The 112,728-nt window shown below is 71.1% G+C and carries 100 protein-coding genes, 1 tRNA gene, 4 pseudogenes and 1 riboswitch (2 of these 106 only partly in view); of the genes and pseudogenes, 62 read left to right on the forward strand and 43 right to left on the reverse strand.

What is annotated here, in order from left to right:
* The 5 genes and pseudogenes from ACZ4RZ_RS12485 to ACZ4RZ_RS12505 all read left to right on the forward strand — a co-directional run.
* On the forward strand, nt 1–760 hold the 3' portion of the coding sequence (locus ACZ4RZ_RS12485) for a 2-hydroxyacid dehydrogenase (protein WP_467743950.1). 281 nt of this gene lie to the left of the window's left edge; 760 of the gene's 1,041 nt are visible here — the last part of the coding sequence; its start codon lies beyond the left edge, outside the window; the stop codon is at nt 758–760.
* A 44-nt stretch (nt 761–804) separates the two neighbouring features.
* Nucleotides 805–2,226 (forward strand): FGGY family carbohydrate kinase, encoded by a 1,422-nt coding sequence (locus ACZ4RZ_RS12490; protein ID WP_467743951.1) that lies wholly within the window; start codon nt 805–807, stop codon nt 2,224–2,226.
* Between the two features lie 73 nt (nt 2,227–2,299).
* Nucleotides 2,300–2,524 (forward strand): annotated as a pseudogene (locus ACZ4RZ_RS12495) (glycerophosphodiester phosphodiesterase); the annotation flags it as partial.
* Nucleotides 2,521–2,757 carry a hypothetical protein gene (locus ACZ4RZ_RS12500; RefSeq protein WP_467743953.1) on the forward strand — a complete coding sequence of 79 codons (237 nt, stop codon included), beginning with the start codon at nt 2,521–2,523 and terminating at the stop codon, nt 2,755–2,757. The pseudogene ACZ4RZ_RS12495 and the gene ACZ4RZ_RS12500, both read left to right, overlap by 4 nt.
* A gap of 38 nt (nt 2,758–2,795) precedes the next feature.
* Nucleotides 2,796–3,332, forward strand: coding sequence for a DUF4240 domain-containing protein (locus ACZ4RZ_RS12505; protein ID WP_467743955.1), 537 nt, complete (start codon nt 2,796–2,798; stop codon nt 3,330–3,332).
* A gap of 13 nt (nt 3,333–3,345) precedes the next feature.
* Here the strand turns inward: ACZ4RZ_RS12505 and ACZ4RZ_RS12510 are convergent, their stop codons facing one another.
* A complete protein-coding gene (locus ACZ4RZ_RS12510) occupies nt 3,346–4,005 on the reverse strand; it encodes a mycothiol-dependent nitroreductase Rv2466c family protein (protein ID WP_467743957.1) in 660 nt (219 codons plus the stop codon).
* A gap of 137 nt (nt 4,006–4,142) precedes the next feature.
* Here ACZ4RZ_RS12510 and pepN (ACZ4RZ_RS12515) point away from each other — a divergent pair, with 137 nt between their 5' ends.
* The 4 genes from pepN (ACZ4RZ_RS12515) (at nt 4,143) to ACZ4RZ_RS12530 (ending at nt 9,504) form a co-directional block, all read left to right on the forward strand.
* Entirely contained in the window at nt 4,143–6,737 is a 2,595-nt protein-coding gene (gene pepN / locus ACZ4RZ_RS12515; protein ID WP_467743959.1) for an aminopeptidase N, read from the forward strand.
* A gap of 327 nt (nt 6,738–7,064) precedes the next feature.
* Complete coding sequence (locus tag ACZ4RZ_RS12520; protein WP_467743961.1) at nt 7,065–8,117, forward strand: hypothetical protein; 1,053 nt, start codon at nt 7,065–7,067, stop codon at nt 8,115–8,117.
* A 168-nt stretch (nt 8,118–8,285) separates the two neighbouring features.
* Entirely contained in the window at nt 8,286–8,855 is a 570-nt protein-coding gene (locus tag ACZ4RZ_RS12525) for an isochorismatase family protein (RefSeq protein WP_467743963.1), read from the forward strand.
* Between the two features lie 181 nt (nt 8,856–9,036).
* Nucleotides 9,037–9,504 (forward strand): HIT family protein, encoded by a 468-nt coding sequence (locus ACZ4RZ_RS12530; RefSeq protein WP_467743965.1) that lies wholly within the window; start codon nt 9,037–9,039, stop codon nt 9,502–9,504.
* Nucleotides 9,505–9,614: 110 nt separating this feature from the next.
* Here ACZ4RZ_RS12530 and ACZ4RZ_RS12535 read toward each other — a convergent pair whose 3' ends face one another.
* The gene (locus tag ACZ4RZ_RS12535) at nt 9,615–10,751 is read right to left on the reverse strand and encodes a serine hydrolase domain-containing protein (protein ID WP_467743967.1); all 1,137 of its coding nucleotides are present in this window, start codon (nt 10,749–10,751) and stop codon (nt 9,615–9,617) included.
* Nucleotides 10,752–10,982: 231 nt separating this feature from the next.
* Here ACZ4RZ_RS12535 and ACZ4RZ_RS12540 point away from each other — a divergent pair, with 231 nt between their 5' ends.
* Nucleotides 10,983–11,198, forward strand: coding sequence for a helix-turn-helix domain-containing protein (locus tag ACZ4RZ_RS12540; RefSeq protein WP_467743969.1), 216 nt, complete (start codon nt 10,983–10,985; stop codon nt 11,196–11,198).
* A 213-nt stretch (nt 11,199–11,411) separates the two neighbouring features.
* On the opposite strand, the gene ACZ4RZ_RS12545 is transcribed toward ACZ4RZ_RS12540, so the two are convergent.
* From ACZ4RZ_RS12545 to ACZ4RZ_RS12565, 5 genes are all read right to left on the reverse strand, one after another.
* On the reverse strand, nt 11,412–13,208 hold the full coding sequence (locus tag ACZ4RZ_RS12545; protein WP_467743970.1) for a TIGR03767 family metallophosphoesterase: 1,797 nt from the start codon (nt 13,206–13,208) through the stop codon (nt 11,412–11,414).
* 199 nt (nt 13,209–13,407) lie between these two features.
* Nucleotides 13,408–14,256, reverse strand: coding sequence for a DcrB/PsbP domain-containing protein (locus ACZ4RZ_RS12550; RefSeq protein ID WP_467743971.1), 849 nt, complete (start codon nt 14,254–14,256; stop codon nt 13,408–13,410).
* Nucleotides 14,249–14,668, reverse strand: coding sequence for a hypothetical protein (locus ACZ4RZ_RS12555; protein WP_467743972.1), 420 nt, complete (start codon nt 14,666–14,668; stop codon nt 14,249–14,251). Before ACZ4RZ_RS12555 ends, ACZ4RZ_RS12550 begins: the two co-directional genes overlap by 8 nt.
* A 119-nt stretch (nt 14,669–14,787) precedes the next feature.
* Nucleotides 14,788–15,663, reverse strand: coding sequence for a pyridoxamine 5'-phosphate oxidase family protein (locus ACZ4RZ_RS12560; RefSeq protein WP_467743974.1), 876 nt, complete (start codon nt 15,661–15,663; stop codon nt 14,788–14,790).
* 29 nt (nt 15,664–15,692) lie between these two features.
* Nucleotides 15,693–16,136 carry a VOC family protein gene (locus ACZ4RZ_RS12565; RefSeq protein WP_467743975.1) on the reverse strand — a complete coding sequence of 148 codons (444 nt, stop codon included), beginning with the start codon at nt 16,134–16,136 and terminating at the stop codon, nt 15,693–15,695.
* A gap of 125 nt (nt 16,137–16,261) precedes the next feature.
* Between ACZ4RZ_RS12565 and ACZ4RZ_RS12570 the strand changes: the two genes are divergently transcribed.
* Together ACZ4RZ_RS12570 and ACZ4RZ_RS12575 are read left to right on the forward strand one after the other, a co-directional pair.
* A complete protein-coding gene (locus ACZ4RZ_RS12570) occupies nt 16,262–16,798 on the forward strand; it encodes a CGNR zinc finger domain-containing protein (protein WP_467743977.1) in 537 nt (178 codons plus the stop codon).
* A gap of 244 nt (nt 16,799–17,042) precedes the next feature.
* Nucleotides 17,043–20,360: a S8 family serine peptidase gene (locus ACZ4RZ_RS12575; protein ID WP_467743978.1), complete on the forward strand. Its 3,318-nt coding sequence runs from the start codon at nt 17,043–17,045 to the stop codon at nt 20,358–20,360.
* A gap of 64 nt (nt 20,361–20,424) precedes the next feature.
* Here the strand turns inward: ACZ4RZ_RS12575 and ACZ4RZ_RS12580 are convergent, their stop codons facing one another.
* On the reverse strand, nt 20,425–21,177 hold the full coding sequence (locus ACZ4RZ_RS12580; RefSeq protein ID WP_467743980.1) for a hypothetical protein: 753 nt from the start codon (nt 21,175–21,177) through the stop codon (nt 20,425–20,427).
* A gap of 1 nt (nt 21,178) precedes the next feature.
* Nucleotides 21,179–21,706 (reverse strand): sigma-70 family RNA polymerase sigma factor, encoded by a 528-nt coding sequence (locus ACZ4RZ_RS12585; protein WP_399074750.1) that lies wholly within the window; start codon nt 21,704–21,706, stop codon nt 21,179–21,181.
* 324 nt (nt 21,707–22,030) lie between these two features.
* Here ACZ4RZ_RS12585 and ACZ4RZ_RS12590 point away from each other — a divergent pair, with 324 nt between their 5' ends.
* The gene (locus ACZ4RZ_RS12590) at nt 22,031–23,047 is read left to right on the forward strand and encodes an aspartate-semialdehyde dehydrogenase (RefSeq protein ID WP_467743982.1); all 1,017 of its coding nucleotides are present in this window, start codon (nt 22,031–22,033) and stop codon (nt 23,045–23,047) included.
* Between the two features lie 131 nt (nt 23,048–23,178).
* Here the strand turns inward: ACZ4RZ_RS12590 and ACZ4RZ_RS12595 are convergent, their stop codons facing one another.
* The gene (locus ACZ4RZ_RS12595) at nt 23,179–23,658 is read right to left on the reverse strand and encodes a DUF1203 domain-containing protein (RefSeq protein WP_467743984.1); all 480 of its coding nucleotides are present in this window, start codon (nt 23,656–23,658) and stop codon (nt 23,179–23,181) included.
* 113 nt (nt 23,659–23,771) lie between these two features.
* On the opposite strand from ACZ4RZ_RS12595, the gene pepN (ACZ4RZ_RS12600) reads away from it, so the two are divergent.
* Nucleotides 23,772–26,366 (forward strand): aminopeptidase N, encoded by a 2,595-nt coding sequence (pepN, locus tag ACZ4RZ_RS12600; RefSeq protein WP_467743986.1) that lies wholly within the window; start codon nt 23,772–23,774, stop codon nt 26,364–26,366.
* Between the two features lie 123 nt (nt 26,367–26,489).
* On the opposite strand, the gene ACZ4RZ_RS12605 is transcribed toward pepN (ACZ4RZ_RS12600), so the two are convergent.
* The gene (locus ACZ4RZ_RS12605) at nt 26,490–26,720 is read right to left on the reverse strand and encodes a hypothetical protein (RefSeq protein ID WP_467743988.1); all 231 of its coding nucleotides are present in this window, start codon (nt 26,718–26,720) and stop codon (nt 26,490–26,492) included.
* A 9-nt stretch (nt 26,721–26,729) separates the two neighbouring features.
* On the opposite strand from ACZ4RZ_RS12605, the gene ACZ4RZ_RS12610 reads away from it, so the two are divergent.
* The gene (locus tag ACZ4RZ_RS12610) at nt 26,730–26,894 is read left to right on the forward strand and encodes a hypothetical protein (protein WP_467743990.1); all 165 of its coding nucleotides are present in this window, start codon (nt 26,730–26,732) and stop codon (nt 26,892–26,894) included.
* 64 nt (nt 26,895–26,958) lie between these two features.
* Here ACZ4RZ_RS12610 and ACZ4RZ_RS12615 read toward each other — a convergent pair whose 3' ends face one another.
* The 3 genes from ACZ4RZ_RS12615 to ACZ4RZ_RS12625 form a co-directional block, all read right to left on the reverse strand.
* Nucleotides 26,959–27,873 carry a LysR substrate-binding domain-containing protein gene (locus tag ACZ4RZ_RS12615; protein WP_467743991.1) on the reverse strand — a complete coding sequence of 305 codons (915 nt, stop codon included), beginning with the start codon at nt 27,871–27,873 and terminating at the stop codon, nt 26,959–26,961.
* 50 nt (nt 27,874–27,923) lie between these two features.
* Complete coding sequence (locus ACZ4RZ_RS12620) at nt 27,924–28,856, reverse strand: DMT family transporter (protein ID WP_467743993.1); 933 nt, start codon at nt 28,854–28,856, stop codon at nt 27,924–27,926.
* 61 nt (nt 28,857–28,917) lie between these two features.
* On the reverse strand, nt 28,918–29,979 hold the full coding sequence (locus tag ACZ4RZ_RS12625) for an EamA family transporter (RefSeq protein WP_467743995.1): 1,062 nt from the start codon (nt 29,977–29,979) through the stop codon (nt 28,918–28,920).
* 153 nt (nt 29,980–30,132) lie between these two features.
* On the opposite strand from ACZ4RZ_RS12625, the gene ACZ4RZ_RS12630 reads away from it, so the two are divergent.
* Nucleotides 30,133–30,630: a MarR family winged helix-turn-helix transcriptional regulator gene (locus ACZ4RZ_RS12630; RefSeq protein WP_467743996.1), complete on the forward strand. Its 498-nt coding sequence runs from the start codon at nt 30,133–30,135 to the stop codon at nt 30,628–30,630.
* On the opposite strand, the gene ACZ4RZ_RS12635 is transcribed toward ACZ4RZ_RS12630, so the two are convergent.
* Nucleotides 30,556–32,145: an FAD-dependent monooxygenase gene (locus ACZ4RZ_RS12635; protein WP_467743998.1), complete on the reverse strand. Its 1,590-nt coding sequence runs from the start codon at nt 32,143–32,145 to the stop codon at nt 30,556–30,558. The genes ACZ4RZ_RS12630 and ACZ4RZ_RS12635 overlap by 75 nt on opposite strands.
* Nucleotides 32,146–32,440: 295 nt before the next feature.
* Here ACZ4RZ_RS12635 and ACZ4RZ_RS12640 point away from each other — a divergent pair, with 295 nt between their 5' ends.
* Nucleotides 32,441–33,070 carry a TetR/AcrR family transcriptional regulator gene (locus tag ACZ4RZ_RS12640; protein WP_467744000.1) on the forward strand — a complete coding sequence of 210 codons (630 nt, stop codon included), beginning with the start codon at nt 32,441–32,443 and terminating at the stop codon, nt 33,068–33,070.
* Between the two features lie 117 nt (nt 33,071–33,187).
* Here ACZ4RZ_RS12640 and ACZ4RZ_RS12645 read toward each other — a convergent pair whose 3' ends face one another.
* From ACZ4RZ_RS12645 to ACZ4RZ_RS12655, 3 genes are read right to left on the reverse strand one after another with little or no spacing between them, the layout of a single operon-like run.
* Nucleotides 33,188–33,427: a hypothetical protein gene (locus ACZ4RZ_RS12645; RefSeq protein WP_467744002.1), complete on the reverse strand. Its 240-nt coding sequence runs from the start codon at nt 33,425–33,427 to the stop codon at nt 33,188–33,190.
* A gap of 59 nt (nt 33,428–33,486) precedes the next feature.
* Nucleotides 33,487–35,634, reverse strand: a complete 2,148-nt coding sequence (gene malQ, locus ACZ4RZ_RS12650) for a 4-alpha-glucanotransferase (protein ID WP_467744004.1) — start codon at nt 35,632–35,634, stop codon at nt 33,487–33,489.
* Complete coding sequence (locus ACZ4RZ_RS12655; protein ID WP_467744006.1) at nt 35,635–35,874, reverse strand: hypothetical protein; 240 nt, start codon at nt 35,872–35,874, stop codon at nt 35,635–35,637.
* Between the two features lie 252 nt (nt 35,875–36,126).
* Between ACZ4RZ_RS12655 and ACZ4RZ_RS12660 the strand changes: the two genes are divergently transcribed.
* The 6 genes from ACZ4RZ_RS12660 to ACZ4RZ_RS12685 all read left to right on the forward strand — a co-directional run bounded on the left by ACZ4RZ_RS12660 (nt 36,127) and on the right by ACZ4RZ_RS12685 (nt 43,861).
* Complete coding sequence (locus tag ACZ4RZ_RS12660; protein ID WP_467744009.1) at nt 36,127–39,183, forward strand: beta-N-acetylglucosaminidase domain-containing protein; 3,057 nt, start codon at nt 36,127–36,129, stop codon at nt 39,181–39,183.
* Nucleotides 39,184–39,293: 110 nt separating this feature from the next.
* Nucleotides 39,294–39,896 (forward strand): RNA polymerase sigma factor, encoded by a 603-nt coding sequence (locus ACZ4RZ_RS12665; RefSeq protein WP_467744011.1) that lies wholly within the window; start codon nt 39,294–39,296, stop codon nt 39,894–39,896.
* Nucleotides 39,893–40,816, forward strand: coding sequence for a zf-HC2 domain-containing protein (locus tag ACZ4RZ_RS12670; RefSeq protein ID WP_467744013.1), 924 nt, complete (start codon nt 39,893–39,895; stop codon nt 40,814–40,816). The genes ACZ4RZ_RS12665 and ACZ4RZ_RS12670 overlap by 4 nt, the downstream gene beginning before the upstream one ends.
* A gap of 65 nt (nt 40,817–40,881) precedes the next feature.
* A complete protein-coding gene (locus ACZ4RZ_RS12675) occupies nt 40,882–41,679 on the forward strand; it encodes an ATP-binding cassette domain-containing protein (protein WP_467744327.1) in 798 nt (265 codons plus the stop codon).
* Entirely contained in the window at nt 41,676–43,214 is a 1,539-nt protein-coding gene (locus tag ACZ4RZ_RS12680; RefSeq protein WP_467744014.1) for an MFS transporter, read from the forward strand. Before ACZ4RZ_RS12675 ends, ACZ4RZ_RS12680 begins: the two co-directional genes overlap by 4 nt.
* A complete protein-coding gene (locus tag ACZ4RZ_RS12685; RefSeq protein ID WP_467744015.1) occupies nt 43,211–43,861 on the forward strand; it encodes a hypothetical protein in 651 nt (216 codons plus the stop codon). The genes ACZ4RZ_RS12680 and ACZ4RZ_RS12685 overlap by 4 nt, the downstream gene beginning before the upstream one ends.
* 51 nt (nt 43,862–43,912) lie before the next feature.
* Here the strand turns inward: ACZ4RZ_RS12685 and ACZ4RZ_RS12690 are convergent, their stop codons facing one another.
* Nucleotides 43,913–44,449 (reverse strand): HNH endonuclease, encoded by a 537-nt coding sequence (locus tag ACZ4RZ_RS12690; RefSeq protein ID WP_327428786.1) that lies wholly within the window; start codon nt 44,447–44,449, stop codon nt 43,913–43,915.
* A 273-nt stretch (nt 44,450–44,722) separates the two neighbouring features.
* Here ACZ4RZ_RS12690 and ACZ4RZ_RS12695 point away from each other — a divergent pair, with 273 nt between their 5' ends.
* Entirely contained in the window at nt 44,723–45,826 is a 1,104-nt protein-coding gene (locus tag ACZ4RZ_RS12695) for a mechanosensitive ion channel family protein (RefSeq protein WP_467744017.1), read from the forward strand.
* Between the two features lie 118 nt (nt 45,827–45,944).
* Here ACZ4RZ_RS12695 and ACZ4RZ_RS12700 read toward each other — a convergent pair whose 3' ends face one another.
* The gene (locus ACZ4RZ_RS12700) at nt 45,945–46,505 is read right to left on the reverse strand and encodes a hypothetical protein (protein WP_467744019.1); all 561 of its coding nucleotides are present in this window, start codon (nt 46,503–46,505) and stop codon (nt 45,945–45,947) included.
* 480 nt (nt 46,506–46,985) lie between these two features.
* Between ACZ4RZ_RS12700 and ACZ4RZ_RS12705 the strand changes: the two genes are divergently transcribed.
* The 17 genes from ACZ4RZ_RS12705 to ACZ4RZ_RS12785 all read left to right on the forward strand — a co-directional run bounded on the left by ACZ4RZ_RS12705 (nt 46,986) and on the right by ACZ4RZ_RS12785 (nt 67,462).
* Nucleotides 46,986–47,819, forward strand: coding sequence for a hypothetical protein (locus ACZ4RZ_RS12705; protein WP_467744020.1), 834 nt, complete (start codon nt 46,986–46,988; stop codon nt 47,817–47,819).
* A gap of 200 nt (nt 47,820–48,019) precedes the next feature.
* Nucleotides 48,020–49,231 (forward strand): ROK family transcriptional regulator, encoded by a 1,212-nt coding sequence (locus ACZ4RZ_RS12710; protein ID WP_467744021.1) that lies wholly within the window; start codon nt 48,020–48,022, stop codon nt 49,229–49,231.
* A gap of 60 nt (nt 49,232–49,291) precedes the next feature.
* A complete protein-coding gene (locus ACZ4RZ_RS12715; protein ID WP_467744023.1) occupies nt 49,292–50,629 on the forward strand; it encodes an ABC transporter substrate-binding protein in 1,338 nt (445 codons plus the stop codon).
* Nucleotides 50,630–50,636: 7 nt separating this feature from the next.
* Complete coding sequence (locus ACZ4RZ_RS12720; protein ID WP_467744024.1) at nt 50,637–51,605, forward strand: carbohydrate ABC transporter permease; 969 nt, start codon at nt 50,637–50,639, stop codon at nt 51,603–51,605.
* Nucleotides 51,606–51,610: 5 nt separating this feature from the next.
* Nucleotides 51,611–52,504 (forward strand): carbohydrate ABC transporter permease, encoded by an 894-nt coding sequence (locus ACZ4RZ_RS12725; RefSeq protein WP_467744025.1) that lies wholly within the window; start codon nt 51,611–51,613, stop codon nt 52,502–52,504.
* A gap of 91 nt (nt 52,505–52,595) precedes the next feature.
* A complete protein-coding gene (locus ACZ4RZ_RS12730) occupies nt 52,596–53,915 on the forward strand; it encodes a 6-phospho-beta-glucosidase (RefSeq protein ID WP_467744026.1) in 1,320 nt (439 codons plus the stop codon).
* A complete protein-coding gene (locus tag ACZ4RZ_RS12735) occupies nt 53,912–54,925 on the forward strand; it encodes an N-acetylglucosamine kinase (RefSeq protein ID WP_467744028.1) in 1,014 nt (337 codons plus the stop codon). The genes ACZ4RZ_RS12730 and ACZ4RZ_RS12735 overlap by 4 nt, the downstream gene beginning before the upstream one ends.
* Before the next feature lie 107 nt (nt 54,926–55,032).
* The gene (locus ACZ4RZ_RS12740; RefSeq protein WP_467744030.1) at nt 55,033–55,506 is read left to right on the forward strand and encodes a DUF3995 domain-containing protein; all 474 of its coding nucleotides are present in this window, start codon (nt 55,033–55,035) and stop codon (nt 55,504–55,506) included.
* Nucleotides 55,487–55,996 carry an RNA polymerase sigma factor gene (locus ACZ4RZ_RS12745; protein WP_467744031.1) on the forward strand — a complete coding sequence of 170 codons (510 nt, stop codon included), beginning with the start codon at nt 55,487–55,489 and terminating at the stop codon, nt 55,994–55,996. Before ACZ4RZ_RS12740 ends, ACZ4RZ_RS12745 begins: the two co-directional genes overlap by 20 nt.
* Nucleotides 55,993–56,460: a hypothetical protein gene (locus ACZ4RZ_RS12750; protein WP_467744033.1), complete on the forward strand. Its 468-nt coding sequence runs from the start codon at nt 55,993–55,995 to the stop codon at nt 56,458–56,460. The genes ACZ4RZ_RS12745 and ACZ4RZ_RS12750 overlap by 4 nt, the downstream gene beginning before the upstream one ends.
* A gap of 245 nt (nt 56,461–56,705) precedes the next feature.
* Nucleotides 56,706–58,163 carry a hypothetical protein gene (locus tag ACZ4RZ_RS12755; RefSeq protein WP_467744034.1) on the forward strand — a complete coding sequence of 486 codons (1,458 nt, stop codon included), beginning with the start codon at nt 56,706–56,708 and terminating at the stop codon, nt 58,161–58,163.
* 14 nt (nt 58,164–58,177) lie between these two features.
* Nucleotides 58,178–59,194 carry a glutamate ABC transporter substrate-binding protein gene (locus ACZ4RZ_RS12760; RefSeq protein WP_467744036.1) on the forward strand — a complete coding sequence of 339 codons (1,017 nt, stop codon included), beginning with the start codon at nt 58,178–58,180 and terminating at the stop codon, nt 59,192–59,194.
* A 78-nt stretch (nt 59,195–59,272) separates the two neighbouring features.
* Nucleotides 59,273–60,604 carry a hypothetical protein gene (locus ACZ4RZ_RS12765; RefSeq protein WP_467744038.1) on the forward strand — a complete coding sequence of 444 codons (1,332 nt, stop codon included), beginning with the start codon at nt 59,273–59,275 and terminating at the stop codon, nt 60,602–60,604.
* Complete coding sequence (locus ACZ4RZ_RS12770; RefSeq protein ID WP_467744039.1) at nt 60,601–63,150, forward strand: serine/threonine-protein kinase; 2,550 nt, start codon at nt 60,601–60,603, stop codon at nt 63,148–63,150. Before ACZ4RZ_RS12765 ends, ACZ4RZ_RS12770 begins: the two co-directional genes overlap by 4 nt.
* A complete protein-coding gene (locus ACZ4RZ_RS12775) occupies nt 63,151–64,614 on the forward strand; it encodes a PP2C family serine/threonine-protein phosphatase (RefSeq protein WP_467744041.1) in 1,464 nt (487 codons plus the stop codon).
* Between the two features lie 102 nt (nt 64,615–64,716).
* Entirely contained in the window at nt 64,717–66,063 is a 1,347-nt protein-coding gene (locus ACZ4RZ_RS12780; RefSeq protein WP_467744043.1) for a vWA domain-containing protein, read from the forward strand.
* A gap of 73 nt (nt 66,064–66,136) precedes the next feature.
* On the forward strand, nt 66,137–67,462 hold the full coding sequence (locus ACZ4RZ_RS12785) for an FHA domain-containing protein (protein ID WP_467744045.1): 1,326 nt from the start codon (nt 66,137–66,139) through the stop codon (nt 67,460–67,462).
* Between the two features lie 31 nt (nt 67,463–67,493).
* Here ACZ4RZ_RS12785 and ACZ4RZ_RS12790 read toward each other — a convergent pair whose 3' ends face one another.
* Nucleotides 67,494–68,477, reverse strand: coding sequence for a methyltransferase domain-containing protein (locus ACZ4RZ_RS12790; protein WP_467744047.1), 984 nt, complete (start codon nt 68,475–68,477; stop codon nt 67,494–67,496).
* A 147-nt stretch (nt 68,478–68,624) separates the two neighbouring features.
* Here ACZ4RZ_RS12790 and ACZ4RZ_RS12795 point away from each other — a divergent pair, with 147 nt between their 5' ends.
* The 9 genes from ACZ4RZ_RS12795 (at nt 68,625) to ACZ4RZ_RS12835 (ending at nt 82,545) form a co-directional block, all read left to right on the forward strand.
* On the forward strand, nt 68,625–69,038 hold the full coding sequence (locus tag ACZ4RZ_RS12795; RefSeq protein WP_467744049.1) for a globin: 414 nt from the start codon (nt 68,625–68,627) through the stop codon (nt 69,036–69,038).
* 263 nt (nt 69,039–69,301) lie between these two features.
* Complete coding sequence (locus ACZ4RZ_RS12800) at nt 69,302–72,580, forward strand: ABC transporter permease (protein WP_467744050.1); 3,279 nt, start codon at nt 69,302–69,304, stop codon at nt 72,578–72,580.
* Between the two features lie 13 nt (nt 72,581–72,593).
* Nucleotides 72,594–75,335 carry an FtsX-like permease family protein gene (locus ACZ4RZ_RS12805; RefSeq protein ID WP_467744052.1) on the forward strand — a complete coding sequence of 914 codons (2,742 nt, stop codon included), beginning with the start codon at nt 72,594–72,596 and terminating at the stop codon, nt 75,333–75,335.
* 205 nt (nt 75,336–75,540) lie between these two features.
* Complete coding sequence (locus ACZ4RZ_RS12810) at nt 75,541–76,596, forward strand: ABC transporter ATP-binding protein (RefSeq protein ID WP_467744054.1); 1,056 nt, start codon at nt 75,541–75,543, stop codon at nt 76,594–76,596.
* Between the two features lie 222 nt (nt 76,597–76,818).
* On the forward strand, nt 76,819–77,520 hold the full coding sequence (locus ACZ4RZ_RS12815) for a FadR/GntR family transcriptional regulator (protein ID WP_467744056.1): 702 nt from the start codon (nt 76,819–76,821) through the stop codon (nt 77,518–77,520).
* 231 nt (nt 77,521–77,751) lie between these two features.
* A complete protein-coding gene (locus ACZ4RZ_RS12820; protein WP_467744058.1) occupies nt 77,752–79,191 on the forward strand; it encodes a four-carbon acid sugar kinase family protein in 1,440 nt (479 codons plus the stop codon).
* The gene (locus tag ACZ4RZ_RS12825) at nt 79,191–80,057 is read left to right on the forward strand and encodes a class II fructose-bisphosphate aldolase (RefSeq protein WP_467744059.1); all 867 of its coding nucleotides are present in this window, start codon (nt 79,191–79,193) and stop codon (nt 80,055–80,057) included. The genes ACZ4RZ_RS12820 and ACZ4RZ_RS12825 overlap by 1 nt, the downstream gene beginning before the upstream one ends.
* 125 nt (nt 80,058–80,182) lie before the next feature.
* Entirely contained in the window at nt 80,183–81,115 is a 933-nt protein-coding gene (locus ACZ4RZ_RS12830) for an NAD(P)-dependent oxidoreductase (protein WP_467744061.1), read from the forward strand.
* Nucleotides 81,112–82,545, forward strand: coding sequence for a GntT/GntP/DsdX family permease (locus ACZ4RZ_RS12835; protein WP_467744063.1), 1,434 nt, complete (start codon nt 81,112–81,114; stop codon nt 82,543–82,545). The genes ACZ4RZ_RS12830 and ACZ4RZ_RS12835 overlap by 4 nt, the downstream gene beginning before the upstream one ends.
* A 5-nt stretch (nt 82,546–82,550) precedes the next feature.
* On the opposite strand, the gene ACZ4RZ_RS12840 is transcribed toward ACZ4RZ_RS12835, so the two are convergent.
* Genes ACZ4RZ_RS12840 through ettA form a run of 3 tightly spaced genes read right to left on the reverse strand, consistent with a single transcriptional unit; the run spans nt 82,551 to nt 85,321 of the window.
* A complete protein-coding gene (locus ACZ4RZ_RS12840) occupies nt 82,551–83,240 on the reverse strand; it encodes a DUF8185 domain-containing protein (RefSeq protein WP_467744065.1) in 690 nt (229 codons plus the stop codon).
* Nucleotides 83,237–83,650 carry an acyl-CoA thioesterase gene (locus ACZ4RZ_RS12845; RefSeq protein ID WP_399074851.1) on the reverse strand — a complete coding sequence of 138 codons (414 nt, stop codon included), beginning with the start codon at nt 83,648–83,650 and terminating at the stop codon, nt 83,237–83,239. The genes ACZ4RZ_RS12840 and ACZ4RZ_RS12845 overlap by 4 nt, the downstream gene beginning before the upstream one ends.
* Nucleotides 83,651–83,656: 6 nt before the next feature.
* A complete protein-coding gene (gene ettA / locus ACZ4RZ_RS12850) occupies nt 83,657–85,321 on the reverse strand; it encodes an energy-dependent translational throttle protein EttA (RefSeq protein ID WP_467744066.1) in 1,665 nt (554 codons plus the stop codon).
* 347 nt (nt 85,322–85,668) lie between these two features.
* Between ettA and ACZ4RZ_RS12855 the strand changes: the two genes are divergently transcribed.
* Nucleotides 85,669–85,953, forward strand: a complete 285-nt coding sequence (locus ACZ4RZ_RS12855) for a DUF1876 domain-containing protein (RefSeq protein WP_467744068.1) — start codon at nt 85,669–85,671, stop codon at nt 85,951–85,953.
* A gap of 347 nt (nt 85,954–86,300) precedes the next feature.
* Here the strand turns inward: ACZ4RZ_RS12855 and ACZ4RZ_RS12860 are convergent.
* A tRNA-Arg gene (locus ACZ4RZ_RS12860) sits at nt 86,301–86,373 on the reverse strand.
* 310 nt (nt 86,374–86,683) lie between these two features.
* Between ACZ4RZ_RS12860 and ACZ4RZ_RS12865 the strand changes: the two genes are divergently transcribed.
* From ACZ4RZ_RS12865 to nicT, 5 genes are all read left to right on the forward strand, one after another.
* Nucleotides 86,684–88,291, forward strand: coding sequence for a dynamin family protein (locus ACZ4RZ_RS12865; RefSeq protein ID WP_467744069.1), 1,608 nt, complete (start codon nt 86,684–86,686; stop codon nt 88,289–88,291).
* Between the two features lie 5 nt (nt 88,292–88,296).
* Nucleotides 88,297–90,300 carry a YfjP family GTPase gene (locus ACZ4RZ_RS12870; protein ID WP_467744070.1) on the forward strand — a complete coding sequence of 668 codons (2,004 nt, stop codon included), beginning with the start codon at nt 88,297–88,299 and terminating at the stop codon, nt 90,298–90,300.
* A gap of 199 nt (nt 90,301–90,499) precedes the next feature.
* Complete coding sequence (locus ACZ4RZ_RS12875; protein WP_467744072.1) at nt 90,500–90,970, forward strand: single-stranded DNA-binding protein; 471 nt, start codon at nt 90,500–90,502, stop codon at nt 90,968–90,970.
* 280 nt (nt 90,971–91,250) lie between these two features.
* On the forward strand, nt 91,251–92,639 hold the full coding sequence (locus ACZ4RZ_RS12880) for a Cys-Gln thioester bond-forming surface protein (RefSeq protein WP_467744074.1): 1,389 nt from the start codon (nt 91,251–91,253) through the stop codon (nt 92,637–92,639).
* Between the two features lie 268 nt (nt 92,640–92,907).
* Nucleotides 92,908–93,111: riboswitch (cobalamin riboswitch) on the forward strand.
* A 28-nt stretch (nt 93,112–93,139) separates the two neighbouring features.
* A complete protein-coding gene (nicT, locus tag ACZ4RZ_RS12885; protein WP_467744076.1) occupies nt 93,140–94,240 on the forward strand; it encodes a Nickel transporter NicT in 1,101 nt (366 codons plus the stop codon).
* Between the two features lie 57 nt (nt 94,241–94,297).
* Here the strand turns inward: nicT and ACZ4RZ_RS12890 are convergent, their stop codons facing one another.
* Nucleotides 94,298–95,041, reverse strand: coding sequence for a YcnI family copper-binding membrane protein (locus ACZ4RZ_RS12890; RefSeq protein ID WP_467744078.1), 744 nt, complete (start codon nt 95,039–95,041; stop codon nt 94,298–94,300).
* Between the two features lie 30 nt (nt 95,042–95,071).
* Nucleotides 95,072–95,659: a hypothetical protein gene (locus ACZ4RZ_RS12895; protein ID WP_467744080.1), complete on the reverse strand. Its 588-nt coding sequence runs from the start codon at nt 95,657–95,659 to the stop codon at nt 95,072–95,074.
* Between the two features lie 129 nt (nt 95,660–95,788).
* On the opposite strand from ACZ4RZ_RS12895, the gene ACZ4RZ_RS12900 reads away from it, so the two are divergent.
* On the forward strand, nt 95,789–96,748 hold the full coding sequence (locus ACZ4RZ_RS12900; protein ID WP_467744082.1) for a D-2-hydroxyacid dehydrogenase family protein: 960 nt from the start codon (nt 95,789–95,791) through the stop codon (nt 96,746–96,748).
* A gap of 201 nt (nt 96,749–96,949) precedes the next feature.
* Here ACZ4RZ_RS12900 and ACZ4RZ_RS12905 read toward each other — a convergent pair whose 3' ends face one another.
* Nucleotides 96,950–97,501, reverse strand: coding sequence for a DUF2087 domain-containing protein (locus ACZ4RZ_RS12905; RefSeq protein WP_467744084.1), 552 nt, complete (start codon nt 97,499–97,501; stop codon nt 96,950–96,952).
* Nucleotides 97,502–97,695: 194 nt separating this feature from the next.
* Here ACZ4RZ_RS12905 and ACZ4RZ_RS12910 point away from each other — a divergent pair, with 194 nt between their 5' ends.
* Nucleotides 97,696–97,932, forward strand: coding sequence for a chaplin (locus ACZ4RZ_RS12910; protein WP_467744086.1), 237 nt, complete (start codon nt 97,696–97,698; stop codon nt 97,930–97,932).
* 166 nt (nt 97,933–98,098) lie between these two features.
* Here the strand turns inward: ACZ4RZ_RS12910 and ACZ4RZ_RS12915 are convergent.
* The 9 genes and pseudogenes from ACZ4RZ_RS12915 to ACZ4RZ_RS12955 form a co-directional block, all read right to left on the reverse strand.
* Nucleotides 98,099–98,597 (reverse strand): annotated as a pseudogene (locus ACZ4RZ_RS12915) (tyrosinase family protein); the annotation flags it as partial.
* A pseudogene (locus ACZ4RZ_RS12920) lies at nt 98,596–98,740 on the reverse strand (tyrosinase family oxidase copper chaperone); the annotation flags it as partial. The pseudogenes ACZ4RZ_RS12920 and ACZ4RZ_RS12915, both read right to left, overlap by 2 nt.
* Nucleotides 98,741–98,827: 87 nt before the next feature.
* Nucleotides 98,828–99,337 carry a hypothetical protein gene (locus tag ACZ4RZ_RS12925; RefSeq protein ID WP_467744088.1) on the reverse strand — a complete coding sequence of 170 codons (510 nt, stop codon included), beginning with the start codon at nt 99,335–99,337 and terminating at the stop codon, nt 98,828–98,830.
* 136 nt (nt 99,338–99,473) lie between these two features.
* Nucleotides 99,474–100,100, reverse strand: coding sequence for a vitamin K epoxide reductase family protein (locus ACZ4RZ_RS12930; RefSeq protein WP_467744089.1), 627 nt, complete (start codon nt 100,098–100,100; stop codon nt 99,474–99,476).
* Nucleotides 100,100–100,600 (reverse strand): DUF5949 family protein, encoded by a 501-nt coding sequence (locus ACZ4RZ_RS12935; protein WP_467744091.1) that lies wholly within the window; start codon nt 100,598–100,600, stop codon nt 100,100–100,102. Before ACZ4RZ_RS12935 ends, ACZ4RZ_RS12930 begins: the two co-directional genes overlap by 1 nt.
* Before the next feature lie 158 nt (nt 100,601–100,758).
* Nucleotides 100,759–100,998, reverse strand: coding sequence for a chaplin (locus ACZ4RZ_RS12940; protein WP_467744092.1), 240 nt, complete (start codon nt 100,996–100,998; stop codon nt 100,759–100,761).
* Nucleotides 100,999–101,084: 86 nt separating this feature from the next.
* Nucleotides 101,085–101,387, reverse strand: coding sequence for a hypothetical protein (locus ACZ4RZ_RS12945; protein ID WP_467744094.1), 303 nt, complete (start codon nt 101,385–101,387; stop codon nt 101,085–101,087).
* A 220-nt stretch (nt 101,388–101,607) separates the two neighbouring features.
* Entirely contained in the window at nt 101,608–102,033 is a 426-nt protein-coding gene (locus ACZ4RZ_RS12950; RefSeq protein ID WP_467744095.1) for a hypothetical protein, read from the reverse strand.
* 227 nt (nt 102,034–102,260) lie between these two features.
* Nucleotides 102,261–102,500, reverse strand: coding sequence for a chaplin (locus tag ACZ4RZ_RS12955; protein WP_467744097.1), 240 nt, complete (start codon nt 102,498–102,500; stop codon nt 102,261–102,263).
* 294 nt (nt 102,501–102,794) lie between these two features.
* Between ACZ4RZ_RS12955 and ACZ4RZ_RS12960 the strand changes: the two are divergent.
* Both ACZ4RZ_RS12960 and ACZ4RZ_RS12965 read left to right on the forward strand, forming a co-directional pair.
* Nucleotides 102,795–103,539, forward strand: a pseudogene (locus ACZ4RZ_RS12960) (DUF3344 domain-containing protein); the annotation flags it as partial.
* A gap of 73 nt (nt 103,540–103,612) precedes the next feature.
* On the forward strand, nt 103,613–103,858 hold the full coding sequence (locus ACZ4RZ_RS12965) for a hypothetical protein (protein ID WP_467744348.1): 246 nt from the start codon (nt 103,613–103,615) through the stop codon (nt 103,856–103,858).
* Nucleotides 103,859–104,277: 419 nt separating this feature from the next.
* On the opposite strand, the gene ACZ4RZ_RS12970 is transcribed toward ACZ4RZ_RS12965, so the two are convergent.
* Nucleotides 104,278–105,252 carry a chaplin gene (locus ACZ4RZ_RS12970; protein ID WP_467744328.1) on the reverse strand — a complete coding sequence of 325 codons (975 nt, stop codon included), beginning with the start codon at nt 105,250–105,252 and terminating at the stop codon, nt 104,278–104,280.
* Between the two features lie 132 nt (nt 105,253–105,384).
* The gene (locus tag ACZ4RZ_RS12975) at nt 105,385–105,642 is read right to left on the reverse strand and encodes a chaplin (protein ID WP_467744099.1); all 258 of its coding nucleotides are present in this window, start codon (nt 105,640–105,642) and stop codon (nt 105,385–105,387) included.
* Nucleotides 105,643–106,164: 522 nt separating this feature from the next.
* Here ACZ4RZ_RS12975 and ACZ4RZ_RS12980 point away from each other — a divergent pair.
* Together ACZ4RZ_RS12980 and ACZ4RZ_RS12985 are read left to right on the forward strand one after the other, a co-directional pair.
* The gene (locus tag ACZ4RZ_RS12980) at nt 106,165–106,578 is read left to right on the forward strand and encodes a rodlin (protein WP_467744100.1); all 414 of its coding nucleotides are present in this window, start codon (nt 106,165–106,167) and stop codon (nt 106,576–106,578) included.
* A 201-nt stretch (nt 106,579–106,779) separates the two neighbouring features.
* Nucleotides 106,780–107,190 (forward strand): rodlin, encoded by a 411-nt coding sequence (locus ACZ4RZ_RS12985; RefSeq protein WP_467744102.1) that lies wholly within the window; start codon nt 106,780–106,782, stop codon nt 107,188–107,190.
* Between the two features lie 90 nt (nt 107,191–107,280).
* Here ACZ4RZ_RS12985 and ACZ4RZ_RS12990 read toward each other — a convergent pair whose 3' ends face one another.
* The 4 genes from ACZ4RZ_RS12990 to ACZ4RZ_RS13005 form a co-directional block, all read right to left on the reverse strand.
* The gene (locus ACZ4RZ_RS12990; protein WP_467744104.1) at nt 107,281–109,224 is read right to left on the reverse strand and encodes an AMP-dependent synthetase/ligase; all 1,944 of its coding nucleotides are present in this window, start codon (nt 109,222–109,224) and stop codon (nt 107,281–107,283) included.
* Between the two features lie 82 nt (nt 109,225–109,306).
* Nucleotides 109,307–110,902, reverse strand: coding sequence for a vWA domain-containing protein (locus ACZ4RZ_RS12995; protein ID WP_467744330.1), 1,596 nt, complete (start codon nt 110,900–110,902; stop codon nt 109,307–109,309).
* A 159-nt stretch (nt 110,903–111,061) separates the two neighbouring features.
* The gene (locus tag ACZ4RZ_RS13000) at nt 111,062–111,925 is read right to left on the reverse strand and encodes an ABC transporter permease (RefSeq protein WP_467744106.1); all 864 of its coding nucleotides are present in this window, start codon (nt 111,923–111,925) and stop codon (nt 111,062–111,064) included.
* Nucleotides 111,922–112,728, reverse strand: the final stretch of a protein-coding gene (locus tag ACZ4RZ_RS13005; RefSeq protein WP_467744108.1) for an alpha/beta fold hydrolase. Its footprint extends 1,839 nt past the window's final position; only the last 807 of its 2,646 coding nucleotides appear in the window; the start codon falls outside the window, past its right edge; the stop codon is at nt 111,922–111,924. Before ACZ4RZ_RS13005 ends, ACZ4RZ_RS13000 begins: the two co-directional genes overlap by 4 nt.

Here is a 112,728-nt window from a genome sequence, read left to right on the forward strand (position 1 = left end):
GGTCGTCTGCCGGGGCGGCCCGGTGAACGTGAACCGGGAGGCGGCCCGCGCACACGGCGTACGGGTGTGCTTCGCGCCGGGCCGCAACGCGGCCGCCACCGCCGAGTTCACCGTCGGCCTGCTGCTCGCGGCGCTGCGGCGCATCCCGCAGGCCCACGAACTCCTCGCACGGCAGGGCAGTTGGGGCGGCGGGGCGACGTACTACACCTACGAGCAGAGCGGCCTGGAGCTGGAGGACCTGCCCGTCGGGCTGATCGGCTACGGGGCCGTCGGCAGCCGGGTCGCGCGGGTGCTCGGCGCGTTCGGGGCGCGGGTGCTGGTGTACGACCCGTATGTGCGCGGCGAGGTGCACGGACTGCGGGTCGGCTCACTGGACGAACTCCTCGGCCTCTCCCGGGTGATCAGTCTGCACGCACGGCTCACCTCCGAGACCCGCGGCCTGATCGGCGCGCGCGAACTGGAGCTGCTGCCGCCCGGTGCCGTCCTGGTGAATGTGGCACGCGGTCCGCTGGTCGACGAGGGCGCGCTGTGCGACGCGCTGAAGAGCGGGCAGCTGTCGGCGGCCGCGCTCGACACCTACGAGCGCGAGCCGGTGCCGCCGGACTCCCCCCTCTTCGACCTCGTCGGGACCGAACGGCTCGTGATGACACCGCACTTGGGCGGCGCCAGCCGGGCGGTGGCCGAAAAGGCCGCACGGATCGCTGCGGCGGAGGTGGGCCGCTGGACACGCGGGGAACCGCTGGCACACTGCCTCGACTGAGGCCCACCGGTAGGAGACGACCGAGCTGAGGGAGGCCGAGGGGCATGTACGTCGGTATCGATGTGGGCACGTCCATGGTGAAGGCCGCCGCCTTCGACGACACGGGCCGCGAACTGGCTGTGCAGGCGCGGCCGGTGGACCTCACCGTCCGCGGCGGCTTCGTCGAGCAGGACATGGAGGAGGTGTACGCGGCGGTGGTCGCCGTACTCTTCGCGCTGACCGCCGCCGTGCCGGGCCCTGTCGAGCTGGCCGGGCTCACCGGGCAGGGCGACGGGGTGTGGCTCGTCGACGGCGAGGGCCGGCCGGTGCGGGCGGCCGCGTCCTGGATGGACGGCCGGGCACACGAGCTGGTCGACCAGTGGCTGGCTGACGGCACCTTCGAGACGGTGTTCCGGCGCACCGGCAGCGCCATGTTCCCCGGCTGCCCCGGGCCGCTGCTGGCCTGGCTGGACCGCTACGAGCCCTCTTCACTGGACGCGGCGACCACCGCGCTGTACTGCAAGGACATGGTCTTCCAGCGGCTGACAGGCGTGCGGGCGACGGACGTGTCGGACGCGTCCATGCCCTTCCTCGACCCGCGGACCCGTGCGTACGACAACCGGGTCGTCGAGCTGCTCGGCCTGACCCACCGGCGCGGACTGCTGGCGCCGGTGAGCGATCCCGTGGCGACCGGGCGGACCCGCGGCGCGGGCCTGCCGCCCGGCACACCGATCGCGAACGGCCCGTACGACCTCCCCTCCTGCGCGCTCGGCGCGGGCGTCACGGCCCCCGGCGACGGCCTGCTGATCGTCGGCACCTGTCTGGCCAGTCTCGTCGGAACGACGGATCTCGACCTGACCGGCGAACCGGCCGGCCTGTACATCTCGACCGACCGGACCGGGTACTGGCTGCGCGCCATGCCCGCGATGGTCGGCACGGCGGCGCTGGACTGGGTCCTGTCGACGACGGGCGTCCACCACGACGAGGTGGACGCCCTGCTGGCCGCGACCCCGCTCGGCGCGAACGGCGTGCGCGTACTCCCCTACTTCGCCCCCTCGGGCGAACGCGCCCCCTTCGTCGAACCACGCCTGCGCGCCGAACTGACCGGCGTCTCCCTGGAGTCGACCCGCGGCGACCTGATCCGCGCCACCTGCGAGGGCATCGGCTACGCCGCCCGCCACTGCCTGGAGGCCGCGGGTCTGACGGGGTCGCTCGCTGTCTGCGGCGGGGGCACGCGCAGTCCCGCGTGGATGCGGCTGCTGGCCGATGTGCTCGGGCGGCCCTTGCGGGTCGTGGAGGGCGAGGTGGGGGCGCGGGGGGCGGTGCTTGCGGCGGCTTCGCGGTACGGGGTCGCCCTCGACACGGCCGCGTGGACCGAGCCGACAGCGGTCGTCGAACCCGACGCTGCTCGGGCCGCCTACTACGCCAAGGCGTACGAGGACCACTTGGCCCGCCTGGCGGAGGCCCGCGGCCGGGCTCGCCACTGAGTTTCTTCGCCTCCTCCGCCCCTGCCCGTCCAAGACGTCGATCGTCCCGGTGGGCACCGACGGCCGCCTCGGCACCCCGACCTCTCTCGTGCCGGACGCCCACGCGGCCGGCCTGCGGATCGGGCCGTACACCTTCCGGGCGGAGAACCAGTTCCTGCCGGCGGATTTCCGACGGGGTACCGGAGCCAATGATTTCGGGGACGCGTTCGCGGAGTACGCGCTGTACTACGGGCTGGGGGTCGACGCGGTGGTGACCGACTTCCCGGACCTGGCGGCGATCACAAGGAGGGGTCAATGACGATTAGCCGGGTATGCCCGACCTGTCGCAGCAGGCAGGACTTCCGGAAACTCAATGACGCCGAGAGGGCGGCGGTCCGCGCGGAGAAGGGCGAGCGCCACTTCGTGAACAACCTCTGGCGATGCACCGCCAAGGGATGCCTGTGGTACCAGCCGTACCTCCACACGAGAGGCGGCGACCGCCTCCCCGAGAAGTTCCGGGAGGACCCCGCGCTCGAGCCGGGCGCGGACTGACACCCCCGTTGTCAGACCCTCCTGGCACGCTTCTCCCCATGGACACCGGAGAGTTCTGGCGCATCGTCGAGGACGCGCGCGAGCAGGCAGCCGACCCGGCGGACGGCGAAGCGGTCGCCGCGCGGGCCACCGCGGCGCTGGCCACTTTGCCCGTGGAGGAGATAGTCGCCGCCCAGCAGGTCTTCTGGGACCTGATGGCGCAGTCGTACCGCACTCCCCTGTGGGCCGCCGCCTATCTGATCAACGGCGGCTGCTCCGACGACGGCTTCGACTACTTCCGCGGCTGGCTGATCATGCAAGGGCGCGAGGTGTTCGAGCGGACCGTGGCCGATCCGGACGCGCTCGCGGACCTCCCGGTCGTCCGGGAGGCCGCGGCGGACTGGATGGAGATGGAGTGCGAGGACGCGCTGGGCATGGCCTGGGACGCCCATCTGGCGGCGACGGGAGAGGAGCTGCCCCAGGACAGCTTCACGATCCGGTATCCGGAGCTGGATCCGGACTTCGACTTCGACTTCGACGACGAGGAGGAGCGGTCACGCCGGCTACCCCGGCTGTCCGCGCTCTACGCCGACTGAGGAACCGGAGGACCTACAGGTTGCTGAAGTCCGGTCCCGCCGTCCGCGTCCGCTTGATCTCGTAGAAGCCCGGTACCGAGGCGACGAGGAGCGTGCCGTCCCAGAGCTTGGCGGCGTCTTCGCCCTTGGGGGCCGGGGTGACGACGGGGCCGAAGAAGGCGAGCTGCTCGCCGTCGGCGCCGGGGACGGCGATGACGGGAGTGCCGACGTCCTGGCCGACCTTGTCGATGCCCTCCTTGTGGGAGGCGCGCAGCTCGGCGTCGAACTCGAAGTTCTCCTGGTCGGCGTAGTCGATCAGGTCGGCGGGGAGGCCGACGTCGGCGAGCGCGCCGACTATCGCCTCGCGGGTCGGGCCCTCGCCCTGGTTGTGGATGCGGGTACCGAGCGCGGTGTAGAGCGGGCCGAGGACGTCGTCGCCGTGCTTCTGCCAAGCGGCCGTCACCACGCGGACCGGGGCCCAGGCCTTGGTCATCAGCTCCCGGTAGTTCTCGGGCAGCTCGTCCAGCTTGGGCTCGTTCAGCACGGCGAGGCTCATGATGTGCCAGCGGACCTCGATGTCCCGGACCTTCTCCACTTCCAGGACCCATCGCGAGGTCATCCAGGCCCAGGGGCACAGCGGGTCGAACCAGAAATCGACGGGGGTCTTGGCGGAGGTGCTCGCGGTCTCGGACATGGCTCTCCTAGAAATGCAGTCGTTTCCCCAGGCAACACCGACTGTCGTCCGCCCCATTCCCGGGTGCCCGGTGTCAGGGGCACATGGCAGGATCGGGCCTGTCCGCATGCCGAACACCAGCTGAGGGAGTGCCGTCCGTGCCCGGTGAGAATCTGTCCCGCGACGAGGCCCGGGAGCGGGCCGCCCTGCTGTCCGTCGACGGGTACGACGTGTCCCTCGACCTGCGCACCGCCGTCGACGCCTCCCCCGCAGGCGAGGGCAGCACGGAGGGTCCGCGGACCTTCCGCTCCGTGACCACGATCCGCTTCCGCTGCGCCGAGCCGGGCGCCGCCACCTTCGCCGACCTGATCGCGCCGAGTGTGACCGCCGTCTCGTTGAACGGCAAGGATCTCGACCCGGGCGAGGTCTTCGACGGCTCCCGGATCCGCCTGGAGGACCTCGCCGCCGACAACGAACTCGTGGTCGACGCCCAGTGCGCCTACTCCCGCACCGGCGAGGGCATGCACCGCTTCGTCGACCCCGAGGACGGCGAGGTGTACCTGTACACCCAGTACGAGCCCGCTGACGCGCGCCGCGTCTTCGCCAACTTCGAGCAGCCGGACCTCAAGGCCCCCTTCCGCTTCGAAGCGCGCGCCCCGGAGGGCTGGACCGTCTGGAGCAACGGCGCCGGTGAACTCACGGACGGAGTCTGGCGGTTCGCCGAGACCAAGCCGATCTCGACGTACATCACGGCGGTCGTGGCGGGCCCGTACCACTATGTGACCGACTCCTACTCCCGCACCTTCGACGACGGTACGACGCTGGAGATCCCCCTCGGCGCGATGTGCCGCAAGGGCCTGGCACCCCACTTCGACTCCGACGACGTGTTCCTGGTGACCAAGCAGGGGCTGGACTTCTTCCACGACCACTTCGACTACCCGTACCCGTTCGGCAAGTACGACCAGGCGTTCGTGCCCGAGTACAACCTCGGCGCGATGGAGAACCCGGGACTCGTCACCTTCCGCGAGGAGTACATCTTCCGCGGCAAGGTGACGCAGGCGTCGTACGAGGGCCGGGCGAACGTCATCCTGCACGAGATGGCGCACATGTGGTTCGGCGACCTCGTCACCATGGAGTGGTGGGACGACCTCTGGCTCAAGGAGTCCTTCGCCGACTTCATGGGCGCGTTCTCGCTGGTCGGCGCGACCCGCTTCAAGGACGGCTGGATCACCTTCGCCAACCGCCGTAAGGCGTGGGCGTACCGCGCGGACCAACTGCCGTCCACCCACCCGATCACGGCCGACATCCGCGACCTGCAGGACGCCAAGCTCAACTTCGACGGCATCACCTACGCCAAGGGCGCGAGCGTGCTGAAGCAGCTCGTCGCATACGTCGGGCAGGACGCCTTCCTGGAGGGCGCGCGGCGCTACTTCAAGCGGAACGCCTACGGGAACACGCGCCTCGGCGACCTGCTGTCGGTACTGGAGGAGACGAGCGGACGGGACATGACCACCTGGGCGCGGTCCTGGCTGCAGACCGCCGGCGTCAACTCCCTCACCCCGCAGGTGATCCTGAGCTCCGAAGGACGCGTCACCGAGCTGGCGATCCTCCAGGATGCCGCCGAGTCGCACCCCGAACTGCGCCCGCACCGGGTGGCGGTGGGCCTGTACCGCCGCACGCCCGAGGGCACCGTGGAGCGGTACGCGCGTGCCGAGGTCGACGTCGACGGCCCGCGTACGGTCGTCCACGAGGTGGTCGGCGCCGACGCCCCCGAGCTGGTCCTGGTCAACGACGACGATCTGACGTACTGCAAGATCCGGTTCGACGAGGGCTCGTTGGCGACCCTGCGGGAGCGACTCGGCGAGATCAACGACCCGTTGGCGCGCGCCCTGTGCTGGTCGGCACTGTGGAACCTCACGCGCGACGCGCTCATGCCCGCCCGCGACTTCATCGGCCTGGTGCTGCGGTTCGCGGGCCGCGAGTCCGACATCGGTGTGCTCCAGATGCTGCACGCCTGGGCCAACTCGGCGCTCACGTACTACGTGGCGCCCCACTGGCGCGTGGAGGGCGGGCGCCTGCTCGCCGAGGGCGCGCTGCGGGAGCTGCGGCTCGCCGAGCCGGGCAGCCAGCACCAGCTGACGTGGGCGCGCTTCTTCGCGACGGTGGCGTCCGAGGAAGCCGATCTCCAGCTGCTTCAGGGCCTGCTGGAGGGCACCGCGAAGATCGACGGGCTGGAGGTCGACCAGGAGCTGCGCTGGGCGTTCCTGGAACCGCTCGCCGCGCGCGGAGTCGCCGACGAGGCCGCGCTCTCGGCCGAACTCGCCCGCGACGACACGGCGTCCGGCAAGCGCCACCAGGTCCGCTGCCTCGCCGCCCGCCCCTCGGCGGCGGTCAAGGCGCAGGCCTGGGCGGCCGTGGTCGAGTCCGACGCGCTGTCCAACGCGCTCGTCGAGGCGACCATCGCCGGGTTCATGCAGCCGTCCCAGCGCGAGCTGCTCGCGCCGCACGCCGCGAAGTACTTCGACGCGATCGAGCGGGTCTGGGCGGAGCGGTCCATCCAGATCGGCATGGACGTGGTGAAGGGACTGTTCCCGTCCCTCCAGGACTCGCAGGAGACGCTGGACGCGACGGACGCGTGGCTGGCGGCGCACGAAGGGGCGGCGCCCGCGCTGCGGCGGCTGGTGCTGGAGGCACGGGACGATCTGGCGCGCGCGCTGCGCGGACAGGCGTGCGATGTGACGGCGGCGGGCTAGCGCCGCTCACCGCTTGGCGACTGAGGGCACCGGTTCCGGCCGGTGCCCTCAGTGCCGGCGCGGTGCGGACGCAGTGCCGGCGCGGGTGGCCGGCGCGGGTGGCCGGCGCGGATGGCCGACGCGGATGGCGGTGCTCTGGTGACGTAATCCGATGCACGCAGTGGTTACGAAATACAGGTATTCAGAGCCGTAACCCCTACTACTCCCCGTCTGGACCAGGACCTTTCGGCAGTCGAACGCCCGTACTTTAGGACGGTCTTGTCCGGATTTGTCGACGGGCGTGTAACAGCGGTTAGAGGGCTGGCCCGGGGCGGGAAACCCCGGGTCATGAACCACAACACCCCGCTCTCCCCCCGCCCCCTCCGCCATCTCTCCGACGTACAGCGACGCGTCCTGACCACCGCCCAGCTGCGCGCCCACGGCGTGACCACCGCCGACGCGAACGAGCAGTGCCGGCCCGGCGGCCCCTGGCAGCAGATCCTCCCGGGCGTCTACCTCCTCCACCCCGGCCCGCCCACCTCCGAGGAACGCCTGCACGCGGTCCTGTTGTACGCCGCCCGCTCCCCCGTGCCCGGCCCGGCGACCGCCATCCCCGCCCAGCCGGGCGCCGAGGAACCGCACGCTCCTCAGCCGTACACGGACGCCCTGATCACGGGCCTCGCGGCGCTGACCCTGCACGGCTTCTCCTCGACCCCGCCCCTCCTCTCCCTCGACAAGATCGACGTCCTGGTCCCGCGCCTGCGTCGCCTCCGCTCCAACGGCTGCGCCCGCATCGTCCGTACGCCGTCCCTCCCGACCCCCGTGCAGGTCACGGGCGTTCCGGTCGCCCCCGTGCCGCGCGCCCTCGCCGACGCGGTCGCGGAACTGGCCGACGCGGGGGCCGTACGCAGGCTGCTGACGGAGGCGGTACGGGGCGGCCACTGCGAACCGGCGGCGGTGGTACGTGAGTTGACGGCGGCCCGGCTCCTCAGCCGCCCCCATGTGGTGGACGCGGTGGATTCGCTGCTGGCCGAGGGCCGCGCCATCGCCGAGGACCGTCTGTACCGCATGGTCCGTGAGCACGGCCTGCCCGACCCGGTGTGGAACGTGGACCTGCGCCTGCCCGGCGGCCCCCACCTCGGCGGCCTGGACGCGTACTGGCCCGAGCAGGCGGTCGCGGTGGAGCTGGACACCCGGGCTCCCCGCCAGGACGAGGACGCCCTCTGGTCGGAATACGCCCGCAAGCGCGAACACCTGGAGCGACTGGGCATCACCGTCGTCTACGTCACCCCGAAGAAACTCCGCGACGCGATGGAGCAGCAGGCCACGGTCGTACGCACCGCGCTGATGGCCTCGAACGACCGCGATCCGGCGGCGTATGTCGTGGTGCTGCCCCGGTAGTGACGGACCGGGGCGGTAGCAGGAGGGGAGGGAAGGGGCCCGCGAGCACACCTCGCGGGCCCCTTCCCATGCGGCTTGCGGCTTCGGAGTGGCGTTGTCAGTGCCCCGCTCTACTGTGGGGCCGACACAGGATTTCCGAGAATCCTGGACGAGAATCAGGAGGGCTCCATGACGACCCTGCCCGACCGGCCGAACACCGCGCTGCTCGTCATCGACGTCCAGAACGGAGTGGTGGACGGCTCCCACAACCGCGACAGCGTGATCGCGAACATCAACACCCTGGTCGGCAAGGCCCGCGCCGAGGACGTGCCCGTGATCTGGGTCCAGCACTCCGACGACGGGGACCTGAAGCGCGACAGCCAGAACTGGCAGTACGTCCCGGAGCTGGTCCGCGCCGACTCGGAACCCCTCGTCCACAAGCTCTACGGCGACTCCTTCGAGGACACCGAACTGGAGACGCTGCTCGCCGACCGCAGCGTGGGCCGCCTCGTCGTCACCGGCGCCCAGACCGACGCGTGCATCCGCTCCACCCTCCACGGAGCCTTCACCCGCGGCTATGACGTGACACTCGTCGGCGACGCCCACACCACGGAGGACCTCACCGCATACGGCGCACCGTCCCCGGAGCAGGTGGTCGCCCACACCAACCTCTACTGGCAGTGGCAGAGCGCCCCCGGGCGCCACGGAGGAACGGTCGACACGGGGGACGTGACCTTCGCGGCGGACGACGCGGGCTGAGCCGTAGCGCCGCATCCCACCCGGTCCTGTCCTGGACGAGAGCCCACCCCGCGCGCCACCTCGCGGTCCGGGTTCCGCTCGATAGCGCCCAGCCGCCCAGGGAGGCGTCACCCTCCCTGGGCTCTGACGGCTCAGGCCTGCGGGATTGTCATAGCGAGGCAGTTCTACGACGATCTCGGTCATGACCACTCCCGACTGCTACGCATGCGGCAAGGAAGCACAGTTCGACGAACTTCCACCCCGCGAGTGCGTCGCATTTGACCAGCACTGGCGGGTGGCCCATGACTTCAACACCGCGCTGCCCGGCTGGCTGGTGCTGCTGCCTCGACGCCATGTCACGGCTGTCCATGACCTCACCGATGCCGAGGCGGCTGCCCTGGGGGCCTGGCAAGTCAGGCTCTCCCGAGCCCTCCGCGACGTGACCGGTTGCCTCAAGACCTATGTCGTCCAGTTCGCCGAAGCCGAAGGCTTCGCTCACGTGCACTTCCACATCGTGCCGCGCATGGCAGACCTGCCTCCGGAGCAGCGCGGGCCGGGCGTCTTCGGACTGCTTCGGCGCCCGGAGCACGAGCGCGTATCAGCTGCCCGGGCAGACCGCATGGCCCACTCTCTCCGAGCTCGACTTCACGGTCGCCCGAACGCCCTGTAACCCGGGCCGCCTTCCGCTCCTCGCCCCCGCGATTGGTCAGCACGTGTGCTCCTCATACGTCCTGATCTCGGCAGGATTGAAGCTACGGAGGACAGCCCGGGCACGGCCGGCTACTTGCCGCAGAACTCCGCCTCGATCACCGCGTCGCTGTCCCCCGACCAGTCCCCGTTGAAGTTGAAGGAGAGGGAGTGGCGGCCGTCGGCGGTGGTCACGGCGGAGGACGTCGAGCCGTGGATTCCGCCGTCGTGGCCCCACACGTGGACGCCGCAGGTCAGTTTGCGGTCGATGAGGCCGAGTCCGTAGCCCGCGTTCGGGATGCCGTCGGCCTTGACCGTGGTCTTCATTTCTGTCAGCTGCTTCTGCGGGAGGAGCTTGCCTCGCAGCAAGGCCGCGTAGAAGCGGTTCAGGTCCGAGGAGTCGGAGATCATCTCGCCTGCCGAGGACGCCAGGGACGGGTTGAGTTCCGTGGCGTCGTACGTCGGGCCCGTCGTCGTCTCGGCCAGCTTCGAGTACGCGCGGCTGCTCGGCCGCGGGACCGTGACCCTGGTGCCGGGGACGGACGTCGCGTGCAGGCCGACCGGTTCGATGATGCGGTGGCGGATCTCCGACGCGTACGAGTGGCCGGTGACCTTGCCGATCACCATGCCGGCCAGGACGTAGTTGGTGTTGGAGTAACTCCAGGAGGCGCCCGGTGCGAAGACCGGCTTGTGGGTCATGGCGAGCTGCACCAGCTGCTGTGGAGTCTTCGTGTCATAGCGGTGCTCGAAGAAACCGTCCTTCAGGAAGTACGTACGGCCGAAGTCCTCGTCCGCCGTGTAGTTGAAGATGCCGCTGGTGTGGTTGAGAAGTTGGCGGAGTGTGATCGCGCGGCCGTCGTGGCCGTGGCCCCGCACCACGCCCGGGAGCCACTTGTCCACCTTGTCGTCCAGCGACAGGCGACCCTCCGCCTCCAGCTGGAGCAGCACCGTGGAGACGAAGGTCTTGGTAATGCTGCCGACGCGGTAGTGGTCGGCCGTCGAGCGCGGCGCCCCCGTCCGGAGGTCGCCCACGCCCGACGTGGCGGACCACGTGCCGTGCCGGTCCTTCGCCGTGGCCGTCACACCCGGCACGCCGTCCTTCACGGCCGCGTCCATCGCCTCCCGGGTCGAGGCATGGTCCCCTCCGGCGGGCGCCGCCACCGCGGGTCCCGCCAGAACCGCGGCCAAAGCCACCGCGGTCGCCCCCAACAGTCCCGTACGCACTGACATGTCGTTCCCCCTTCGCCTGTGAACCTGGTCAAGGGGAGGGACTTGGCAGGCAGGCGTGAAGGTTGCCGGCCCATATGCCAGTTGAGCAGGTTTCAGCCGACTCGGCACAGACGTCGAGGCACCGATCCCGACTCTGCCAGACGGTGGGAACATGTGATCCCATCAGTCGCCCGATGTGATGAATGATCACGAACATACGATGGCATCTCGTACGGTTGCGTACGTCGTTCGGTGACTGTGAAGCTGGTGGTGCAGGTCAGGCTGCTACCGACGCCCGAACAGGCCGAGGCTCTTGCGGCAACCCTGCGCGCATGCAACGAGGCCGCCGACTGGGTGAGCAGGACGGCTTTCGAACTTGGGGAGTTCAAGAACTTTGCCCTGCGCAAGCACACCTATGAGCAGGTCAAGTCCCGTTGGAAACTGGGGCGCAGGCTGCCCAGCATGTGATCAAGAAGACCTGCGACGGTTACGCCACGGTGAAGGCGAATTTGAAAGCCGGGAATCTAGGGCGGCCAGGTTCCAAGCGCCACCGCCGGGAGGGAGTTGCGGCGACGCGGGGCCGAGTCAACGGCCCCTGTCCCATCCGGCTGTCACGCTGGAACGAGGCTGGACGCAAGCGACACATCATCGCCGGTGATGCCCGTTGTGTAAGCCGTCGCTTCAGCGACTGGTAGTTGACCCCTTCTTCAGAACCAGCTCCGTGTTGCGGTCCCGCGACGTCCCCGACAGGTCCGTACGGGCGCCGGGGGCGTTGAAGGAGAGCTCGCGGTACAGGGCCGCCAGGCCCGTCTGGGTGAGGTCGGAGAAGTCCGTCTCGTGCGGGGCCGAGGACTCGATGAGGGTGGTGAAGAGGGAGAGCGTGCCGTCCTTGTTGTCCACCAGCTCGATCACACGGGCGAGCTGGGGGAAGTCGACGTGCGAGGCGGTGCAGATCTCCCAGAAGGAGCGGTTGTCGGGGGCGGCGTGCGGAATGATCTCGTTCTTGTGGGTGTGGCCGTTCACCCAGGCCAGCACGTTGCTGAAGCTGGCGAGGAGCGCGATGACCTCGTCGCCGCCATGGCGCTTCTCCGCCGGGTGGGCGGGGTCGGCGTGGGTGTTGCGCATCGTCTTGCTGGTGTGGTGGCTGAAGACGATCACATACGAGTCCTTGTTCTCGCGCAGCGTCTTCTCCAGCCAGCGGAGCTGGGCCGTGCCGATGGAGCCCTCGTAGTGGCCACCGGGGTCAGTGGTGTCGAGGCTGACGCCGATGACGTCCTCGGCGATGCGGAACGTGTAGTACTGGGTGTTCGCGGCGAGGTTCGCGGAGGAGTATCCGTGGCCGATCGGCCCCGGGCCGGTGTACGCGGGGTCGAGGTGGGCCCGGATGTACTCGGCGGGGGTGAACGGGGCCCGGTTCTCGTCGGGCGTGACCGAGCGCATCTGCCGGGCGTGCGCCTTGAGCAGGTCCCGGAATTCCGTGCCCTTAGGGCTGCTGCCGTCCTTGATGCTCTTCGCCAGGGCGGTGCACTCCGCCGCCGGGAGCGACATCAGCTTCTTGCCGCCGACCGCGAAGTCGGTGAGGTACGAGTCACCACGCGAGGCGTAGCAGCCGAGCGGGAGCGCGTCGTGGTTGCCGACGGTGGAGTACCAGGGCAGCTTGAGACCGGGGCTCCGCAGCTCGCGGATCGCCGCCTCCAGGAAGCCCTCGATGCGCGGGAAGCCGAGCTGCTTGTCGGCGTCACGCAGGGCCGCGTCGGGCTGCCAGTACGTCTTGAGGCCGCTGGCCTGCACGCCTTCGTAGTGGCGCGGGTCCCCGCTGTTGGGGCTGATGCGCCCGCCGCTCATGACCTTCAGGAACCACTCCAGCTCGGTCTTGGAGTTGTTGTCCGTGTTGTCCCCGGTGGTCATGACGAAGTGCAGCGGCGAACCGGTGACCGGCGCTCCCCGCAGCGAGTTGACCCGCTCGACGAGCGAGACGGCGCCCGCGACGGTCAGGGTCTCCTGCGGACGCCAGGCGCTCTTGTTCTGGGCGCGGAGGTACTCCAGGCGCAGCGGGTGCTGGGCGTCGATCAGGTGCAGGTCGGTGAGCTGCACGAACGCGGCGAGCGCGGTGCGTCGCTCGGCCCGGCCGGACTTGGCCGAGGCCAGCTCGCTGCGTACGACCCGCTTCCAGCCGGCGCCGTCGCCGAGCCGCCGGTACCCCGTGGAGCCGGAGCGCGGGGTGGCGACGCTGCTCAGGGTGGTGCCACGCGTGTACGGGGCCAGTCTGGCGGGGGCCACCGCGCCGGACTGAGCCTTGGAGTGCGCGAGCGAGTCGGCGACGGGTGCCTGGCCGGCGTGGCTGGTCGCGGCGTGCGCGTCCGAGCCGGAACGCAGGGCCAGACCGATCCCCGCGGAGAGGGACACCGCCCCGGTGGCGGCGAGAAGCGTACGGCGGTTCATGGCAGCGGCAGTGGCGACAGAGCGTATGCGCGACATGGCGCGGTCTCCCCGAGTGCGAACGCGTCGGCAGTGGTCGCGGGGCGCTCGACTTGCGAACTCCCCGCTCACACTGGATCGTTGGCACCGGGAATGACCTGCACGTTAACTGGGAAGCAACGGGCAGCACCGATCACCGTACGTGGATCTTGGGACACCCTGCGCGTCCATGAGCCCTTCCCGAACGGCCGGGAGGCGGTCACTCCGTGTTCATCTCCGGGGGTACCGAGGTCGCAAGGTCAGTGGGCGGAGTGTCCGTAGGGGGTGGCGCAGAGGATGGTGTTCCCAGCACGGTGAAGCTGTCCTTCACCGTGCTGTAGGTCTTGACGGCCTGGTCCTCGATGGATGGTTGGTACCAGGTGTTGATCTGGTACATCTTGCCGTCGACCTCGAAGCCGAGGAGCAGGGCGTGCCAGGGGACCCCTTTGAGCTTGAAGGTGTACTCCCAGACCACCGCGGGCCAGCCGCGGAAGGTGACCTCCTCCAGACGGATCTTCCGGTAGCCCGGCCCCTGGTGGGCGTTCTCCTCCGAGGTCTTCCAGGTCTCCATCAGGTCGCCGCGGGCAAGGGAGGACTTGCCGACGACTTCCTGCTTGCCGTCGGGCGAGGTGTAGTGCACCTCGCCGCCGGTCTTCAGGTCCCGCCGCCACCCCTTGGGCGTCACCCACGCGAACCCGCCGGCCTCCTTGTGTGCGCTGGTGGGCAGGGTGGGCGCGGCACCGATGACGACGGGCGAGGTCGCCGTCCTCTGGCCGTGCAGGTAGAACGAGGTGCCGAACCCGGCCGCGAAGACAAGAACTACAGAAGCGGCGACGGCCAGCCAGTTCTTACGGACGGGGACGGCGATGTTCCCGATTTCGGTGAATCGAGGGAGCGGCGCGGCCGGGGCCTTTGCGGTGAGTTCGACGTCGAGCAGTGAGGCGAGGTACCTGCGCCACAATGACCGGTCCTTGCGCCGCCCGTGTTCGATGATGTGGTCGAGCGATTCACGGTTGTCATCTGTGACGTCCGTCAGCGATGCCCAATAGCGCCGGCCGAGATTACTCACGACCGAGCACCTCCGCCCCGTCCGGCAAGGTCGGGGCGTGCTGGTCCGGTTCCAGGGCCAGCGCTGTGGGGCGATTCCCACTGATCGCCGCCTGGATGGTCTTGGCGCTGCCGAGTTGCCGCAGCAGTGCCGGGGCCGAGGCCCCGACCGCGACGGCCGCGAACGCTCCGGTCAGCTGCGGCGAGAAGATCAATCCGGCGCTCGCGCCGAGCGAGAGTCGGGTGAGTGCCGCGAGTACGTCGGACGGTGCGTCGACGTACTTGCCGATCCTGGGTAATTGATCCCGCGCCTGATTCTTCGACAGGGCGCGATGCCGGGCCGCCTGCCACATGGCGATCCGCCCGTAGAACACCACGACCTCCACGACAAGGCCGCCCAGTGCGCCATAGGTGATGGACGTCGTCCACTGCATGGCCGCCCCCTCGGCAATGCTCGCGGCTGATTCGGTTCAGCATTCCAGAAGGGCGGTTGGTCCGGGAGTGCAATGACTCAGAACCCCTTGTGAACTTTTATGGGGGTTGCTCTTGGACGTTACGCAAGGGGGTTGGCCGGTGAGTACTCGGGCGCCGACCAGCGCAGCGGACTGGCCGCAGGTGTCTCCACGACCTCCGTGAGGGCGAAGCGCACGGTCCGCTCCCCGTCCGCGGTGAACTCCGTGCGCGCCGCGCCCGTGAGCTGGAGCGCCGCCCCCGACTCCCAGTCCAGGAAGAGCAGCCCGGCCCGCGGGTCGACCGCCAGGTTGCCGAGGGTCAGGAACATGGAGTTCCCGGGGTAGTCGCGCCACCTGAGCTCGCCGGGCGAATCGACGCGTACGAATCCGGGGTTGCCGCCCCGATGGCTCACGTCGGCCCCGCGCGCGTGGACCGTGGCGAGGAAGAAGGTGTCGGCCGACTCGATGAACTCCCGTTGCCCGAAGGAGAGTTCGCGACCTCTCCGCGCCGCACCGGGCACGCGGTCCACCGTCTCGTACGACTCCCTCTTCTGCAGGTACCTCGGGCAGTTGGAGAAGACCTGGTCGGCCTCGACCGCGAACCCGCGGGGTGTCGGGCGGGCCCGTCCATTGAGGCGCATACGACGGCGGGTGCGCGGGTCGAGCGCCATCGTGCCCACGCGGATGCCGGCCGTGGAGAGCGCCGGCGTGAGCGGGTCGCCGGGTCCGACCCCGCCCGCGACCGAGATCTGGCGGGACCCCGTGGCCCGTACGAAACCGGGTGTCCCAGTGAGCGGCGAGGCCCACACCGCGCCGCTCTCCGGGTCCGCGGCGCCGACGATCAGCATCGGCTGCAGTTCGAGGAAGGCGGCGGCCACCGGGCGGATGCCCTGCCCGATGGCCTGCCCCACGTGATCGGCGAGGTCACGGACGCCGACCCGGTCCTGCATGGCGCGCGAGCCGGAGTGGTAGGTCATGACGGCCCCTGGAGAGTCATACCCGCCCCCTAGAAGAAACCGCAGGTCGGCGCGGACGCGGACGGCGCGGACGCCTCCTCGGCGCCGCTCGGCGTGTAGATCTCCAGGCGGGTGCCGTCGGGGTCGTGGAAGAAGATGCCGCCGGAGGCCGCGCCCTCGCGGTGCGCGACCACACCCTCGTACGCGAAGTCGACACCGTAGGCGCGCAGGACCCTCTCGTACTCCCTGACCTGGTCGATCGAGTCGACTTCGAGCGCGAGATGGTGCAGGCCGGCGCGCCCGTTGTCGTATGCCCCCTGTGCCTGCTGCCAGAGCGTGAGCACTGGGCTGCCGCCCTCCCCCAGGTACGCGTACCGCCGCTCCTCCTCCTTGCCCTCGCCGATCACCCCGAAGCCGAGGACGTCCCGGTAGAAGGCGAGCGAGCGGTCGAGGTCCGTGACGTTCAGGCCGATGTGGCCGGTGCGCGGTGTCATGCCAGTCCCCTCTGTCGATGACGCCCCAAGCAGGGCTAACCTCTATGGATGAGGTTAAGGGTTAGATTCGATAAGCGCAACCGGTCACGTACCCTTGACCGGTTAGCCGTGAAGGGAGCCCCGCCATGCCCACCACCACCGACCCGCGCCCACTCACCGGTGAGCCGCTCGCACTCGACCTGCTCAACACCCGCTGGATGCACGAAGGGGCCGTGCAGGACCTACTCAAGGACACCGAGGGGCTCGCGGTGTGGCTGGCCGCGAACGAGCTGGACCACGCCGCCGACGAGGCGACCCTGCGGCACGCACTCCAGGCCCGCGATGCTCTGCGCGCCGTGGTCGACGGCTCCCTGGAGGACGGGGCGGACCGCGTCGACGCCGTCCTCGCGCACGGGCGGATGCGCCCCACGCTCAGCCCCCAGGGGCCGGGCGAGCGAGTGGAGTTCAAGGACGCGGCCTGGGGCCCCGCCTGGCTCGCCGCGCGCAACTATCTGGAGCTGCTCGCCACCGCCCCCGACCGCATCCGCCACTGTGCCCACGACTCCTGCGTCCTGCACTTCTTCGACACCTCACGGAACGGCACCCGCCGCTGGTGCTCGATGGCGGCGTGCGGTAACCGGGCGAAGGCGTCCCGCCACTACGCGCGCACGAAAGAGAGTTAAGTCGACAAAGAGGGATATCCCTCTCGACCGACATGTCCCCCCATAGCACGCCATCACGGTTGTGACGCATGGCGGAATTACGCCATGCCTCCATCCCGCCACGGTCAACTCTCCCCAAACAACTGCCCCTTAGGTAAAGCTGAGCGGTCATCCGGGTCCACATACCGGACTGACACGATCGCGTTCCGAAGGCACGTCGGAACCGGTCGCTCCACGCTCGTTCCTTTACCTACAAGGGATGCAGATGACCTCCGACCCTCAGCGCGCTCCGATGTCGGGCGCGAGACGCGTGGCCCACATAGCCGTGGCCGCGGGCCTGGTGGCCGCGCTCTCCGCGGCCGGGCCGATACCCATGGCCTTCTCCGCGAACGCGGGCACGGACGCCCCGGCGGCCGACCCCGGCACCAAGTCCGCCGCCGCCAAGCTCGGTTCCGCCGATGCCGACCTCCTCGCGGAGGCCAAGGCCAACGGCGACAAGAACGTCACGATGATGATCGCCACGGCTCCCGGCCAGACAGAGCAGGTCGCCGCGGAGCTGGACGCGGTCAAGGGCGGCTCCGTGGGCCGCACCTACGACAAGCTCGGTTACGTCCGGGCGACCGTCCCCACCGGCCGGGCCGACTCGGCCATCGCCGCCGCCGCGAAGCTCTCCTCGGTGCACGGGATCGACCTGCGCCAGGAGATCGCGCTGGACGACCCGACCCCGAGCGCCGACACCGCCAAGGGCGCCAAGGAGCAGGCCACTTCGACGGCCACGTACTCCGGTCCGTCCAAGAGCACCCCCGCCGAGAACCCGTACAACCCGTCCTTCGAGACGGGCGCCGTCGACTTCGTGAAGGACCACCCGAAGGCGGACGGCCGCGGCATCACCATCGGCATCCTCGACTCCGGTGTCGACCTGGGCCACCCCGCGCTGCAGAAGACGACCACCGGCGAGCGCAAGATCGTCGACTGGGTCACCTCGACCGACCCGATCGTGGACGGCGACGCGACCTGGCGTCCGATGGTCACCGCGGTGTCCGGGCCCACCTTCACCTACAGCGGCAAGACCTGGACGGCGCCGGCGGGCTCGTACGAGATCAGCACGTTCAGGGAGTCCGCGACCACGGGCGGCGACGCCAAGGGCGACGCGAACCGGGACGGCGACACCACCGACGCGTGGGGCGTCCTGTACGACGCGGCGGCCGGCACGGTCACCGTCGACCTGAACAACAACAACGACTTCACCGACGACAAGCCGATGAAGCCGTACAAGGACGGCTACCAGATCGGCTACTTCGGCACCGACAACCCGTCGACCGACGTCGTCGAGCGGCAGCCGTTCGTCGTGGAGATCCGCAAGGACGTCCCGATGGACCCGTTCGGCGGGTCCTGGGTCGGCAAGAAGGCCGACTTCGTCAACATCGGCGTCATCGAGTCCGAGCACGGCACGCACGTCGCGGGCATCACCTCCGCGAACGGCCTGTTCGGCGGCAGGATGAACGGCGCCGCCCCCGGCGCGAAGATCGTCTCCTCGCGTGCCTGCACCTGGAGCGGCGGCTGCACCAACGTCGCGCTCACCGAGGGCATGATCGACCTCGTCGCCAACCGTGGCGTCGACATCGTCAACATGTCCATCGGCGGTCTGCCCGCGCTGAACGACGGCAACAACGCGCGCGCCGAGCTCTACACGCGTCTCATCGACACCTACGGCGTCCAGCTGGTGATCTCCGCGGGCAACTCGGGCCCCGGCGCCAACACCATCGGTGACCCGGGTCTCGCCGACAAGGTCATCTCGGTCGGCGCGACCATCTCCAAGGAGACCTGGGCCGCCAACTACGGCTCGCAGGTGGAGAAGAAGTACGCGATGCTGCCCTTCTCCTCGCGCGGCCCGCGCGAGGACGGCGGCTTCACGCCCACGCTGAGCGCCCCCGGCGCCTCCATCAACTCCACGCAGACCTGGCTGCCGGGCTCCCCGGTCGCCGAGGCGGGCTACTCGCTGCCGGCCGGCTACTCGATGCTGCAGGGCACCTCGATGGCATCGCCGCAGGCCGCGGGCGCTTCCGCGCTGCTCCTGAGCGCCGCCAAGCAGAAGGGCATCGAGCTGAAGCCCGCCACCCTGCGCACGGCGCTGACCTCGACCGCCGACCACATCACGGGTGTGCAGGCATACGCGGAGGGTGCGGGCCTCATCAACATCGGGGACGCCTGGGACGCCATCAAGGACGGCGCCACCGCCCACGACTACACCGTGAAGGCTCCGGTCGACACCGCGATCGACTTCGCGCTGAAGACGCCGGGCTTCGGCACGGGCCTGTACGACCGCGAGGGCGGCCTCAAGGCCGGTGACAAGAAGACGTACGACATCACGATCACGCGTACGTCGGGCGCCGACCGGGCGATCCGCCACGAGCTGCACTTCGAGAACAACGCCGCCGACACCTTCCGGATCGTCGGCTCGGACGAGGTCAGGCTCCCGCTGAACCAGCCGGTGACCGTCAAGGTCCAGGCCGCCCCGAAGTCGGCCGGCCTGAAGAGCGCGATCCTGGAGGTCGACGACCCGGGCACCGAGGGCATCGACAAGCAGATCCTGTCGACGGTCGTGGTCTCGTCCCCGGTCAAGTACACCTACTCCGCGTCGAGTTCGGTGCAGCGCAACAGCACGCAGTCGTACTTCCTGACCGTCCCCGAGGGCGCCAAGTCCCTCGAGGTCGCGATGAGCGGGCTGAAGGACAAGAGCCAGACCCGCTTCATATCGATCCACCCGTACGGCGTTCCGGTCGACAACACCGGCACGCCCTTCTGCTACAACAACTACCTCGGCGGCAACGGCTGCAAGCCCGACGTGCGTTCGTACGCGGACCCGCAGGCCGGCGTATGGGAGATCGAGGTCGAGTCGCGCCGTACGTCGCCGCTGCTCGACAACCCGTACAAGCTGGACGTCGCCGTGCTCGGCGCGGCCTTCGACCCGGCGGTCGTGACGGTCCCCGAGGCCAAGGTCGGTACCCCGGCCACCGCCTCCTGGAAGGTGACGAACCACTACGCCGCGCTCGACGGCACCCTGAAGGGCGGCCCGCTCGGCTCCTCGCTGACCGCGCGGCCGACCATCGCGGACGGCGCGACGCAGACCACCACGGTCGAGGTGCCCGCGGGCGCCACGTCCCTCGACGTCGCCATCGGCAATGTCTCCGACACGGCCGCCGACCTCGACCTGACGGTGAAGAACGCCGCCGGGACCGTCGTCGGCTCGTCCGCGGACGGCGACTCCGAAGAGGCGGTCTCCGTCGCGAACCCGGCCGCCGGGACGTACACCATCGAGGTCGCGGGCTACTCGGTCCCGTCGGGCTCGACCGCGTACGACTACCAGGACGTGTTCTTCTCGTCCGCGCTCGGCACGGTCACGGTCGACGCGTCCACGCCGGTGAAGCTCGGCACGGGCGACTCGGCGACGGTGTCCGGCTCGGTCACCGCCGCGGCCGCGGCCCCCGCAGGACGCGAGTTCTTCGGCCAGGTCCAGCTGGTGAACGCGCGCGGCACGGTCGCGGGCATCGGCAGCGTGAAGATCGAGAAGGTCACGCCGTGACGTCGTAAGCACTTCTACGACGGTGGGGCGGGCGTCCGGGAACGGGCGCCCGCCCTTTCGTGTGTCACTCGCACCGCACGCCCTGGGACTGGGGCAGCGCCTTGAGGATCCAGGCCCGCTCGCGGGCGATGGCCGCCTCCTCCGTCGTCCACTTGTCGGGGGTCGCCGCGTGGCTGCGGATGGCGACCAGGACGTGGTCGCCCCGGTGCAGCCGTGGGTCGGCGTCCTGGGCCATCAGGAAGGTGACCTGGTCCGCCCCCTTCGCCGGCTTGTAGTAGCGGTCCACGTCGAGCGTGATCCGGTCCTGCGTGGCGCCGGGGATCTGCTCGACCCCGGCGACTTCGCCCTCGACGATGAGGCGCGAGCAGGCGATGTAGCCCGGGGCACTGCGCGAGGAGCTGTCCTTGTTGTCCGACTTGGCCGCTCCGGCGGTGTCGCTCGCCCCGCCGACCCCGTTGTGCGCGACGAGCCAGCCCATGCCGACGACCATCGAGGCCACGACGGCGACGGCCAGGACGCCGAGCGAGACGGCGAGCGCGCCCGGATGCCGGGAGCGCTTCCTCGGGGCGCCCGCCGGACGCCGGTTCCCCGACCTCCTGGGCCTGCGGACCGGGCGGGCGGGCTCGGTCACCTTCTCGGCGTCCGCCAACGCGTCCCCGATGACCGCCAGCTGCTCCCGCAGCAGCGCCACGTCCGCCAGCGCCGACCGGTGCTCGGCCAGGAACTCGGCGTCGTCGCGCGCCCCTTCGGGCAGTGGCTCGTCCGTGATCGCGGCCATGAGCGCGTCCATTGCCGCACTGCCTTCGTACTCGGCCACGTCACACCACCTCGTCCTCGTGCAGGCGGGCGCGCAGGGCGCGGACCGCTGTGTGCAGCCTGCTCTTGACCGTGCCCTCCGGGATGCCGAGCTCCTCGGCTATCCCGCGCACGGAGAGATCGGCGTAGAAACGCAGGACGAGAACCTGGCGCTGGGCGTCGGGAAGTTCGTCCAGCCCCTGCGCGACGGCGAGCGAGAGCACGCTGGAGTCCTCGTCGGAGGGGTGCTCCAGCTGCCGCAGCGAGGCCAGGCGTTCGCCCAGCCGCTCCTGGCGGCGCTTGGCCCGGTGCCAGTCCATCGCCAGGTTCGACGCGACGACCGCCGCCCACGCGGACACGTCACGCGGTGCCTCGTCCCCCTTCGCCGCCCGCTCCAGCAACCGCAGGCGGACCTGCTGCACCCCGTCCGGCAGGTCCGCCTGCGGTACGCCGCCGAGCGCGAGCACCGCCCGCACCCGGCGTTCCTGGGCCGCGTCCAGGGGGTCGTCCACCCCCTGCGCGCGGCGGGCCTTTCTGCGCAGCACAGCCACCCCTCCCCTCCCGCGTTTCCTCTACGACGTCGGTGCGGGCCAAAACGTTCAGCCCACTCCCGGGGACTTTCGCCACGGAGTCGTACGTCACACCGGTCCGGCACCCGGCAGGGCATTCGCGCAGTACAGCTTGCGGTCCCCGGCCGTCACCGGGGAGATTTCTTCGCACGCGGGTGAGCGGCCGCCGGACGATCGAGGCCCGGGGCCGACCGGTCCCGCGTCCCATTCCTTGGGCCACGTGGGGAAAGGATTGGACACGCGGGGACGGGTCAGACGCATGATGGAAGCGCTGGACCACGTAAAACGCACGCAAAGGGAGTCGCCGTGAGGGTCGGAATCGTCGGAGCCACCGGTCAGGTCGGCACAGTCATGCGCAGGATCCTGGTCGAGCGGGACTTCCCGGTCGACGAGCTGCGCCTGTTCGCCTCGGCCCGCTCGGCCGGGACGGTGCTCGACGGCGTGACGGTGGAGGACGCGGCGACGGCCGACTACTCCGGCCTGGACATCGTCATCTTCTCCGCGGGCGGCGCGACCTCCAAGGCGCTGGCCGAGAAGGTCGCCTCGCAGGGCGCGGTGGTGATCGACAACTCCTCCGCGTGGCGCAGGGACCCGGACGTGCCCCTGGTGGTCTCCGAGGTGAACCCGCACGCGATCGCGGACCGTCCCAAGGGCATCATCGCGAACCCGAACTGCACGACGATGGCCGCGATGCCGGTCCTGAAGCCGCTGCACGAGGAGGCGGGGCTCGAGGCCCTGGTCGTCGCCACCTACCAGGCGGTCTCCGGCTCGGGCGTCGCGGGCGTGGCCGAGCTGCACGGCCAGGCGCTCAAGGTCGTCGCCGACGCCGACAAGCTCACCCACGACGGGGAGGCGGTCGACTTCCCCGAGCCGGGGGTCTACAAGCGCCCCATCGCTTTCAACGTGCTCCCGCTCGCCGGTTCCATCGTCGACGACGGTCTGCACGAGACGGACGAGGAGCAGAAGCTCCGCAACGAGTCCCGCAAGATCCTGGAGATCCCGGCCCTCAAGGTCTCCGGCACCTGCGTGCGCGTCCCGGTCTTCTCGGGCCACTCCCTCCAGGTGAACGCACGCTTCGCGCGTCCGCTGAGCGTGGAGCGCGCCACGGAGCTGCTGGCCGGCGCCCCGGGTGTCGTCCTCTCCGAGATCCCGACGCCCCTGCAGGCCGCCGGCAAGGACGCCTCGTACGTCGGCCGCATCCGCACCGACGAGACCGTCGAGCACGGGCTCGCCCTGTTCATCTCCAACGACAACCTTCGCAAGGGCGCCGCGCTGAACGCGGTCCAGATCGCGGAGCTGGTGGCGGCCGAGCTGAAGGGCTGACCCCGACCGGGGGCTGAGCCGAGGTTTTTTCGCCCCCTCCTCCCCTACCCGTCCCGTGCCTGGGGCTCCGCCCCAGACCCCGTTCGCGCAGTTCCCCGCGCCCCTGAAAAGGGGCGCGGGCGAGAAACCACTCACTCCCCCCGGCGCACCTCGTACAGGAAGCAGCCGTACTCCACGGCCCGCACGTGGACGAGGGCCACCTCGGGGTCGGCGAAGGCCGAGGTGAATGCCTCGTCGAAGGAGTCCGGGGGCTGCACGAGCCGGCCGCCGAGGATGCGGCCGTCGGCGGAGTAGCGACGGACGATGCGGTAGGCCCTCGTGAAGGGGTGGCCGTCCAGGTCCGGACCCGCGCAGTCGTCCGCGTGGATGAAGACAGGCCCCTGCTCGTCGTACGCACCCGGCTCGGCCCCCGTCTCCGCGGCCCACCGCCGCAACGGCGCGTACGAGACGAGCGCGATCCGCTCCCCGGGCTCACCGCGGCGCAGACAGCAGCGCAACGGAGCACCCCCCTCTTCGTCGGTGAGGGCCGCCGCCGGGCGACCCGCGTCATCGAGGTCCCGGAGCTGCTTCAGGACGGCCGGCTCGATGGGGCGTGCGATGTACTTCGTCATGACGTCCAGGTTCGCGCCCGCCGGCGCTCCTCACCGGCGGGAAACGGACATCGCGTTCCGTGCAGGTCCCGTGGAAGGATGGCGCAACCCACACATAACGAGGAGATGACCGCGTGCCTGGCACAAACCTGACCCGCGAAGAGGCGCAGCAGCGGGCGAAGCTGCTCACCGTTGACTCGTACGAGATCGATCTCGACCTCTCCGGCGCGCAGGAGGGCGGCACCTACAGGTCCGTGACGACGGTGCGCTTCGACTCAGCCGAGACCGGCGCGGAGTCCTTCATCGACCTGGTGGCCCCGACCGTCCACGAGGTCACCCTGAACGGGGACCCGCTCGACCCCGCCGAGGTCTTCAAGGACTCGCGGATCGCGCTCCCGGGTCTGCTGACGGGGCGCAATGTACTCCGAGTCGTCGCGGACTGCGCCTACACCAACACCGGCGAGGGGCTGCACCGGTTCGTCGATCCGGTCGACGAACAGGCCTACCTCTACACCCAGTTCGAGGTCCCGGACGCCCGCCGCGTCTTCGCGTCCTTCGAGCAGCCCGACCTGAAGGCCACCTTCCAGTTCACCGTGAAGGCGCCGACCGGCTGGACCGTCATCTCCAACTCGCCGACGCCCGAGCCCAAGGACGACGTCTGGGTCTTCGAGGCGACGCCGCGGATCTCGACGTACATCACCGCGCTCATCGTCGGGCCGTACCACTCCGTCCACAGCGCCTACGAAAAGGACGGGCAGTCCGTCCCGCTCGGCATCTACTGCCGGCCCTCGCTCGCCGAGTTCCTCGACTCGGACGCGATCTTCGAGGTGACGCGGCAGGGCTTCGACTGGTTCCAGGAGAAGTTCGACTACGCGTACCCGTTCAAGAAGTACGACCAGCTCTTCGTGCCGGAGTTCAACGCGGGCGCGATGGAGAACGCCGGTGCGGTGACGATTCGGGACCAGTACGTGTTCCGTTCCAAGGTCACCGACGCCGCGTACGAGGTGCGTGCCGAGACGATCCTGCACGAGCTCGCCCACATGTGGTTCGGCGACCTCGTGACCATGGAGTGGTGGAACGACCTGTGGCTGAACGAGTCGTTCGCCACCTACACGTCCATCGCCTGTCAGGCGTACGCGCCCGGCTCGCGCTGGCCGCACTCCTGGACCACGTTCGCCAACTCCATGAAGACGTGGGCGTACCGGCAGGACCAGCTGCCCTCCACCCACCCGATCATGGCGGAGATCCGCGATCTCGACGACGTCCTCGTCAACTTCGACGGGATCACGTACGCCAAGGGCGCCTCCGTCCTCAAGCAGCTCGTCGCGTATGTCGGCATGGACGAGTTCTTCCAGGGCGTGCAGGCGTACTTCAAGGCGCACGCGTACGGCAACACGCGGCTCAGCGATCTGCTGGGCGCACTGGAGCAGACCTCCGGCCGTGACCTGAAGAACTGGTCGCAGAAGTGGCTGCAGACGGCCGGCATCAACATCCTGCGCCCGGAGGTCGAGACGGACGCGGACGGCGTCGTCACCTCCTTCGCGATCCGCCAGGAGGCTCCGGCCCTGCCCGCCGGCGCCAAGGGCGAGCCGACGCTGCGCCCGCACCGCATCGCCGTCGGCCTGTACGACCTGGACGACGCGAGCGGCAAGCTGCTGCGCGTCGAGCGTGTCGAGCTGGACGTCGACGGCGAGCTGACCGCCGTACCGGAGCTGGTCGGCAAGCGCCGCCCGGCGATCGTCCTGCTCAACGACGACGACCTGTCGTACGCCAAGGTCCGCCTCGACGAGGCCTCGCTGGCCTTCGTCACGGAGCACCTGGGCGACTTCGAGGCCTCCCTGCCCCGCGCCCTGTGCTGGGCCTCGGCCTGGGACATGACCCGGGACGCGGAGCTCGCGACCCGCGACTACCTCTCCCTCGTCCTGTCCGGCATCGGCAAGGAGTCCGACATCGGCGTCGTGCAGTCGCTGCAGCGCCAGGTGAAGCTGGCGATCGAGCTGTACGCCGACCCGACGGCGCGCGAGGCCCTGCTGACCCGCTGGACGGACGCGACGCTCGCCCACCTGCGCGCGGCCGAGCCGGGCAGCGACCACCAGCTGGCCTGGGCGCGCGCCTTCGCTGCGACCGCCCGTACGCCGGAGCAGCTCGACCTGCTGGAGGCGCTGCTGGAGGGCCGGGAGACCATCGAGGGCCTGGCCGTGGACACCGAGCTGCGCTGGGCGTTCGTGGAGCGGCTCGCGGCGGTCGGACGCTTCGACGAGGCGGAGATCGCCGCCGAGTACGAGCGCGACAAGACGGCGGCCGGTGAGCGGCACGCGGCCACGGCCCGGGCCGCCCGTCCCACCGAGGAGGCGAAGGCGGAGGCCTGGGCCTCGGTCATCGAGTCCGACAAGCTTCCGAACGCCGTGCAGGAAGCGGTGATCACCGGCTTCGTCCAGACCGACCAGCGCGAGCTGCTGGCCCCTTACACGGACGCGTTCTTCGCCGTGGTCAAGGACATCTGGGACTCCCGTTCGCACGAGATCGCCCAGCAGATCGCGATCGGCCTCTACCCGTCGGTCCAGGTCTCCGAGGAGACCCTCGCCAAGACGGACGCGTGGCTGGCCTCCGCCGAGCCCAACGCGGCCCTGCGGCGCCTGATCTCGGAGTCCCGCTCGGGTGTGGAGCGGGCGCTGAAGGCACAGGCGGCGGACGCGGCGGCAGCCACCGCGTCACCGGTGGTCGCGTAACCGGTGGACACGTAGCTGGTGGACGCGTAACCGGTGAACACGTAGCTGGTGGACGCGTAACCGGTGGACAGATAACCGCCGGACGCGTCACCGGTGGTGACGGCGGGCGGGTGACCGAGGTGGTCACCCGCCCGTCGCGCACACCAGGCGGGCGGTGTCGATCATCGTCCGCACGTGCAGTCCGGTCTGCGCGGACACCGGCACCCACCGCAGGTCGTACGACTTCTGCAGCTCCTGGCACCACTCGCGCAGCAGGTTCGCGAGGGAGTCGGAGGTGCGCAGCCGCAGTACCTCGGGCGCGGCGGTGGCCAGCGCGCGGGCCTGCCGCTCCACACGCTTCTCTGGAGCCCGCACGGCAGCGCGGTGATCGCGCTCGGCGCGGGCGTGGGCTGGACGTTGCTGCTGCTCCACGAGTGCGTGCACCTGATCACCGCCCGCGCGACCGGCGTACCGGGCCGGATGCGACTGGGCAGGTGGTGGCGCAACCGACGCGAACGGCAGGTCAGCCGGGAAACATCCCGCCACTGAGACTGCCGGAGCCGGTGGCCGCACCCGGCGCCCGCATCGGCGCGCCCGCACCCGGCGCCCGCCCCTACTGGCGGAGCCCGGCGGCCACATCCCTCAAGGCCGTCAGCACCTGGCCCACCGCGGCTCCTTCCTCCGCCCCGCGCCGCACCGCGGCCACCACATGCCGATGCGGCCGCTCCCCCGCGAGCTCCCGCATCACCACACCCTCCCGCCGCTCCGCGGCCATCCGAGGCACCAGCGCGACGCCCATCCCCGCCTCGACCATCGCGAGGATCGCGGTCCACCCGGCCGCGGAGTGACCCTGATACGGACTGAACCCGGCCGCCTCACACGCCCCCCGCGTGATGTCCGACCACGGCCCGCTCCCCCCGAAGATCCACGACTCGGCGGCGAAGTCGGCCAGCCGCACGACCGGCGCACCGGCCAGCGCGTGCCCGTGCGGGAGCGCGAGATCGAGCGGGTCGGCGAGCAGCGGCACACGCGTGAAACGGGGATCCGCCGCGGGCGGCGCCTGCGCGGCCAGCGACAGGGCGAGGTCCACCACCCCGGCGCCGAGCAACTCGTACGCCTCCGCCGCCTCGGCCTCTCGCACCTGCACGGAAATCCCGGGCCGCGCCGCGCGCAACGCCCGTACGGCGGGTACGACGAGCGCGGGCACGGCGGTGGAGAAGGCGCCGACCCGCACCTCCCCGACCTCCCCGTGCGCGTACGCGGCCAACTCGGCGTCGGCTCGCTCCAGTTGCTCGAACACCGCCTCGGCGTGCCGGAGCACGAGCTCCGCCGCGTCGGTGAGCCGCACCCGCCGCCCCTGTGCCTCCAACAGGGTCACGTCGAGCTGCTTCGCGAGGTTGGTCAGCTGCTGCGACACGGCCGAGGGGGTCATCAGCAGCGCCTGGGCGGTCGCGGTGACGGTCCCGCGCTCGCGCAGCGTCCGCAGAATCTCCAGCTTCCTGATGTCCCACTTGTCGTACTCGGCCATGGCGGCAACCTATCCCGCGAGCCAAGGGCCCGACCGGCGGCGGCGGCGGTTCAGCGGGCCCTGGCTGCGGTGCCCAGGACGACTCCGCCAAGGATCAGGGTCATGCAGAGCAGCTGCGTCCAGGTCGTCCGCTCGCCGAGAAGCACATACGACAGGGCGGCGACGCAGACCGGCTGAAGGTAGTAGACCGTTCCGGCGCGGGCCGCGCCGATGAGGGAGATGGCCTTGTTCCAGGCGAGGAAGGCGACCGCGGAGGAGGCGACTCCCACGTAGAGGAGGGGACCGACCGTGGCGGTGGTGGGAGTGAAGGTCCCCTGCACGCCCACGCTCAGCGCGTACGCCGGCAGCAACATCACCGTACCCAGGACGAAGGTGGTGAACAGGAAGGTGAGGCCGGTGAGTTCGGCGGGCCGCCGGCGCAGGAGCGCGCTGTACGACGCGAAGCACGTCGCCGCCGCGATCATCCAGAGGTCGCCCGCCGTGAAGTCCACGACCGAGAGCGAACCCTTGCCGACCAGGAGCACGACCCCCGTGCAGGCGATCAGCATCCCGGTGACACGGCGCGCTCCGAGCCGTACGCCGCCGATCCGCTCGTACACCGCCATCAGGACCGGCGAGGCGGCCATGATCATGCCCATGTTGCCGGCGGAGGTGGAGATGCCCGCCTGGTTGACCAGCGTGTTGTACACGGTGACGCCGAGCAGGGCGGCGAGGAGGACATGGCCGAGGTGACGGCGTACCAGCGCGCGCTGCCGCCAGGCCTCGCGCGCCGCGAGGGGGGCGACCGCCACGAGCGCGATGACCCAGCGCCAGAAGGCGTGCTGGACGGGCGGCACGCTGTCGTGCAGCGCGCGCACGGCCACGAAGCTGCCGGACCAGAGGACCGTGGCGGCGGCCGCGAGGGCGATTCCGAGACCGGGGACCCCCTTCCGCGCCGCGGTGCGGGTCGCGCTGTGCGTACGCGTCCGGTCCAGGACTGCCACGAATATCCCTTGCCTCTCGTGTGGTCGGAGAAGCTGCCCGCTGGTCGGGGCAGCCGCCCGACTACCGTCGCAAGGCGGAAACTGTCACGTCCATCGAATCTTTTCGACCATTCCTTTCAGCTGAACTGAACAATCCATCTCCACCTGAGGTCGCACCCTCCTCGACGGTCATCCCCTCCTCGACGGTCACGTTCTCCTCGACGGTCGCCTTCTCTTCGACGGCCACGTTCTCCTCGACGGCCACGTCCTCTACGACGGCCGTACGCCGCTTGAGCTGACCGAACACCGTCGCCCCGAACGCCAGCGCCATGCCCGCCAACTGCACCGGCGTCAGCGCCTGCCCGAGCGCCGCCCAGCCGATCACGGCCGCGGTCAGCGGTGAGAGCGGGCCGAGGAAGGTGACCTGCGTGGCGGCGAGCCGGCCGATACCGCGGAACCAGAGCCAGTACGCGACCGCCGTGTTCGCCAGCGCGAGGTACAGGTAGCCGCCTACCGCCCGGCCGTCCAGCGCGGGCGGCGTGCCCTCGACGAGCAGGGCGACCGGCGCGATCAGCAGTCCGCCGGCCGTCAACTGCCAGGCGGTGAGCGCCAGCGGACCGACCCCGTCCGGCCGCCCCCACCGTTTGGTGAGCACGGTTCCGGTGGACATCGAGGCGGTCGAGGCGAGCGCCGCGAGCACGCCCACCAGGTCGAGCGCGCCCGCCGCCCTCAGCACGACGAGGCTGACGCCGAGGGCGGCGGCGATGCCGGTCAGGAGCGTGCGAAGGGTCGGCCGGTCGCCGAGCAGCAGCACCGACAGGACCGCGACGAACAGCGGCCCGATCGAGCCGACGACCGCCGCCATACCGCCGGGCAGCCGATAGGCGGAGAGGAACAACAGGGGAAAGAAGGCCCCGATGTTCAGCGCGCCCAGCACCGCGACCTTCCCCCACCAGACGCCGCGCGGCAGTACCCGCGCCAGCGCCAGAAGCAGTAAGCCGGCGGGCAGAGCGCGCATCACCGCCGTGAACAGGGGCCGGTCGGGCGGCAGGAACTCGGTGGTGACGGCGTAAGTACTGCCCCAGGAGATGGGGGCGAGCGCGGTGAGGGCTATGAGGGCGGGGCGGTTGCTGTTCGCGGCCATGAGGGCACCCGGTTTCGAAATAGACCGGCAGGAAGTGGGTCAACGGAAAGTAGCTTAGTTGCAAGCTACTTTCCGTCAAGCTACTTTTCACTGATCTACTTCTCACTGAGCTACTTTCTTGCGGGCAATCGACCTTCGACGGATACTCGCCCCATGAGCACCCCCAAGGACCCCGTCGACGCGATCATCGAGCAGTGGGCCGCCGTCCGGCCGGACCTCGACACCGCCGCGATGGAGGTCTTCGGACGGATCTTCCGGCTCTCGCGGGCGATGGGCGACCGGATGGAGAAGGCGTACGCGCGCCACGGCATTTCGCGCGGGGAGTTCGACGTGCTGGCGACGCTGCGCCGCTCGGACGCCCCGTACACGCTCTCACCCCGACAGCTCTCAGCCACCCTCATGCTCACCACCGGCGGCATGACCGGGCGCCTGGACAAGCTGGAGCGCGCCGGGCTGCTGCGCCGCTCACCCGATCCGCACGACCGGCGCGGGCTCCAGGTCACGCTCACCGACGAGGGACTCCGCCTGATCGACGAGGCCGTCGGGGCGGGTCTCGCCGTCCAGACGGAGGCGCTCTCAGCCCTCGACCAGGAGCAGGCCGGGCAACTCGCCGACCTGCTGCGCCAGTTGCTGGTCGGTGCCACCGCCTAGGCGGCGCGCCCCCGGCGTCCCCACCCCGGCGTCCAGTGCCGCCTCGACCGCCGCCGCGTCCGGGGACTCCGCGGCCCAGGCGACGTATCCGTCGGGCCGCACCAGCACCGTCGTACGCAGGTCGCTCGCCCAACTCTCCACGGTGAGGCGGCCGTTGCGGTCCCCGGCCCGGTACGACTCCGAGGTCGACTGCGGCATGACGAGGACGAACCTGCCGCCGCGCAGGGCCTCGTAGAGACGGCCGCTCTTCAGGGCGACGTCCGGGGCGCGCGTGCCGACCAGTTGGTGGGCACCGCGCGGCGCCGCGTACGCGTACCCGATGCCCGTGATCTGGCCCGCCGCCTTGCGGCGAACGGGGGCGACATGATTGACCAATGCGGTGAGCCCGGCGCGCAGCGCCAGCGTCCACGGGGACTTGGCCATCGCGAGCCGTACGATGCCGCCGCTGCTGCGCAGCACGGACCTGCCGACCGGGTGGCGCTCGGCCTGGTAGGTGTCCAACAGGGCGGCGCCCACCTGCCCGTTGAGGACGGCCGCCAGCTTCCAACCGAGGTTCGCCGCGTCCTGGAGACCGGTGTTCATGCCCTGACCGCCGGCCGGGGTGTGCACGTGCGCGGCGTCCCCGGCGAGGAAGACGCGGCCCACGCGGTAGGAGGGCGCCTGGCGCTCGTCGCTGTGGAAGCGGGACATCCAGCGGGCGTCCCGCATGCCGTAGTCGCGACCGAGGGCGAGCCGGGCGATCTCCTTGACCTCGTCGAGTTCGAGCGGGGCATTGTCGGGGACATTGCGGCCGCGGTGCCAGCCGATCACTCGGTAGTAGCCGTCACCGAAGGGCGCGATGAAGGCGAAGGCGTCGCCCACGGCGTTGGCGGTGAGCACCGACTCGGGCTCCTCGTCGAGCAGGACGTCCGCGAGGACGACGGACCGGATCACCGACTTGCCGGGGAACGGCAGCCCGACCGCCTCGCGCACCGCACTGCGCATCCCGTCCGCCCCGACGACGTAGGCGGCCGCCAGCTTCTCCGGCTCGCCGTCCCGGCGGCGGACGTCGAGCGTCACCCCGTCCGCGTCCTGACTCAGCCCGGTCACCTCGGCCTCGTAGACGAACCGTACCCCGGCCTCTTCCGCCCGCCGCTGCAACGCCTTCTCCACCTCGTACTGCGGGATCACGAGGACGTGATTGAAGCGGGAGGGGAGGGTGTCGAGCGCGACCCCGAGCCCGCCGAAGAGCCGGATGCGGTCGAGGGGCCGGCCCTTGAGCTCCAGGTCGTCGGCGAGACCGCGTGCGTCGAGCTGCTCCAGGGCGCGGGCGTGCAGGACGAACGCGCGGGAGAGGTTGCTGATCTTGTGCGGGCGCTTCTCGACGAGGGTGACGGGGATGCCGGCGGTGGCGAGGTCGCCGGCCAGCAGCAGCCCGGTGGGGCCGGAGCCGACGACGATGACGTCGCGGGGGTCGGTGGGGAGCGCGTTGCGTGTGTGGCGCGAGTTGTGCGTGGTGCCCGTGCTGTCGTTCATGGCGACCTCCTGATGCCAACGCCTGTTGGTCAACGCCTGTTGGTCAACGCCCGTCGACCAACGCTCGTCGGCCAACATCTGCTGGCCAACACCGGTTGGCCTACGCCCGTTGGCCAACGGGCACTGCCCGACGCCTGTCGGCCAACACCCGTTGACCACTCCTGTCGGCCCGCGCCCGTCAGTCAGCATCCGCCGAGGCGACGTGCACTTGCCAACACTTGTTGGCCAACGCTTGTTTGCCAACATAAGGCGAGACCACTGGACTGTCAACACGTGTTGGCCTACGGTTGTTGGCATGCCACTCAGGAACCATCCCGCGCCCCCGTCGGCACCTGCGCCGGCATCGGCATCAGCGCCGGCCGACGCGCCCGTGCCCCGCCGCTCCGACGCCACCCGCACCGCGATCCTCGCCGCCGCGCGCGAGCGCTTCGCGGCCGACGGCTACGAGCGCGCCACCATCCGCGCCATCGCCAAGGACGCGCGGATCGATCCGTCGATGGTGATGCGCTACTACGGTTCGAAGGAGGGGCTGTTCGCGGCCGTGCTCGACGTCGAACTGCGGCTGCCCGATCCGGCTGGCCTCGACCCGCACGACGTGGGCCGCGTCCTGGTGAGCCACTTCCTGGACCTCTGGGAGGAGAACGAGGTGCTCACCGCGATACTCCGGGTCGGCGTGACCAATCAGGCCGGCGCCGCACGCATGCAGGGCATCTTCAGGGACCAGCTCTCCCCGGTCGTCCAGCGCGCCTGCCCCGACCCCGAGCAGGCGCCGACACGGGCCGCGCTCTGCGCCTCACAACTGCTCGGGCTGGCGCTCGCCCGCTACGTCCTGCGGATCGAGCCGGCCGTCGCGCTGAACCGCCAGGAGATCGTGGCGTGGCTGGGGCCGACGGTGCAGCGGTATCTGACGGCGCCGAATCCGTAGTACGCGCGAAAACACCTCAGTACGCGCGCAAAAACGTCGAGGGAGTCCGCGCACCCTGCGGTGCGCGGACTCCCTCGACGGCAAGAACCGGTGAAAGCCGGCTGAGCCGAGCCGGGCTCAGCCCTGCTTCGGCTGCTTGTCGGACTTGTCCAGGGCCATCACGAGGCCGGCAATGATCAGGAACAGCACGATCGGCGCCGCGACGTAGAGGCCCAGCGTGTCCACCACGCTCAGGCCCGCGCCGGGGTCGTCACCGTCGTCGCGGGTCAGCGCGAGCGCGGGGGACGACATGAGCAGCATCATCAGCGTCGTACCGGCGGCCAGGGCGCCGGCGCGCAGGGCGTTCTTCTTGTCCACGGTGCAAACGTAGCGAACACCGGAATGAGTCGCGCGCCCGGGGGTGCCGTACGGAGGTCTCAGCGTGCCGCGTGACCGCCTCCGCCGCCACGCGCGCGCCTGCCGCCCCCAGTCCGCGCCCCGGCCCGCACCACATCGAGCAGCGCGTGCAGCCGGGGTGACGCGGCCAGTTCCTCCAGCGTCACCGGGCGGCCCTCGGCGTCGGCGATGGGCAGGCGCCAGTTGGGGTACTGGTCCCAGGTGCCGGGCAGATTCTGCGGGCGCCGGTCGCCGATCGCGTCCGGGAGCCAGACGCCGATCATGCGGGCCGGGGTGAGCAGCAGGAACCGGTGCACGGCCTGGATCTCGGCCTCCTCCGACACCGCGGGGCACCCGCCGCTCGCGCCCCACAACAGCCCGAGCCGGGTGAGCAGCGTCAGCCACTCCCCCGTGTCCGCGGCGGCCGCCGCCCGCTCCTCCTCCAGGGAGCCGGTCAACAGGCCGAGCCGGTCGCGGAGTTCGACGTGGTCGCCGGTGAGCCGGGCGGCGGTGGGCGGCAGGTCGTGGGTGGTGGCGGTGGCCAGGCAGTCGGCGCGCCAGCGTTCGGGGGGCAGGGGGAGCCCGTCGCCGTCCCAGTCACGTTCGAACCACAGCACCGATGTGCCGAGCACCCCGCGCGCCCGCAGCGTCTCGCGCACGCCCGGCTCCACGGTGCCCAGGTCCTCGCCGATGACCAGCGCCCCGGCGCGCGACGCCTCCAGCACCAGGACCGCGAGCATCGCCTCGGCGTCGTAACGGACGTATGTGCCTTCCGTGGGCGGCCGGCCCTGCGGGATCCACCAGAGCCGGAACAGGCCCATGACGTGGTCGATGCGCAGGGCGCCCGCGTGCTGGAAGAGAGCGCGCAGGAGGCGGCGGTACGGGGCGTAGCCGGACGCGGCCAGCCGGTCCGGTCGCCAGGGTGGCAGGCCCCAGTCCTGGCCGCGCGCGTTGAAGGCGTCCGGGGGAGCGCCGACGGACATCCCGGCCGCGAAGTACTCCTGCTGGGCCCAGGCGTCGGCACCGTCCGGGTGCACCCCGACGGCGAGATCGTGCACCAGCCCCAGCGCCATGCCCGCGTCGCGCGCCGAGCGCTGGGCGGTGGCGAGTTGGGCGTCGGTGAGCCAGGCGAGGCGGGTGTGGAAGTCGACGCGGTCCATCAACTCGCCGCGGGCCCGGGCGGTTTCCGGCGAGCGGGGGTCGCGCAGGCCCTCCGGCCACCGCCGCCAGTCGGAGCCGTACACCTCGGCGAGCGCGCACCAGGTGGCGTGGTCCTCCAGCGCCTCGCCCTCCTCGGCGAGGAAGTCGACGTACGCGGCCCGTCTGCCGGGCCCGAGCGGCACGGTGCGCACCAGTTCCAGCGCCTCACGCTTGAGCTCCCACACGGCGTCGCGGTCGATCAACGCGCCCTTGTGCAGTACGGATTCGCGCAGTCGCTCGGCGCGCTCCAGCAGCGTACGCACCCGGTCGGGCTCGTCGACATACGCGAACTCGGGGATGTCCTCGAGCCGCAGGTGCACCGGGTCGGGGAAGCGGCGGGAGGACGGCCGGTAGGGGGAGGGGTCGGTGGGGGCGCCGGGTACGGCCGCGTGCAGCGGGTTGACCTGCACGAATCCGGCGCCGAGCGCGCGGCCGGCCCAGGCGGTCAGCTCGGCGAGGTCGCCGAGGTCGCCCATGCCCCAGGAGCGGCGGGACAGCAGGGAGTAGAGCTGGACGAGCAGGCCGTACGTGCGTCCGGGCGGCGTGGGCAGCCGGGCGGGCGCGACGACGAGGTGGGCGTCGGCGGTGCGGCCGTCGGGCGCGGTGGCGCGCAACACGTGGACGCCGGGCGGGAGTTGTTCGGCCGAGGCGCGGGTCTCGCCCTGTTCGGTCGTGATGCGCAGCCGGGTGCCGTCCGGCAGTTCGGCCAGTTCGGCGGGGGCACGGCCGCCCCAGCACACCACCGTCGGCGGCAGCAGCCGCTCCCTCGCCCCGGCCTCCTGCGCCGCGAGGGCGGCGCTCACGGCGTCCGGGGTGCTCGCGTCGACGCCGAGCGCCGTCAGGGCCGCGACGAGCGCGGTGTCCGAGGCCGCGACCGTACGGTCCGGGGACGGGCTGTAGGAGGTGGCGACGCCGTGCAGTTCGGCGAGCCGGGACAGGGGCGTCGGAGGCGTCGTCTGCGGAGGGTCGGCGGGCCGACGTGGTGCCATCTAGACCCCCGAGGCGGCGCCGGTGGAGGTCGGCTCGCTCGTCAGGTGCGCGGCGTCGGCCAGCGGCGGCTCGCTGGTGAGCGGTTCGGCGTCGGGCAGCGGGGGTTCACTGGTCAGCGGAACCTCCGCGCAGGCGCCTTCCGCGCTGAGCAGGCACAGATGGGCGCCTTCGGGTTCGACGGACGCATCCGCCTCGCGTTTGGAAAGGGCCGAGAGCAGAAGGTGTGCCGATGCGGCCACGGGGGGCCTCCTTGTCGAGTACGGCGGTCTTGGACCTGTCTGGCGGGATACCGCAGCCCTACCCAGTGGGCGCGAGCGCAGACGTAGGCGGACGAACAACGTGCTTCTGGTCACATTCTGCCCCCATGTCGCACCTCCGGATTGGGGTAAACAGGGCACTTCGACCACTCTCGTTGACACCCTCACCACGCGGATGGTGGGCTCGACGCTCCCGACACGGCCGTCGGGGGCCGAGCTACGAGGAGGGGGAGCGTGCAGCTCCGGCGTGGGAAAGGAGCGGCCGCCGTCGCGTTCGCCGTCGTTGCCGGCGCGCTGGGTGCGGCTTCCGCCGCCGTCGCCGCCCCGCCCGCGCCCACGGCTTCCGCGGACGACCGCGAGCCCACCGAGGGCGGCCTGCCCACGGTCTGGCCCCGACCGCAGTCCCTGCGTGCGGGGAGCACCCCGGTCGCGGTCACGGACGAGGTCGTCCTGGTGACCGACGCGACGGCCGATCCGTACGCCGTCGACGCACTGCGCACGCTGCTGCGCCAAGCAGGCGCGCGCGAGATCACGACCGCGCGCGAGGGGGACGAGCTTCCCGCGCGTGCCCTGGTGGTGCGCGCGGGCACGGAGACGGCGTACTCGCGCCAACAGGGCACCCAGGGGGCGTACTCCTTCGGCGGGCACGCCGGGAGCGCCACCACCGATGGGGCGCACGCCCTTGGTCCACGCGCCGCCTCCAGCGACTTGGAGCGGGCGCTCACGGCGCTCGGCGCCGCGCCCCGCACCGACCTTCCCGCCGGTGGCTACCGCTTGGCCGTCGGCCGCACCGGCGGACGTGACACTGTCGCCCTCGCGGGAGTCGGCGAGGACGGCCTGTTCCACGCGGTGCAGACGCTGCGGCAGCTCGTCGCGGCCGACGGCAGGGTCGCGGGCGTCGTCGTCCGCGACTGGCCCGGCACCGCGGTGCGCGGCACCACCGAGGGCTTCTACGGCACCCCGTGGTCCCGCGAACAGCGCCTCGCCCAGCTGGACTTCATGGGCCGCACCAAGCAGAACCGCTATGTGTACGCCCCTGGTGACGACCTCTACCGCCAGGCGCGCTGGCGTGAGCCGTACCCCGCCGACCAGCGCGCGGACTTCCGGGAGCTGGCGGACCGGGCGCGCCGCAACCACGTCACCCTGGCCTGGGCGGTGGCCCCGGGTCAGGCGATGTGTTTCTCCTCGGACGCGGACGTGAGGGCGCTGACGCGCAAGCTCGACGCCATGTGGGCGCTCGGCTTCCGGGCCTTCCAGCTCCAGTTCCAGGACGTCAGCTACAGCGAGTGGCACTGCGGCGCGGACGCCGACACGTTCGGCTCCGGCTCCGAGGCGGCCGCGAAGGCGCAGGCCCGGGTGGCGAACGCGGTGGCCCGGCAGCTCGCCGAACGCCACCCGGACGCCGTCGCGTTGTCCCTGATGCCGACCGAGTACTACGAGGACGGCTCGACGAGCTACCGCCAGGAGCTGTCGAACGCCCTGGACGAGGGCGTCGAGGTCGCGTGGACGGGCGTCGATGTGGTGCCGAGGACGATCACGGGACGCGAACTGGCCCGCACCCGGGAGGCGTTCGGCGGGCACCCGCTCGTCACCATGGACAACTATCCGGTCAACGACTACGCGCAGGACCGGGTGTTCCTCGGCCCGTACCAGGGGCGCGAGCCGGCGGTCGCGACGGGTTCGGCGGCCCTGCTGGCGAACGCGATGCCCCAGGCCGAAGCCTCCCGCATCCCGCTGTTCACCGCTACCGACTACGCCTGGAACCCCCGGGACTACCGCCCCCAGCAGTCCTGGAAGGCCGCGATCGACGACCTCGCGGACGGCGACGCGCGACGCGGTGACGCGCTGCGCGCCTTGGCCGGCAACGACGCCTCCTCCGTCCTCGGCGGCGAGGAGTCGGCCTATCTGCGCCCGCTCATGGAGGCGTTCTGGCAGGCCCGTACGAGCACGGACCGGGCCGCGAACGAGACGGCGGCCGAACGGCTGCGCGCCGCGTTCACGGTGATGCGCGAGACCCCGAAGCGGCTGGACGACGGCTCATTGGCGGCCGAAGTGGCGCCCTGGACACAGCAGTTGGCGCGTTACGGCGAGGCCGGCGACACCGCGGTCGCGATGCTGCGCGCCCAGACGAGCGGCGACGCCACCACGGCCTGGACGGCGTACCGCACCCTCGACCGGCTGCGCACCGAGCTCGCGGCGAGCCGGGTGACGGTCGGCAAGGGCGTGCTGGACCCGTTCCTGGCGAAGGCCCGGACCACGTACGAGACATGGGCGGGCCTCGACCGCGAGCCGGCCGCCGACCGCGGTGCGACGGCGGACGGCCGCACCGTCCGTTTCCCGCGCACCCGCGCCGTCACCGCGGTGAGCGTCCTCACCGACCCCGGCACGCGGGGCTCCGCCGAGGCCCATGTCCCCGGCCAGGGCTGGCGCCCCCTCGGCTCCCTCTCGGCCGGGGGCGCGACGCAGGTCACGGCGGCGGGCGTGTACGCGGACGCGCTCCGCGTCACCGGTCCCGCACCCTCCCGCGTACGCCATCTCGTGCCGTGGTTCGCCGACTCCCCCGCCGCCGCTGTGGAGTTGGCCCGCTCCGCGACCGACGTGGAGATCGGCGGTACACAGCGGGTGACGGTCCGGCTGACGTCACTGCGCCCCGCCGACGTCCGCGGCGAGCTGACCGCGAGGGCGCCGAAGGGTATCGAGGTCAAGGTCCCCGGGAGTGCCTCGACCCTCCCCCGCGGAACCTCCGTCGACCTCCCCGTCGAGGTCACCGTCCCGTCGGGGACGCCGTCGGGAACGTACGAGGTCACCGTCGCCTTCGGCCCGGAGACCCGCACGCTGACGGTCCGCGCCTTCCCGCGCACCACGGGCCCCGATCTGGCCCGCACCGGTGTCGCGTCCTCGTCCGGCGACGAGACCCCCGACTTTCCGGCGTCAGCGGCGAACGACGGTGATCCGGGCACGCGTTGGTCGTCACCCGTCGAGGACGGCGCCTGGTGGCAGGTGCGGCTGGCCGAGCCGGCCCGGCTCGGCCAGGTCGTCCTGCGCTGGCAGGACGCGTACCCCTCCGCGTACCGCGTCCAGGTCTCCGCCGACGGCCGCGTCTGGCGCACCGCGACGACCGTGCGGGACGGCCGGGGAGGCCGCGAGTCCGTGCGCTTCGACGAGTACGACGTCCGGTACGTGCGCGTCCAGGGGATCGAGCGGGCGACGCGGTACGGGTATTCGCTGTGGTCGGTGGAGGCGTACGCGGTCGCGGAGAAAACTGGCGCGGAGAAAACTGCCGCGGAGTGAACTGCCCCGGAAGGATCTGCCGCGGAGTGAACTGCCCCGAGAGATCTGCCGCGGAGTGAACCAATGGCCGCGAGGGGACCGATAGACGGGGTGTGAGACTGTTCCGCCCCATGGGGGGCCACCGGGAGGACGACACGGACGCGGCGCTGCTGCGGGCCGTGGCGGACGGGGACTCGGCGGCGATGGCCGCGCTGTACGACCGGCACGCCGGGTGGCTGCACACGCGGCTGACCCGGCGCTGCGGCGATCCCGAGGTGGTGCGCGAGGTGCTGCAGGACACCTTCGTGACCGTGTGGCGGTCGGCCGACGCGCACCGGGGTACGGAGGTCGGCGGCTGGCTGTGGACCATCGCCGCGCGCCGTCTGGTGGACGCGCGGCGAGTGCAGGAGCGGACGGAGCGCGTGGAGTACACGGCGCCGGTGCCCGCGCCCTCCGCCGAGGAGCGCGTACTGGCGGGGCTCGAGTACGGGGACGTGGGCACGGCCCTGGACCGCATCTCCCCCGAACTGCGCGAGGTGCTGCGAGCCACGGTCGTCGACGGCCTGACCACGCGCGAGACGGCCCGGCTCCTCGGTATCCCGGAAGGCACGGTCAAGACCCGCGCCATGCGCGCCCGCGCCGAACTCCGCGCGGCCCTCGCCCATCTGAACCCATCCCCGAGTCCCTACCGGAGTCCATCCCTGGACCCGTCCCCGCTGGGAGGCCCGGCATGACCGGCTGGCACGCCCCCGACGACCTCGTCACCCGCTATGCGGACGGCTCCCTTCCGGAGACGGACGCCTGGTCCCTGGAGAAACACCTGGAGAACTGCGGGCCGTGCGCCGTACGGGTCTCACAGGCGGCCCGCGCGGGGGCGGCGGGGCTGGTGCTGTCGGAGGTACGGGACGCGGTCCTGAACGCGGTACGCGAACCGGTACCGGCCACGGGGCACGCGCCGATCCCGGCCTCCGCCTCCGCGCCGGCGGTGCCGAGGGGCGCGGGAGCCGTCGGGGGGCGGCTCGCGCGGATCGTCTGGGCCGCCGGGCCCGCCTTGCGCGGGGCCTGGGCCGGGGCCGTGGTGCTGGTGGCCGTGGGGGCGGTCGCACTCGCGTACGGGGGCGGGTCGGCAGGCGCGCGGCCGTTGCTGCTGGCCGTCGCGCCCGTCGTGCCCGTGGCGGGGGTCGCTCTCTCGTACGGGCGGCACGCCGATCCGCTGCACGAGATCGTCGTGGCCTCTCCCTCCGGCGGGCTGCGCCTCCTGCTGATGCGGACGTCCGCCGTGCTGGCGGTGAGTCTGCCGTTGCTGACGGTGGCGGGGCTGCTGCTCCCGCCCTCCGGCTCACGCCTGCCCGCGGCACCGTCCGCGGCCGCCTGGCTGCTGCCCGGGCTGGCCCTGACGCTGGCCTCGCTCGTGCTGTCCGGGTACCTGGGCTGCCGTACCGCGACGGCGGTGGTCGGCGGAGGCTGGCTGCTCGCGCTCGCGGCCCCCGTCCTCACGGCCACCGGTTCCGGTCTGACGGCCCGTCTCACACAGCAGCTCTCCCTCTACTTCACCGGCGCCTCACACCAGGGGGGCTGGGCGGCAGCGGCCGCGCTCTGCGCCCTCCTCCTCGCCGCGCGCCGTACCGCATACGACCGTCTGGAGACGATGTGAACATCCCTGGTACGACCGGCATGTCCGCCATGGGCGGCGATGACGGTCCCGGGACAGCCACGGCCATGGACGCCCGTGACGGTCTGTGGACCGCCGCCATACGGGTCTCCGGGCTGACCGTCCGGCACCGCAGGACCACCGCCCTGGACGCCGTCGACCTGGACTTCGGCACCGGCGTACACGGTCTGCTCGGCCCCAACGGCGCCGGCAAGACCTCGCTCATCCGCGTCCTCGCGACGGTCGCGGAGCCCACCGCGGGCCGGGTGGAGATCCTCGGCAGTGGCCTCCGCGGCCACCGGGAACGCAGGGCGGTCCGCCGGGAACTCGGCTACCTGCCCCAGGACTTCGGGTACTACCCGGGCTTCACGGTGCGGGAGTTCGTCGCCTATGTGGCGTGGCTGAAGGAGCTGCCGGCCGCGACCGCCGCTGCCGCGGTCGAGCGGGCCGTGGCCCGGGTCGGCCTCGCCGACCGTATCGACGCGAAGGTCAAGACCCTGTCCGGCGGCATGATCCGCCGCGTCGGCATCGCCCAGGCCATCGTGAACGACCCTCGCGTCCTGCTCCTCGACGAGCCCACCGCGGGCCTCGACCCGGAACAGCGCGTCGAGTTCCGCGCGCTGCTGCGGGAGTTGGGCAGGACCGCCACCGTGCTCGTCTCCACCCACCTGGTCGAGGACGTGGCCGCGGCCTGCACGGACGTGACCCTGATCGAGGCCGGCCAGGTCGCCTACCGCGGCACGCCCCGCTCGCTCGCGGCCCTCGGCGCGGACGGTCACGAGTCCGACGGCAACGCCATCGAGCGCGGTTACACGGCGGCCTTGCGCGGCCATCGCACGGCGACAGCGGCGGGAGCCGGCCGATGAACGTACGCATCCAGCCGGACGGCGACGGTCCGGGCGACACGCAGGCCCGGACCGACGGGGACCACGGTACGAGCCGGCGTCCCGAACCGAACAACAGCCGCCCGACGGACGGGCAGCTCCATGGAGGCCACCCGACAGCCGTGCGGGCCCAGGAAGGCCGGCCGGCAGACGTGCGGCCCCAGGCTCCACCAACCCCTGAACTCCATCCCCGCTCCGCTCCCCACCCCTTCCGCGTCGAGTCCCTGCGCGGCTTCGCCCCCTGGGCAGCAGCGGGACTGACGCTCGCTCTCGCGTGGCCCCTTGCCGCCAAATCGGCGCAGTGGCAGGGAAGTTGGGGGGAGACGACCGAAGAGCTGAGCACGGCGGCCGCCATGATCGCCGTTCCGTTCGCGCTCGCCGCGGGCTCCTGGCAGGGCGGCCGGGAGCGCAGGCTGCGGATGACGGAGCTGCGCGCCTCGACCGCTCGCACGCCACTCGTCCAGCTTCTGGCGACCGCCCTGCCACTCGCCTGCTGGCTTGCGACGGCCTATCTGGCCGTGGTCGCCGGAGTACTGGCGGCCTGCGCGCCGTACGCGTCGGCGGGCGGCCCGGTGCCGATCGTCTACGCCGGGGCCGCCCTCTCGCTCGCCGCCTGCACGGTTCTCGGTCACGCGGCCGGGCGGGTGGCCCCCTTCCGGCTGACCGCTCCCCTGCTCGCGATCTGCGGATACGTCGTCTCCGGCATCCTCAGCAACCACCGGTCCGGCCTCCGCTATCTCACGTTCGCATCGGTCCACGTCTTCGGTGACTACGACCTCGCCGTCTGGTGGTACCCGGTCGTGTCGGCCCTGTGGGTGGCCGGGCTCGCCGCCGCCGCGGTCCTGGCCCATGCGGCGCATCGCCGCGCCACCGCGCTGCTGCCGCTCGCGGCCGCGCTCGGCGCCGCCGTCCTGCTGGTCCACACGGGCGACGGCCTGCTGCGCGACAACCCGCTCGCCCACCGCCAGGTGTGCGACGACTCCACCACCCCACGCGTCTGTGTCAACGCCACCTATCCCGGCATGCTGCCGGAGGTGACCCACGCCCTGTCCGGTCTCACCGGCCGGCTGAAAGGCGTGCGGAACCTTCCGGTCCGCTACGAGGACCTCTGGCGGTCCCCGCACCGGGACGAGGCACAACTGCCGATACTCACCCCGCTCGGCTGGAGCGCCGTCCGCGGCAAGGTGACCGATCCCGAGCGGTACGCGTGGGAGGCTGCCCAAACGCTGGTCCGCCCGGACTGCGAGGAGTCGCCGTCCCAGCGGGTCCAGGTCACCGACGAGGCCGTACTGCGCTGGCTGGCCCCGGATTCGGCGTCCGAGGAGATACGCGAGCAATCCGTGGCGCAGGCCCGGCAGCAGGGTGACACGAAGGAACTCGCGAAGTTCCGCGCCATGGACAAGGCGCACGCGCACCTCACCGCCATGACCGACGACGAACGCCGCTCCTGGCTCGGTCGCTACTTCGCGACGGCCACACAGTGCGACCCGAACCCGAGCGAGGTCCCGTCCCTGTGAATGCCGTACGGAGACTCCACGTAAAGGTCGTACCCGGGCCCCGGCTCAACCCCTTCGCCCTCTATGCCCGCTCCCGCGGCTTCCCGACAACCCTGGCGGCCCTGTTCTGCGCCGCGCTCCTCACCCTGTGGGTGGCGAGCCGTCCGGCCTCCTACCTCGACCCGTACCGCAGGGTGCCGCTGGTCGCGCTCGCCCCGCTGCTGGTCTCGGCGGCGATCGGCGTGAGCCTCCACACGTATACGCGCGACCTGGACGACACCGCCGTACGCCCCTGGTGGCCGCGACGGCTGGCCCACCTGCTGGTCCTGTCCGCGCTCGCGGCGGCGCTGCTGGCCCTCGCCGTGCCGGGGCACTCCCAGGAGTTCGGCGCGGCGGCGATGGTCCGCAACACTCTGGGGGCGATCGGCATCACGGCGGCCGCGGCGGCGCTGCTCGGCGCCCGGGTGAGCTGGATGCCGACAACGCTGTACTTCAGCGCCGTGTACATCTCGGCCGCCTCGCCCAGTGTGAGTAAGGCGACAGTTCTCGCCTGGTCCATGCAGCCGGGTCCGCAGCGCGGCGCCTGGGCCGTGGGCCTCGCACTCTTCGTACTCGGCACGGCACTCTGCGCAGCGCGCGGCACCCGTCCCGAAGGACCCCGCGCCTGACGCGGGGTCGACGGAACGGAACGGCCGCGGAGTATGCAAAAGCCCGGGTCGTCAGGCGGAAATGCCGTCGATCCGGGCCATCGCGTCATCCGCGCCGTACGGCTGCAGATATGGCAGCCAGCGCGGGTCCCTATGCCCTGTTCCGATGATGCGCCACGCGAGCCCCGTCGGCGGGGCGGGTTTATGGCGCAGGCGCCAGCCGATCTCGACCAGGTGGCGGTCGGCCTTGGTGTGGTTGCAGCGGCGGCATGACGCCACCACGTTTTCCCAGGCGTGCTGACCTCCGCGGGAGCGCGGGATGACGTGGTCGACGCTGGTTGCGACGCCACCGCAGTACATGCACCGGCCGCCGTCGCGAGCGAACAGAGCTCGCCTGGTCAGCGGAACGGGCCCCCGGTAAGGGACCCGCACGAACCTCTTCAGCCGGACCACGCTGGGTGCGGGGACAGTAACGGTTGCACTATGCATAAAGGCGCCGGATTCCTCGAGGCAGATGGCCTTGTTCTCGAGGACGAGGACGAGCGCGCGGCGGAGCGGTACGACGCCGAGCGGCTCGTACGACGCATTGAGGACCAGGACATGCGGCACGGATGCCTCCTTGTACGCCGGCGGCGCGTGGCTCGCGCCGGGACGATCTGTGGCCAGTGTCCCCGAATGCCTGGTGGAAGCGCCACCATGTCCCGGTAACGGGCTGGGAGTGTTTTCGACCACACCTTCTTCATCCCCAGGTGAGCACAGTCTCTCCCTCGAACATCGCAACGATCCACACACGATGCCCCGTTAGTGTGGTGGGTCTGCCCGACCGGTGCCCCTCTTGTGTCCCCTGCCGCGGGCAGACCGCTACGCCTGGAGGTATCTGCCGTGTCCCTGCCCGTCCTATTGGCCGCCGGTTCGACGCCGTCGCCGTCTCCCTCGACGTCGACGGACCCGACGGTCGCCACGCTTCAGGACGCCCAGGAAAGTGCGACCAACGCCGCCGGCTGGGTCGAGCAGAACTGGTCCACCTGGCTCTCCATCGGTCTGCGGGTCCTGCTGATCCTGGTGATCGCGGCGGTACTGAGAGTGGCCGTCCGGCGGGCCATCACCAAGCTGATAGAACGCATGAACCGCACCGCGCAGGCGGTCGATGGCACGGCCCTCGGTGGCCTGCTGGTGAATGTCGAGCGCCGCCGCCAGCGCTCGCAGGCCATCGGTTCGGTGCTCCGCTCCGTGGCGTCGTTCCTGATCATGGGCACGGCCGCCCTGATGATCCTCGGCACGTTCGAGATCAATCTGGCACCGCTGCTCGCCTCGGCGGGTGTGGCCGGTGTCGCGATCGGTTTCGGCGCGCGCAACCTGGTCACCGACTTCCTCTCCGGCGTCTTCATGATTCTCGAGGACCAGTACGGCGTCGGCGACACGATCGACGCGGGCATCGCCTCCGGCGAGGTCGTCGAGGTGGGTCTGCGCGTGACCAAACTGCGCGGCGACAACGGCGAGATCTGGTACGTCCGCAATGGCGAGGTCAAGCGCATCGGCAACCTCTCCCAGGGCTGGGCCACGGCCGGCGTCGACGTCACCGTCCGCGCCTCGGAGGACCTGGACCGCGTCCAGTCCGTCCTGAACGAGGTCGCCGAGGACATGAGCAAGGAAGAGCCCTGGAACGAGCGCCTCTGGGGCCCGATCGAGGTCCTCGGCCTCGACAGCGTCCTGCTCGACTCCATGATCGTCCGCGTCTCGGCCAAGACGATGCCCGGCAAGGCCCTCTCCGTGGAACGCGAGCTGCGCTGGCGCATCAAGCGCGCCTTCGACGCCGCGGACATCCGTATCGTGGGCGGCCCCGTGACGGAACCGGAGGAGAACCCGGCCCCGGACCCGACGGAGGCCATAGCGGCCCCGTCGGCCCACGCGAACCCGGCGTCCCCGCAGGCCGTGGCGGCCTCACCGATCACACCGGCACCGGCACCGTCGAGCGTTCCCAAGTAGCGCACACGGTGGGTACGAGGGAGGCGGCATCCGGGGCTCCGGGCGCCGCCTCCCTCGTCTGTACGGGACCCCGGTGGCCGTAACGGTTCAGCACGCTCGTTCGAGTAGACGCGCGGCTTCAGCCCGTCCGCTGCGACAGCCCTGCGGCCCGGGCTATCTGGCACGCCGCGGCGAAGGCGGACCCCTTCCCCAGGCCCGCCACCCCCAAGAGGCCTTCCCCGTCGCGGACGTCGAGGCGGACGTCGCCCGAGGGCGCGTCGAAGGACAGCGATCCCCAGACGGACTGGTCGCCGCGTCCGGGGCGCCAGCGGAAGTGGATCTCCTCGCGGCCCTTCTCGGCGACGAGGAACGCCCGCTCGGACGCCGTCAGTTGGTCACGGACCCGCTCCTGCCATCCCTCGGAGACAGGCATCGCGCGCAGCACATGCGTCTGCCGCTCGTCCAGGGCTCCGGCGGAGAGTGCCAGGCCGGAGGCGCGGGCCCGCCTTCCCAGCGCCAGAAACGCGATGGCCGCCGCCACCAGGCTCACGGCTCCCCACGCCAGCAGGCAGGAGGTCACCTGCCCGCCCAGGCTCGCCCATGTGAAGCCGTCCCCCCAGAGGACGATGAGCAACTGGGTGACCGCCAGCGGGACAAGTCTGCCGACGACGGTGCGCCAGCACGCCAACAGCAGCCTCATGAGCAGTCACTTCCGGAGGGTTCGGCCCGGGTTGGGGATGTTCGGGCCAAGGCCCGCCCGGCACCGTACGTCATCAACGAAAAGGGGACCTGTGAGTGGGGCCGCACAGGTGAGCCATCGTCACTACACGGTGATCTCAATCCGCGTCGACACCCTTGACGCGCGGGAAGGGAGCGGACTCGACCGATTCACGGCTGTGATGAAACTGTGCGAACTCCGTCGCCCATTCCAGCCAGACCGGACAGATGGGCCCGAATGCCCACTGCACACCCGCCGACCTGCGCATACGGGGATCGTGATCGAGTTGTGACACGTGTCGATTCCGGCCTGGAACCACCGATCGCCCCGGGCCGGAATTAATCCTCTTCACAGGTTTTCCGCATTCCCGCCGCATCCGCCCACGCCTTATCGTCACCCCCAACAGCGGGCCCTTGTTCTGGAGCGCAACGCCCAGGGGCCCGCTTCGAATGTGGGGAATTCATGCGCAAGTTCGCCATAGGCGCCGCCGTCTCGGGTGCCCTGGCTCTGTCCGCCCTGGCTGTGCCGACCGCGTCGGCCGCCTCGCCGGACCTCACCTTCTCCGGCGTGACGGTCAACGGCGGGAAGGCGATCGTCGTCGGCACCACCAGCGCGGTGAAGGTTCCGGTCACCTACACGCTGACCCGCCCGGCCGACCTCGTCATCGACTACAAGACGAACGCCGCGGGCATCGCCCTCTACCGGGGTTCGCTCTCCGACATCCTCAACGAGATGGAGCCCGACGACGCTCCCACCTGCACCACCACCGCCACGACCGACACCACGGTGACCGAGTCCTGCACGGAGACCATCGTCATCGATCCGTACGAGGCCCTGTACGAGGCCGCGGACGCCACCACCTGGAAGGCCGCCGGCTTCTACGGGCACATCGCCCAGGACAACGACGGCTCCGACGGGCACATCAGCTTCGAGTACGGCTACGACATGTGGGGCGGCCTGGGCTCCGCCCAGATCAAGCGCGCCGCCAAGCTCACCGTCAACGCCGCTCCGGAACCGGTGGCGAAGGGCGAGACCCTCACGGTCACGGGCACCCTGACCCGGGCCAACTGGTACACCAGCAAGTACGCCGGGTACACGAGCCAGTCGGTCGCGCTCCAGTTCCGGGCCAAGGGCTCGGACACGTACACCACCATCAAGACCGTGACGTCGGGCACCGCAGGCGCCCTCAAGACCACGGTCAAGGCCTCCGCCGACGGCTACTACCGCTACAAGTTCGCCGGGACGGCCTCGACCGGGGCCAAGACGGCCGCCGGTGACTTCGTCGACGTCACGTAGTCGTCCTCGGCACAGAGCAAGCGCACCGCCCCCGCAGGTAACGAGTCTGTTGCCTCGGGGGCGGTTTCTATTGACGCCTCCTTCGCTCCGGGCTTACGTTCCTTCCACCCAATAGGAAACTTTCCTAACAGTGATCACCGGATGGACTTTCCTCCCAGGTCACTGGGAAGGTGGGCAGTTGAAAGGCAGGTGTCGACCCCATGGCAGGATCCGCCGGTACGCCGGGCACTCCGCGCGTCCTGCGCGCCATGAACGACCGCGCCGCCCTCGATCTGCTTCTCGCGCACGGACCGCTGTCACGGACCAGGATCGGGAAGCTCACCGGGCTGTCCAAGCCCACCGCCTCGCAGCTCCTCGCCCGTCTGGAGGCGGCGGGACTCGTCCTCGCCACCGGCACCAGCGAGGGCCGCCCGGGCCCCAGCGCGCAGTTGTACGTGGTCAATCCGGGCGCCGCCTACGCGGCCGGCCTGGACGTCACCCCCGAACGCATCCTCGCCGCCGTCGCGGACGTCACCGGCCGGACCGTCGGCGAGTACGAGCTGCTCACCCCCGGCCGGCGCCCCGCGCAGCCCGTCGTACGCCAGGTCACCGATGCCCTCGACGGCGCGGTGAAGGCCGCCGGGCTCGCCAGGGACGACGTGCGGCGCCTCGTCATCGGCACCCCCGGCGCCTTCGACCCGAACACCGGGCGGCTGCGCTACGCCTCGCACCTGCCCGGCTGGCACTCCCCCAGCCTGCTCGAGGAGCTCGCGGCCGCGCTGCCGATGCCCGTCGAGTACGAGAACGACGTCAACCTCGTCGCCATCGCCGAGCAGCGGCTCGGTGCCGCCCAGGGCCACGAGGACTTCGTGCTCCTGTGGAACGAGGGCGGTCTCGGCGCCGCGCTCGTCCTCGGCGGACGGCTGCACCGCGGCTGGACCGGCGGCGCCGGCGAGGTCGGCTTCCTGCCGGTGCCGGGCGCGCCCCTGGTGCGGCAGGTCACCAAGACCAACAGCGGCGGCTACCAGGAGCTGGCCGGTTCGCAGGCCCTGCCCAAGCTGGCCCGCGAGCTCGGCATCAAGGACATACCGACGGGTCCGTACGCCGAGGTCGCCGCGGCCCTCGTCGAGCGCGCCGTCGCCATCAACGAGGGGCCGCACCAACGGCTCCTGGAGACCTACGCGACCGGTCTCGCCACCGGTCTCGCCTCGCTGGTCTCCGTGCTCGACCCCGAGCTCGTCGTGCTCAGCGGCGCGTCGCTCACCGCGGGCGGCGAACCACTGCGCGCCCTGGTCCAGGCCGAGTTGGAGGAGCTGGCCGCGTCCCGGCCGCGCCTCGTCGTCGGCGACGTACACGAACACCCCGTGCTGCGCGGCGCGTTGGAAAGCGCCCTGGCAGCCACCCGCGACGAGGTCTTCGACACCTCCCGCTAGTCCGTTCCCTGCACGCTCACCACCTTCACCGCCCCCGCCCTGCCCTAGGGAGACCCCGTCATGCCCGGAATGTCCCGGAAAGCGGTCACTGCGCTCGCCGCTTCCGCCTCGATAGCCCTCCTCGCCACCGCCTGTACCGGCCAGTCCTCCTCCGGCGCGGACGACGACGCGTCCAAGGAGCAGACGATCAACTTCTGGCACGCCTGGAGCGCGCCCAGCGAGGTCAAGGCCGTGAAGTCCCTGGTCGCGGGATTCGAGAAGGCGCATCCCAACATCCACGTGAACATCGTCGGCAACATGACGGACGACAAGATCAATCAGGCGCTGCGCGCGGGCGGGGACAAGGCCCCCGATGTGGTCTCCTCCTTCACCACCAACAACGTGGGCAAGTTCTGCTCCTCCGGCGCCTTCGTCGATCTGAACCCCTTCTTCAAGAAGGCCGGCATCGACCCGGAGACGACCTTCCCGAAGGCGATGAACGAGTACACCCAGTTCGACGGCAACCGCTGCACGGTGCCGCTGCTCGGTGACGCGTACGGGCTCTACTACAACAAGACCGCGTTCAAGAAGGCCGGCATCACCAGCCCCCCGAAGACCTGGTCCGAATTCGAGAAGGACGCCAAGAAGCTCACCATCGCCAAGGGCGACTCCTACTCGCAGCTCGGCTTCATGCCGAACTACCACGGCTGGGAGTCGACGACCGAGCACTACTTCGGCCAGTTCTCACCGACGTACTTCGACAGCAGCGGCAAGTCGAACATCGCCAAGGACCCCGCTTTCACGGCCGGTTTCACCCTCCAGAAGAAGCTCGTCGACGAACTCGGCGGTTACAGGAAACTGGAGACGTACCGCTCCAAGCTCGGTGACGAGTGGGGCCCCAAGCACCCCTTCCACACCGGTCAGGTCGCCATGCAGCTGGACGGTGAGTGGCGGCTCGGTATGGCAGAGGAGGCCAAGCCGGACTTCGAGATCGGCGTCGCCCCGCTGCCCGTGCCCGACGACCAGGCCGACCAGTACGGCAAGGGCTACATCACCGGCACCATCGCGGGCATCGCCTCCACCAGCAAGAAGCAGAACGCGGCCTGGGAACTGGTCAAATACATGACCACGAACACGGACGCGGTGGTCGGCTTCGCCAACGACATCCACAATGTGCCGTCGACGCTCGCGGCGCTGAAGTCGCCGAAGCTCAAGTACGACCCGCGCTTCAAGACGTTCCTGGACATCGCGTCGAACCCGAACTCGACGACGACTCCCGCGTCCATCAACGGCGGCACCTACCTCGTGACGATCCAGCAGTTCGGATACGACTACGAGAGCGGCAAGGCGAAGGATCTGAAGGCGGGTCTGGAAAGCACCGCCCAGCAGATCGACACGGACATCGCGCAGGCGAAGTAGTACGGGGATGAGCACGGTAACCCTCGCTTCGAAGCGCCGTCGTTCTGGCCTTGTGGCGAAGCGCAGAAAACAAGCACTTCGGACGCTCGCCTTCATGTCGCCCTGGCTGATCGGCTTCGCGGTCTTCTTCGCGTACCCGCTGATCTCGACCGTCTATTTCTCCTTCATGCACTACGACGGCTTCAAACCGCCGACGTGGAGCGGAACGAAGAACTGGACGTATGTCTTCGAGAACTACCCCCTGTTCTGGCCTGCGTTGCGGAACACCCTGTGGCTGGTCGTCGTCATGGTCACGCTGCGGGTCGTCTTCGGGCTCGGCGTCGGAATGCTGATCACGAAGATCAAGACGGGTACGGGCGTCTTCCGCACCCTCTTCTATCTGCCCTACCTCGCCCCGCCGGTCGCGGCCACGATGGCCTTCGCCTTCCTGCTCAACCCCGGTACGGGCCCGGTCAATTCGATCCTGGAGAAGGTCGGCATCCCGGCGCCCGGGTGGTTCAACGACCCCACCTGGTCCAAGCCGGCCCTCACCCTGCTGGCCCTGTGGGGCATCGGCGACCTGATGGTCATCTTCATGGCCGCGCTGCTCGACGTACCGACCGAGCAGTACGAGGCCGCGGAGCTGGACGGCGCCTCGGCGTGGCAGCGGTTCCGGTACGTGACCCTGCCGAACATCTCACCGATCGTGATGTTCGCCGTGGTCACCGGCGTGATCCAGACCATGCAGTACTACACCCAGCCGCTGATCGCCGGGAAGGTCGCCTCGGGCGTCATCCAGGGCGCCGGTACGCAGTTCGAGCCCGGCTATCCCGACAAGTCGACGCTCACCCTGCCGCAGCTCGTCTACAACCTCGGCTTCCAGCGCTTCGACTACGGCTCCGCCTGTGTGGTCGCGCTCGTGCTGTTCGCCCTGTCCATGGTGTTCACCGCGTTTCTGATGCGGCGCCGGGGCGGTCTCATCCAGGCAGGTGACTGACACCCATGACTCAAGTACTCGACAAGCCGGTGGAGGTGCGGGCCCCGGTCTCGCCCGCCGAGCGCACCGCCCGCCGCAAGGCCCTGCTGGAGTGGGTCGCGATCCACGCGCTGGGGGTCGCGGCCGCCCTCTTCTTCGTCCTGCCCTTCGTGTTCGTGTTCCTGACCTCGCTGATGAGCGACACCCAGGCGCTCAGCCGCGATCTGATCCCGCACACGTGGGAGTGGGGCAACTACAAGAAGGTCTTCGACACACCGGGCTTCCTGACCTGGTGGAAGAACACCCTGCTGTACGCCGGTGCCGGCACGGTCCTGACGGTCGTCTCGTCGATCCCCGTCGCCTACGCGCTCGCCAAGTTCCGCTTCCGCGGCCGCAATCTTTCGCTGATGCTGGTCATCTCGATGATGATGCTGCCGCCGCAGGTGGTCATCATCCCGATGTACCTGTTCTGGGCGAAGCAGCTGGACCTGTCGGGAACGCTCTGGCCGCTGATCATCCCGATGGCGTTCGGCGACGCCTTCTCCATCTTCCTGCTGCGCCAGTTCCTGATGACGATCCCGAACGAGTACGTGGACGCGGCGAAGGTGGACGGCTGCGGCGACCTCAGGACACTCCTGAAGGTCGTGCTCCCGATGGCCAGGCCCGGCATCGCCGCCGTCGCGCTCTTCCAGTTCTTCTACGCCTGGAACGACTACTTCGGGCCCCAGATCTACGCGTCGGAGAACACGGCCGCCTGGACCCTCTCCTACGGTCTGGAGTCGTTCAAGGGCGCGCACCACACCGACTGGAACCTCACCATGGCCGCGACCGTGCTGGTCATGGCCCCCGTGATCCTCGTGTTCTTCTTCGCGCAGAAGGCGTTCGTCGAGGGTGTCACGCTCACCGGAGTGAAGGGTTGACCTGCATGCTGCGTCTGCCCGGGGGACAACCCCCGGACCCCCGGCCGGATGACCTCGATGTCCCCGGCACCTGGAAGCGAGGGAACCTTCAGTGAAACTCACCGTGGTCGGCGGAGGGTCGACCTACACCCCCGAACTCATCGACGGATTCGCGCGGTTGAGCGACACCCTGCCGATCGAGGAGCTGGTGCTCGTCGATCCGGCGGCGGAACGTCTGGAACTGGTGGGCGGCCTCGCCCGGCGGATCTTCGCGCGGCAGGGCCACCCCGGCCGCATCGTGACGACCTCCGACCTGGACGCGGGCGTGGAGGGCGCCGACGCCGTACTGCTGCAACTCCGCGTCGGCGGCCAGGCAGCCCGCGAACAGGACGAGACCTGGCCGCTGGAGTGCGGCTGCATCGGGCAGGAGACGACAGGCGCGGGCGGCCTGGCGAAGGCGCTGCGCACGGTGCCGGTGGTACTGGACATCGCGGAGCGGGTGCGCCGTACGAACCCGGACGCCTGGATCATCGACTTCACCAACCCGGTCGGAATCGTGACGCGCGCACTGCTCCAGGCAGGCCACAAGACGGTCGGACTGTGCAATGTGGCGATCGGTTTCCAGCGGAAGTTCGCCGGACTACTGGGCGTCGCCCCCGCCAATGTGCACCTCGACCATGTGGGCCTCAACCACCTCACCTGGGAAACAGGTGTGCGCCTGGGCGGTCCCGAGGGCGAAAACGTCCTGCCGAAACTCCTCGCCGAGCACGGCGACGCCATCGCCGACGATCTGCGCCTGCCGCGCAGCATCGTCGACCGCCTCGGGGTCGTCCCCTCGTATTACCTGCGCTACTACTACGCGCACGACGAGGTCGTACGAGAGCTGCGTACGAAGCCGTCCCGAGCCGCCGAAGTCGCCGAAATGGAACGGCAGTTGCTGTCGATGTACGCCGACCCGGCGCTGGACGAGAAGCCGGATCTGCTCGCCAAGCGGGGCGGCGCGTACTACTCGGAGGCGGCGGTGGACCTCGCTGCGTCGCTGCTGGGCGAAACAAAAAGCAGGCCCGAAGGGGCCTCCGTTGGGGGTGGTGGTGGGCGACGGATGGGAGGCAGCCCGTACCAGGTCGTGAACACGTACAACAAGGGCACGCTCCCCTTCCTCCCGGACGACGCCGTGATCGAGGTGCAGGCGGCGATCGGCTCCAAGGGGCCCGCGCCGCTGTCGGTGCCGTCCGTGGACCCGTTGTACGCCGGCCTGATGGCCAATGTGACGGCATACGAGGACCTGGCCCTGGAGGCCGCCCTGCGCGGCGGCCGCGACCGTGTCTTCCGGGCCCTTCTCTCCCACCCCCTGGTCGGCCAGTACGCGTACGCCGACGCCCTCACCGACCAGCTGATCGCGCACAACCGGGAGCACCTCGCGTGGGCATGACGTCATCGGGATCCGGCGCCGGGACGGCCGCCGGGTCCCACCCCGCGGGTCTGGTCCTGGCCATCGACGCGGGGAACAGCAAGACCGACGTCGCGGTGGTCGCTGCCGACGGCGCGGTCGTCGGCACCGCGCGGGGCGGCGGTTTCCGCCCACCGGCCGTGGGGGTCGAGGCGGCCGTGGACGCGGTCGCCGACGCGGTGGGCCGGGCCTTCGCCGAGGCCGGTGTCGCATCCGTCGCCCATGTCTCCGCGTGCCTGGCCAACGCGGATCTCCCGGTCGAGGAGGAGCAGCTGGCGGCCGCGCTGCACGCGCGCGCGTGGGGCGCGAGTGTGGAGGTGCGCAACGACACCTTCGCGATCCTGCGGGCCGGTGTGGCCGAGCCGCGCGGAGTCGCCGTCGTCTGCGGGGCCGGCATCAACTGCGTCGGCATGCGGCCCGACGGCCGCACCGCCCGCTTCCCGGCGATCGGACGTATCTCCGGGGACTGGGGCGGTGGTTGGGGCCTGGCGGAGGAGGCCCTGTGGCACGCGGCGCGGGCGGAGGACGGCCGGGGCGGCCCCACGGCCCTGGCGCGCACGCTGCCCGCGCACTTCGGTCTGACCTCGATGTACGCCCTGATCGAGGCGTTGCACCTCGAACACATCGACAATGCCCGCCGTCACGAGCTGACGCCCGTCCTGTTCGCCACGGCGGTGGACGGCGACCCGGTGGCCCGCGCGATCGTCGACCGGCTCGCGGACGAGGTGGTCGCCATGGCCACGGTCGCCCTGACCCGGCTGGACCTCCTCACCGAGGAGACCCCGGTCCTCCTCGGCGGCAGCATCCTCGCCGCCCGCCACCCCCAACTCGACGACCGCGTCCACGAACTCCTCGCGGTCCGCGCCCCGAAGGCGGTCCCCCAGGTGGTCACGGCAAGCCCCGTCCTCGGCGCCGCCCTCCTGGGCCTGGACCACGTAGGGGCTCAGAGGGAGGTGCACGCGCGCGTGCGGGCGTTCTACGAGGAGGCCTGAGGAGCCGGGGGTCCGGGTGTCCGCGCCGGAAATTCCCGCACATCCGCGGGAACGAATGGCCCGGAGGCCTCCTCTGGTGGGTGTCGATTCCCATCCCAGGAGGCCTCATGTCCGACCGCACGGCCACACGAGCCGCCGCACTCCTCGCCTCGGTACTCACCGTGGACGCTCTGTTCCACCTCTACTGGGCGACCGGTTCCACCTGGCCCGCCGCCGACGAGAAGAGCCTGTCGTACGCGGTCCTGGGCACCGAGGCCCCGTTCACCCCACCCGTCGTCCTGCCGCTCGCCGCGCTCCTGCTGACGGCGAGCGGCATCGTCGTCGCCCAGTCCCGGCGCCCGCACCGGCTGCTCCGCCTCGGCACCCTCGCGGTGGCGGCCGGGCTGTCCCTACGGGCACTGGCGGGCGTCTACTGGCTCTTCGCGCAGGACACCGGGACCACCTTCTACTGGCTCAACCTCGGCCTTTACACCCCGTTGTGCGCGGTGCTGTCCGCGGCCGCGCTCAGGGTCGCCCGCCAACAGGGCACCGCTGCCCGGGAGAACACCGCCCGTTGGGAAGATGCCGTACGTGTCCGATGAGGAAACGGTCCGCCGGGTGCGCGCCGCCCAGCGCGGCGACACCCTGGCCATGGCCGAACTGCTGGACGAACTGGCCCCCTACGTAGGCCGTATCTGCGGCCCCATCGCCTTGGACCACGGGCCCGACGCCGCACAGGAGGCGCTGGTCGCGGTGTTCCGCTCGCTGCGCTCCCTCAAGGACCCGGCCGCGTTGCGCGGCTGGGTCCGAGCCATCGCGGTGCGCGAGGCGGTCCGGCTGGCCCGGCGCGCCGCCCGCGCGGTGCCCGCCGATCTGAGCACCCTGCCCTCGCGCGGCGACCCCGAACTCGCCGCCGACATCAGGGACGTACTGGACCGGCTGTCCCCCGAGCACCGGGCCGTTCTCGTCCTGCGCGACGTGGAGGGCCTGGACGAGCGGGCCGCGGCCGAGTTGCTCGGCCTCCGCGTCGGCACCGTCAAGTCCCGGCTGCACCGGGCACGTGACACCTTCCGGAAGGCGTGGACCTCATGACCGGACGCGACACGACCAGCCACTGGCCCGTCGCCGGCCTCGACCCGGTGCGGCGCCTGCACGTGCTCGCCGCCGGCATCCGCGGCGCCCATGTCACCGAGGGCGTCGTGGCCGCCCCGTACGAGCGCGTATGGGCCCTGCTGGGCGACCTGGAGGGCGAGTTCGGGCGCGTCACGCCCGACATGCGGGGGCTGCGGGTCCTGCGGCGGGACGGTGCCCGCGTCGAGGCGCTGGCCCGCAGCAAGTACGGGATGCGGGCCCTGCTGCGCGGGGAGCAGCGGCCGGGCTGGTGCTGGCTGCAGAGCCGGTTCCTGTTGGTCGGCGTCGCCGCGGCGCCGGACGGCGACGGCACCCGGGTGGCGTTCACCGGAGGCGTGCGGGTGCCGGGACACGCCGCGCTGGTGCCGCTGGGGGTACGGCGCGAAGGGGAGCGCAGTCTGCGACGGCTGACCGGCCTGCTGTGAACGCGGCGGCGTCGGGCGGGAACCGAACAGATCCGAACGGCGTATTCATGGGAAGGGGGGTGGTGCGGGAGCCTTGCCCTGCGCCGGAATTCGACAAGTGCGCTGCGATCGGAACAAGATCGAGTCAAGGCCTGTGCGGATGTCAGTCCCGGCGGCGATACTTGCGGCCGTACGCCTCTGTCCGCTGTCCGTGCTTCCCGCGCACGGGACGGAGGTGAGCTACGGATGACCATGGGGGAGGTCAAGTGACATACCCGCCGAAGGGCAGTGCGGCGCCACCGGCACCGGCCGGCGCGCCGACGATGCCGGCCGTGCCGCCGCAGGCCGGCTCCGCGGCACCGCGGGGCGGGCCGGAGACGCCGGGCACGGCACCCGCGCGCCGTACGGCATGGGCGGAGGGCGTCGACAGCCTGCGCGCCGCGGCGACGACGGAGCCGGGCCGGCTGCGTATCATCGGCGCGGTCCTCGCCCTCCTGGTCGTCGCGTTCGGTGCTGTCACCGCCTGGCAGATGACGGAGCGTTCGGCCGCCGCGGACGACGTGCTGCACAGCAGCCAGCCGCTGAGCGCGAGCGCCGCCGACATCTACCGCTCGCTCGCCGACGCCAACACGGCGGCCTCCAGCGGCTTCCTCGCCGGCGGCCAGGAGACGAAGGCCTCCCGCGACCGGTACGAGCTGGACATCAAGACCGCCGCCGCGAAGCTGATCACCGCCGCCAACAGCTCGGAGCCGGGCTCCCCCTCGGCGGACACGATCTCCAAGCTGAACAAGCTGCTGCCCGAGTACAAGGGACTCATCGAGCGCGCCCGCGCCAACAACCGGCAGGGCTACCCGCTCGGCGGCGCCTATCTGCGGTACGCGAACGAGAAGATGCAGAAGCAGATGCTCCCGGCGGCCGAGGACCTCTACCAGCGGGAGAACCAGCGGCTGAGCTCCGACTACGCCGACGCGAAGCCCTACCCGTGGGCCGCCATCGGCCTCGGCGTGCTCGCGCTCGGCGGCCTGGTCTGGGCCCAGCGCCGCAACTACCGGCGGACCAACCGGGTGTTGAACCAGGGCATGGTCGCCGCCACCGCCGCCTCCACGGTGGTGCTGCTGTGGCTCGTCGTCGGGCACAGCGTCGCGCGCGCCGGACTCGACGAGTCGTACGACCACGGCGTTCGCTCACTGAACGTGCTGCACGACGCCCGCATCGCTTCCCTGAACGCGCGGGGCAACGAGAACCTGACCCTGGTCAGCCGCGGCGCCGAGACCAAGACGCTGGCCGACGGCACGACGACGGTGGACGCCTTCGACTACGACTTCCAGCAGGACATGAAGACGCTCACCAAGGGCCTGGCCCTGGCGGCGGACCTCGCCGACGACAAGGCGGGCGAGGAGCCCGTGCAGGCCGCCACCGGCAACATGAAGGTCTGGAAGTCCCGCCACAAGGAGGCCCGCGCGGCCGACGACGAGGGCGACTACCAGGGCGCTCTGAACAAGGTGATCGGATCCAAGAGCGACAAGCCGACGCGCGAGTGCTTCGACGGCGTCGACACGAACCTGGCGCTCGCCCTGATGCACGAGGAGAACGAGTTCAAGCAGGCGGCGGGCGGCGGCCGGGACGCGATGACCGGCCTCCCGGTCGGCGCGGCGGTCCTCGCGGTGCTCGCCGCGGCGGGCGCGCTGCTCGGCATCGGGCGCAGGCTTTCGGAGTACCGGTGAGAGGGGGAGCGGCGATGACGGCACGACGCCTGAGGGCGAGCCTGAAGGGCTGGGGCGGCGTGGGCGCGATGGCCGTCGCCTGTGCCCTCGCCGTGGTCTTCGCGCTACTGCTGCCGCTGAGCAACACGCGCGGGGACGGCAGCACGGGCATCGGCAGCCAGGGGGTGGCCGAGGGCACCCAGGTGAAGGACGACACCTGCACCGATCCGCAGGACCAGAGCCTCTCTCCGTCCAGCGACGAGAGCGGCACGACGATCACGACCATCAAGAGGCGCGGCTACCTCTCGGTCGGCGTCGACCAGAACAGCTTCCGCTGGGGCTACCGCGATCCGAACAGCACGAAGAAGAGCAGCGACCTGGAAGGCTTCGACATCGATCTCGCGCACGAGATCGCGAAGGAGATCCTCGGCGACCCGAACGCCGTCCGGTTCCACGCCATCCCCACCATCCAGCGCATCCCGGCGATCAAGAGCGGCCAGGTCGACATGGTGGTCCGCACCATGACGATCAACTGCGCGCGCCTCAAGGACGTCGCCTTCTCCGCGCCCTACTTCCTGACCGGCCAGCAGGTCCTGGCCCCGAAGACCTCGGACGTCACGGGGTACGACAAGTCGCTGGCGAAGAAGAAGATCTGCTCGGCGGCGGGCTCCACCGCCTACGACAAGCTGAAGGCGGACAAGGACGCCGGCAAGCTCGTCTCCTCCGCCGACATATCGACCACCGTCCCCAACCAGCTCGACTGCCTGGTGCGGCTGCAGCTCGGCGAGGTGGACGCCGTGGTGACCGACGGCGCGCTCGCCGCGAGCCAGGCCGCGCAGGACCCGACGGTGGAGCTCAAGGGCGACCGCTTCACGACCGAGTACTACGGCGTGGCAATGAAGAAGGACGCCGACGATCTGGTACGCCGGGTCAACCAGGTCCTCGTGGACTACCGCAAGGGCGGCTGGCGCACGTCGTACGACAAGTGGCTTTCCCCGACCCTGGGCGCGGACTCCGAGTCGGCGAACCCGCCCGCGGCGAAGTACAAGTAACCGACCTGATACGACTGGAGAGTTACCCGGGCGCACCGGACAGGCGCACAGGGAACAACGGAGAGCGAGAGGTGATCGATGGGCGTCACGGGACCCCCCGGGCCGGTGATGGACCGGGACGAGGTGGACCGTGCGCTGGCGCGGCTCGGCGCGGAGCACGAGGCCATCGAGACCTCGCTCCTCGCCCTGCAGGACCACGCGGGCCGCAGACTCCTGGAAGGCGCCGAGCTCACGGGCACGACCAAGGAGCGCTGGACGTCCGCGGAGGCGTCGATCACTCTGCTGTGGGCCTACTTCGACGCGTACACGGACGCGCTGCGCTCCGCCCGCGACATCCGCTCCCGCAGACGCTGGTCCAGCCGTGACGACCTGGTCGAGCTGACCGAACTGCTGCGCGGCGAGAGCGTCACGGTCGCGGGCAGCGCCACCGCCACCGCGAACGCGCCGACACTGGCCGGCAGCAGCAAGCTCAGCGAGCAGTTCTCGCTGGCCGCGCTGGTGGAGCGGATGAACCAGCTGTACGCGTCGTCGCTGGACATGGTCGTCGCCGCGGACGCCGTGTGGTCCGCCCTGCCCGCCCGGATCGATTTACTGGCCGCGGAGCTCCAGCGCACCCGCCAGCTCGCGCACTCCGTGGGCGTACGCCCCGGCGAGCACCCGGCGGGCGACGACCTGGAGCGGATCACCCGAACGCTCACCACGCTGCGCGAGCGTGTCGTCTCCGATCCACTGGCCTTCTGGGTGCCCGCGCAAGGGAGTTCGGCTCCCGGCGGCGGACGCCCGGACACGACGACGTACGACCGCGAGGCGCGCGCCCTGGAGGACGTGCGCCGGGAGATCGACGCGGTGCTCACCGTCCGGCAGGACGCCGAGGCGCGGCTCGTGAAGCTGCGGGACGTCCTCAGCCGCGCCGACCGCACGCTCGCCGAGGCGCGCAGCGCTCGCGGTGAGGTGCTCGCGAAGATCGCCGCGTCGGAGGTCCCGGCCGTGAGCGGTCCGCCGACCGCGCTGCAGGAGCAGCTGGCGACGGCCGCCGAGTACCGCAGACACGCACAGTGGCACCGCCTCTCCCCGCTTCTGGAGTCGCTGGAGGAGAAGGCGGAGGACGAACTCCTGCGCGCCCGCGAGTCGTTGACGGCGGTCACCGCGCCGCTGGCGGTCCGCGCGGAGCTGCGCGGCCGCCTCGACGCGTACAAGGCGAAGGTCGCCCGGCACGGCCTGGCGGAGGACCCGTTCCTCGTCGAGCGTTACGACGCGGCGCGGCGCATGCTGTGGAGCGCGCCCTGTGATCTGCGCGTCGCCGAGGAGGCCGTGCTGCGCTACCAGCGGGCGGCCGCAGACCTGTTGAGCCCGCGGGTGCCCGAGCAGGGCGGGCCCCATGACCGAGTGGACCGGAGGGGGGAATCGTGAGTCAGCAGGCTGTGGGTGGGCAGCAGAAGTGCCAGCGGCCCGGTTGCTCAGGAGCGTACGAGGACGTGGGCGGCGGCGAGCTGTACTGCGACACGTGCGGCCTGGCCCCGGTGGTCTCGTCGAACGGCATGGTGGGCTCGCCCCCGACCGGGATCACGGCGGGCGGCAAGGGCTCACAGGGCTCCCGTGGTTCCAACAGCAGCAGTTCACGGGCGAGCTCTCGTAGTTCGTCACGCTCCTCGCAGTCGCGGCGCTCGGTCTCCGGGCGTCTGTCGCGCTCGCTGTCGGGCAGCTCGACGGGCCGCTCGGTGTCGGTCCGCAGCTCCGGTTCGACCGCGGGATCCTCCGGACGCGGCAGGCTCGGTGTCGGTCTGGTCGAGGTCCCGGACGTACCGCGGCCCGACCCGCGCGAGATGGTCCAGGAGAACCCGGAGGTCCCCGAGCGGAAGCGATTCTGCTCGCGCTCCGACTGCGGGGCTCCGGTGGGTCGTTCGCGCGGCGAGCGGGCCGGGCGCACCGAGGGGTTCTGCACCAAGTGCGGCCACCCGTACTCGTTCGTGCCGAAGCTGCACGCGGGCGACATCGTGCACGGCCAGTACGAGGTCGTGGGCTGTCTCGCGCACGGCGGGCTCGGCTGGGTCTACCTCGCCGTCGACCGCGCGGTCTCCGACCGCTGGGTGGTCCTCAAGGGCCTCCTCGACACCGGCGACCAGGACGCGATGGCGGCGGCGATCTCCGAGCGGCGCTTCCTCGCCGAGATCGAGCACGCCAACATCGTGCGGATCTACAACTTCGTCGAGCACCTCGACCAGCGGACGGGTTCGCTGGACGGGTACATCGTCATGGAGTACGTCGGCGGAAAGTCGCTGAAGGAGATCGCCAACGGCCGCCGCACGGCGGACGGCAAGCGGGACCCGCTGCCCGTGGAGCAGGCCTGCGCGTACGGCATCGAGGCCCTGGAGGCCCTCGGCCATCTGCACAGCCGCAACCTGCTGTACTGCGACTTCAAGGTCGACAACGCGATCCAGACCGAGGACCAGCTCAAGCTGATCGACATGGGCGCGGTGCGCCGGATGGACGACGACGAGTCGGCCATCTACGGCACCGTGGGCTACCAGGCGCCCGAGGTGGCGGAGGTCGGCCCGTCGGTCGCCTCCGACCTGTACACGGTCGCCCGCACACTCGCCGTCCTCACCTTCGACTTCCAGGGCTACACGAACGTCTTCGTGGACTCCCTGCCCGACCCGGACAACATCGAGGTCTTCCGCCAGTACGAGTCCTTCTACCGGCTGCTGGTCCGCGCCACCGACCCCGACCCGGCCCGCCGCTTCGCCTCCGCGCAGGAGATGTCCGAGCAGCTGACCGGTGTGCTCAGGGAGGTCGTGTCCCTTCAGACGGGGCGGGCGCGCCCGGCGCTGTCCACCTTGTTCGGGCCCGAGGTCAGGGTCACGGACACGGAGTTGTTCGGGAAGCTGGACGGCGATGTGTCGCGGCTGGGGGCTCGGGTGGTCCCCCTGCGCGGAAAGAAGGGCGCGCCCCAGCTGCCGGCCGGCACGAACGGCACGCCCGTCCTTCCCCCGGCGGCCGCTGCGAGCACGCTGGTCAAGGCCGTATCGGCCGCCGCCACCGCGCTCGCGCTGCCCATCCCCCGGGTGGACCCGGGCGACCCCAACGCGGGCTTCCTCGCGGGGCTCATGGCGTCCGCGCCCGGTGAGCTGATCACGGCGCTGCACGCGGCGCCCACCGGCTCGCTGGAGCTGCGCCTGCGCGAGCTGCGGGCCCGGCTGGAGATGGGGGAGCTGAACAGCGCGGCCAGGGCGATCGAGGCCCTGGAGGCGGACCACCCCGACGACTGGCGAGTGGTCTGGTACCGGGGCGTCGCGGCGCTGGCCACCGGGGAGTACGAGATCGCGGCGCTGTCCTTCGACGCGATCTACGACGCCTTCCCCGGCGAGCCCGCACCCAAGCTGGCCCTCGGCCTGTGCGCGGAGGTGCTCGGGCAGCTGGACAACGCCGCCGAGTACTACCGCCTGGTGTGGACGACCGACCCCAGCTATGTGAGCTCGGCGTTCGGCCTGGCCCGGGTGCAGCTCGCCTCGGGCGACCGCCGTGGCGCCGTACGCACGCTGGAATCCGTACCGGAGTCGTCGATCCACTACACGGCGGCGCGGGTCGCGGCCGTACGGGCGCGGCTGCGGCAGCGGATGGCCGAGGAGGCGGCGGCCGCGCCGTTCCTGGACGATCTGACAGCGGCGGCCGGACAGGTCGAGGCCCTTGACGGATACGGTCTCGACGCGGTGCGACGCGAGCAGTTGTCCACAGAAGTCCTTGGCTGCGCGCTGGACTGGGTACTCTCCGGTAGCCAGGGTTCCGCTCCGGCCGCCGGAGGCGGACGTGCGCTGCTCGGCAGCGAGCTGGACGAGCGTGGCCTCCGCTTCGGACTCGAGCGTTCGTACCGGACGCTGGCCCGGCTCGCGCAGGGTGGCGAGGAGAGGATCGACCTGGTGGAACGTGCAAACCGTTACCGCCCCCGGACGTGGGTGTGATTGATGTCCCAGATGCCCCAGCCGACGGCCCTTTCGCGGTGCCCCAGTTGCGAGGAGCCACTGGAGGCGGGTGACCGTTTCTGCGGTGCGTGCGGGTACGACCTGTCGGCGGTGCCCGCACCGCCGGCGGACAACCCCACGATCACCATGAACGGCACCTCATCAGGCCCCCCTTCGAGCGTCTCGTCCGTGGACTGGCCCCTGGCGCCGGAGGTGGACAGCTCCGACACGCCGGCGCCGGTGCACCGGGCCATGGACATCCGGGGCACGGACTCGGGCGGCTCCGAGCTCCCGCACGCCACGGGTGGACTCACCCAGCCTGCGGGTGGGCTCCCGCACGCCACGGGTGAACTCCCACATTCCGCGGGTGAACTCCCACATGTCGTCGCCGCGCACGCCGCCGGTCCGCCCGAGCCTCCCTCGGGCGTACGGTTCGACCGGCCCTCGGAGCCCGACGATTACCCGCTGGCTCCCCCGGCCGCCGGAGCCCCGGCCCCCGAGGCTCCCGCCGACCCCCGCACCGCCGACCTCGGGACACCGGCCGCCGGCACCAAGATGTGCGTCGCCTGCCGCGCGGGCAGCGTCGACAGCGACGGCTACTGCGAGAACTGCGGACACGCGCAGCCGCGCGAACGTGACCACATGGAGGAGGAGTTGGGCGCGGTGGCCGCGGTCAGCGATCGTGGCCTGCGCCACCACCGCAACGAGGACGCGTTCGCGATCTCGTCGACCGCGCTGCCCGACGGCCAGCCCGCGGTGGTCGCGATCGTCTGCGACGGCGTCTCCTCGGCGACCCGCCCGGACGAGGCCTCGCTCGCCGCCTCCCGCGCCGCGAACGAGGCACTGCTGGAGGCCCTGCCGCTCGGCACGCATCCGCAGCAGGCGATGCACGACGCGATCGTCGCGGCCGCGGAGGCCGTCAACTCGCTGGCCGACGCCTCCACCTCGCAGGGCGAGCACGCGCCTCATGTGAACGCGCCCGCCTGCACCCTCGTCGGCGCCGTCGTCACTCCCACCCTGCTGATCGTCGGCTGGGTGGGCGACAGCCGTGCCTACTGGGTGCCCGTCGACCGCGGTTCGCTGCCCGCCCGGCTCACCGAGGACGACTCGTGGGCGGCGCAGATGGTCGCCGCGGGCCTGATGAACGAGGCGGAGGCGTACGCGGACGAGCGCGCCCACGCCATCACGGGCTGGCTCGGCGCGGACGCGTACGAACTGGAGCCGCACACCGCTTCCTTCAAGCCGGACCGGCCAGGTGTAGTGGTGGTGTGCACCGACGGGCTGTGGAACTACGCGGAGGCGGCCGAGGACATGGCCGAGGTCGTACCCCTCGACGCCGCAGAGAGGCCTCTTCACAGCGCCCAGGTCCTTGTCGGCCACGCCCTGGACGGCGGGGGCCACGACAACGTAACAGTGGCCGTCCTGCCGTTCCCTGCCCCGTCGCAGGGGGCAGGATCGGCCTGAGGCCGCGAACGAACGGGGACGGCCCGGGACCGGAGGGGACCGGTCCCCATACAGTCATCACCTCCGTCAACTACCGGAGGCCTTGAGGGGGACAGAGAAGGCATGGCCAATTTCTCGAAGTCGAACGTGCCGCAGTTCTCGGTCGACGTGTACCAGAACGAGTACCTGCCCGAGGGCGGCCGCGAGGTCAACGCGATCGTCACGGTGAGCTCGACCGGCGGCGGCACCATCGGAAGCGCGGTCGGGGCGCCGCACCTGTACACGGCGGGCCAGGGCCCCGACGCGGCCGTGGCGATCATGGTCGACTGTTCGGGCTCGATGGACTATCCGCCGACCAAGATGCGCAACGCGCGCGACGCCACGGCCGCCGCCATCGACACCCTGCGCGACGGTGTGCACTTCGCGGTGATCGGCGGCACGCACATCGCCAAGGAGGTCTACCCGGGCGGAGGTCGGCTCGCGGTCGCCGACGCGGCCAGCCGCGACCAGGCCAAGCAGGCCCTGCGCAAACTGAGCGCCGGTGGCGGTACGGCGATCGGCACCTGGCTGCGCCTCGCCGACCGGCTGCTGTCCTCGGCGGACGTCTCCATCCGGCACGGCATCCTGCTCACCGACGGCCGCAATGAACACGAGTCACCGCAGGACCTCAAGGCCGCCCTCGACTCCTGTGCCGGGCGGTTCACGTGTGACGCGCGTGGAGTGGGCACCGACTGGGAGGTCAAGGAGGTCACCGGGGTCGCCTCGGCGCTGCTCGGCACCGCCGACATCGTGGCCGACCCGGCCGCCCTGTCCGCCGACTTCACGCAGATGATGGAGACGGCCATGGGCAAGGAGGTCGCGGACGTCTCCCTCAGGCTGTGGACGCCGGTCGGCACGGCGATCAAGTTCGTCAAGCAAGTGGCCCCCACGGTCGAGGAGTTGACCGACCGTCGCACCGAGGCGGGCCCGCGCGCCGGCGACTACCCCACCGGCTCCTGGGGCGACGAGTCCCGCGACTACCACGTGTGCGTCGAGGTCCCCTCGGCCGAAGTCGGCCGGGAGATGCTGGCCGCCCGGGTCTCGCTGGTCATCCCGCAGGGTGACGGGACCGTGCAGAACCTCGGCGCGCAGGGTCTCGTGCGGGCGGTGTGGACCGACGACATGGTGGCCTCGACCTCGATCAATCCGCAGGTCGCGCACTACACGGGTCAGGCGGAACTGGCACAAGTCATCCAGCAGGGCCTGGATCTGCGCAAAGCGGGCGATGCCGACGGCGCAACGGCCAAGCTGGGACGTGCCGTTCAGCTCGCCAGCGCCTCCGGCAATGCCGATACTGCGAAACTCCTTGCGAAGGTGGTGGACGTGGTCGACGCCGCGGCAGGTACTGTGCGATTGAAGGCAAGGGTCGAAGAGGCCGACGAGATGACCCTCGAAACACGATCCACAAAGACTGTTCGTGTAAAGAAGTAGCGAGCCCGGTTCCCGCGGGGAGCCGGAGAAACCCGGTCATAACGACCGGAAAAGGAGAGGGGGAAGCGCCGACATGCCGACCTGCCCGAACGGACACCAGTCGGGTTCCGACGACTGGTGCGAGGTCTGCGGTCACCGCATGGCCGGTTCCGTGCCCCCGCCACCTCCCCCGCCGCCGCCCGCCGCCGGTTACGGCTATCCGCCGCCCGGCTCGCCGCCGCCCGGCCCCGGTGGCGGCCCCGGTGGGCGCCCGCACCTTTCCGCCGTGCCCGATCCCGAACCCGAGCTCTGCCCGCAGTGCCGTACGCCCCGCGAGGGCGCCGCGCCGTTCTGCGAGGAGTGCCGGTGGAACTTCCTGACCAACACCGCGACCTCGTACACCCCGGCCGCACCGCGTCCGCCGGCACCCGGGACGCACAGCGGTCCCGGTGGTCCCGGCGGCCCTGGTGGCCCGAACCCGGCGCTGCGGTTCCAGCAGCAGGCACCGGGACAGCCCACCGGTCCCGGAGCCGGGCCCGGCCACGACCCGTTCGAGTACCAGAGCTCGCGGCCCTCGCAGATGAACCGGCCCGCCGAGCCGATTCCGCCGGGTCCGCCCGCCCCGCCTTTCGGTAACGGCGGCCCCCCGGGCTTCGGGGGCGATCCCTCGGGCTTCGGCGGCGACCCGTCGGGCTTCGGCGGTAACCCGTCGCGCCCGGTTCCGCCGCCGCCCGGGCCGACGCCCGGAGGCCCCGGCGCCCCGCAGGCCTTCACCCAGCAGCCGGCCTCGCCGGCGTTCCCGCCGCAGGCACCAGCGCCCGGCGGCCCGTCCTACGGCGGCGGTGACGACGACTGGGTGATCTCCCCGCCGTCGGCCGGTACACCCGGCGGCGGCCCCGGTGGTCCGGGCGGCCCGAACGGTCCCGGCGGGGGCCAGGGCGGCGGTTACGGCTACCCGCAGTCCGGCTCGACGCAGGCCCCGCCCGGCCCCCGTCCCGCCTACCAGCAGCAGCCGCTGTCCTGGACCGCGACGATCGGTCCCGACCGCGAGTACTTCATGGCGATGATGCAGCGCTCCGGCCCCGAGGCCGCGGGCCTGAACCTGCCCGCGTACTCGCCGGAGCAGCAGCGCCCGCTCACCGGCAACCAGATCACGATCGGCCGCCGCCGCCACTCCACCGGCGACACCCCGGACATCGATCTGTCGGTGCCCCCGGAGGACCCGGGCGTCTCGCACCAGCACGCGGTCCTGGTCCAGCAGCCGGACGGCAGCTGGGCGGTCGTCGACCAGAACTCCACGAACGGGACCACGGTCAACGGCGGCGAGGAGCCCATCCAGCCCTTCGTACCGGTTCCGCTCCAGGACGGCGACCGGGTGCACGTCGGCGCCTGGACGACGATCACCATCCGGCGCGGCTGATCGCAGGGGTCACGGCAGCGGCTCGCAGGGGTTACGGCAGCGGCCAGGCGTACGGCCCTTCGGGGTCGTCCAGCCACGCCCAGGCGTGCTCGCCGCTGACCGTGATCCCGTACCGCTCGCGCACCGGCTGGTTTTCGCGCTCCCACAGCGTGTACGCCTCATAGGGGTCGAGGCGGCCCGCCGTGAGGGTCAGCAGGAACCGGAACAGCTCGTGGCCCCTGGCCCGGCGCGGCAGCGCGCCCAGGTGCTGCGGCTCCGGTTGCTCGGGCCGGATCCCGCCGCGCAGGGGAACGAAGTAGGCGGGCGTGTGCAGGAAGCGCCCCTCGGCATGCCCGGCGTCCCGGACGCTCAGCGCGATCAGGCCGGTCGCGAACGGCGCGAGGATACGGGCGCCCGGGGTGCACTGAGGAAGCCAGGCGTGCGGGATCGAGGTCAGCGTGCAGGTGGCGATGATCCGGTCGAAGGGGGCGCGCTCGGGGACGCCGCGGGCGCCGTCGCCGGTGACGACGGTCGGGTGGTACCCGGCGGTGTCCAGGTGCCGCCGCGCCGATTCGGTGATCTCCGCGTCGAGGTCGATCGTGGTCACCAGGTCGTCGCCCAGGCGGTGGGCGAGCAGGGCCGCGTTGTAGCCGGTGCCGGCGCCGATCTCCAGGACTGCGTCCCCGTCCCGTACCTCCAGCTCGGTGAGCATCTTCGCCATCAGCGACGGCTGGCTGCTGGAGGACACGAGTTCCCCGTCGCGCACCCGGGTGGCCAGCGGGGCGTCCGCGTAGGCGCCGCGGATCCAGCGCTCCCGGGCCCGTATGTCGGGGTCCTCGCCCCACACGCGCTCGAAGCCGCCCACGACGCCGACGTAGTAGTAGGGCACGAAGAGGTGGCGCGGGACCGCCTCGAACGCCTCCCGCCAGACCGGGTCGGCGTCCCAGGCCCCGCTCCTGTCGATCTCGCGCACGAGGGCCGCCCGCGCCAGGCCGGCGAGGTCGTCCAAGTCGTGGTCGAGAGCGTGCGCGCTCATACCTCCACTGTGCTGCCGGACGGGCCACGAGGCGAGCGCCGGACTCGGCCGATCCTGACTCGGCCGTTCGGGTGGGACCGCGTCGGAATCGACCCCCGACAGGGAGTGGTCCTAAGCCTTGAGTCCTCCGCCACCCCGTCTGAGACCATGGTTGATGTGAAAGAGATTCGGCGCGGCACGCTTCAGGAGCAGACCTTCTACGAGCAGGTCGGCGGCGAGGAGACCTTCCGGCGCCTCGTGCACCGTTTCTACGAGGGAGTCGCCGAGGACCCGCTGCTGAAGCCCATGTACCCCGAGGAGGACCTGGGCCCGGCCGAGGAGCGCTTCACGCTGTTCCTGATCCAGTACTGGGGCGGCCCGACGACGTACAGCGAGAACCGCGGCCACCCCCGGCTGCGGATGCGCCACGCCCCCTTCGCGGTCGACCAGGCCGCGCACGACGCCTGGCTCAAGCACATGCGCGTCGCCGTCGAGGAGCTCGGTCTCGCCGAGGAGCACGAGCACACGCTCTGGAACTACCTGACGTACGCGGCGGCTTCGATGGTGAACACGCCGGGCTGAACCCTCACCGCGGCCGCACACGGCCGTCGGCGTCCGTGGGTTCCGTCGCCGTCCGTGGGTTCCGTCGCCGTCCGTGGGTTCCGTCGGCTCCCGTCGCTCCCGGCTGTCCGCCTCTGATGGCTGACGGGCGCATTCCGGTCGCACGACGCCGAATTCCGGTCACAATCCGGTCAAGCCCGCGCTACAAGCGCTTACCCGCGACCCGCCCCCTCTGACAGCATCGCGCGAAGGTCCGGAGATCCGGGACGACGGCGGGGGGCCGGGTGACGGGGTTCGTATTACTGCGTGCGCGGGCGCATCGCCTGCTGCTGGCCGCCGCGCTGCTCAGCGTCCTGCTGACGACGGCGGTGCTCTCGACCCTCACGGCGTACTCCGGCGCGATCGGCGACGCATCCCTGCGGCACGCGCTCCAGGACCCCGGCAACGCCGTCGGCACCGCGCTGATCGTCCGGGCCGACGTGCCCGCCGAGCAGCGGGAGGCCGCCGACAGCGCCGTACGCAAGGGCGCCCGGCAGACCTTCGACGGGTTTCCGGTCACGCTCCGCACCCTCGTGCGATCGGGCCCGTACGCGCTGCCCCGCTCCCTGCAGGCACCTGTCGAACGGTCGGGCGACCCGGATCTCACCCACTTCGCCGCCCTCGACCGTACGCAGGTGCGGGTGACGGCGGGACGGCTGCCGGGCGCGTCCGGCGGCGGCCCGGTCATTGACGTGGCCCTGCCCGAGAGTGCCGCCGACCGTCTCGGGCTGAAGCCCGGCGCGCGCCTCACCCTCGTCGACCGGCTCGGCGGCCCTAAGGTCCGCGTCCGGCTCACCGGTCTGTACCGGCCCACCCGGCCCACCCGGCCCACCGCGCCCTACTGGCGGTTGGACGAGCTGGGCGGCCGCGGGATCAACAAGGTCGACTTCACGACGTACGGTCCGCTGCTCGCCGATCCCGCGGTCCTCGCCGGTGGCCGGGTGAGCGCCGGGGAGTCCGCGTGGCTGGCGTCCGCCGACTTCTCGACGCTGACGCCCGACCGGATCGGCGCCCTGCGGGACGCGGCCCGCGCCGGGCAGCGGGGGCTGCGCAAGGACGCGGCGCTGAGCGGGACGACGGCGGTGGCGACCTCGCTCCCCGAGGTGCTGGACAGTGTCCAGCGTTCGCTGCTCGTGTCGCGCTCGACGCTGCTGATCGTCGCGTTGCAGCTCGCGCTGCTCGCCGGGTACGCGCTGCTCCTGGTCGCCCGGCTGCTGAGTGCCGAACGGGCGGGCGAAACACGGGTGCTCCGGGCGCGCGGAGCTTCGCGCGCCCGGGTCGCGGGGCTCGCCGCGCTGGAGGCGCTACTGCTCGCCGTGCCCGCGGCGGTCTGCGCGCCGCTCCTCGCGGGGCCGTTGACCCGGCTGCTCGCCGGGCAGGGCGCGCTGGCGAGGATCGGGCTGCGCCTCGACACCTCGGACGGGCGCGGCGGGGTGTGGCTGGTCGCGGCGGGAGTGGCGCTGGGGTGCGCACTGGCGGTGACGGTTCCGGCGCTCACCTCCCGGGACGGTGCCGAGGGGCGGGCCCGCTCACTGCCCGCTCCGGTGCGCGCGGGCGCGGACGTCGGCCTGCTGGTGATCGCGGGTGTCGCGTACTGGCAGCTGGACCGGCAGACCTCCGGTGCCGTCAGCCACGCCGGCTCGGGCGCGCTCGGCATCGATCCGCTCCTGGTCTCGGCGCCCGCCCTCGCGCTGCTCGCCGGGACCGTGCTGACCCTGCGGCTGCTGCCGCCGGTGGCCCGGCTCGCCGAGCGCCGTGCCGCGAGCGGACGCGGGCTGCCCACCGCCCTCGCGGGCTGGCAGCTCAGCCGCCGCCCGATGCGCGGCGCCGGCCCGGTCCTGCTTCTCGTCCTCGCCGTCGCCATGGGGATGCTCGCGATCGGCCAGGGCGCCTCCTGGAACCGCTCGCAGGACGACCAGGCCGACTTCCAGGCCGGTACCTCTGTGCGCGTGCTCGCCGGAGACGACGGCGAGTTGGGCCAGGCCGGGACATACGCGGCACTCCCGCACGTCCGCGCGGCCGCGCCCGCCGTCCGTACGACCCTGCCCCTGTCCGGCAGCCGTACCGCGACGGTGCTGGCGCTGGACACCGCACACGCGGCGGACGGAGTGCTGCTGCGGAGCGACCTGGCCGACCGGCCGGTGCGGCCGCTGCTGGCGGGGCTCGGCCCGAAGGGGGCGACCGCGGGCACACCGCTCCCGAAGGGCACGACGCGGCTCGGCATGACGGTGCGGCTGGACAACAGTGGTGGCGGGGAGGGGACGAGCGCGGACGTGTCGGTCACCCTGGAAGACCACTACGGGACGCCGTACGCGATACGGCTCGGCGGGCTTCCCGCCGACGGACGGGCGCACGCGCTGGCGCTGGACCTGACGCCGGCCGCCGGCCCCTTGATGCTCACCGGACTGCAACTCGACATGACCCAGCCCACCGACACGGCACAGCAACTCCGATTCTCCATCCAGGAGTTGAACGCGGTCGGCGCCGACGGGAAGGAGCGACGGCTGTCGCTGCCCGCGGCCTGGAAAGCGGCGTCGCGGACCAACAGCACGACGGGGTCGCCCGACGCGTCCACCCGCCCGACGCCCCCACGGGTGGAGAAGTCTTCGGACAGCACCCTGTCCGTGCGCTACGGCACCGGCTACGTCCCGCACGATTTCGCCTGGCAGATCACGTCGTTGACGGTTCGTCTGCAAGTGGTCCAGCCCGAGGTGCCGGAGGTCACCGCGGTCGCGACCGACCGCTTCGTGAAGTCGGCGGGCGCCCGGACCGGGCAGCGGGTGGATGTGCCGCTCGGCGGCGAGACGGTGCCGGTGCGGATCATGGCGAGTGTACGGGCGCTGCCGACGACCGGGGACGAGTCGGGCACTGAGGGGGAGCCGGACGGCGGGGCGCTGCTCGTCGATCTCCGTTCCGTGAACCGGATGTTGGAGCACCGCTACGGGCAGAGCGTCGCGCCCACCGAGTGGTGGCTGCGGACCGCGCCCGGCGACGCGGCGCGTGTCGCGGCGGCCGTGCGGGAGCGGCCCGACATCGAGCCCTCGCAGGTCGTCGTGCGCGACGAGATCGCCGACCGGCTGCGCGACGACCCCTTCGGCGCGGGCCCCGAGGCCGCGTTCGCCGCGGCGGCCGTGGTGGCGGCGGCGCTGGCGGCGGTCGGTTTCGGGGTCAGCACGGCCGGGTCGCTGCGGGAGCGTGGCGCCGAGTTCGCGGTGCTGCGGGCGCTCGGCGCGCCACGCCGTCAGCTGGCCCGGCTGATCGCCGCCGAGCAGGGGGTTCTGGTGACCCTGGCGCTGGTGGTGGGCGTCGCCCTGGGCGCGGTGCTGACCCGGGCGGTCGTCCCGCTGATCGTGCTGACCTCCGACGCCACCCGGCCGATCCCCGGGGTGCTGGTCGAACTCCCCCTGGCACACGTCGCCGTGCTGCTGGCCGCCGTGGCCATCACACCGCTGGCCATCACGGCGTTCCTTGCGCTGCGCCGCCCGGACCCGGCGAGTTCGCTGCGCCGGCAGGGGGGTGAGTGACTTGGCCGGGACCATGACGACCGTGGTGGCCCCTTGGGTGCGTACGCGGCTGCGCGCCGCTCCCGGGGCGGCGCTCGCGCTGGCCCTGCTCGTCGCGCTGACCGCCTGTCTGGCCGCCGCGTTCCCGCGGGCCGTCGACCGGTACGAGGGCGCGGGCCTGCGCCGGGTCCTCGACGACGCCACGGCGCGGAAGACCGCCGTGCAGGTGTACGCCCCGCAGCCCGGCGTCGAACTCCCGCAGGAGCAAAGGGAGCAGGCCCTGCGCGGGGCCGCCCTCCGCACGGGGTACGCGAAGGTGCTGGACACCGTCGAACGCCCCCTGGTCGCCGACCCCGCCCAGTCCTCCTACGGGGTTCGCACCGCCAACCCCACCGCCGCACTGGACGGTTGGCTGCCCCAGCCCACCGGCCTCCCCGCCCGTATGTCGCTCACCGCGCAGAACGGCCTCGCCGACCATGCCCGGCTGCGCACGGGACGCCTGCCGCGCGTGACGGGCACGGTGACCGCGGCGACGGCCGAGGTGGAGGCCGCCGTCACTGCCGAGACCGCCAAGACCCTGCGGATCAAGGTGGGTTCCGTGATCCACCTTCCCGGCGTGGAACGCGGACCCTTGTCCGTCCGGGTCACCGGCATCGTCGACCCGCGCGAACCCGGCGGCGCGTACTGGACGACCATGCCCGTGCTGCGCAAGCCCTCCCTGATCCAACTACCCACCCAGGGCGGCGCGTCGGACAAGTACTGGCTCGGCGCGCTGCTGCTGCCGCCGGACGCGGCCCCCGCCATGCTCGGCACGCCCGGAAAACCGGAACGCTACTGGCAGTTGGCGCCCGACACCTCCGCGCTCGCCGCGCACGACGTGCCCCGCCTGACCTCCGCGATCGCCGCGCTGGAGACGGGCCCGGGCCTGGGACGGATACGGCAGCGGATCGATCCGCTCACGGACGCCACCACCGACCTGGACGACGTGGTGAAGTCCTTCACCCAACTGCGCTCGGGCATCGGCCCGTTGGTGGCGGTGGCCGCCTTCGGTACGGGCACGGTCGTCGCCGTCGTCCTGCTGATGGCGGGCGGCCTCGCCGTCGACCGCCGCCGCGCCGAACTGGCCCTGCTGCGCGCCCGCGGCGGTTCGCTGCGCGGCGTGTCGGGGCGGCTGCTGGCCGAGACGGCGGTGGTCGCGGTGCCCGCGGGCGCGCTGGGCCTCGGCGCCGCGCTGCTCGCCGTCCCGGAGGGCCGCCGCTCCCACGCGGTGGCGGCCGCCGTAGCGGTGACGCTCCTGGCCTGCGCCACCGTGCCGGTGCGGGCCGCGCTCGCCCACCGCGCCGTACGCGTCCACGGGGCCCGCGAGGACCTGACGTCGGTACGTCCCTCACGGCGCCGTACCGTCGCGGAACTGACTCTGCTGGTGCTGGCGTCAGCGGCGGTGGTGGCGCTGCGACGCCGGGGCGCCTCCGGTGATCAACTGGTCGCCCTGGCGCCGGTGCTGGTGGGCGTCATCGCCGCGCTGGTCCTGGTACGGCTCTACCCCCTGGCGCTGCGCCGCCTGGCCCGGCCGGCCGGGCGGCTGCGCGGCGCGGTCACCCACCTCTCACTGGCCCGCGCCGGCCGCACCTCCACCTCCACGGTCCTGCCCCTCCTGGCCCTCCTCACCGCCCTCACCACCGCCGCTTTCGGCGGCTCGGTCCTCGCCGGCGTCCACGCCGCCCGCGACCACGCCGCCCTCCTCACCACCGGCGCGGACGCGCGCGTCGAGGCGACCCACGCCCTGCCGTCCACCCTGCCCGAACAGCTTCGCCGCACCCCCGGCGTACGCGAGGTCACGCCGCTGAGCATCGCCTACCGGGCCCAGGCGGGAGAGGGCTCGGGGACGGAGCAGGAGACGGTGCCGGTGGTGGGGGTGGAGCCGGGGGCGTACGGGAGCCTGGCTCGGGAGGTGGGTCTTGGGGGGTTCTCGGGAACGGAGTTGCGGTCTCCTGGCTCCTCCGGCAGCGCCGGCGAGGCACCGCTGCCCGCCCTGGCCTCCCCCGCCGTGGCCGACCGCTACGGCACGCGGCCGTTCCAGGTGCGGCTGGAGGACGGCAGTCACGTCACCGTACGGATCACCGTCGTGCGGGAGCGGACCCCGGCCGTCTTCGACATGGACTTCCTGATCGTGGACCGCGCGGGTCTCGGCGCCCGGGCCGGCCGCCCGACCGCGCTGCTCATGACCGGCGACCACCTCGACGGGGGCGCGCTGCGCAAGGCCGCGGGCGCCGGAGTGGACGTACGGCTGCGAGCGGAGGAGGAGGCGCGGTACATCGACTCGCCGTTGCAGTCCGGTGCCGAGCGGATCTACACGGCGGCGGTCGCGGCAGGCGCCGGGTACGCGGTACTGGCCCTGCTGCTGTCCCTCGTGCGCGCCGCTCCCGAGCGCGCCGCGCTTCTCGCCCGCCTGCGCACCATGGGTCTCACCCGCGCCCAGGGGCGCCGCCTCCTCGTCCTGGAAGCCCTGCCGCAGGCTCTCCTCGCGGCGGCGGGCGGCGCGCTCACCGGCTGGGCGACCATCCGCCTGCTCTCCCCCGGCATCGACCTGACGACCATCGCGCTCGCCGCCCACAGCTCCCCGTCGGAAGACGCCCAACTCCGCACGGACCCGGCCTCCTTGCTCCTCCCGTCCCTGACCGTCCTCGCCCTCGCGACGGGCATCGCGGCGGCACAGGCGTGGTGGACGGGGAGACAGGGTTCGGTACGAGAGCTGCGAGCGGGGGACGGCCGATGACGCCCGGCACCACGGCTGTCGCGGCCGCGGGTGTGGCTGTGGCCGTGGGCAGGCGTACCGCCGCCGGCGGCACCCGTCCCAAGCAGGGCGGCACCCCGCCGTCGCCGGGCCTGGCAGTCCCCCCGCCGTCGCCGGGCCGGGCAGTCACCCCCACCCAGGCCCCACCGCCGGGCACCCCCTCGACAAGCATCCGCAGGAGCCGCCCATGACCACCACCGACCCCACCTTCGCCGACCTCGCCGAGCGCGCCGCCGCCCACCGGGACCGTCCCGCCTACGGCCACGACGCCCTGATCACCTGTGACCGCCTGGTCCGGATCTTCTCCGCCGACGGTGTGGAGGTCCAGGCGCTCCAGGGCCTCGATCTCCTGGTCCGCGAGGGCGAGTTGATGGCCCTGGTGGGCGCGTCGGGCAGCGGCAAGTCGACGCTGATGAACATCCTGGCCGGCCTGGACACGCCCACCGCGGGGGCGGCGAAGGTCGCCGGCCGCGATCTGCTCACGATGGGCGCGAAGGACCGCCTGCGCTACCGCCGGGAGGTCGTCGGCTTCGTCTGGCAGCAGACGTCCCGCAACCTCCTCCCCTACCTGACGGCGGCCCAGAACGTCGCCCTACCGATGCAGCTCTCGGGCTCGGGCTCCGGCTCGGGCTCCGGCTCGGGCTCCGGCTCGGGCTCGGGCTCCGGCTCCGGCTCCGGCTCCGGCTCCGGCTCCGGCTCCGGCAAAGGCCGCCGCACTCGCCGCCGCGCGCAGTCCGAACGCGCCCTGGAACTCCTGGAGTTGCTGGAGGTCGCCGACTGCCGCAACCGTCGCCCGCACCAGATGTCCGGCGGCCAGCAACAGCGCGTCGCCATCGCCATCGCCCTCGCCAACGCCCCCGCGGTCCTCCTCGCCGACGAACCCACCGGCGAACTCGACTCGCACACCGCCGAGCAGATCTTCGCCGCGTTCCGCACCGCGAACGAACACCTCGGCACCACCATCGTGATCGTCACCCACGACCAGGCAGTGGCCGGCGAGGTCCGCCGCACGGTCGCCATCCGCGACGGCCGCACCTCCACGGAGGTCCTGCGCCGCACCGAGGTCGACGCGGCCACCGGTCAGGAAGCGGTGGTGGCCCGCGAGTACGCGATGCTCGACCGCGCGGGCCGCCTCCAGCTCCCCGCCGAGTACACCGAGGCCCTGGGCATGCGGGACCGCGTGGCCCTGGAACTGGAGACGGACCACATCGGCGTATGGCCCGACGACAGCGAGCACGAGTGATCCACTGCCGTAACCGAACAGCAATCGCACAGGGGTATTGACGCACCCCGGCCCCAGTGTCATGGTTACCCGCATCGAGACATCAGATGTCTGACGTCAGATCTCCAGATCAACAGGGATCGCACTCGCCCGGGGGTCACCCTCACCCGGCAATGATCCCTGATCCCTGATGACAGACTTCTGAATCGCCACTGCCCGTACCCGCCCGCCGGAGGCCCAACGATGTCGCTCTCCGAAGATCTCGCCGAGCGCCTGCTCAGCGCGGTCATCGACGGCACCTACCCGCCGGACGCCGCCCTCCCTCCGGAGGCCGAGCTCGCCGAGCAGTCGTCGGTGAGCCGTCTGACCGTCCGCGAGGCGGTGAAGCAGCTGCGCGCGCAGAACGTCGTACGGGTCGTGCGCGGCCGCGGCACATACGTGAACCCGCCGGACCGCTGGACCGCGCTGGAGCCCGTGGTCCGCGCCGCGTCCCGCTCCTCCCACACCTCGCTCTCCGAGCGGCTCATCGAGGCCCGCCGCCTCATCGAGAACGGCGCGACCGAGCTCGCCGCGGTCCGGCGCAGCGACACCGACCTCGCCGAGCTGCGCGAGCACCTCGCCACGATGCGAGACGCCGCCGACGCGGGCGACACGGAACAGTTCGTGCAGGCCGACATCGACTTCCACGACACGGTGATGCGGGCGACCGGCAACCTCTTCGTCCCGCTCCTCTTCGAGCCCTTCGGCCCCCTCCTCACCGAGGGCCGCCGCGAGACCTCCGCGATTCCGCAGATCCGCGTCAACGCCATCGCCCACCACGAGGCGGTCCTCGCCGCCCTGGAGTCCGGCGACCCGGACAAGGCCCGCGAGGCGATGAACGCGCACATGAACCAGACGGCAACCGACTACCGCACACGCGTACTGAAGACGACAGACCCGTCGTAGCAGTCGTAGCCGTCCTGTCGTAACTGTGGGCAATCGTGACTGTGGGCAATCGTGCCGCTGGGGCGGCACCGGCCTTACAGAGGACGGCACCCGCAAGCGCCGGTAAGCACACCCACCCCAAGCAAGCCCCACCCCCGGGCCACAGAACCCCAGACCTCAACACGAGACATCAGACATCAGACGTCAGACGTCAGACTGCCAACCTTTCGCACACCATCCCCAGGAACCGCCATGTCCCTACCCCGTCATGCCCTCCCTGAGCAGGAGGTGCTCGCAGGCCTCCCGCCCGTCCGGGCAGTAGAAGCGTCCGAGGTCACCGCGAAGATCAAGGGCGCCCCCCGTCTCGTCGTCCTCGACGACGACCCCACCGGCACCCAGACGACCGCCGACCTCCCGGTCCTCACCACCTGGACGGTGGACGACCTCCGCTGGGCCCTCCGCCAGGAGAGCCCCGCCTTCTTCGTCCTCACCAACACCCGCAGCCTCGCCCCCGAAGCCGCCGCCACCCGCAACCGCGAAATCGTCCGCGCCCTGCACGAGGCCTCCCGGGCCGAGGGCACGCCGTACGTCATCGCCTCCCGCGGCGACTCCACCCTCCGCGGCCACTTCCCCCTCGAAACGGACGTCCTGGCCGAGGAGTTGACGAGTCTGGACGCCGCGCCCGACGGAGTCGTCCTGGTCCCCGCGTACATCGAGGCGGGCCGTCTCACCCTCGACTCGGCCCACTGGATGCGCACCCCCGACGGCCTCCTCCCCGTCGGCGAGAGCGAGTTCGCCAAGGACGCCACCTTCGGTTACACCTCTTCCGCCCTCCCCTGCTGGGTCGAGGAGAAGACCGGCGGCCGTACCCCGGCCGAAAAGGTCGTCCGCATCACCCTCACCGACCTCCGCACCGGCGGCCCCGCCCACGTCGCCGACCGGCTCGCCGCCCTGCGCGAGGGAGCCACCGCCGTGGTCGACGCCGTCTGCGACGACGACCTCCGCGTCCTCGCGCTGGCCCTCGCCGAGGTCGAGCAGACAGGCACCCGACTGCTCTACCGCACAGGCCCCTCCTTCGTACGAGCCAGGGCCGGCCAGTCGGCCCACCTCCCGCTCACCGCAGCCGAGTTGAAGCCGCTGCGTGCAAACGCCCCGCACGGCCTGATCGTCGTCGGCTCCCATGTCTCCCTGACCACCTGCCAGTTGATTCATCTGCGCGAACAGCACGGCGACATCCGAGAGTTCGAACTCGACGTGACCCAGCTCCTCGACGACACCCGCCGCGAAGCCCACATCCAGGAGACCGCCACAGCCGCGGCCGCTGCGCTGGAACGGTCGGACACCGTCATCCGCACCACCCGCACGGTGGTCACCGCCACCGACCCGGACGAGAGCCTCGCCATCTCCCGGAGCGTCTCTGCGGCACTGGTCGAAGTGGTACGCCTGGTGACCGCGGCCCGCCGCCCCGCGTTCGTCATCGCCAAGGGCGGCATCACCTCCAGCGACACCGCCACCCACGGCCTGGAGATCCGCCGTGCCTGGGCCCGCGGCACGCTGCTGCCCGGCATCGTCTCCTTGTGGCAGCCCGTCGACGGCCCGGCCGCCGGCATCCCGTACATCGTCTTCGCGGGGAACGTCGGCGGCGACACCGCCCTCACCGACGCCCTCGCCCTGCTGAGGAGTGCCGCCTGATGCTGCTGAGCGGAAGCGCGGGCCTCAAGGCCCTGACCACGGCGTACGAGACCGGGCACGCGCTCCCCGGCTTCGTCGCGTACAACCTGGAAACGGTGCAGGGCATCGTCGCCGCCGCGGAAGCGCACCCCGGCCGCCCGGTCCTGATCCAGGCGGGTTCCAGCCCCTTCAAGCACGCGGGCCGCGAACCCCTGATGCGCCTCGCCCTGGACGCCGCCGCCCATTCCGACGCTCCCCTGGGCGTTCACCTCGACCACAGCCGCGACCTCGACGAGATCACCGCCTGTCTGGAGGCCGGCTATACCTCCGTCATGGTCGACGGCTCCCATCTGCCCTTCGCCGAGAACATCGCGCTGACCCGCGAGTCCGTGCGCCGTGCCCGCGACCACGGCGCCTGGGTGGAGGCGGAGTTGGGCGCGCTGGCGGGTGACGAGGACGTCTCGACGAACGCGAACGCGTCCGCGAACACCATGACCGACCCGTCCCAGGCGGCCGAGTTCGTCGCCGAGACGAGCGTGGACGCCTTGGCGGTGGCGGTCGGCAACGTCCACGGCTTCACGGCGGCCCCGGTCCGCCTCGACCTGAACCGCCTCGCCGCGATCCACTCCGCCATCCCCGTCCCCCTGGTCCTGCACGGCGCCAGCGGCCTCCCCGAGGAACAACTACTCGGCGCCCTCTCCCGAGGCGTGGCCAAGGTCAACGTCAACGCCGAACTCCGCCGCGCCTACCTCCAGGCGGTGAGCGCCCAACTCCCCACGGCCCTACCGGGTTCGGACGCGGTCAGCCTCTGGTCGGCGGGCAGGGACGCGGTAACCGAGGCGGCAACCCGCATCATCACCCAACTGACGCCCTCACAACCGTCGTAGCCGGGCACACGCACCGCGCAGCCACCCGTCGTAGCTGCGACGCCATCCCCGCACCCGCACCCCGGACTCCCCACCCGGCCCACTCCGCAACGGATTCCGCTCCCCGCCCCAAGGAGGGCACCCTCATGTCAGCCTCACCCGCACCACGTCCCCACGCCGCAGTGATCGGCCTGGGCGCCATGGGCCTCCCCATGGCCACCCACCTGGCCGCCCATCTCCCGGTCACCGCCTACGACGTCGCCGAGACCCGTCGCGCCCTGATCACCTCGGCCGGCGGCACGGACGCCGCCTCCCCCGCCGAGGCCGCCCGGAGCGCCGACGTCGTCCTCCTCGCCGTACGCGACCAGGCCCAGGTCGACGGCGCTCTCTTCGGCGAGAACGGCGCCGTGGAGACCCTCCGCCCCGGCACCACGGTCATCCTGACCAGCACGGTGGGCCCGGACGCCGCCCGCGCCACCGCCGAGCGCCTCGCCGAGAACGGCATCCTCACCGTCGACGCCCCCGTCAGCGGCGGCCCGGTCCGAGCGGGCAACGGCGACCTGCTGATCGTCGTAGGCGCGGAGGACAAGGCACTGGACCTGGCCCGTCCGGTCCTCGACCTGCTCGCCTCCACGCTCACGATCGTCGGCCCCCGCCCGGGCGACGGCCAGGCCCTCAAGGCGATCAACCAGCTTCTCGCGGGCATCCACATCGCCGCCGCCGCGGAGGCGATCGCGCTGGCCCGCGGCCTGGGCCTCGACCCGGCCACGGTCGTGGAGAGCCTGCGGCACGGCGCCGCCGGTTCGTTCATGTTCGGCGACCGCGGCCCCCGCATGGTCGAGACGTACGAGAGCGACGTGGCCCCCGAGGTGAAGTCGCGGCTCGACATCTTCGTGAAGGACATGGGCATCGTCACCGGCATCGCCAAGGACGCCCACGTCCCGGTCCCCCTTGCGTCCGCCGCGCAACAGCTCTACCTCCTCGGCGAACGCGCCGGTCTTGCCGCCCAGGACGACTCCTCGGTGGTCACCGTGCTCTCCCCCAAGTCCGTCAACTCCCCAGAGGGAGAGGCCCGATGAGCCACACCACGCTCCTCCTGATCGCCGCCGCCGGCGTCGCCACCCTCCTCCTGCTCATCCTGCGCGCCAAGGTCCAGCCCTTCGTCGCCCTGGTCGTGGTCTCCATCGCCGTCGCACTCGCCGCGGGCGTCCCGGCGGCCGACCTGGTGAAGACCATCGAGGAGGGCATGGGCTCCACGCTCGGCCACATCGCGACGATCATCGCCCTGGGCGCGATGATCGGCCGGATCATCGAACTCTCCGGCGGCGCCCAGGCGTTCGCGCACTCCCTGATGGACCGCTTCGGCTCCAAGCGCACTCCACTGGCGCTCACCGTCGCCGGGTTCATCCTCGGCATCCCCGTTTTCTTCGAGGTCGGCCTGATCATCCTGATGCCGATCGCGTACGGCGTCGCCCGCGCCTCCCGCAAGCCGCTCCTCGTCTACGCGCTCCCGATGGGCGCCGCGATGCTCACCGTGCACGCGTTTCTGCCCCCGCACCCGGGCGCGGTTGCCGTCACCCAGGCCATCGGCGCCGACCAGGGCCTGGTCCTGCTCATGGGCATCCCGGTCACCGCGGTCGTGATCCTGCTCGGCTACCTGGTGTCGCGCCGGATGACCCGCCGCGAGTACCCGATGGACCCGACGGTGTACGCGGAGGTGTACGGCGTCGACGAGCCGCCGACCGGCGGCGGGACTCCCGCCGCGTCGGCCCCCGACGGCCACGGCACCACCGTACTCACCAAGCCCGCCCCCGCGCTCGTGGAGGAAGAGGTCGCCCCGCCCTCCTTCGCCATGGTGCTGACCCTGATCGTCACCCCCATCCTCCTCATCCTGGCCGGCACCCTCGGCCAGAACCTCCTCGCCGAGGGCTCCACCCTGCGCGCCGCCCTCACGGTCCTCGGCGCCCCCATGGTGGCCCTGCTCCTCGACGTCGCCCTGTGCGCCTACTTCCTGGGCGCCCGCCGCGGCTGGGACCGCACCCGCATCGCGAACGTCATGACCTCGGCTCTCCCCCCGGTGGCCATGGTGATCCTGGTGGCGGGCGCGGGCGGCGTCTTCGGCAAGGTGCTGGTGGCGAGCGGCATCGGCGACGCGATCGCCGATGTACTGGACCGGACGGGTCTGCCCGCGCTCTTCCTGGCCTTCCTGATGGCGCTCGCCCTGCGCGCGGCCCAGGGTTCGACGACGGTGGCCCTGATCACCACGGCAGGCATCCTCACGCCGCTCCTGCAGCGCGCCGACCTGTCCACCGGCCAACTCTCCCTGGTCGCACTGGCGATGGGCGCGGGCGGCCTCTCCGTCTCGCACATCAACGACGCGGGCTATTGGATGTTCACCAAGCTGGCCGGCCTGGACGTGGCAACGGGCCTGCGCACCTGGACGGTCCTGACGACCACGATGGGAGTGATGGGCTTCGGCCTCACCGCGGCCCTGTGGCCCCTCGTCTGAGGTGATCAGCGAACGCTGACGTCCAACGCCCCAAGTCCGGCCTTGCGCACGGCGATCGACCCGTACGGCGTACGCAGCCGTAGCCAAGCACCCGACGCGAAGAGCCCCAACGCGCTTTCCTCGGAGTCGGCTTGGTCCACGGACCGCAGAAATCCCAGTGACTGCGCCGCATGCGCGGCCCGTACCGGAAGTCCGGTGTCACCGATCGGACGGGACCAGATCTCCCGCCCGATACGGTCAAGTTCGGCACGGGTACGCAGCTCGGGCGCCAACTCCTGTGTGCGGGACCGGAATTCGGCGACCGCGGCGGCGACCATCGCGCGCAGGGCGTCCGGCGCGGGCAGCCCCGGCTCCTGCCGCCAGCCGCCACGGGGCGGCAGCACCCCGGCCCACGGCGGCCCGGTGACGGCCTGCGGCACCGCGGCCGTGGCCGCCGACTGGTCGATGGACTCAAGGAGTTCACCGGCCGAGACGGTCACGTCGAGGGTGACGTCCAGCCCGTTCTCGTACGGCTTGGCGAGGCGCGCCGTACGGATGGCGAGGACCTCGAAGGACGGCGGGCGCCCGAAGACCGCGAGGGCGGTCCCGGCGGCCTGCAGCCGTACCGCCGCCGCCCGGTCGTAGTGGATGAGCCGGGAGAGGAAGGCGGCGAGATCCGCCGCCTCCCCCGCGTCGGCGAGGTGCACGACGGTCATGCCGCGACGGCCTCGTCGGCCTTGTCGTCCCGGTACTCCTCGAGGAACTCCCGTTCCTCTGCGGTGATGCGGCGCGGTCGCTGGGTCTCGAAGTCGAACGGCACGACCACCGTAGCGGCGCGGACGTAGAGCTGCTCGGCGTCCTTGACCTCGTAGGTGATCGTGAAGGCCGCCGCGCGGATCTCCGTGATCCACAGCTCGATGTCCACCGGTTCACGCCGGTGGACGAGCTGCCGCTTGTAGTCGATCTCGTGGCGCGCCACCACGGACCCCTGCTTGAACTGCTTGTCCGGGCGGGTCAGGAAGTCGATACGTGCCTCCTCCAGATAGCGGAGGAAGACCGCGTTGTTGACGTGGCCGTACGCGTCCATGTCCGCCCAGCGCAGTGGGCAGCGGTAGAGGTGCCGCAAGATCGATCAGCCCCGGGTCAGCTTCTTGTAGGTGGCACGGTGCGGGCGCGCCGCGTCCGGGCCGAGCCGCTCGACCTTGTTCTTCTCGTACGACTCGAAGTTGCCCTCGAACCAGAACCACTTGGAGTCGCCCTCGTACGCCAGGATGTGCGTCGCGACCCGGTCCAGGAACCAGCGGTCGTGGGAGACGACCACGGCCGCACCCGGGAACTCCAGCAGTGCGTTCTCGAGCGACGACAGCGTCTCGACATCGAGGTCGTTGGTCGGCTCGTCGAGGAGCAGCAGGTTGCCGCCCTGCTTGAGGGTCAGCGCGAGGTTGAGGCGGTTGCGCTCACCACCGGAGAGGACACCGGCCGGCTTCTGCTGGTCGGGGCCCTTGAAGCCGAAGGCGGAGACGTACGCACGGGAAGGCATCTCGACCTGCCCGACATTGATGTAGTCGAGCTCGTCCGACACGACGGCCCACAACGTCTTCTTCGGGTCGATGTTCTCGCGGCTCTGGTCGACGTACGAGATCTTGACGGTGTCGCCGACCTTGATCGAGCCGGAGTCCGGGGTCTCCAGACCCTGGATCATCTTGAAGAGGGTGGTCTTGCCGGCACCGTTCGGCCCGATGACGCCGACGATCCCGTTGCGCGGCAGCGTGAACGACAGGTCGTCGATGAGGACCTTCTCGCCGAAGGCCTTGGAGAGGTTGTTGACCTCGACCACGATGGAGCCCAGGCGCGGGCCCGGCGGGATCTGGATCTCCTCGAAGTCCAGCTTCCGCATCTTGTCCGCCTCGGCGGCCATCTCCTCGTAGCGGGACAGTCGCGCCTTGGACTTGGCCTGCCGCCCCTTGGCGTTGGACCGCACCCACTCGAGCTCTTCCTTCAGACGCTTCGCACGCTTGGCGTCCTTCTGGCCCTCGACCTTGAGGCGGGAGGCCTTCTTGTCGAGGTACGTGGAGTAGTTGCCCTCGTAGGGGTGCGCGCGGCCGCGGTCGAGTTCGAGGATCCACTCGGCGACGTTGTCGAGGAAGTACCGGTCGTGGGTGACGGCGACGACGGTGCCCGCGTACTTCGCGAGGTGCTGCTCCAGCCACTGCACGGACTCGGCGTCCAGGTGGTTGGTGGGCTCGTCGAGCAGCAGCAGGTCGGGCGCCTCGATCAGCAGCTTGCACAGCGCGACGCGGCGCCTCTCACCACCGGAGAGGTTGGTGACCGGCCAGTCGCCGGGCGGGCAGCCCAGGGCGTCCATGGCCTGCTCCAGCTGGGCGTCCAGGTCCCACGCGTTGGCGTGGTCCAGGTCGTCCTGGAGCTTGCCCATTTCCTCCATGAGCGCGTCCGAGTAGTCGGTCGCCATGAGCTCGGCGACCTCGTTGAAGCGCTTGAGCTTGCCCATGATCTCGGCGGCTCCGTCCTGGACGTTCTCCAGCACGGTCTTGGACTCGTCGAGCGGCGGCTCCTGCAGCAGCATGCCGACGCTGTAGCCCGGCGACAGGAACGCGTCGCCGTTCGAGGGCTGCTCGAGACCAGCCATGATCTTCAGAACAGTGGACTTACCGGCACCGTTCGGACCGACCACACCGATCTTCGCACCCGGCAGGAAGTTCAAGGTGACGTCGTCGAGAATCACCTTGTCGCCGTGCGCCTTGCGCGTCTTGCGCATGGTGTAAATGAACTCAGCCAAGAGAAACCGTCCGGACGCTTGAAATCGGCAGTGGGCAGATACACCCCATCTTGCCTGACGGCTACCCCTCGAAGGAAACCCGTCTCATCAGGGGGCCGTGACCTGGCCCTCCCGCTCTCGTAGTCGACCGGTTACCGACTGTCCATGCGGGACGAGGGGCACCCGCAGACTCCGTAGCCGCACCTCTCTCGCAGCCACACCCCTCCCACTCGTAGCCACACGCCTCTCGCGCACCGTCAGTATCCGGACCGTCACCCCTTGTCGACATCCGTCGCCACCTCGTGCGGAGTCGGCCGAAGGAGCACACTCTGGTATTAGGGGCAGGGCCCGCCCCGGAGGTGATCGTGATGACAGAGACACAGACACGGACCGCTGTCGGATGGCACGTCGAGCTGGAATTCGAGGAGGACGACCACCGCACCCGTGCGGCCGCCCTCGTACGACTGCCGGATGGGAACGAAGTGCGCGCCCACGGCTACGCCAGCCGCCATCCCTCCGACTCGAATCAGCCGAGGGTCGGCGAAGAGGTCGCTGGCGCGAGGGCGCTGAACGAGTTGGCGATGAAACTGCTCACCAAGGCGCACGACGAGATCGACGAGGCGTCGGGCAGGACGTCGCACCCGCTGACCTGAACCGACCCGACCCCGTTCGACACGACCCGAACAAGACCCGACCCGATCCCAACTGATATCCGGCCCGACAAGGGCCGACCTGGGGCGTCGGCCGCCACCGGGGCGCTGCCCCGGCGGTGGGCGGCGCCCCTGCCCGGGTGCTGCCCCGGCGGTGGGCGGCGCCCCTGCCCGCGCACTTGACTTCCTACCGGGGCCCTGGCGTACATACCCGCCGAATCACCCGACCGGCCAAGCCAGTTGCCCGACGACCAGGGCCATCGGGTCCGCCGTCCGGGAACAGTCCACCCCGACGCGCGACACGCCCGGGAACCAACAAAAAACCCTCCCGAGGGGAGGGCGGGGAGAGGCGCCCCCGGCAGGACTCGAACCTGCGGCCAAGCGCTTAGAAGGCGCCTGCTCTATCCACTGAGCTACGGGGGCCGGGTGTGGTGGCCGGTGTCCTGGTGCCCGGGTGTGGGCTGATCCGTGACCTTGCCGGGGACAAGGATAGGGCTCGCGCACCCCTGTCCCTCGCGCTTCGCCTCCGTGGCTCAATGTGGAGGTTCGGTGAAGCGGTCCTGATAATCGCAGGCGGGTACGAATCGTGCACCGCTTTTGGCCTCTCACGCATCGGGTGTTGTGCACTCGTTATGCCTGCGCCCCAGTCATCCCTTCCGCCCCGTGTGTCCTGTCGGCGCGCAGACATACTCATATGCTTCAGAAAGCCTCCAAAATTGGGCATTCTTCGCATGTGGTGACCTTGGACGTACGGCCTCAGCTGCTCGACGCACTCTCCGCCCTGCGCGACCGTGTCGCCGCCGCACGCTTCCCGCTGCCCCTGGCGGGGGCTCCACGCGCGCGTGCCAACCGCGACGAACTGCTCGCACAGCTCGACGACTATTTGGTGCCCCGGTTGAGAGAACCCGAAGCACCCCTCCTAGTCGTCATCGGAGGGTCCACCGGCGCGGGCAAGTCGACCCTCGTCAACTCTCTTGTGGGACGCCGGGTCAGCGAGGCGGGCGTGCTGCGGCCGACGACCCGTACGCCGGTGCTGGTGTGCCATCCGGAGGACCATCACTGGTTCAGCGGAATGCGGGTGCTGCCCGACCTCACGCGCGTGTGGGTGCCCCATCAGGAGCCCGGCGACGACCTGCCCTCACTCACCGAACGCGGGGAGCTGGTGCTGCGTATCGAGACCGCCGACACGCTCCCCCCCGGCCTCGCACTCCTCGACGCCCCCGACATCGACTCCCTGGTCTCCGACAACCGCGTCCTCGCCGCCGAACTGATCTGCGCGGCCGACATCTGGGTCATGGTCACCACCGCCGCCCGGTACGCCGACGCCGTGCCGTGGCATCTGCTGCGTACGGCCAAGGAGCACAAGGCGACCCTGGTCACCGTGCTCGACCGGGTGCCCCACCAGGTGGTGTCCGAGGTCTCGCGGCAGTACGGCGCCCTGCTCACCAAGGCCGGACTCGGCCATGTGCCCCGCTTCACCGTGCCCGAGCTGCCCGAGTCCGCGTGGGGCGGCGGCCTGCTGCCGGCCACTGCTGTCGCACCGCTGCGCACGTGGCTCGTGTACCAGGCGCAGGACCCGGGAGCCCGGCAGGAGGCGATGGCCGGTACGGCCCGCGGGGTCCTCGACTCGCTGAAGGCGCGGATGCCGGAGCTGGCGAGCGCGGCCGCCGCGCAGTACGCAGCCGCCCTGCGGCTCACGGCGGCTGTCGACGGGGCGTACGACAGCGAGCACACACGCGTGAAGGGGCGTTTGCAGGCCGGGGCCGTGCTCTCCGGCGACGCGCTCAAGCGCTGGCGCGCCTATCCCCTCGACTGCAGCGCCGGCGAGCTGCTCGACGCACTCGTGGAGAGCCTGAGCGCCCTGCTGCTGTGCGCGGTCACGGCGGCCGACGAGCGCGTGGACGAGGCATGGCGGCGCGAACCGGCCGCGAGCGCTCCTGGGCTGACGGACCGTGATCCGACGCTGGAGAGCGCCGAGCACCGCATCGGGATGGCCGTACGACGCTGGCGGCGTGTCCTGGAGGAATACGCCGAGGAGGAGGTGCGCGGCCTCGACAAGAGCATCGCGCCGGATCCCCAGGTGATGGCCGCGCTGGTCGCCACCGCGCTCCTGGGCGGCCGCCGGGCGCGGACGGCGGGCGAGGGGCTGGCCGAGCGGATCGGGGCGCACGGTGCGCTGCGGCTGCGCGACCGGGGCGGCCGACTGCTCACGGGCTACCTCGACAAGGCCCTGCACACCGAGCGCGAACGCCGTCTCGCGCCCCTCGAAGCGCTCGACGTCCATCCCGAACCCCAGGCCGAACTCATCGCCGCGCTGTCGGTACTGCAGAAGGAGAGGTGACCGCGGTGACTGCCGTCACTGACCACACGGATCACGCCGACCGTCCCGGAGACGAAGACCCTGAGGACCACCTCTCCGAGGACGCCTCCGACTCCTCCTCCGAACACGGCACTTTCGAGGAGAACACCTCCGAAGAGGGCACTTTCGAAAACGGACCCTCAGGGGAGGCGACTTCCGAGAAGCAGCCCCAGAAGGGCACCGGGGGCAGCGAGGCCTCCGAAGAGGTGCCCCCGAAGAGCGCCGCCTCCGGCGACAGGCACGCGCGCGTGGAGGACGACGACACGGCCGCGCGCGCGGAGGGCGGAGCCGTCTGGGACGACGGCCTCATCGCGCGGCGCGTCTCCGAGACCGCCGGCGGGCAGGAGACGCCGGTGATGGTGACCAGGCCCCTTGTACAGGACCCGCCGGCCCCGCTCGCCTACGACGGACCGCTGCGTTCACGCCTGGACGCGCTCCGCGAGCTGGTGGGCCTGTCGCGCACCCGCCTCGACAGCAGGACGCTCGCCGAGGCGGGCCGGGTCCTCGACGAGGCGGCGGCGCGCCGCAAGCACTCGGGGCAGCACACCGTCGTCGCCATCGCCGGGGCCACGGGAAGCGGCAAGTCGCAGCTCTTCAACGCGCTCGCCGGCGTGGCCATTTCGGAGACCGGTGTCCGCAGGCCGACCACCGCCGCGCCCATCGCGTGCAGTTGGAGCGACGGCGCGGCGACGCTCATCGACCGGCTCGGCATCCCCGGTCGGCTGCGCAGACGTCCGTTGCAGAGCCCGGAGGCAGAGGCGCAACTGCGCGGCCTCGTCCTGGTCGACCTGCCCGACCACGACTCCGCGGCGGTCCAGCACCGCGAACAGGTGGACCGCGTCCTGGCGCTCGTCGACGCGGTCATCTGGGTCGTGGATCCGGAGAAGTACGCCGACGCCGTCCTCCACGAGCGCTATCTGCGGCCCCTGGCCGGGCACGCGGAGGTCATGTTCGTCGTGCTCAATCAGGTGGACCGGCTGCCCGGGGACGCCGCCCACCAGGTCCTCGACGATCTGCGGCGGCTGCTGGACGAGGACGGGATCGCGCTCGGCGAGTACGGCGAACCGGGCGCGACCGTGCTCGCGCTGTCCGCGCTCACCGGGGACGGCGTCGGCGAACTGCGCGAGTCTCTTGGCCAGTTCGTGGCCGAGAGAGGTGCCGCCGCACGTCGAATTTCGGCCGATCTCGACGCGGCCGCGGCGCGGCTGCGGCCCGTCTACGCGACCGGGCGCCGCGTCGGGCTCAGCGAGCAGGCGCGCGACGAGTTCTCGGACCGGCTCGCGGACGCGGTGGGCGCCGTCGCGGCCGGTGAGGCGGCCGAGCGCGCCTGGCGCCGCAACGCCAACCGCGCCTGCGGGACGCCCTGGCTGCGGCTGTGGCGCTGGTGCCAGGACCGGCGCGACCCCCCGACCGGCCGCCTGCCCGTACGGGCCCCCGCGGACGAGGAGGCCACGGCACGTCAGCGCGTCGAGCAGGCCGTACGCACGGTCTCGGACCGGGCGGTGTCTGGACTCCCCGCACCCTGGGCGCAGGCGGTGCGCGAGGCGGCCGTACGCGGGGCGCAGGGGCTGCCCGAGGCGCTGGACGAGATGGCGGCCCGCGCCGCGACCCCGGCGGGTCGTCCGCCGCGGCCCGGCTGGTGGCCGGTCGCCGTACTGGCACAGGCCTCCATGACGATCCTCCAAGTGATCGGCGGTCTCTGGCTCCTGGGGCAGATCATCGGGGTCACGTCGCCGAATCTCGGGGTGCCGGTGCTGCTGATGGTGGCGGGCATCATCGGCGGTCCGGCCGTCGAGTGGAGCAGCAGGATGGCGGCGCGCGGGCCCGCACGGCGCTACGGGCTCGAAGCGGAACGGCGGCTGCGCGAGGCCGCCGCCGGGTGCGGGAGGGCGCGCGTACTGGATCCCGTGGCCGCGGAACTGCTCCGGTACCGGGAGGTGCGAGAGCAGTACGGGCGGGTCACGGGCGCGGCGTCCGCGCCGGTCGGGTGACCGCGTCGCGGTTGTATGCCCGCACCCCCATCGGGTGACGCGGCTTTCCACAACCGGCCGGTAGCCCACAGCGCTCAGCGGGCTCGGCCCGGCGAAGGCAGTCTGAACTCGCGGCGATCGCAGCGCATGCGGTCGCCGCGAGAGACGTGAGAGACGCAACACACGCGACAGACGCATTCGTACGGGAGAGGGGTTCGGGATGAACGAGACGATGGTGTGCGTGGTGGGGAACGTCGCGACGCAGCCGGTGTACCGGGAGCTGTCGACGGGAGCGTCGACGAGGTTTCGGCTGGCCGTGACGTCGCGCTACTGGGATCGCGAGAAGAGCGAGTGGACCGACGGACACACCAACTTCTTCACGGTGTGGGCGAGGAGGACTCTGGCGACGAATGCGGGGGCGTCGCTGTCGGTGGGCGATCCGGTTGTCGTGCACGGCCGGCTGAAGGTACGCACGGAAACGCGCGACGGCCAGAGCTGGACCTCGGCGGACGTCGACGCGGCCGCGATCGGACACGATCTCTCGCGAGGCACGTCCGCCTTCCGACGAGCGTCCAAGGGGGACATGGGATCGGCTCCGGCTGCTCAGCCGGAGCCGAGTTGGGAAACGGAGCCACCGGCTGACCCCGAGGCCGCGCCCCAACAGCGGCCCGAGCCCGCCGGAGTGACGTGATGTCAGGGAAGCGCACATCCTGACCGAACTGCGGCTTATCGACAAATGCATTGCGAACGATCCTCATGGATTTGTCGATAAGCGCAGCTCACAGCTGTGTGAGCGATAACGATTCCGAGTCGGATCGGTTATCGGATGACATGCCTGGGGAGCGTGGTGCGCCGCGTCCTTAGGATGCCGGACATAGCTCTCGGGGCTTCTGATTCTGCTGGCGGGACCGTCCCCCCACGTCAACGGGTCCTGCACGAAGGGGAATTCTGTGCTTTCTTCGCTGTCTGCGTTGTCCACGCGCAGGCGAGGGGCCGCCCGCCTCGCCGCCGCGACGTTGGTGTCGGGGCTCGTCGCCGCCGGGGCGATCGCCTCCGCCGGTACGGCCGTTGCCGACGAGACTCCGCAGAGCCTGGGCGGCGCGACCGCCACCATTGGCGACCTGAAGACGTACGGGTCCGCGGTCATCCATGACAACGGCGAGGACGAGTGGGTGTCCGCGGGGTTGTTCGAGATGTCCGTCGACAACGGCGGCATGCTGCAGACCTACTGCATCGACATCCACAACCCGACGCAGCGGGATGCCAAGTACCAGGAAACCCCCTGGAGCGGTACGTCGCTGAACGGCAACAAGAACGCGGGCAAGATCCGCTGGATCCTGCAGAACTCCTACCCGCAGGTGAACGATCTCGCGGCGCTCGCCGAGAAGGCCGGCGTCGCAGGCCTCACCGAGAAGGACGCGGCGGCCGGAACTCAGGTGGCCATCTGGCGGTACTCGGACGGCGCCGACGTGGACGCGGTGGATCCGCAGGCGGAGAAGCTGGCGGACTATCTGCAGAAGAGCGCGCGGAACCTGGCGGAGCCCAAGGCCTCATTGGCCCTCGGCCCCGCCGCGGTCTCCGGCCACGCCGGTGAGAAGCTCGGCCCGGTCACGGTGCACACCAACGCGGACAGCGTGACGGTGACGCCGCCCTCGGACGCCACCGCCGGCGGGGTGAAGATCGTCGACAAGGACGGCAAGGCAATCGCCTCCGCGGTCGACGGCAGCCGGCTCTACTTCGACGTGCCGAAGGACGCCGCGGACGGTGCGGCATCGCTGACCGTGCAGGCGTCCACCACCGTGCCGGTCGGCCGCGCCTTCACCTCGGAGACCCGCAGCCAGACACAGATCCTCGCGGGCTCCAGCGAGTCGACGGTCTCCGCGTCGGCGACCGCGAACTGGGCCGAGAAGGGCGCGATACCCGCCCTGTCCGCCGAGAAGAACTGCGCCAAGGGTGGCGTGGACATCACGGCGGCCAACAAGGGCGACGAGGCGTTCACCTTCGAGCTGATGGGGATCGAGCACACCATCGAGGCGGGCACGTCCCAGACGGTGACCGTCCCGCTGCAGGAGGACCAGGCCTACGACTTCACGATCAACGGGCCGAACGGCTTCTCGAAGCGGTTCAAGGGCGTGCTCGACTGCAAGACCCAAAGCAGCACGAGCGACATCTCGACCCAGACGGTCAGTGAGCCGAGTCCGGCGACGGTGGGCGGCACCTCCACCGGGGGCACCGACCTCGCCGAGACCGGCGGTTCCAACGCGACCCCGATCATCGCGGGCATAGCCATCGCCCTCGTGGTGATCGGCGGCGCGGCGACGCTCTTCGTCCGCAAGAAGCAGGCGCGGGTCCAGGACTGAACGACACAGCACCTTGGCAACTCAACAGTGAATGACCGCACCACGGTGACTCCGTGAGCCCGCGGCCCCGGCAAGCCCCCCAGGCATCCGGGGCCGCACCCATTCCGGGCTCCGCCGCGCGGGGCGGCTCAACCCTTGTCGGACGCGCAGTGTTCGAGGAGTTCGGCGGTCGCGCCGTCGGTCACCCGGTAGTCATCTTCGCAGGGGACCCCATGTGATCTTCAATACCTGCGTAGGTGTGCAGCTGTGCGGGGGAGTCAGTCCGACCCTAGGGTTGGTGGGCCGTGGTGTTCGGGAAGACCGGTGACGGCCCCTCAGGGGGCCCAGGCCGGAGCGGCCCTCGCCACTGTGATCGGGGGAAGTTCCCGTCCCGTGCCTCCCTCGGGCGGCGCCACTGGCCGCGAGGCCGGGAAGGTAGGGGCAGGCACGTGTACCCGTAAGCCAGGAGACCGGCCACGGCATCTCACGAACTGATCCACGAGGTGCTGGAGCGTGACCGTATGACCCTGCCCGCGCAGTCGTCCCCCGCGACCGGGTTCCGGTGGCGCCGCGAGGACACCGTCCGAACCGCTGCACTTCTGGCTGTGATCGCGGCGTTGCACATCGTCGCGTTCGGCATCCTGTTCCTGCTCGTCGTGCCGGAGCACTACGAGGTCGGCTCCAAGGCGTTCGGCATCGGCTTGGGCGTCACCGCCTACACCCTGGGCATGCGGCACGCCTTCGACGCCGACCACATCGCCGCCATCGACAACACCACCCGCAAACTGATGGCCGACGGGAAGCGGCCGGTGTCGGTGGGCTTCTGGTTCGCGCTCGGGCACTCCAGCGTGGTGGTCCTGCTCGCCGCGCTCATCGCCGGAGGCACCCAGCTGGCCGGACGCATCATGAACGAGGGCTCCAGCACGCACCAGGTGCTCGGCGTCATGGGCACCACGGTCTCCGGGTCCTTCCTCTACCTGATCGCCGCCCTCAACCTCGTCGCGCTGATCGGCATCCTGCGGGTCTTCCGGGCGATGCGGGCGGGCACGTACAACGAGGAGGAGCTCGAACAGCACCTGGATTCCCGGGGGTTCATGAACCGGATCCTCGGCCGCTTCACGAAGTCCATCACGCGGCCGGGGCAGATGTTCCCGCTGGGCTTTCTCTTCGGGCTCGGCTTCGACACCGCCACCGAGGTCACGCTGATGGTGATGGCGGGCAGCGGCGCGGCGGCCGGACTGCCCTGGTACGCCATCCTGTGCCTGCCGCTGCTGTTCGCGGCGGGGATGAGCCTGTTCGACACGCTGGACGGCACGTTCATGAACTTCGCCTACCAGTGGGCGTTCTCCAACCCGGTGCGCAAGGTCTTCTACAACCTCACCATCACCGGCCTGTCCATCGCGGTGGCCTTCTTCATCGGCACCATCGAACTGGTGGGCGTGCTGCACGACAAGCTCGACCTGCGCGACGACGTGACCGGCTGGATCGCGGGGCTCGACCTGGACAACGTCGGGTACATCATCGTAGGCCTGTTCGTGGTCGTCTGGGCCGCGGCCGTGGCGTACTGGCGACTGGCCAAGGTCGAGCAGCGGTGGGCGGTCCGCCCCGCCGACGGGAGTTGAGACCGGCGGGTGCGGCAGCGCCCATCGACTGGGTGGCAGCCGCCCCCGTTTCCCCGGCTAGGAGCGGGCGCTCCGGCCGCGCGCGAGGGCGAATCCGGCCGCGGCCAGGCCGAGCACGCCCACGATCAGGCCGGCGATGCCGAGGCCGCGAGCGGTCGAGTCACTGCTCTTGCTGCTCGCGGCCGAGCTCTTATCCGATCCCGAACTCGACGACGAGGCCGCGCCGGAGGGCTCCCCGGAGGAGTCCTCCCCCGCGGCCTTGGCGGTCAGCGTGAGCACCGGCGCCGGGCTCTCCGGCTCCTCGCCGCCCTTCGGTGTCTCCTCGATCCACCGGACGACATTGCCGTCCGAGTAGGTCTGCAGCGTCTTGAACTCCAACTGGTCGGAATCGTCGGGAAGTTGACCGAAGGCGACGTTGAAGTCCTGGAACTCGCCGTGGCGGATCCGGCCGCCGGTCCAGGTGATCTCGGAGACGGCGTCGGTGATCGTGCCGTCGTCGGTCTTGATGGGCGTCTTGAGCTTGGTGGTCGTCACCTTCGCGGTCCAGCCGGACTGCGGAGTGACCAGGACACCCAGGACCGGGTGGTCGGTGGGCAGGAAGACCTGCACCTTTGTGGTGCTGGCGGTGTCCTCCTCGTTGGGGACGCGGAAGGTCAGCACGCCGTCCGTGGCGCCCTTGGCGTAGCTCTCGGGGTGGACCGTCACATGCGCGAAGGCCGCGCCCGCGGCGGTCAGGACTCCGGCCGTGGTGAGGGCAGCGACAAGGCCGGCTCGGCGCAGGGTGGTGCGTGTCGGGGACATCAGGGGAACTCCGTACTGGTGTGGATGCGGTCAGGGCGTGTACGCGAGCCCGGCCGGCGGTCCCCGACGGGAGACGGCGTGCCGCAGCAGCATCTGCCGCAGTGACCACGTCTCAAAGGCGTTCCGGCGTATGACGTCCTGCTGGGCCGGTGCGGGAGACGGTCCCGTCCGCACCCGCCACCACGCCGCAAGCCCCGGCACGAGCGCCACGGCCCACCGCAGCAGGGACCACAACGCGGCCTCGCCGCGCCGCAGCCACCAGGTCGCGAGCAGGGCAGCGGTCACATGCGCGGCCGTGGCGTGGGGCGTCAGGGCGTGTGCGTGCGGGTGCATCATGTGCGCCCCGTGCATGTTCATCGCCATACGCGGGTGGGCGACCTCGAACCCTAGGTGGAGTCCGGCCTGCGCGGCCAGCATTCCGCCACCGATCCCGAGCAGCGAACGCTCCCGGGCGCCCAGCAGAGAGCCGGCCGCGAAGACGGCGAGGAACCCGGCACCGTCCGCCCACAGCGGCGGTGCGTCCCCCGTCGCCAGCCCGTGCCCGCCGGCGGCCAGCAGCACGCACAGCACGGCGAACACCGCCGCGCGCAAGCTCCGTACTGCCAGGGACGCACTCATGGAGCCCAGATACTGCCACGGGGAGCGCGCGGCCGTCGGGGCTTCCCCCGGAGCCGCCTCCTCCTGGGCGGCCGGGGTGCACTTTCCTGGCTCGGGTAGGGTCTTGACTCAGCGTGGGAGGGACCTGACATGCAACTTCGCTGTGCCGTGCTGGACGACTTTCAGGGCGTCGCGACCGAGATGGCGGACTGGTCGCCGATCGCGGACGAGGTGGAGGTCGTCGGCTACGGCGACCACTTCACGGACGAAGACGCTCTGGCCGCCGCGCTCGCGGACTTCGACATCGTCGTCACCCTGCGCGAGCGGGTTCCCTTCCCCGCCTCGCTGCTGGCCCGGCTGCCGCGGCTGAGGCTGCTGATCGCCTCCGGAATGCGCAACACGGTGATCGACTACGCGGCCGCCGAGGCGCACGACGTGACCGTGTGCGGCACCCCGAGTTCCTCGACGCCTCCGGTCGAGCTGACCTGGGCGCTGCTGCTCGGCCTCGCGCGGGGCATCGTCACGGAGAACAACGCGCTGCGGACGGGTGGCCCCTGGCAGAGCACCGTCGGCGCCGATCTGCACGGCCGCCGGCTCGGTCTGCTCGGCCTCGGGAAGATCGGCGGCAGGGTGGCACAGGTCGGTCTCGCCTTCGGCATGCGGGTCTGCGCGTGGAGTCAGAACCTCACCAAGGAGCGCGCCGACGAGGTGGGGGTGGAACTGGCTGCCTCCAAGGAGGAGTTGCTCGCGAGCAGCGACTTCGTCTCCGTCCACCTCGCGCTCGGCGACCGCACCCGGGGCCTGATCGGCGCCGCCGAGCTGGCCCTCCTCAAGCCGACCGCCTACCTCGTCAACGCCTCGCGGGCGGCGATCGTCGACCAGGACGCGCTGCTCGCCGCGCTGCACGGCGGCCGGATCGCCGGAGCGGGCGTCGACGTGTTCGACATCGAGCCGCTCCCCGCCGACCACCCGATGCGCTCGGCCCCGCGCCTGCTGGCCACCCCACACCTCGGCTATGTGTCGCGGGCCAACTACGAGACGTACTACAGCGCGGCGGTCGAGGACATCCAGGCCTTTCTGGCAGGCACACCCATACGCCGCCTCGGCTGAGCACCCGGGCATCCCGTTCGCCGCCTCGGCTGAGCGGTCGGGCATCCCGTTCGCCGCCTCGGCTGAGCGGTCGGCCGTCCCCTGCGCCACCTCGACCGAGCGCCTGGGCGTCCCATCCGCTGCCGCGACCACGGGCCCGGGCGCCTCATCCGCCACCTCAACTGAGCAGCCTGGCAAGCCGTCCGTACCGTACGCTCCCGTTCACGCCTGCGCTGGTCGCCAGTAGACGCCGCACTGCCGCCGCAGATGATGCAGCTCCACCAGGTACCGCCGCAGCGTCACATGGTCGGTCGGCGCGTCCTCGCACCAGGCGCGCAGCCTCTCGTTGACGATCCGCTCCGGGTATTCGACGCCCGGTTCGAAGGTCCGCTCGGCGATGTGCCGGAGCACGACCAGCTTGCGTTCCCACTGGGCGGGCAGCCGCACCAGGCGCCCGTCGCGCACGAAGGTCCGCAGCACCGCCTCGGTCTGCTCGTCCCTGGAGCCGTAGCTCTCGACGGGCTGCGGTGCCTGTGCGGAACGCGCGAGGCCCCGGAAGCGGCCGTAGGCGACGCCCAGTCCCCCCTCGCCCTGCGTGATCACGCCCTGATCCTGGAGCCGCCGCAGCGCCACGGTCGCGTCCTTCGGAGACAGCCCCGCCTTCTCCATGACCTTCGCGGGGGTGTCCGCCCCCAGGGCCACCGCGGCGAAGGCGCGGACCCGGGTCTCCTCGGCGAACAGTCCGATCACACCGGTCAGTTGGTCGGTTGGCATGTCCGGCAGGCTAGTTGAGGGCATGCCGTCGGCCGAAGTGAATTTCCGCCCGGGATACGGCAGGCGGAGGGAATGGCCTGTTCGGAAAGGGTGATCCCCACATGAACGCCGTGACCAGGCGTGGGTGGTCGCGTTGAAGGGGGGAGTGCGGTCGCGTCCGTGCAGCCGCGCTTGTCGAGTCAAAGGAGAACGTGATGTCTCGCATCGCGAAGGCTGCCGCTGTCGCTCTTGGCACGGGTGCCGTGGTGCTCAGCGGGGCCGGTCTGGCCATTGCGGACGCCGGCGCTCAGGGCGAGGCCGTCAACTCGCCCGGCGTCGTGTCGGGAAACGTCGTTCAGGTCCCGATCGACGTGCCGGTCAACGTGTGCGGGAACACCGTCAGCGTCATCGGCCTGCTGAACCCGGCCTTCGGCAACACCTGCGCGAACTAGGGCCACGAGGCCAACGGCGGCTACAGCTACGGCAACTGACGCCAGGCACACGCACGGGCGAGGCCCCCGGCAGCATTCACTGCCGGGGGCCTCGCCGTAGCCGCGTCCAACGATCACGCCGCCGCGCGCGTACACGGACGCACGCTCGCACCGCCCTACGCGTACCGTAAATCCCGCTGTGGCCCTCCAGCGCGTCCGGCGTCACGCCCCACGGCGGCATTTCCCCGTGCCCTGCGACGATCCGGCCGTGCTGTGAGTCGCCCGGTCCCGGCGGCAGGGCGGGCAGATAGCGGGCCCCGGGGTGCCGTCTCTGCCGGCGGGACCACTGGAAGTCCACCAAGGCGTGGTGCAGCCAGGAGACGGGGCCCCTCGACCGAGACGCCGCCGAGCATGTGTCCGCGGACCCAGCGGTGGACGCGGTGGTGATTGCGCCAGGCCGGCAGCCGGAGCCCCGTCCCCACCTTTCGAGCCTGTTGCGGAATCCTTGGGGTGTTGACGTGGAGGTGGGTCCCGCGTCCAGTCCCAGTACGGCACGCTCACCCTTGAGTCGCCGCGCCGCGGCGCGGCGCCCGCTCCAGGTCCAGGTCCAACAGGAACCGCCGGTGCCAGGGCAGGAGGGAGGGCGCCATGTGAGCCGTACGCAATCCGCCGTCGCCGACCGAGACGCTCCGAGGGGCCGAGCTCATCGACGGCCGCGCGCGACGTCGAGCGGTGTCGGGTACGACTGGCAGTGGTCCAACATGCTCAGATAGGTGCCCTCCGCGCGGCGCATGAGGTGGAGCGGCCTACCGTTCACGGTGACATGCCACTCGCCGCCGTCGAACGAGACGGAGGCGTCGCGGCGGTATCGGCGGCAGGCCCGGGCCCGACACCCGGGCCCCGCCCCTGGGTGCGGCTACGCCCCGCTCCCCATCTCCAGGTTCGCCCCGGGCACCGTCTTCAACAGCGGGGTGAGGACGGCAGCCTGAGGGAGCTTCGGGGAGCCGAGGCTGTCGGCGCTCGGCGCGGCGAGCGGGGCGTCCAGGGACAGCCCGGGCGTCAGCGTCGTCAGGTCGGCCGCGGGCGCACCGACACCGAGGTGGTCGAAGCCGTCCCCAAGGATGTGCGGGAGGGGCGTGCGGACGTCGGCTCCGGGCAGCCCTCCGTTGACGGGCAGCTGTGGCAGGACGTGATCCGGGATCAGCCGGCCCTCAACGTACCGAGGCCCCTCGGGCCCGCCCGGCATGGGCATAGGCAGCGCCCCGGCGATTTTGGGCGCCTTCACGTTGAGGGCGTTCTCCACACCGTCCAGCGGTACGGGGACGGGGACCGTCCCAGCCGCGGCGGCGGGGGTCGCGGCGGCGCCCATCGCTGCCGCGACGCCGGTCATGACGACGGCAAGAGTTCCTCGTGTGGTCGGCTTCATCTCAGGTACGGTCCCTTTCAGGATTCGGGGGGCTCAGCGTCCGTACCGCGTAACGATCCTGAGAACGCCATCAGTTCAAGATTCCCCCGACGGACCCAATGGTCGGTTCGTCCGAATTATCGAATCGTTCGGACAGTCAGCCGGTCCAGAAGTCCCACCAGCGCGTCAAGATCAGCATCCCGATGACGCCGATGTGCAGTACTGGCAGGACCCAGGTGAATTCCCCGAGGAATCCCCTCAACCAGCCCGGCGCGGGCAGGAATCCATGTCGTACGTTGAACGACGTCACGTACCAGAACATGATGATCGTGGCGATCCACGCGAGGCTGCACCACAGGCACAGCGAGTTGATGCGGTAGAGCGACTGGAATTGCAGCCAGGTGCAGAATCCGACGCCGAAGAGCGTGCCGGCGTTGAAGGTCAGCCAGTACCAGCGCGGGAAGGCGGCACGGGCGAGCAGGCTCATGCCGACGCAGATGACGATGCCGTAGGCCACCAGGCCCAGCATGGGGTTGGGGAACCCGAAGGCCGAGGCCTGGTCGCTCTTCATGATGTTGCCGCAGGAGACGACCGGGTTCAGGCTGCACCCGGGCACGAAGTTCGGGTTCTCCAGCAGCTTGAACTTGTCGATCGTGATGACCCAGGACGCCAGCAGACCGGCCGCTCCCGTGATCACCAGCAGCAGGGCGAACGCACGGCTGCCGCCCACGGTCCGCACGGCCGCACCTCCGCCGCCCGTCACCCGTCCCGCGGTGGCTGTCATCAGCCGCGCAGGCTGCGCACGGGCAGCAGCACGTGCGCCGCGCTGAGCAGGATCGCCTCGTCACCCGCGAAGGCGGCCAGGCTCTCCGGCGCGACGGGCTTGCCGGGCACGGCGTCGGGCCAGGCGCGGGTGGCGAACAGGAAGTAGGCGTAGCCGCGTTCGCCGACCGCGGCGAGCCACTCCGGCGGCGCGACGCACTGGGCGTTGAGATACGACGGCATGGTGACGACGGCCTGGCCCGCCTCCACGAGGAGAGTGAACGGCAGGCTCGGATGCCGGGAACCGTCGACGAGCCTGTCGCCGACGGGCAGACCGTTGTCGCTCAGCAGCTGCTCGATGGCGGCCGAAGTGCCCTCCGGGCCTCCCTCGCCGTCGCCCAGGGAGTAGGCTAGGAGATAGGGCATGTCGCCGTCGGGCGCTTCACCGCTGAAGGCCATGACGGCGAGCGTGCCGAGATCGGCGGCCCGGAAAGGGCGCGTTTCGCTTGAGGTTGAGGTCACCGCGGAACCTTATCGACGCGCCCGAAAAGGCCCGGCCGTTTCTTCACCCACCCGGGCGATGGCCCGGCAACCGACCACACGAACGAGGGAAGCCTTTCGAACAACGTGGAAGGGCCGACTCCGTGGGGTACGGAGCCGGCCCTTTTCGCGGTACGACGTCAGCCGTTGGCGCAGGCGTTACCGAAGGCTGGGTTCAGCGCGCCGATGACGTTGAGCGTGTTGCCACAGACGTTGACCGGTACGTGTACGGGGACCTGAATGACGTTACCGGAGGCGACGCCCGGGGAATTGAGCGCGGCGCCCTCGGCACCGGAGTCGGCGAAGGCGCTGCCCGAGGCGGCACCCGCGGCCATTCCGGCGGCGGCGAAAATCAGAGCGGCCTTCTTTGCGGTGTTCATCGTCAGCCCTTTCCTTGGAGATTTGCCGCAAAGCCTAGGGAGATGCCCGCAGGCCTTACGGAAAGACACGCGATGAATTGAACCAATTAGCTCTGGAGGGGAAGCCCGCCGAGGAGCTGCGCGGGGCCGGCTGCCGTGTTGAGCGCCCTCGCCGCGCCGTTCACGGTATGGAGCAGGGAGCTCTTGTTCTCGGTGTCCAGCGCGTTCGACTGGTGCTGCAGGGGGGCTACGTCCTGCACGTTGAGCTCACGCTGGCTAGTGATGGTCTCCAGGGCACCGTTGAGGCTGGCGGGCGTGAGGTGGGAGGTGTCGGCGGCAAAGGCGGGCGCGGCGGCACCAGCGATGACCATGGACCCGGCGACGACAGCGGCGGCCTTCAGGGACTTCATCGTGTTCCTTTCTTCGGCAACTCATGTCACCAGAGGAAATTCCTCTTTGCGCTGACTAACGAGCCTCGGACGCGACGGAAACCCTGCGTGCAGAAAATTCCTGCACCCCACCCGATTGAACGGCGTGCCGCATTCTCGTACAAAACAGCCGTCGTGCCGACCAGCATGGTCGGCACGACGGCAGGGTGGCGACTGCTTCGCCTCAGACCGCTCCCCTGGCTCAGGAGGTGGGCAGCAGACCGGACACCGGAACCGCATTGGTGACCGAGTCCGTCGGCAGCGTGCTCGTGACCGTGCTCGTCGGCAGTGTGCTCGTCAACGACGACAGGCCGGGCAGGTTCGCCGCCGGCAGACCGCCGCCGAGCACCCTGGCGACGACGAAGTTGACGAGGTCGGTCACCACGGCGGTGGCTGAGAATGCGGCGTTGAGCAGATCGGTGACCGGGGTCGGCCCGCCGGCGATGTCGCCCAGCGACTGCACCTGCGCCGGAAGCGCGTCCGCGCTGGGGACGGGGGCCGCAGCATGGATGGTGCGGCCAGGCGCCGAGACGCTGTCCGCCGCCATGGCGGCCGGTCCGGCGATCCCGGGCAGAAGCGTGGCGCAGAGTGCGGAGGACGCTGTGCGCCGTGCGGGCAGAGCACGCACGGATGTTCCCTTCGATGTGCGTGGGCTCTCGTGCACACCGTGAAAGCGGGCATCGCCGCCTGCAACCGATCGACTGCTCCGCGTAGCGGTCCGACCGCCTTGCCACCGCCGTCGCCCCTGGTGAGGAGCCATGCCGGGAGACGACGCCCTCTTCCCCCATTCGGGGCAACGCGGACCGGCCGCCCTCCCGTCGGGGAGGGCGGCCGGCCGAAAAACTCGCGCTGCCGTCAGCCGTTGCTGCAGGTGTTGCCGAACGCGGGGTTCAGCAGGGCGATGACGTTGACCGTGTTCCCGCAGGCGTTCACCGGAACGTGGACCGGGACCTGCAGGACGTTGCCCGACAGGACGCCCGGGGAGCCGGTGGCCGAGCCACTCGCGCCGCTGTCGGCGGCGGCGACGCCGGCGGTGCCCGCCACAGCAGCGGCGGCAACGGAGGTCAGGGCCAGGCCCTTCGCGATACGCGACATGGAGAAGTGCTCCTTGGAATCGACACAACATCCGGGCGGGGTGCCCGGCTCTGGATTCAACGCGCGGCGCACACGCGGGATGCGCCTCCAAAGGAGTGATCTCGTGAAACGCCAATGCTTCATGGTTCCGGCGCACTTGCCAGGTTTCACCGATAAGACGTCGGAAACTGACGGAGAGTCATCCCGCGTACATATGATCTCCAGATTTCCGTCCGTCCGCTGGTCCAGAACCTCTTCCCCAAATGGGCGCCGCCGCTCATGCGTTAGCCCCCGGGTCTTCTGCTGCGCCGTGCGATGGTGGGCTGCTCTGTCCTCGCCGCCCGCTGTGCGCCGGACGGCCCCGCGACGGCCGCCCCGCCCACCGCGGAGGCGGAGAGCCTTGCGTTCAACAGCTGCGCTCCAGCACGGCGGGATCGTACGGTCGGCCAACTCGTCCATCAGCTGCCGTACGACGTCCGCGCCCACCCGTCTGGAGGCTGCCCCGTACTCCGCCGCGCGCGAGGGCAGGTCCGCCGGGAACGGCGACTTCGACATGTTCTGCATCGACGTCGACAAGGACCCGAACACGTGCAACTCCAGCCGCGCGCGCTCCGTCTGCCGGAGGGCGCGGAGATCACGTACGCGCGGCTGTAGTGAGGCGGCAACCTCCGTATCGGCGAGCAAAAGCCGCCGAAGGACAACCGGCGGGTGCTGATCACCGAACCCGGCGGCGCGTACAAGGCGGTGCTCGCGGACAGCGTCATCGGGCACCGGGTGGCGCGCGGGGCCGACGCGTTCCAGGCCTCGGCGGACGTCACGGAGCTGGTGCGGACGAGCGGTTCGGTGCTGTACACGGTGGTCCAGGTCAATGTGGCGCTCGGCCGCCGGGGCCTGGGGCGGCTGGACACTGATGGCCGCGTACCAGAAGAAGTCGGAGCCGCTGCCGCGTCTGGCGATGTGGGACGGTTTCGACACGCTCGGCCCGGGCGAGGACCAGGTGATCCGGCTGCGCCGGCTGCCGTTCCCGGAGAACGCCGGCGGCCGGGTGGGACTGGTCGCGGCGCCCGTGCCGGTGCCGCGTTCGTGGTGGAGAACTACGCGCCGCTCGGCGCGCTGCGGCCGCGGGCCAGGGCGTGGAAGCCCGGCACGGCGAGCCGATCCCGGTCGAGATGTTCGCCCGGTACGGCCTGCGGTTCGCCCGCAACGCCGTGCACGGCGTCGACGAACGCACCGTGGTCCGCGTACAGGGCTGCTCCGGCGGATTCGAGGCGGTTACCGAGGACGGCGCGATGCTGCGCCGCTGGCCGGTGGCCCTGGCCGTCGGCGTCCTGCCCTTCGTCGAGGTGCCCGCAACGCTGCGTGACCTCGGCCCCTCGTAGGTCTCGCACAGCAGCCACCACGGCGAACTCTCCCGCTTGGGGGGCCGCGACGTCACGGTGATCGGCGGCGGCCAGGCCGCGCTGGAGACGGCGGACGCTCCTCTCCGAGCAGGGAACCCGCGTACGGGTCATGGCCCGCGCCGGCCAGCTGATCTGAAACGGCCTGCCGCGACCCGGGAGCGACCCTGGTGGCAGTCGGCCCGCTCCGCGCACAGCGGGCCTGGGCTGCGGCTGGCGCAACTGGTTCTACGCCGAGCGCCCCGGCCTGTTCCGCCGATTCCCGGAGACCACCCGCGCCCGGATCGCGGCCATGGCACTGGGGCCGGCGGGCGCGTAGTGGGTGCGCGACCGCATCGACCGGGTGGCGACGCGGCTTGGGTGCCGGGCGCGGTGAGGCGTCCGGCACCCAGAGCGGAGTACTACCGGCGGGGCGCGGCTCGGCCCCTGCGGTACAGGAGGGTTCCGCCCGCCAGCAGGGCGACGCTGGCGGCCGAGGCCGCGAGCACGCCCTCACTGCCGGTGCGCGGCAGCATGGGGGCGGCGCCGGGCGGCTGTTCGTTGCCCGGAGACGGGATGTTCGGAGGGGTGGCGGGATGGGCTTTCTTCACCGTAGGGGGGGCCGTCAGAGGAGTCGTCGGCGGCGCAACCGGAGGCGGAACCGTCGGCGGCGCAACCGGAGGCGGAGTCGTCAGAGGAGTCGTCGGCGGCGCAACCGGAGGCGGAGTCGTCAGAGGAGTCGTCGGCGGCGCAACCGGAGGCGGAACCGTCGGCGGCGCAACCGGAGGCGGAGTCGTCAACGGAGTCGTCGGCGGCGCAGCCGGAGGCGGAGTCGTCAGAGGAGTCGTCGGCGGCGCAACCGGAGGCGGAACCGTCGGCGGCGCAACCGGAGGCGGAGTCGTCAACGGAGTCGTCGGCGGCGCAACCGGAGGAGTCGTCAACGGAGTCGTCGGCGGGTACTCGTTCGCGCACTCGTTGCCGTAGGCGGGGTTGAGCGCGCCGATCACGTCCACCGCGTTGCCGCAGGCGTTGACCGGAACGTCCACCGGCGTCTGGGCGGTGTTGCCCGACAGGACGCCGGGCGAATCGTGGGCCTCGCCGTGCGCCGAGGAGCCGGAGCCGGGCGAATCATCGGCGCCGGGTGAGGCGCTTGGCGCACCCTGCAACGGGCTCGAACTCGAGCTGTTGGCACAGGAGTTCCCGAACGCCGGGTTGAGCGCGGCGATGACGTTGACCGTATTGCCGCAGGCGTTCACCGGCACGTGCACCGGAACCTGGACATTGTTGCCCGACGCGACGCCGGGTGAGTCCGTGGCGGCTCCGTTCGCGTTCGAGTCCGCGAAGCCGGGGGTGGCGTACAGGGACAGGATGCCCGTCGCCGCCGCGGCCACGACCACTCCCCTACTCAGGGTCTGTCGCAATCTCGTTGTCTTCCTGCTGGTAGAAGTGAGGAAAGCCGGCCCTGGAACCGATGGGGCAATCCAAGGCCGGCCCTGACACAGTCGGGGCAGTTGATGCGCCGTGTTGCGTCAGCTGTTGCTGCAGGTATTGCCGGACGTCGGGTTCAGCAGGGCGATGATGTCGATCGTGTTGCCGCACACGTTGACAGGAATGTGCACGGGAACCTGGACCACGTTGCCCGAGAGGACACCCGGGCTGTTGGCAGCGGCACCGTCGGCGCCGGCGTCGGCGAAGGCGGGGGCGGCCATTCCCAGAGCCATGATCGTGCCGACGACGAGAGCAGCGCTCTTCTTGTGCTTCACATGCTTTCCCTTCTCTGAGGTCATGCCCCTTTGACGGCCGAAACCGAGCGAGCACAGCATGAACGGCTCGCACCATGACCTGCACGCCGTAAACGAGGGATAGGCGTACAAAGAAACTCAGGAACGTGCACTGCCCGGTAATTCACTCGAACGCATCGCGCCGAAATGACGCCGTGCCCCTATAGCATGCAGAAACGATAGAAGCAGAAACGCTTCTTGCTTCGGGCGCGGCGGATCAACTGCCGCTGGCGCCGATGCCGGAGAGTCGCCTGGTTGCCGCACTGCCTTCTTGAGCATTTCTCCGGGCCCTTTCCGACAGAGACGCATACCTCCGCTCCTCCGCCAACCGAAGGCGGCGCGAATGGTTTCGCGGCTTCACCCGGATGGACCGTTCGCGGCCCTGAAATTCGTGGAACAACTGGCACGCGGACGGGGTGTACATGCCGTTCAAATGGGCCAATGGAGTGAATCGGAGCAACCATGCAGGCCGGGGCCAGTTGTCCAGGGCGCTCCGGTGGACGGGGTTATTCCAGAAGGGACCAGTAAGTGATCAAGAAGGTTATGGCTGCCGCGGCAGTCGCCGTTTCCGTCGTCGGAGCTTCGGCCGCCGCCGCGCCCCAGGCGCTGGCCATCGGCAACGACGGGGGCGTCACCACCAGCAACGGCAACAACTCGCAGCAGATCTACGGCAACCAGGCGACGTACGGCACCATGAGCCCGCAGATGGCGCTCATCCAGGGATCGCTGAACAAGCCCTGCGTCGGTCTGCCGGTCAAGGGCAACATCGGCTCGGTCGCCGGCGTCGTTCCGGTCACCGCCCTCCAGGACGTCCCGGTCCTGTCGTCCCCGCAGAACCAGCAGTGCACCGAGAACTCCACCCAGGCCAAGGGCGACGAGCCGCTCTCGCACATCCTGGACAACATCCCGGTCCTGTCGGGCAACGGCGCCAGCGGCAGCTGATCCGCCGCGTACAGCGGGCCGTCGGTCTCTCCCGGCGGCCCGCTGCCGCTGTCAACGGTGGCAGCGGCAGCGACGCGTCAACTCCGGTCTCAAGGAACCCTCTGGGCCATTCGGGGCACACCCCCGCAACCCCATCGTTCACCGCGCTGTTGATCACCACGCGGCTCCGCAACGGAGCCCGCTCTCCGAAAGGGAACGAACATGAAGAAGCTGTGGGCGACCGCGGCCATTGCCGCCTCCGTCGCCGGTGTCTCGGCCATCGCCACCCCCCAGGCGCTGGCCATCGGCAACGACGACGGCGTCACCACCAGCAACGGCAACAACTCCGTCCAGTCGTACGGCAACCAGGAAACGCGCGGCAACATGAGCCCCCAGCTCGCGCTCGTGCAGGGCTCGCTGAACAAGCCGTGCGTCGGCCTGCCGGCCAAGGCGAACGTAGGCTCGGTCGTGGGCGTCGTTCCGGTCACCGCCCTCCAGGACGTCCCGGTCCTCTCGGCCCCGCAGAACCAGCAGTGCACCGAGAACTCCACCCAGGCCAAGGGCGACGAGCCGCTCTCGCACATCCTGGACAACATCCCGGTCCTGTCGGGCAACGGCGCCACCACCAGCTGATCAATTCGGCAGCGCGCACAGCGGGCCGCTCCTCGGAGCGGCCCGCTGTTCCCATGTCCGCCGGTCCCATGGCGGCCATCGGGGGGTCTCTCAGGTCCGGTAAAGGGCCTCGATCTCGGCCGCGTACGCCGCCGTCACCGCGTGGCGCTTGACCTTCAGGGACGGGGTGAGAAGGCCATTGTCCTCGGTGAACTCGCCCTCCACCAAGGCGAATCGGCGGATGGACTCGGCCCGGGAGACCGCTTCGTTGGCATAGTCCACGGCCTTCTGGACGTCGGCGCGCATCCGGGGGTCGCACACGACCTCGGACAGCGAGGTGTCCGCCGGCAGTTTGCGGACGGCGAGCCAGTGGGCGACGGAATCGGGGTCGAGGGTGATCAGGGCCGCGACGAACGGGCGGTTGTCGCCGACAACGAGGCACTGGCCGACCGGCGGGCGGCTGCGCAGCCGGTCCTCCAGGACTGCCGGGGAGACGTTCTTGCCGCCGGAGGTGATGAGGATGTCCTTCTTGCGCCCGGTGATGGTGAGGTAGCCGTCCTCGTCCAGCGCGCCGAGGTCGCCGGTGGCGAACCAGTCGTCCAGCAGTACCGCGTCCGTCGCCGCCGGGTTGTTCCAGTAGGCGCCGAAGACGACGCCGCCCTTGATGAGGACCTCGCCGTCGTCGGCGATCCGGACAGCCGTGCCCGGGACCGGGAGGCCGACCGTGCCGGGGCGGGGCTTCAGGGGCGGGACGATGGTGGCGGCGGCGGTGGTCTCGGTCAGTCCGTAGCCCTCGTAGACGATGATTCCGGCCGCGTAGAAGAAGAGGTTGAGGTTGCGGTCGAGCGGGGAGCCGCCGCTGATGGCGTAGCGGGCGCGGCCGCCGAGTTCCTTGCGGATACGGCGGTAGACCAGCAGGTCGTACAGTGCCCAGGCGGCGTACAGGCCGGGCCCGGGCCCCTTGCCCACGCCGAGGAACTTGTTCAGGTACGCCTCTCCGAAGCGGACGCCGATGCGATCGGCGCGGTCGAAGGAGGCGCCGCGGCCGATCTTCTCGGCGGTGGCGCGCCCTGTGTCGTGGATCTTCTCGAAGAGGTACGGGACGCCCACCAGGAAGGTGGGGCGGAACTCCTTGAGTGCCGGGCGGAGTTCGTCGGGCTTGATGCTCGGACAGTGGCCGATCTCGATGCGGGCCATCAGGCAGGCGATCTGGAGGCAGCGGCCCAGGATGTGGGCGAGCGGGAGGAAGAGGAGGGTCGAGGCGACCTGGCCGGTGACCTCCTTGAAGATGGGGTGGAGCAACTCGACCGTGTTGGCGGCCTCGGCGTAGAGATTGGCGTGGGTGAGGACGCAGCCCTTGGGTCTGCCCGTGGTTCCGGAGGTGTAGCAGACCGTCGCCACCGTGTCGGGGGTGAGGGCGGCGCGGCGCTTGGTGACCTCCTCGTCCGGGATGTCCCGTCCCAGAGCGGCGAGTTCACCGATCGCGTTCCCCGCCGCGGCAGCGGCTGAGGTCGGTGTCAGCTGCCAGACGCGCGGGGGTTCGGGGTGCCGGGCCGTGCCGGTGGCGACGGTGTCCGTGTTCTCGGCGGTCTCGACGATCACGAAGCGCGCGCCCGAGTCCCTTACGATCCACTCCACTTGCTCGGCGGACGAGGTCGCGTAGATGGGGACGGTCTGGCCGCCGGCCGCCCAGATCGCGAAGTCGAGCACCGTCCATTCGTAGCGCGTACGGGACATCACCGCGACCCGGCCGCCCGGTTCGAGCCCCGCCGCGATCAACCCCTTCGCGGTGGCGGTGACTTCGCGGGCGAAGGCGGCCGCGGTCACCGGGTGCCAGACGCCGTGTTCCTTGCGGCGCAGGACGACCGTGTCGGGTGCCTCGGCCGCGTTGGTGAAGGGCAGGTCGGCGGTGCTGCCGGCGGTGGGGTTCGGTGCCAGCGGGGCAGTGCGCGCCTCACGCACCACTCCGGCCGCGTCCCTGACCAGCTCCACCTTGCTGCGACCGGCCAGGTCGGTGCGCTGCTTGGCCCGCTTCAGATCCTTGCGTACGCCCATGTCGGCTCCCGGTCGCAGGGTTCTTACTCATGGGTCAACTTACTCGGGCGTAATGGAAATTCAATGGGTTGGACACGGTCGGTCAGCCGGAGCAGCCCGCCTCGCAGTTGTTCATCTCGCTCGCCTGCTTGACCGCGGTGGCGAGGCCGCGTACGGCCGCGTCCTCGGAGACGGCCGCGAGTTTGCGGGCGCGGGTGGCGAGTTCGTCCAGGGGGAGGGCGCCGGGCAGGGTACCGCTCCAGCGGGCGTCGTCCGCGCGCAGGGCGTCGGCGAAGTAGGCGGCCACCGCGGCGACTTGGAAGGAGGTGGGCGAGGTCCACAGGTCGTCGTGGAGGGCGGTGGTCTCCAGCTGGCCGGACTCCTCGTGCGGGGCGCGGGTGTCGGGGTCCAGCCAGCGCACACTCGCGGTGGCGAGGTGCCCCGAGGCGCCGGGCCTGGTGCGGACGGCGTACAGGGCGGTCACCATGTGGCCGGGGCCCACCTCGCCGCCGTCCACCCGGTCGTTGCGGAAGTCCTCGTCGGCGACCTTGCGGTTGTCGTAGCCGATCAGCCGGAACTTCTCGACCGTCTGCGGGTCGAAAGCGACCTGCGCCTTGGCGTCGCGGGCCGTGAGGTCGATGTTCTGCGGGAGCTGGTCACAGAAGACTTTGCGGGCGTCGTCCTCGTTCGAGACGTAGGTGGTGTGGCCGTCGCCCTTGTCGGCGAGGCGCTCCATCAGGGCGTCGCCGTAGTCGCTGCCCACGCCGACGCCGAAGAGGGTGATGCCGTGCTCGCGGCGGGCGCCGGAGATCCGCTCCAGGATGCTGTCCGCGTCCGTGTCGCCGGTGTTGGCGAGCGCGTCGGAGATCAGCACGACCCGGTTGGTGGCGCCCTCGCGCAGGCCCTCGACCGCCGTGTCGTACCCGGTGTCCACGCCCGCGCCGAGGTTGGTCGACTCCTGCGGCTCCAGACTGTCGATCGCGTCGTGCACGCGGCCGCGGTGGTCGCCGAGGCGGGTCATCGGCAGGACCGTCTCGGCGTCGTCGCTGAAGGTGACCAGGGCGACCGAGTCGTCGTCGCGCAGCCGGTCGGTCATCACGTCGAGGGAGTCCTTGGCCAGATCGAGACGGCCCGGTTCCGACATCGAGCCGGAGACGTCGATGACGAACGTGAGGGCGGCGGGCGGGCGTTCACGGTTGTCCTCGGCCGCCCGGGTAGCGAGGCCCACCCGGATCAGCGACCAGCGGTCGTCGTCCGTACGGGCGCCGTCGACGGTGACCGAGAAGCCGTTGCCGTCGGGGCGCTCGTAGTTCTGGCGGAAGCTGTTGACGAATTCCTCGGGGCGGATCGTGGCGGGGTCGGGGATCCGGCCGTTCGCGAGGGTGCGACGGGCGTAGCCGTACGAAGCGGTGTCGACGTCGAGGGCGAAGGTGGAGAGGTAGTCGGGGGACGGCGCGATCTCGCGGTCGGGGGCGCCGGTCTGCTCGCCCTCCTGCTGTCCCCGTGCCGTGCCCGAGTCCGGCTGGGCAGGGGCGGGCAGGGGGAGGTTGCGCCCGCCGGATTTATCGGCGCCGTCCGACGAGTTGCCGCTGCCGCTCGCGCTGCACCCCGTCAGCAGCACGGCGCCCGCCGCCGTCAGCGCGAGCAGGGTGCCGCGCAGTCGACGGCTTCCTGTGGCCCGCGTCCGTATGTGGTCCATCCCCATCTGTGCCCCCTCGGTGAGCGGCCTGTGTGTGGGCCGACGTCTGTGACTGTGACGTCCGAGGGGGCCTGGATGTGCGCTCCGGGGCATTGCGGATGGATCTCGAAGCGGCCACGGCGGGCGGCCGTCGAGACCGGTAGGTGATCCTCCGGAGACCTACGACACGATGTCCTTGCGCCGGAAACCGCGGAAGGCCAGGGCGAACAGCACCAGCGCGTACGTTATGGAAATCGCCGTGCCCTGGATCATGCCGCTCCACTCCGGGTTCGGCTGAACGGCGTCGGCCCAGGCGAACTGCCAGTGCGCGGGCAGGAAGTCGCGCCAGTCGCCGAGGGCGGTGACCGCGTCCAGTACGTTCCCCACGATCGTCAGGCCGACCGCGCCGCCGACCGCCCCCAGCGGGGCGTCCGTCTTGGTCGACAACCAGAACGCGAGCCCCGCGGTGACCAGTTGGGACACGAAGATGTACGCGATCACCACGAGGAGCCGCTGGGTCGCGGTGCCCGCGGCGAGCGCGCCGCCGGTGGGGATCTCCAGCGGGCCCCAGCCGTAGGCCGCGGTGCCCACCGCGATCGCGACCACCGGCAGCAGCACCATCGCGGCAAGGCTGAGGCCGAGGGCGACGGTGAGCTTCGACCACAGCAGGCGGGCCCTGGGCACGGGGGCCGCCAGCAGATAGCGCAGCGACGACCAGCTCGCCTCGGAGGCGATGGTGTCCCCGCAGAACAGCGCGACCGGGATCACCAGCAGGAAGCCCGCCGACACGAACAGGTTCACCGCGGCGAAGTTCGCGCCCGACGCGGTGGCCGTGTCCATCAGCGTGACCTGGCCGTTGCGCGAGCCGGGGTCGCCGCCGATGGCGAAGGCGACAACAAGGACGAAGGGCAGCGCCGCCAGGATCGCCCCCATCACGAGGGTGCGGCGCCGCTTCAACTGCCGGATCAGCTCCACGCGCAACGGAAGCGTGCGCCGCGCCCGGTACCCGTCGGCCGTCTCGGTGCGCTCCACGAGCGTGCTCATGCCGAGCCTCCGATCAGGGTGAGGAACGCGTCTTCCAGACGGCGGTGGGGGCCCACCGACGCCACGGGCACTTCGAGCCGTACGAGCTCCACGACCAGGCGCTCCGCGCTTCCGCCGGGATCGAGGCGGACCAGCAGCCCGCCCTCGGCGGCAGCGGCCGAGGCCACGCCCGGCAGCGCGCCGACCTTCTCGACGACCGGCTCGTCCACGGGGGAACCGGTGCCGACCAGGAGGGTGTCGCCGGAGCCGACGATCTCGCTCACCGGGCCCGCCTGGACCAGCCGGCCGCGGTCCATGACCACCAGATGGGTGCAGGACTGCTCGACCTCGGCCAGGAGATGGCTGGAGACGATGACCGTGCGGCCCGCGGCGGCGTACCGGATCATGACCTTGCGCATCTCGCGGATCTGTGGCGGGTCGAGGCCGTTGGTCGGTTCGTCGAGGATCAGGAGGTCCGGGAGGCCGAGCATCGCCTGGGCGATGGCGAGGCGTTGGCGCATGCCCTGGGAGTAGGTGCGGACCGCGCGGGCCAGCGCGTCGCCGAGGCCCGCGATCTCCAGCGCCTCCTCCAGGTGCGCGTCCTCGGGCGGACGGCCCGTCGCCTGCCAGTACAGCTCCAGGTTTTCGCGCCCCGAGAGGTGCGGCAGGAAGCCCGCGCCCTCGACGAACGCCCCGACCCGGGAGAGCACCGGCGCGCCCGGCCGGATCGCGTGCCCGAAGACGCGGATCTCGCCGCCGTCGGGCTTGATCAGGCCCATGAGCATGCGCAGGGTGGTCGTCTTGCCCGCGCCGTTCGGCCCGAG

The organism is Streptomyces sp. NPDC027189, from assembly GCF_055566975.1.

Excerpts from the sequence above, each read along its gene's own strand:
- ACZ4RZ_RS12490 (WP_467743951.1), top strand. The coding sequence starts at position 805 with ATGTACGTCGGTATCGATGTGGGCACGTCCATGGTGAAGGCCGCCGCC.
- ACZ4RZ_RS12500 (WP_467743953.1), top strand. The coding sequence starts at position 2,521 with ATGACGATTAGCCGGGTATGCCCGACCTGTCGCAGCAGGCAGGACTTC.
- ACZ4RZ_RS12505 (WP_467743955.1), top strand. The coding sequence starts at position 2,796 with ATGGACACCGGAGAGTTCTGGCGCATCGTCGAGGACGCGCGCGAGCAG.
- ACZ4RZ_RS12510 (WP_467743957.1), bottom strand. The coding sequence starts at position 4,005 with ATGTCCGAGACCGCGAGCACCTCCGCCAAGACCCCCGTCGATTTCTGG.
- ACZ4RZ_RS12520 (WP_467743961.1), top strand. The coding sequence starts at position 7,065 with ATGAACCACAACACCCCGCTCTCCCCCCGCCCCCTCCGCCATCTCTCC.
- ACZ4RZ_RS12525 (WP_467743963.1), top strand. The coding sequence starts at position 8,286 with ATGACGACCCTGCCCGACCGGCCGAACACCGCGCTGCTCGTCATCGAC.
- ACZ4RZ_RS12530 (WP_467743965.1), top strand. The coding sequence starts at position 9,037 with ATGACCACTCCCGACTGCTACGCATGCGGCAAGGAAGCACAGTTCGAC.
- ACZ4RZ_RS12535 (WP_467743967.1), bottom strand. The coding sequence starts at position 10,751 with ATGTCAGTGCGTACGGGACTGTTGGGGGCGACCGCGGTGGCTTTGGCC.
- ACZ4RZ_RS12545 (WP_467743970.1), bottom strand. The coding sequence starts at position 13,208 with ATGTCGCGCATACGCTCTGTCGCCACTGCCGCTGCCATGAACCGCCGT.
- ACZ4RZ_RS12555 (WP_467743972.1), bottom strand. The coding sequence starts at position 14,668 with ATGCAGTGGACGACGTCCATCACCTATGGCGCACTGGGCGGCCTTGTC.
- ACZ4RZ_RS12560 (WP_467743974.1), bottom strand. The coding sequence starts at position 15,663 with ATGACCTACCACTCCGGCTCGCGCGCCATGCAGGACCGGGTCGGCGTC.
- ACZ4RZ_RS12565 (WP_467743975.1), bottom strand. The coding sequence starts at position 16,136 with ATGACACCGCGCACCGGCCACATCGGCCTGAACGTCACGGACCTCGAC.
- ACZ4RZ_RS12570 (WP_467743977.1), top strand. The coding sequence starts at position 16,262 with ATGCCCACCACCACCGACCCGCGCCCACTCACCGGTGAGCCGCTCGCA.
- ACZ4RZ_RS12575 (WP_467743978.1), top strand. The coding sequence starts at position 17,043 with ATGACCTCCGACCCTCAGCGCGCTCCGATGTCGGGCGCGAGACGCGTG.
- ACZ4RZ_RS12595 (WP_467743984.1), bottom strand. The coding sequence starts at position 23,658 with ATGACGAAGTACATCGCACGCCCCATCGAGCCGGCCGTCCTGAAGCAG.
- ACZ4RZ_RS12615 (WP_467743991.1), bottom strand. The coding sequence starts at position 27,873 with ATGGCCGAGTACGACAAGTGGGACATCAGGAAGCTGGAGATTCTGCGG.
- ACZ4RZ_RS12625 (WP_467743995.1), bottom strand. The coding sequence starts at position 29,979 with ATGGCCGCGAACAGCAACCGCCCCGCCCTCATAGCCCTCACCGCGCTC.
- ACZ4RZ_RS12630 (WP_467743996.1), top strand. The coding sequence starts at position 30,133 with ATGAGCACCCCCAAGGACCCCGTCGACGCGATCATCGAGCAGTGGGCC.
- ACZ4RZ_RS12635 (WP_467743998.1), bottom strand. The coding sequence starts at position 32,145 with ATGAACGACAGCACGGGCACCACGCACAACTCGCGCCACACACGCAAC.
- ACZ4RZ_RS12640 (WP_467744000.1), top strand. The coding sequence starts at position 32,441 with ATGCCACTCAGGAACCATCCCGCGCCCCCGTCGGCACCTGCGCCGGCA.
- malQ (WP_467744004.1), bottom strand. The coding sequence starts at position 35,634 with ATGGCACCACGTCGGCCCGCCGACCCTCCGCAGACGACGCCTCCGACG.
- ACZ4RZ_RS12665 (WP_467744011.1), top strand. The coding sequence starts at position 39,294 with ATGGGGGGCCACCGGGAGGACGACACGGACGCGGCGCTGCTGCGGGCC.
- ACZ4RZ_RS12670 (WP_467744013.1), top strand. The coding sequence starts at position 39,893 with ATGACCGGCTGGCACGCCCCCGACGACCTCGTCACCCGCTATGCGGAC.
- ACZ4RZ_RS12675 (WP_467744327.1), top strand. The coding sequence starts at position 40,882 with ATGGACGCCCGTGACGGTCTGTGGACCGCCGCCATACGGGTCTCCGGG.
- ACZ4RZ_RS12680 (WP_467744014.1), top strand. The coding sequence starts at position 41,676 with ATGAACGTACGCATCCAGCCGGACGGCGACGGTCCGGGCGACACGCAG.
- ACZ4RZ_RS12700 (WP_467744019.1), bottom strand. The coding sequence starts at position 46,505 with ATGAGGCTGCTGTTGGCGTGCTGGCGCACCGTCGTCGGCAGACTTGTC.
- ACZ4RZ_RS12705 (WP_467744020.1), top strand. The coding sequence starts at position 46,986 with ATGCGCAAGTTCGCCATAGGCGCCGCCGTCTCGGGTGCCCTGGCTCTG.
- ACZ4RZ_RS12710 (WP_467744021.1), top strand. The coding sequence starts at position 48,020 with ATGGCAGGATCCGCCGGTACGCCGGGCACTCCGCGCGTCCTGCGCGCC.
- ACZ4RZ_RS12715 (WP_467744023.1), top strand. The coding sequence starts at position 49,292 with ATGCCCGGAATGTCCCGGAAAGCGGTCACTGCGCTCGCCGCTTCCGCC.
- ACZ4RZ_RS12720 (WP_467744024.1), top strand. The coding sequence starts at position 50,637 with ATGAGCACGGTAACCCTCGCTTCGAAGCGCCGTCGTTCTGGCCTTGTG.
- ACZ4RZ_RS12725 (WP_467744025.1), top strand. The coding sequence starts at position 51,611 with ATGACTCAAGTACTCGACAAGCCGGTGGAGGTGCGGGCCCCGGTCTCG.
- ACZ4RZ_RS12735 (WP_467744028.1), top strand. The coding sequence starts at position 53,912 with ATGACGTCATCGGGATCCGGCGCCGGGACGGCCGCCGGGTCCCACCCC.
- ACZ4RZ_RS12740 (WP_467744030.1), top strand. The coding sequence starts at position 55,033 with ATGTCCGACCGCACGGCCACACGAGCCGCCGCACTCCTCGCCTCGGTA.
- ACZ4RZ_RS12745 (WP_467744031.1), top strand. The coding sequence starts at position 55,487 with ATGCCGTACGTGTCCGATGAGGAAACGGTCCGCCGGGTGCGCGCCGCC.
- ACZ4RZ_RS12750 (WP_467744033.1), top strand. The coding sequence starts at position 55,993 with ATGACCGGACGCGACACGACCAGCCACTGGCCCGTCGCCGGCCTCGAC.
- ACZ4RZ_RS12760 (WP_467744036.1), top strand. The coding sequence starts at position 58,178 with ATGACGGCACGACGCCTGAGGGCGAGCCTGAAGGGCTGGGGCGGCGTG.
- ACZ4RZ_RS12765 (WP_467744038.1), top strand. The coding sequence starts at position 59,273 with ATGGGCGTCACGGGACCCCCCGGGCCGGTGATGGACCGGGACGAGGTG.
- ACZ4RZ_RS12780 (WP_467744043.1), top strand. The coding sequence starts at position 64,717 with ATGGCCAATTTCTCGAAGTCGAACGTGCCGCAGTTCTCGGTCGACGTG.
- ACZ4RZ_RS12785 (WP_467744045.1), top strand. The coding sequence starts at position 66,137 with ATGCCGACCTGCCCGAACGGACACCAGTCGGGTTCCGACGACTGGTGC.
- ACZ4RZ_RS12790 (WP_467744047.1), bottom strand. The coding sequence starts at position 68,477 with ATGAGCGCGCACGCTCTCGACCACGACTTGGACGACCTCGCCGGCCTG.
- ACZ4RZ_RS12795 (WP_467744049.1), top strand. The coding sequence starts at position 68,625 with ATGGTTGATGTGAAAGAGATTCGGCGCGGCACGCTTCAGGAGCAGACC.
- ACZ4RZ_RS12805 (WP_467744052.1), top strand. The coding sequence starts at position 72,594 with ATGACGACCGTGGTGGCCCCTTGGGTGCGTACGCGGCTGCGCGCCGCT.
- ACZ4RZ_RS12810 (WP_467744054.1), top strand. The coding sequence starts at position 75,541 with ATGACCACCACCGACCCCACCTTCGCCGACCTCGCCGAGCGCGCCGCC.
- ACZ4RZ_RS12815 (WP_467744056.1), top strand. The coding sequence starts at position 76,819 with ATGTCGCTCTCCGAAGATCTCGCCGAGCGCCTGCTCAGCGCGGTCATC.
- ACZ4RZ_RS12820 (WP_467744058.1), top strand. The coding sequence starts at position 77,752 with ATGTCCCTACCCCGTCATGCCCTCCCTGAGCAGGAGGTGCTCGCAGGC.
- ACZ4RZ_RS12825 (WP_467744059.1), top strand. The coding sequence starts at position 79,191 with ATGCTGCTGAGCGGAAGCGCGGGCCTCAAGGCCCTGACCACGGCGTAC.
- ACZ4RZ_RS12830 (WP_467744061.1), top strand. The coding sequence starts at position 80,183 with ATGTCAGCCTCACCCGCACCACGTCCCCACGCCGCAGTGATCGGCCTG.
- ACZ4RZ_RS12835 (WP_467744063.1), top strand. The coding sequence starts at position 81,112 with ATGAGCCACACCACGCTCCTCCTGATCGCCGCCGCCGGCGTCGCCACC.
- ACZ4RZ_RS12840 (WP_467744065.1), bottom strand. The coding sequence starts at position 83,240 with ATGACCGTCGTGCACCTCGCCGACGCGGGGGAGGCGGCGGATCTCGCC.
- ACZ4RZ_RS12855 (WP_467744068.1), top strand. The coding sequence starts at position 85,669 with ATGACAGAGACACAGACACGGACCGCTGTCGGATGGCACGTCGAGCTG.
- ACZ4RZ_RS12875 (WP_467744072.1), top strand. The coding sequence starts at position 90,500 with ATGAACGAGACGATGGTGTGCGTGGTGGGGAACGTCGCGACGCAGCCG.
- nicT (WP_467744076.1), top strand. The coding sequence starts at position 93,140 with ATGACCCTGCCCGCGCAGTCGTCCCCCGCGACCGGGTTCCGGTGGCGC.
- ACZ4RZ_RS12890 (WP_467744078.1), bottom strand. The coding sequence starts at position 95,041 with ATGTCCCCGACACGCACCACCCTGCGCCGAGCCGGCCTTGTCGCTGCC.
- ACZ4RZ_RS12895 (WP_467744080.1), bottom strand. The coding sequence starts at position 95,659 with ATGAGTGCGTCCCTGGCAGTACGGAGCTTGCGCGCGGCGGTGTTCGCC.
- ACZ4RZ_RS12900 (WP_467744082.1), top strand. The coding sequence starts at position 95,789 with ATGCAACTTCGCTGTGCCGTGCTGGACGACTTTCAGGGCGTCGCGACC.
- ACZ4RZ_RS12905 (WP_467744084.1), bottom strand. The coding sequence starts at position 97,501 with ATGCCAACCGACCAACTGACCGGTGTGATCGGACTGTTCGCCGAGGAG.
- ACZ4RZ_RS12910 (WP_467744086.1), top strand. The coding sequence starts at position 97,696 with ATGTCTCGCATCGCGAAGGCTGCCGCTGTCGCTCTTGGCACGGGTGCC.
- ACZ4RZ_RS12925 (WP_467744088.1), bottom strand. The coding sequence starts at position 99,337 with ATGAAGCCGACCACACGAGGAACTCTTGCCGTCGTCATGACCGGCGTC.
- ACZ4RZ_RS12930 (WP_467744089.1), bottom strand. The coding sequence starts at position 100,100 with ATGACAGCCACCGCGGGACGGGTGACGGGCGGCGGAGGTGCGGCCGTG.
- ACZ4RZ_RS12940 (WP_467744092.1), bottom strand. The coding sequence starts at position 100,998 with ATGAACACCGCAAAGAAGGCCGCTCTGATTTTCGCCGCCGCCGGAATG.
- ACZ4RZ_RS12945 (WP_467744094.1), bottom strand. The coding sequence starts at position 101,387 with ATGAAGTCCCTGAAGGCCGCCGCTGTCGTCGCCGGGTCCATGGTCATC.
- ACZ4RZ_RS12955 (WP_467744097.1), bottom strand. The coding sequence starts at position 102,500 with ATGTCGCGTATCGCGAAGGGCCTGGCCCTGACCTCCGTTGCCGCCGCT.
- ACZ4RZ_RS12975 (WP_467744099.1), bottom strand. The coding sequence starts at position 105,642 with ATGACCTCAGAGAAGGGAAAGCATGTGAAGCACAAGAAGAGCGCTGCT.
- ACZ4RZ_RS12985 (WP_467744102.1), top strand. The coding sequence starts at position 106,780 with ATGAAGAAGCTGTGGGCGACCGCGGCCATTGCCGCCTCCGTCGCCGGT.
- ACZ4RZ_RS12990 (WP_467744104.1), bottom strand. The coding sequence starts at position 109,224 with ATGGGCGTACGCAAGGATCTGAAGCGGGCCAAGCAGCGCACCGACCTG.
- ACZ4RZ_RS12995 (WP_467744330.1), bottom strand. The coding sequence starts at position 110,902 with ATGGACCACATACGGACGCGGGCCACAGGAAGCCGTCGACTGCGCGGC.
- ACZ4RZ_RS13000 (WP_467744106.1), bottom strand. The coding sequence starts at position 111,925 with ATGAGCACGCTCGTGGAGCGCACCGAGACGGCCGACGGGTACCGGGCG.